103 protein-coding genes, 3 tRNA genes and 1 riboswitch (1 of these 107 cut by a window edge) are annotated in these 115,057 nt (G+C 68.1%); of the genes, 50 read left to right on the forward strand and 56 right to left on the reverse strand.

Going from position 1 to position 115,057, the window contains the following annotated elements; genetic code table 11:
• Positions 1–16: 16 nt before the first annotated feature.
• The 11 genes from B7K20_RS05705 (at position 17) to B7K20_RS05755 (ending at position 11,672) form a co-directional block, all read left to right on the forward strand.
• A complete protein-coding gene (locus B7K20_RS05705; protein ID WP_084101456.1) occupies positions 17–877 on the forward strand; it encodes an ABC transporter ATP-binding protein in 861 nt (286 codons plus the stop codon).
• On the forward strand, positions 874–1,689 hold the full coding sequence (locus B7K20_RS05710; RefSeq protein ID WP_234985732.1) for an ABC transporter permease: 816 nt from the start codon (positions 874–876) through the stop codon (positions 1,687–1,689). Before B7K20_RS05705 ends, B7K20_RS05710 begins: the two co-directional genes overlap by 4 nt.
• A gap of 49 nt (positions 1,690–1,738) precedes the next feature.
• Positions 1,739–2,317 carry a hypothetical protein gene (locus tag B7K20_RS05715; RefSeq protein WP_084101460.1) on the forward strand — a complete coding sequence of 193 codons (579 nt, stop codon included), beginning with the start codon at positions 1,739–1,741 and terminating at the stop codon, positions 2,315–2,317.
• An 85-nt stretch (positions 2,318–2,402) separates the two neighbouring features.
• Positions 2,403–3,806 (forward strand): cell wall metabolism sensor histidine kinase WalK, encoded by a 1,404-nt coding sequence (locus B7K20_RS05720; RefSeq protein ID WP_159449338.1) that lies wholly within the window; start codon positions 2,403–2,405, stop codon positions 3,804–3,806.
• On the forward strand, positions 3,803–4,465 hold the full coding sequence (locus B7K20_RS05725; RefSeq protein ID WP_084101464.1) for a response regulator transcription factor: 663 nt from the start codon (positions 3,803–3,805) through the stop codon (positions 4,463–4,465). Before B7K20_RS05720 ends, B7K20_RS05725 begins: the two co-directional genes overlap by 4 nt.
• A 112-nt stretch (positions 4,466–4,577) precedes the next feature.
• On the forward strand, positions 4,578–5,852 hold the full coding sequence (locus B7K20_RS05730) for a sensor histidine kinase (protein WP_159449339.1): 1,275 nt from the start codon (positions 4,578–4,580) through the stop codon (positions 5,850–5,852).
• Positions 5,849–6,517 (forward strand): response regulator transcription factor, encoded by a 669-nt coding sequence (locus tag B7K20_RS05735; protein WP_084101468.1) that lies wholly within the window; start codon positions 5,849–5,851, stop codon positions 6,515–6,517. Before B7K20_RS05730 ends, B7K20_RS05735 begins: the two co-directional genes overlap by 4 nt.
• A gap of 137 nt (positions 6,518–6,654) precedes the next feature.
• Positions 6,655–7,398 carry an ABC transporter ATP-binding protein gene (locus B7K20_RS05740; protein ID WP_084101470.1) on the forward strand — a complete coding sequence of 248 codons (744 nt, stop codon included), beginning with the start codon at positions 6,655–6,657 and terminating at the stop codon, positions 7,396–7,398.
• Positions 7,398–9,986, forward strand: a complete 2,589-nt coding sequence (locus B7K20_RS05745) for an ABC transporter permease (RefSeq protein WP_084101472.1) — start codon at positions 7,398–7,400, stop codon at positions 9,984–9,986. Before B7K20_RS05740 ends, B7K20_RS05745 begins: the two co-directional genes overlap by 1 nt.
• 546 nt (positions 9,987–10,532) lie before the next feature.
• The gene (locus B7K20_RS05750) at positions 10,533–11,081 is read left to right on the forward strand and encodes a hypothetical protein (protein ID WP_144018559.1); all 549 of its coding nucleotides are present in this window, start codon (positions 10,533–10,535) and stop codon (positions 11,079–11,081) included.
• A gap of 3 nt (positions 11,082–11,084) precedes the next feature.
• Complete coding sequence (locus B7K20_RS05755; RefSeq protein WP_084101476.1) at positions 11,085–11,672, forward strand: hypothetical protein; 588 nt, start codon at positions 11,085–11,087, stop codon at positions 11,670–11,672.
• Between the two features lie 205 nt (positions 11,673–11,877).
• Here the strand turns inward: B7K20_RS05755 and B7K20_RS05760 are convergent, their stop codons facing one another.
• Positions 11,878–12,951: a UDP-N-acetylmuramate dehydrogenase gene (locus B7K20_RS05760; protein WP_084101478.1), complete on the reverse strand. Its 1,074-nt coding sequence runs from the start codon at positions 12,949–12,951 to the stop codon at positions 11,878–11,880.
• A gap of 23 nt (positions 12,952–12,974) precedes the next feature.
• Positions 12,975–14,324, reverse strand: a complete 1,350-nt coding sequence (locus B7K20_RS05765; RefSeq protein WP_084101480.1) for an MFS transporter — start codon at positions 14,322–14,324, stop codon at positions 12,975–12,977.
• 96 nt (positions 14,325–14,420) lie between these two features.
• On the opposite strand from B7K20_RS05765, the gene B7K20_RS05770 reads away from it, so the two are divergent.
• Positions 14,421–15,461, forward strand: coding sequence for a substrate-binding domain-containing protein (locus tag B7K20_RS05770; protein ID WP_084101482.1), 1,041 nt, complete (start codon positions 14,421–14,423; stop codon positions 15,459–15,461).
• A gap of 6 nt (positions 15,462–15,467) precedes the next feature.
• On the opposite strand, the gene B7K20_RS05775 is transcribed toward B7K20_RS05770, so the two are convergent.
• From B7K20_RS05775 to B7K20_RS05800, 6 genes are all read right to left on the reverse strand, one after another.
• Positions 15,468–15,899, reverse strand: coding sequence for a MaoC family dehydratase (locus B7K20_RS05775; RefSeq protein WP_084101484.1), 432 nt, complete (start codon positions 15,897–15,899; stop codon positions 15,468–15,470).
• Entirely contained in the window at positions 15,896–16,342 is a 447-nt protein-coding gene (locus tag B7K20_RS05780) for a MaoC family dehydratase N-terminal domain-containing protein (RefSeq protein WP_084101485.1), read from the reverse strand. The genes B7K20_RS05775 and B7K20_RS05780 overlap by 4 nt, the downstream gene beginning before the upstream one ends.
• A gap of 190 nt (positions 16,343–16,532) precedes the next feature.
• Complete coding sequence (locus B7K20_RS05785) at positions 16,533–17,987, reverse strand: NCS2 family permease (protein ID WP_084101486.1); 1,455 nt, start codon at positions 17,985–17,987, stop codon at positions 16,533–16,535.
• Positions 17,988–18,237: 250 nt separating this feature from the next.
• Entirely contained in the window at positions 18,238–18,402 is a 165-nt protein-coding gene (gene rpmG, locus B7K20_RS05790) for a 50S ribosomal protein L33 (protein ID WP_042213233.1), read from the reverse strand.
• 68 nt (positions 18,403–18,470) lie between these two features.
• Positions 18,471–18,544 (reverse strand) — tRNA-Met (locus B7K20_RS05795).
• Positions 18,545–18,597: 53 nt separating this feature from the next.
• Positions 18,598–18,673 (reverse strand) — tRNA-Thr (locus B7K20_RS05800).
• Between the two features lie 120 nt (positions 18,674–18,793).
• On the opposite strand from B7K20_RS05800, the gene B7K20_RS05805 reads away from it, so the two are divergent.
• From B7K20_RS05805 to nrdG, 5 genes are all read left to right on the forward strand, one after another.
• Positions 18,794–20,125: a winged helix-turn-helix domain-containing protein gene (locus B7K20_RS05805; protein WP_084101487.1), complete on the forward strand. Its 1,332-nt coding sequence runs from the start codon at positions 18,794–18,796 to the stop codon at positions 20,123–20,125.
• A gap of 58 nt (positions 20,126–20,183) precedes the next feature.
• Complete coding sequence (locus B7K20_RS05810; protein WP_084101488.1) at positions 20,184–21,656, forward strand: sugar porter family MFS transporter; 1,473 nt, start codon at positions 20,184–20,186, stop codon at positions 21,654–21,656.
• Between the two features lie 76 nt (positions 21,657–21,732).
• On the forward strand, positions 21,733–22,824 hold the full coding sequence (locus B7K20_RS05815) for a tRNA-dihydrouridine synthase (RefSeq protein ID WP_084101489.1): 1,092 nt from the start codon (positions 21,733–21,735) through the stop codon (positions 22,822–22,824).
• A 137-nt stretch (positions 22,825–22,961) separates the two neighbouring features.
• The gene (gene nrdD / locus B7K20_RS05820; protein WP_084101490.1) at positions 22,962–25,289 is read left to right on the forward strand and encodes an anaerobic ribonucleoside-triphosphate reductase; all 2,328 of its coding nucleotides are present in this window, start codon (positions 22,962–22,964) and stop codon (positions 25,287–25,289) included.
• A complete protein-coding gene (gene nrdG / locus B7K20_RS05825; protein ID WP_084101491.1) occupies positions 25,286–25,834 on the forward strand; it encodes an anaerobic ribonucleoside-triphosphate reductase activating protein in 549 nt (182 codons plus the stop codon). Before nrdD ends, nrdG begins: the two co-directional genes overlap by 4 nt.
• Positions 25,835–25,841: 7 nt before the next feature.
• Here nrdG and B7K20_RS05830 read toward each other — a convergent pair whose 3' ends face one another.
• On the reverse strand, positions 25,842–26,915 hold the full coding sequence (locus B7K20_RS05830; RefSeq protein WP_084101729.1) for a DUF1524 domain-containing protein: 1,074 nt from the start codon (positions 26,913–26,915) through the stop codon (positions 25,842–25,844).
• Positions 26,916–27,041: 126 nt separating this feature from the next.
• A tRNA-Tyr gene (locus B7K20_RS05835) sits at positions 27,042–27,123 on the reverse strand.
• Between the two features lie 134 nt (positions 27,124–27,257).
• Between B7K20_RS05835 and B7K20_RS05840 the strand changes: the two genes are divergently transcribed.
• On the forward strand, positions 27,258–27,749 hold the full coding sequence (locus B7K20_RS05840; protein ID WP_084101730.1) for a YajQ family cyclic di-GMP-binding protein: 492 nt from the start codon (positions 27,258–27,260) through the stop codon (positions 27,747–27,749).
• Between the two features lie 75 nt (positions 27,750–27,824).
• Here B7K20_RS05840 and B7K20_RS05845 read toward each other — a convergent pair whose 3' ends face one another.
• The 5 genes from B7K20_RS05845 to B7K20_RS05865 all read right to left on the reverse strand — a co-directional run bounded on the left by B7K20_RS05845 (position 27,825) and on the right by B7K20_RS05865 (position 34,200).
• Complete coding sequence (locus B7K20_RS05845; protein ID WP_084101492.1) at positions 27,825–29,552, reverse strand: thiamine pyrophosphate-dependent enzyme; 1,728 nt, start codon at positions 29,550–29,552, stop codon at positions 27,825–27,827.
• Complete coding sequence (locus B7K20_RS05850; RefSeq protein WP_084101493.1) at positions 29,549–31,105, reverse strand: FMN-binding glutamate synthase family protein; 1,557 nt, start codon at positions 31,103–31,105, stop codon at positions 29,549–29,551. Before B7K20_RS05850 ends, B7K20_RS05845 begins: the two co-directional genes overlap by 4 nt.
• A gap of 116 nt (positions 31,106–31,221) precedes the next feature.
• Positions 31,222–32,097 carry a zinc metalloprotease HtpX gene (htpX, locus tag B7K20_RS05855; protein ID WP_144018560.1) on the reverse strand — a complete coding sequence of 292 codons (876 nt, stop codon included), beginning with the start codon at positions 32,095–32,097 and terminating at the stop codon, positions 31,222–31,224.
• Positions 32,098–32,223: 126 nt separating this feature from the next.
• Positions 32,224–32,823, reverse strand: a complete 600-nt coding sequence (locus B7K20_RS05860; protein WP_084101494.1) for a GNAT family N-acetyltransferase — start codon at positions 32,821–32,823, stop codon at positions 32,224–32,226.
• Positions 32,824–32,826: 3 nt separating this feature from the next.
• Positions 32,827–34,200 (reverse strand): FAD-dependent oxidoreductase, encoded by a 1,374-nt coding sequence (locus tag B7K20_RS05865; protein WP_234985733.1) that lies wholly within the window; start codon positions 34,198–34,200, stop codon positions 32,827–32,829.
• 145 nt (positions 34,201–34,345) lie between these two features.
• Here B7K20_RS05865 and B7K20_RS05870 point away from each other — a divergent pair, with 145 nt between their 5' ends.
• From B7K20_RS05870 to rarD, 7 genes are all read left to right on the forward strand, one after another.
• Positions 34,346–35,422 (forward strand): phosphatidylserine/phosphatidylglycerophosphate/cardiolipin synthase family protein, encoded by a 1,077-nt coding sequence (locus tag B7K20_RS05870; RefSeq protein ID WP_084101495.1) that lies wholly within the window; start codon positions 34,346–34,348, stop codon positions 35,420–35,422.
• Positions 35,423–35,627: 205 nt separating this feature from the next.
• Positions 35,628–37,409, forward strand: a complete 1,782-nt coding sequence (locus B7K20_RS05875; protein ID WP_304441306.1) for a nitrite/sulfite reductase — start codon at positions 35,628–35,630, stop codon at positions 37,407–37,409.
• A 23-nt stretch (positions 37,410–37,432) separates the two neighbouring features.
• Complete coding sequence (locus tag B7K20_RS05880; RefSeq protein WP_084101733.1) at positions 37,433–38,137, forward strand: phosphoadenylyl-sulfate reductase; 705 nt, start codon at positions 37,433–37,435, stop codon at positions 38,135–38,137.
• Between the two features lie 442 nt (positions 38,138–38,579).
• Positions 38,580–40,361, forward strand: coding sequence for a glycosyltransferase (locus B7K20_RS05885; RefSeq protein WP_084101497.1), 1,782 nt, complete (start codon positions 38,580–38,582; stop codon positions 40,359–40,361).
• Entirely contained in the window at positions 40,358–41,179 is an 822-nt protein-coding gene (locus B7K20_RS05890) for an HlyD family efflux transporter periplasmic adaptor subunit (RefSeq protein WP_084101499.1), read from the forward strand. The genes B7K20_RS05885 and B7K20_RS05890 overlap by 4 nt, the downstream gene beginning before the upstream one ends.
• Positions 41,176–43,170, forward strand: a complete 1,995-nt coding sequence (locus B7K20_RS05895) for a glycosyl hydrolase (RefSeq protein WP_084101501.1) — start codon at positions 41,176–41,178, stop codon at positions 43,168–43,170. Before B7K20_RS05890 ends, B7K20_RS05895 begins: the two co-directional genes overlap by 4 nt.
• 135 nt (positions 43,171–43,305) lie before the next feature.
• Positions 43,306–44,232, forward strand: a complete 927-nt coding sequence (gene rarD / locus B7K20_RS05900) for an EamA family transporter RarD (protein WP_084101503.1) — start codon at positions 43,306–43,308, stop codon at positions 44,230–44,232.
• 150 nt (positions 44,233–44,382) lie between these two features.
• On the opposite strand, the gene B7K20_RS05905 is transcribed toward rarD, so the two are convergent.
• From B7K20_RS05905 to B7K20_RS05980, 16 genes are read right to left on the reverse strand one after another with little or no spacing between them, the layout of a single operon-like run.
• The gene (locus B7K20_RS05905; RefSeq protein WP_084101505.1) at positions 44,383–45,378 is read right to left on the reverse strand and encodes a polyprenyl synthetase family protein; all 996 of its coding nucleotides are present in this window, start codon (positions 45,376–45,378) and stop codon (positions 44,383–44,385) included.
• A 4-nt stretch (positions 45,379–45,382) separates the two neighbouring features.
• A complete protein-coding gene (gene nuoN, locus B7K20_RS05910) occupies positions 45,383–46,954 on the reverse strand; it encodes an NADH-quinone oxidoreductase subunit NuoN (RefSeq protein WP_084101507.1) in 1,572 nt (523 codons plus the stop codon).
• Positions 46,951–48,450 carry an NADH-quinone oxidoreductase subunit M gene (locus B7K20_RS05915; RefSeq protein WP_084101509.1) on the reverse strand — a complete coding sequence of 500 codons (1,500 nt, stop codon included), beginning with the start codon at positions 48,448–48,450 and terminating at the stop codon, positions 46,951–46,953. Before B7K20_RS05915 ends, nuoN begins: the two co-directional genes overlap by 4 nt.
• Before the next feature lie 3 nt (positions 48,451–48,453).
• Positions 48,454–50,334, reverse strand: a complete 1,881-nt coding sequence (gene nuoL, locus B7K20_RS05920) for an NADH-quinone oxidoreductase subunit L (RefSeq protein WP_084101511.1) — start codon at positions 50,332–50,334, stop codon at positions 48,454–48,456.
• Positions 50,335–50,341: 7 nt separating this feature from the next.
• Complete coding sequence (nuoK, locus tag B7K20_RS05925; protein WP_084101513.1) at positions 50,342–50,641, reverse strand: NADH-quinone oxidoreductase subunit NuoK; 300 nt, start codon at positions 50,639–50,641, stop codon at positions 50,342–50,344.
• Positions 50,638–51,444, reverse strand: a complete 807-nt coding sequence (locus tag B7K20_RS05930; protein ID WP_084101515.1) for an NADH-quinone oxidoreductase subunit J — start codon at positions 51,442–51,444, stop codon at positions 50,638–50,640. The genes nuoK and B7K20_RS05930 overlap by 4 nt, the downstream gene beginning before the upstream one ends.
• A 3-nt stretch (positions 51,445–51,447) precedes the next feature.
• Positions 51,448–52,224 (reverse strand): NADH-quinone oxidoreductase subunit NuoI, encoded by a 777-nt coding sequence (nuoI, locus tag B7K20_RS05935; protein WP_084101517.1) that lies wholly within the window; start codon positions 52,222–52,224, stop codon positions 51,448–51,450.
• A complete protein-coding gene (gene nuoH, locus B7K20_RS05940) occupies positions 52,217–53,572 on the reverse strand; it encodes an NADH-quinone oxidoreductase subunit NuoH (protein WP_371327864.1) in 1,356 nt (451 codons plus the stop codon). Before nuoH ends, nuoI begins: the two co-directional genes overlap by 8 nt.
• Complete coding sequence (locus B7K20_RS05945) at positions 53,569–56,055, reverse strand: NADH-quinone oxidoreductase subunit G (RefSeq protein ID WP_084101521.1); 2,487 nt, start codon at positions 56,053–56,055, stop codon at positions 53,569–53,571. Before B7K20_RS05945 ends, nuoH begins: the two co-directional genes overlap by 4 nt.
• Positions 56,052–57,371 (reverse strand): NADH-quinone oxidoreductase subunit NuoF, encoded by a 1,320-nt coding sequence (gene nuoF, locus B7K20_RS05950; RefSeq protein ID WP_084101523.1) that lies wholly within the window; start codon positions 57,369–57,371, stop codon positions 56,052–56,054. The genes B7K20_RS05945 and nuoF overlap by 4 nt, the downstream gene beginning before the upstream one ends.
• The gene (gene nuoE, locus B7K20_RS05955) at positions 57,368–58,021 is read right to left on the reverse strand and encodes an NADH-quinone oxidoreductase subunit NuoE (RefSeq protein WP_084101525.1); all 654 of its coding nucleotides are present in this window, start codon (positions 58,019–58,021) and stop codon (positions 57,368–57,370) included. The genes nuoF and nuoE overlap by 4 nt, the downstream gene beginning before the upstream one ends.
• Positions 58,018–59,358 (reverse strand): NADH-quinone oxidoreductase subunit D, encoded by a 1,341-nt coding sequence (locus tag B7K20_RS05960; RefSeq protein WP_084101527.1) that lies wholly within the window; start codon positions 59,356–59,358, stop codon positions 58,018–58,020. Before B7K20_RS05960 ends, nuoE begins: the two co-directional genes overlap by 4 nt.
• The gene (locus B7K20_RS05965; protein ID WP_084101529.1) at positions 59,355–60,050 is read right to left on the reverse strand and encodes an NADH-quinone oxidoreductase subunit C; all 696 of its coding nucleotides are present in this window, start codon (positions 60,048–60,050) and stop codon (positions 59,355–59,357) included. The genes B7K20_RS05960 and B7K20_RS05965 overlap by 4 nt, the downstream gene beginning before the upstream one ends.
• A complete protein-coding gene (locus tag B7K20_RS05970; protein WP_084101531.1) occupies positions 60,047–60,598 on the reverse strand; it encodes an NADH-quinone oxidoreductase subunit B in 552 nt (183 codons plus the stop codon). The genes B7K20_RS05965 and B7K20_RS05970 overlap by 4 nt, the downstream gene beginning before the upstream one ends.
• A gap of 6 nt (positions 60,599–60,604) precedes the next feature.
• The gene (locus B7K20_RS05975) at positions 60,605–60,964 is read right to left on the reverse strand and encodes an NADH-quinone oxidoreductase subunit A (protein WP_084101533.1); all 360 of its coding nucleotides are present in this window, start codon (positions 60,962–60,964) and stop codon (positions 60,605–60,607) included.
• A gap of 46 nt (positions 60,965–61,010) precedes the next feature.
• Complete coding sequence (locus B7K20_RS05980; RefSeq protein WP_371327865.1) at positions 61,011–62,294, reverse strand: geranylgeranyl reductase family protein; 1,284 nt, start codon at positions 62,292–62,294, stop codon at positions 61,011–61,013.
• A gap of 185 nt (positions 62,295–62,479) precedes the next feature.
• On the opposite strand from B7K20_RS05980, the gene B7K20_RS05985 reads away from it, so the two are divergent.
• The 4 genes from B7K20_RS05985 (at position 62,480) to B7K20_RS06000 (ending at position 66,740) form a co-directional block, all read left to right on the forward strand.
• A complete protein-coding gene (locus tag B7K20_RS05985; protein ID WP_084101536.1) occupies positions 62,480–63,736 on the forward strand; it encodes a D-arabinono-1,4-lactone oxidase in 1,257 nt (418 codons plus the stop codon).
• A 52-nt stretch (positions 63,737–63,788) separates the two neighbouring features.
• Positions 63,789–65,051, forward strand: coding sequence for an isochorismate synthase MenF (locus B7K20_RS05990; RefSeq protein ID WP_084101538.1), 1,263 nt, complete (start codon positions 63,789–63,791; stop codon positions 65,049–65,051).
• A gap of 17 nt (positions 65,052–65,068) precedes the next feature.
• Positions 65,069–65,713 carry a bifunctional 2-polyprenyl-6-hydroxyphenol methylase/3-demethylubiquinol 3-O-methyltransferase UbiG gene (locus B7K20_RS05995; protein ID WP_159449340.1) on the forward strand — a complete coding sequence of 215 codons (645 nt, stop codon included), beginning with the start codon at positions 65,069–65,071 and terminating at the stop codon, positions 65,711–65,713.
• Positions 65,714–65,777: 64 nt separating this feature from the next.
• Entirely contained in the window at positions 65,778–66,740 is a 963-nt protein-coding gene (locus B7K20_RS06000; protein ID WP_084101542.1) for a zinc-binding dehydrogenase, read from the forward strand.
• On the opposite strand, the gene menD is transcribed toward B7K20_RS06000, so the two are convergent.
• Positions 66,737–68,404: a 2-succinyl-5-enolpyruvyl-6-hydroxy-3-cyclohexene-1-carboxylic-acid synthase gene (gene menD / locus B7K20_RS06005; RefSeq protein ID WP_084101544.1), complete on the reverse strand. Its 1,668-nt coding sequence runs from the start codon at positions 68,402–68,404 to the stop codon at positions 66,737–66,739. The genes B7K20_RS06000 and menD overlap by 4 nt on opposite strands.
• Positions 68,401–69,291, reverse strand: a complete 891-nt coding sequence (locus tag B7K20_RS06010) for an o-succinylbenzoate synthase (protein WP_084101545.1) — start codon at positions 69,289–69,291, stop codon at positions 68,401–68,403. Before B7K20_RS06010 ends, menD begins: the two co-directional genes overlap by 4 nt.
• 155 nt (positions 69,292–69,446) lie before the next feature.
• Between B7K20_RS06010 and B7K20_RS06015 the strand changes: the two genes are divergently transcribed.
• Complete coding sequence (locus B7K20_RS06015; protein ID WP_084101547.1) at positions 69,447–70,379, forward strand: 1,4-dihydroxy-2-naphthoyl-CoA synthase; 933 nt, start codon at positions 69,447–69,449, stop codon at positions 70,377–70,379.
• Between the two features lie 105 nt (positions 70,380–70,484).
• On the opposite strand, the gene B7K20_RS06020 is transcribed toward B7K20_RS06015, so the two are convergent.
• Positions 70,485–71,573 carry a DUF3048 domain-containing protein gene (locus B7K20_RS06020; protein ID WP_084101549.1) on the reverse strand — a complete coding sequence of 363 codons (1,089 nt, stop codon included), beginning with the start codon at positions 71,571–71,573 and terminating at the stop codon, positions 70,485–70,487.
• Between the two features lie 36 nt (positions 71,574–71,609).
• Here B7K20_RS06020 and B7K20_RS06025 point away from each other — a divergent pair, with 36 nt between their 5' ends.
• From B7K20_RS06025 to B7K20_RS06035, 3 genes are read left to right on the forward strand one after another with little or no spacing between them, the layout of a single operon-like run.
• Entirely contained in the window at positions 71,610–72,629 is a 1,020-nt protein-coding gene (locus B7K20_RS06025; RefSeq protein WP_084101551.1) for an AMP-binding protein, read from the forward strand.
• Positions 72,626–73,495, forward strand: coding sequence for a 1,4-dihydroxy-2-naphthoate polyprenyltransferase (locus tag B7K20_RS06030; RefSeq protein ID WP_084101553.1), 870 nt, complete (start codon positions 72,626–72,628; stop codon positions 73,493–73,495). The genes B7K20_RS06025 and B7K20_RS06030 overlap by 4 nt, the downstream gene beginning before the upstream one ends.
• A complete protein-coding gene (locus B7K20_RS06035) occupies positions 73,492–73,764 on the forward strand; it encodes a hypothetical protein (protein WP_084101555.1) in 273 nt (90 codons plus the stop codon). Before B7K20_RS06030 ends, B7K20_RS06035 begins: the two co-directional genes overlap by 4 nt.
• Here B7K20_RS06035 and B7K20_RS06040 read toward each other — a convergent pair.
• A complete protein-coding gene (locus B7K20_RS06040; protein WP_084101557.1) occupies positions 73,761–74,051 on the reverse strand; it encodes a DUF4229 domain-containing protein in 291 nt (96 codons plus the stop codon). The genes B7K20_RS06035 and B7K20_RS06040 overlap by 4 nt on opposite strands.
• 109 nt (positions 74,052–74,160) lie before the next feature.
• Here B7K20_RS06040 and B7K20_RS06045 point away from each other — a divergent pair, with 109 nt between their 5' ends.
• Positions 74,161–74,439 carry a PLD nuclease N-terminal domain-containing protein gene (locus tag B7K20_RS06045; RefSeq protein WP_159449341.1) on the forward strand — a complete coding sequence of 93 codons (279 nt, stop codon included), beginning with the start codon at positions 74,161–74,163 and terminating at the stop codon, positions 74,437–74,439.
• Here the strand turns inward: B7K20_RS06045 and B7K20_RS06050 are convergent.
• From B7K20_RS06050 to B7K20_RS06080, 7 genes are read right to left on the reverse strand one after another with little or no spacing between them, the layout of a single operon-like run.
• A complete protein-coding gene (locus B7K20_RS06050) occupies positions 74,436–75,566 on the reverse strand; it encodes a glycosyltransferase family 4 protein (protein ID WP_159449342.1) in 1,131 nt (376 codons plus the stop codon). The two genes, B7K20_RS06045 and B7K20_RS06050, sit on opposite strands and share 4 nt — an antisense overlap.
• A complete protein-coding gene (ccsB, locus tag B7K20_RS06055; protein ID WP_084101563.1) occupies positions 75,563–76,537 on the reverse strand; it encodes a c-type cytochrome biogenesis protein CcsB in 975 nt (324 codons plus the stop codon). The genes B7K20_RS06050 and ccsB overlap by 4 nt, the downstream gene beginning before the upstream one ends.
• Positions 76,534–78,168 carry a cytochrome c biogenesis protein ResB gene (locus B7K20_RS06060; protein WP_084101564.1) on the reverse strand — a complete coding sequence of 545 codons (1,635 nt, stop codon included), beginning with the start codon at positions 78,166–78,168 and terminating at the stop codon, positions 76,534–76,536. Before B7K20_RS06060 ends, ccsB begins: the two co-directional genes overlap by 4 nt.
• Positions 78,168–78,926, reverse strand: coding sequence for a cytochrome c biogenesis CcdA family protein (locus B7K20_RS06065; RefSeq protein WP_084101566.1), 759 nt, complete (start codon positions 78,924–78,926; stop codon positions 78,168–78,170). The genes B7K20_RS06060 and B7K20_RS06065 overlap by 1 nt, the downstream gene beginning before the upstream one ends.
• Positions 78,923–79,492, reverse strand: a complete 570-nt coding sequence (locus B7K20_RS06070) for a TlpA disulfide reductase family protein (RefSeq protein ID WP_084101568.1) — start codon at positions 79,490–79,492, stop codon at positions 78,923–78,925. The genes B7K20_RS06065 and B7K20_RS06070 overlap by 4 nt, the downstream gene beginning before the upstream one ends.
• Positions 79,489–80,109 (reverse strand): histidine phosphatase family protein, encoded by a 621-nt coding sequence (locus B7K20_RS06075; RefSeq protein ID WP_084101570.1) that lies wholly within the window; start codon positions 80,107–80,109, stop codon positions 79,489–79,491. Before B7K20_RS06075 ends, B7K20_RS06070 begins: the two co-directional genes overlap by 4 nt.
• Before the next feature lie 47 nt (positions 80,110–80,156).
• A complete protein-coding gene (locus B7K20_RS06080; RefSeq protein WP_084101572.1) occupies positions 80,157–80,405 on the reverse strand; it encodes a glutaredoxin family protein in 249 nt (82 codons plus the stop codon).
• A gap of 64 nt (positions 80,406–80,469) precedes the next feature.
• On the opposite strand from B7K20_RS06080, the gene B7K20_RS06085 reads away from it, so the two are divergent.
• From B7K20_RS06085 to B7K20_RS12870, 3 genes are all read left to right on the forward strand, one after another.
• Positions 80,470–81,324: an HAD family phosphatase gene (locus B7K20_RS06085; protein WP_084101574.1), complete on the forward strand. Its 855-nt coding sequence runs from the start codon at positions 80,470–80,472 to the stop codon at positions 81,322–81,324.
• Between the two features lie 366 nt (positions 81,325–81,690).
• Positions 81,691–83,139, forward strand: coding sequence for a site-specific integrase (locus B7K20_RS06090; RefSeq protein ID WP_084101575.1), 1,449 nt, complete (start codon positions 81,691–81,693; stop codon positions 83,137–83,139).
• Positions 83,140–83,465: 326 nt separating this feature from the next.
• Positions 83,466–83,636, forward strand: coding sequence for a helix-turn-helix domain-containing protein (locus tag B7K20_RS12870; protein ID WP_159449343.1), 171 nt, complete (start codon positions 83,466–83,468; stop codon positions 83,634–83,636).
• Between the two features lie 113 nt (positions 83,637–83,749).
• On the opposite strand, the gene B7K20_RS12875 is transcribed toward B7K20_RS12870, so the two are convergent.
• Together B7K20_RS12875 and B7K20_RS12880 are read right to left on the reverse strand one after the other, a co-directional pair.
• Positions 83,750–84,340 carry a hypothetical protein gene (locus tag B7K20_RS12875; RefSeq protein ID WP_144018562.1) on the reverse strand — a complete coding sequence of 197 codons (591 nt, stop codon included), beginning with the start codon at positions 84,338–84,340 and terminating at the stop codon, positions 83,750–83,752.
• Position 84,341: 1 nt separating this feature from the next.
• Entirely contained in the window at positions 84,342–89,981 is a 5,640-nt protein-coding gene (locus tag B7K20_RS12880; RefSeq protein WP_144018563.1) for an ATP-binding protein, read from the reverse strand.
• An 845-nt stretch (positions 89,982–90,826) separates the two neighbouring features.
• Here B7K20_RS12880 and B7K20_RS06105 point away from each other — a divergent pair.
• Entirely contained in the window at positions 90,827–91,414 is a 588-nt protein-coding gene (locus tag B7K20_RS06105; RefSeq protein WP_084101735.1) for a recombinase family protein, read from the forward strand.
• Here B7K20_RS06105 and B7K20_RS06110 read toward each other — a convergent pair whose 3' ends face one another.
• Positions 91,415–91,633 (reverse strand): hypothetical protein, encoded by a 219-nt coding sequence (locus tag B7K20_RS06110; protein ID WP_084101581.1) that lies wholly within the window; start codon positions 91,631–91,633, stop codon positions 91,415–91,417.
• 942 nt (positions 91,634–92,575) lie between these two features.
• Between B7K20_RS06110 and B7K20_RS13355 the strand changes: the two genes are divergently transcribed.
• The 5 genes from B7K20_RS13355 to B7K20_RS06140 all read left to right on the forward strand — a co-directional run bounded on the left by B7K20_RS13355 (position 92,576) and on the right by B7K20_RS06140 (position 96,789).
• The gene (locus B7K20_RS13355) at positions 92,576–92,806 is read left to right on the forward strand and encodes an AlpA family transcriptional regulator (RefSeq protein ID WP_084101583.1); all 231 of its coding nucleotides are present in this window, start codon (positions 92,576–92,578) and stop codon (positions 92,804–92,806) included.
• Positions 92,807–92,911: 105 nt separating this feature from the next.
• On the forward strand, positions 92,912–94,027 hold the full coding sequence (locus B7K20_RS12885; RefSeq protein WP_144018564.1) for a hypothetical protein: 1,116 nt from the start codon (positions 92,912–92,914) through the stop codon (positions 94,025–94,027).
• 288 nt (positions 94,028–94,315) lie between these two features.
• Positions 94,316–95,131: a hypothetical protein gene (locus tag B7K20_RS06130; protein ID WP_144018565.1), complete on the forward strand. Its 816-nt coding sequence runs from the start codon at positions 94,316–94,318 to the stop codon at positions 95,129–95,131.
• Between the two features lie 324 nt (positions 95,132–95,455).
• Positions 95,456–95,989, forward strand: a complete 534-nt coding sequence (locus B7K20_RS06135; protein ID WP_144018566.1) for a hypothetical protein — start codon at positions 95,456–95,458, stop codon at positions 95,987–95,989.
• The gene (locus tag B7K20_RS06140) at positions 95,986–96,789 is read left to right on the forward strand and encodes a hypothetical protein (RefSeq protein ID WP_144018567.1); all 804 of its coding nucleotides are present in this window, start codon (positions 95,986–95,988) and stop codon (positions 96,787–96,789) included. The genes B7K20_RS06135 and B7K20_RS06140 overlap by 4 nt, the downstream gene beginning before the upstream one ends.
• On the opposite strand, the gene B7K20_RS06145 is transcribed toward B7K20_RS06140, so the two are convergent.
• Together B7K20_RS06145 and B7K20_RS06150 are read right to left on the reverse strand one after the other, a co-directional pair.
• Entirely contained in the window at positions 96,764–97,933 is a 1,170-nt protein-coding gene (locus B7K20_RS06145) for a hypothetical protein (protein WP_084101594.1), read from the reverse strand. The genes B7K20_RS06140 and B7K20_RS06145 overlap by 26 nt on opposite strands.
• Positions 97,934–97,976: 43 nt before the next feature.
• Positions 97,977–98,324 (reverse strand): hypothetical protein, encoded by a 348-nt coding sequence (locus tag B7K20_RS06150; RefSeq protein WP_144018568.1) that lies wholly within the window; start codon positions 98,322–98,324, stop codon positions 97,977–97,979.
• A 417-nt stretch (positions 98,325–98,741) separates the two neighbouring features.
• Between B7K20_RS06150 and B7K20_RS06155 the strand changes: the two genes are divergently transcribed.
• Complete coding sequence (locus tag B7K20_RS06155) at positions 98,742–99,593, forward strand: hypothetical protein (RefSeq protein WP_144018569.1); 852 nt, start codon at positions 98,742–98,744, stop codon at positions 99,591–99,593.
• Between the two features lie 128 nt (positions 99,594–99,721).
• On the forward strand, positions 99,722–100,576 hold the full coding sequence (locus B7K20_RS06160) for a hypothetical protein (RefSeq protein WP_084101600.1): 855 nt from the start codon (positions 99,722–99,724) through the stop codon (positions 100,574–100,576).
• Positions 100,577–100,784: 208 nt separating this feature from the next.
• Here B7K20_RS06160 and B7K20_RS06165 read toward each other — a convergent pair whose 3' ends face one another.
• From B7K20_RS06165 to B7K20_RS06180, 4 genes are all read right to left on the reverse strand, one after another.
• A complete protein-coding gene (locus tag B7K20_RS06165; protein WP_084101602.1) occupies positions 100,785–102,182 on the reverse strand; it encodes a hypothetical protein in 1,398 nt (465 codons plus the stop codon).
• A gap of 156 nt (positions 102,183–102,338) precedes the next feature.
• Positions 102,339–103,631 (reverse strand): DNA cytosine methyltransferase, encoded by a 1,293-nt coding sequence (locus B7K20_RS06170; RefSeq protein ID WP_084101604.1) that lies wholly within the window; start codon positions 103,629–103,631, stop codon positions 102,339–102,341.
• A gap of 203 nt (positions 103,632–103,834) precedes the next feature.
• The gene (locus B7K20_RS06175) at positions 103,835–103,933 is read right to left on the reverse strand and encodes a 30S ribosomal protein bS22 (protein ID WP_005504750.1); all 99 of its coding nucleotides are present in this window, start codon (positions 103,931–103,933) and stop codon (positions 103,835–103,837) included.
• Positions 103,934–104,000: 67 nt separating this feature from the next.
• Complete coding sequence (locus B7K20_RS06180) at positions 104,001–104,237, reverse strand: helix-turn-helix domain-containing protein (RefSeq protein ID WP_084101606.1); 237 nt, start codon at positions 104,235–104,237, stop codon at positions 104,001–104,003.
• Between the two features lie 173 nt (positions 104,238–104,410).
• Between B7K20_RS06180 and B7K20_RS06185 the strand changes: the two genes are divergently transcribed.
• Together B7K20_RS06185 and B7K20_RS06190 are read left to right on the forward strand one after the other, a co-directional pair.
• Entirely contained in the window at positions 104,411–105,784 is a 1,374-nt protein-coding gene (locus B7K20_RS06185; RefSeq protein ID WP_084101608.1) for a TrkH family potassium uptake protein, read from the forward strand.
• 4 nt (positions 105,785–105,788) lie between these two features.
• Positions 105,789–106,442, forward strand: coding sequence for a TrkA family potassium uptake protein (locus B7K20_RS06190; RefSeq protein WP_200809033.1), 654 nt, complete (start codon positions 105,789–105,791; stop codon positions 106,440–106,442).
• A gap of 140 nt (positions 106,443–106,582) precedes the next feature.
• On the opposite strand, the gene B7K20_RS06195 is transcribed toward B7K20_RS06190, so the two are convergent.
• The 4 genes from B7K20_RS06195 to B7K20_RS06210 all read right to left on the reverse strand — a co-directional run bounded on the left by B7K20_RS06195 (position 106,583) and on the right by B7K20_RS06210 (position 109,435).
• Positions 106,583–107,308: an anti-sigma factor gene (locus tag B7K20_RS06195; protein ID WP_084101612.1), complete on the reverse strand. Its 726-nt coding sequence runs from the start codon at positions 107,306–107,308 to the stop codon at positions 106,583–106,585.
• On the reverse strand, positions 107,295–107,879 hold the full coding sequence (locus B7K20_RS06200) for an RNA polymerase sigma factor (protein ID WP_234985735.1): 585 nt from the start codon (positions 107,877–107,879) through the stop codon (positions 107,295–107,297). The genes B7K20_RS06195 and B7K20_RS06200 overlap by 14 nt, the downstream gene beginning before the upstream one ends.
• Positions 107,876–108,562 (reverse strand): class F sortase, encoded by a 687-nt coding sequence (locus B7K20_RS06205; RefSeq protein WP_084101614.1) that lies wholly within the window; start codon positions 108,560–108,562, stop codon positions 107,876–107,878. The genes B7K20_RS06200 and B7K20_RS06205 overlap by 4 nt, the downstream gene beginning before the upstream one ends.
• A 66-nt stretch (positions 108,563–108,628) precedes the next feature.
• Positions 108,629–109,435: a DUF4397 domain-containing protein gene (locus tag B7K20_RS06210; RefSeq protein ID WP_084101616.1), complete on the reverse strand. Its 807-nt coding sequence runs from the start codon at positions 109,433–109,435 to the stop codon at positions 108,629–108,631.
• A gap of 216 nt (positions 109,436–109,651) precedes the next feature.
• On the opposite strand from B7K20_RS06210, the gene B7K20_RS06215 reads away from it, so the two are divergent.
• Complete coding sequence (locus B7K20_RS06215; protein WP_159449344.1) at positions 109,652–110,593, forward strand: DUF4349 domain-containing protein; 942 nt, start codon at positions 109,652–109,654, stop codon at positions 110,591–110,593.
• Between the two features lie 164 nt (positions 110,594–110,757).
• Here the strand turns inward: B7K20_RS06215 and B7K20_RS06220 are convergent, their stop codons facing one another.
• A complete protein-coding gene (locus B7K20_RS06220) occupies positions 110,758–113,181 on the reverse strand; it encodes a GH36-type glycosyl hydrolase domain-containing protein (protein WP_084101620.1) in 2,424 nt (807 codons plus the stop codon).
• A 156-nt stretch (positions 113,182–113,337) separates the two neighbouring features.
• Here B7K20_RS06220 and dcd point away from each other — a divergent pair, with 156 nt between their 5' ends.
• On the forward strand, positions 113,338–113,910 hold the full coding sequence (dcd, locus tag B7K20_RS06225) for a dCTP deaminase (protein WP_084101621.1): 573 nt from the start codon (positions 113,338–113,340) through the stop codon (positions 113,908–113,910).
• 40 nt (positions 113,911–113,950) lie between these two features.
• Positions 113,951–114,090: riboswitch (TPP riboswitch) on the forward strand.
• 21 nt (positions 114,091–114,111) lie between these two features.
• Positions 114,112–115,057: the 5' portion of a thiamine ABC transporter substrate binding subunit gene (locus tag B7K20_RS06230; protein WP_084101623.1), read on the forward strand. The gene runs 185 nt beyond the window's last position; 946 of the gene's 1,131 nt are visible here — the first part of the coding sequence; it begins with the start codon at positions 114,112–114,114; its stop codon lies off the right edge, out of view.

The raw sequence follows: 115,057 nt of genomic DNA on the forward strand, positions 1-115,057 counted from the left end.
AGCTAGCCTCGTAGTCATGTCCGATGCGGTGGTGCGGGTCCGTGGCCTGGTGAAGTCCTATGGCGGGGTGAGGGCGGTCGACGACCTGGACCTCACCATCGCGCGCGGTGAGGTGTTCGCGCTGCTGGGTCCCAATGGCGCGGGCAAGTCCACGACCGTCGAGATTCTCGAGGGCTTTCGCACGCGCGACGGCGGCGACGTCGATGTGCTGGGGATCGACCCGATCATGGCGACCCGGTCGTGGCGCGAGCGCGTGGGCCTCATGTTGCAGTCCACGTCCCCGCGCTCGTTCCTCACGGCTCGCGAGGCCCTCACCCATGCGACAGCGCTGTACTCGAACCCCCGCGACGTCGACGAGACGCTCGCGGCGGTGGGCCTCACCGACAAGGCAGACGAGAAGCCGCAGGAGCTCTCGGGCGGCCAGCGCCGCAGGCTCGACGTGGCCCTCGCGGTCATCGGCCGGCCCGAGCTGATCTTCCTCGACGAACCCACCACCGGCTTCGATCCCGAGGCGCGACGCCAGTTCTGGCGCCTCATCGAGTCACTCACGGACGATGGCACCACCGTGGTGCTGACCACGCACTACCTCGACGAGGCCGACCACCTCGCGGACCGCATCGGTATCCTCGCGCGCGGTCGCTTGGTCGCGCTCGACACCCCCGCGGGGCTGCGCTCGCTCGCGACCGGCGCTCGGGTGTCCTGGAGCGAGGACGGCGCCACGCGCACCGAAACCACGGCGACACCGAGCGCACTGCTGCGCGACCTGCTGTCGCGGTACGACGGCGAGGTGCCCGGACTCGAGGTGGTGCACCCCAGTCTCGAGGACGTCTACCTCGACCTCATCGGCCAGACGGCCGATGCCGGGGCTCAGTCGTGAGCGCCCGCACCGCGCCGTCGTGGTGGTCGATGACCGCCGACCGCTTTGTAGTCGAGGTGAAGGAGTTCATGCGCTCACGCGAGCAGATGATCTTCATCTTCTTCTTCCCGATGATCTTCCTCGCACTGTTCGGGGCCATCTTCAACACCGACGACCTGTACGGCACCGGGGTGTCCTTCGGGCAATACTTCCTGGCGGGCATGATCGCGTCCGGCATGCTCAACACGGGCTTCCAGTCCCTCGCGATCTCGATCTCGATCGACCGTTCCGAGGACGTGCTGAAGCGCATTCACGCGACTCCCCTGCCACCCACGGCCTACTTCTTCGGGAAGATCCTCCAGGTGCTCGCGGTCTCGGTGGTGCAGATCGCCCTGCTCATCGTGATGGGTGTGCTCCTGTTCGACGTCACGCTGCCGCCCGACGCGTGGCACTGGTTCACGTTCGCGTGGGTGTTCGTCCTGGGTCTCGCGTGCTCGACGGCCTGGGGCATTGCGACCTCGTCGCTGCTGCGCAACGGCAAGGCCGCCTCCGCGATCCTCACGCCGGTGGTGCTGGTGCTGCAGTTCACCTCGGGCGTGTTTTTCGTGTTTACCGAGTTGCCCACGTGGCTGCAGCGCTTCGCCGAGGTATTCCCGCTCAAGTGGCTCGCGCAGGGCATGCGCTCGGTGTTCCTGCCCGAGCAGTTCGAGGCCGCGGAGGCCGCCGGCTCGTGGCAGCTGCCCCTCATCGCGATCATGCTCACGGTGTGGCTCGTCGCGGGGCTGGTCATTTCCGCGCGCACGTTCCGCTGGCTGCGCCTGGACGACCGTTAGGCGCGGCGCCTGAGGGTTTCCTCAGGTTCCGCCGGACACACTCGTGCGCATGGCTTTTCCCTCCATCCGTACCGTCGCTGTGGCGGCCGGATTCCTTGGCCTCACCATGATCGTCGCGGGCACCGCGACCGCGATGGCGGGAGCTCAGGACGGCGGCGCGGTGGGTACCGGCATCAAGCTCACGCAGGTGGAGGAGCCGGCCGCGACACCCGCGCCCGCCGCTTCGCGCGGCGCCGACATGATTCCCGGCATGCCCATCGAGGTGGGCGCCGACCCGCTGCTGACGTGCGACGCGGAGGGCGACTGCTCCTCTGCCGGCGAGACGCCCGCGCCCGCCGCGCCCGCCGCGGCGGCCACGGATGCGGTGGCGAAGCCCGTCGCGGCCACCGCGGCCACCGCTGATCAGGGCGCGACGGACACGGCGGTCGGCAAGCGCGCCGACGACGCCGGTAGCGAACGCGACGGTAGGGGCGACCAAGGCAGCGGTAGCGACAATGCCGACGAGCGCGGTCGCGGCGCACTCCACCCTGACGACCGCGCGGGCCCTGCGAGCACGAAGACCCCGGAGCGGGCATCGCACCCCACCCGTGCCTCCTCCCCCTCCCACGCTCGGGCCGGCCGGCACTGATCGCCTCCCACCGTCCCTCGCGCTAGCGTGAGCGCTACGGACGGAAGGAGAGGCCATCCCGCGATTCATGCACCGCGCGACGCAAATGGCACAGCGCACTTCGGTGCGCGCTCGCCTGCTGACCTACCTGATCGCGCTGACCGCCGCCGCACTGCTCATGGCCGGGCTGACCGCCTGGGCCATCGAACGCGCGCGTATCGACAACCAGATCACCGACGGGATCGCGCTGCGCACGCAGGCCTTCATCGACCTCGCCAACGACGTCGACCCCACCACGGGTGAGCCCTACGCCTCGTCCACCGACCTCATGCGCGAGGCGATGCTGCGCGTGGTGGCGAGCCCCACGGAGTCGGCCGTCGCCCACGTGGGCGTCGTGGCTCGTTACGTCCCGTCCGCGCCCAGCCGGCTGCGCCTCGAGGACGACGAGGAGTTCCTCGAGGAGGCCTCGCAGCATGCGGCCGACACGGTGGTGGTGCGCGAGGTCGTGACGGACACCGCCGACTACCGCTACGCCGCCGTGCCCATCGTCGAGCCCGACGGTGAGCAGGTGGGCGTCTTCACCATCGCCACCGATCGCGGCGCGCTGCAGGCGAACCTCGCCGAAACCTTCCAGCTGTACGCCCTGGTGGCCGCGCTCGCGCTGGCCATCATTGGCGTGGTCGCGTGGACCACGGTGGGCCGCACACTCCAGCCCATCGCGACGCTCGAGGCCCGCACGCGGCGCATCTCGGAGCACGACCTGTCCCAACGCATCCCCGTCGAGGGCCACGACGACCTGGCGCGGCTCACCGCGACGGTCAACGCGATGCTCGATCGCATCGAGCGGGCCTTCGACGACCAAAGTCGCCTGCTCGACGACGCCTCCCACGAGCTACGCACCCCGCTGGCCATCATGCGCACCAACCTCGAGGTGCTCGAGCCGCGCGACCCCGACGAGGTGGAGCGCTCGCAGCGCGAGCTGCTCGAGGAGGTGTCGATGATGTCGCGCCTGGTCGACGATCTCGTCACGCTGGCGAAGTCCGACCGCCCCGAGTTCATCGATCCGGTCGAGACCGACCTCGCGGAACTGACGGAATCCGCCTTCGCGCGCGCCAGCGCGCTCGGCGAGCGCGAGTGGCAGCTCGACGGCATCGCGCACGGCCCGGCGACCGTCGACCCGCAGCGCATCACGCAGGCCTGGCTCCAGCTCGCGGCGAACGCCGTGAAGTTCTCGCCGCCTCACTCGCGCATTCTGTTGGGCTCGTCCGTCACGCCGACCCAGATCCGCCTGTGGGTGTCGGACGAGGGCGTCGGCATCCCCGCCACCAAGCATGAGGAGATCCTGGAGCGCTTCCACCGGCTCGATCCCGACGTCGAGGGCTCGGGGCTGGGACTGACCATCGTCGTCGCGATCGCGGCCGCCCATGGCGGACGGCTCGATCTCTTCTCCGAGCCGGGCCGCGGCTCGACCTTCACCATGATTCTTCCCAGGAACGGAGAGCCCGGATGATTCGCATGCTGCTCGTCGAGGACGAGGACAAGCTGGTCGCCTCCCTCATCAAGGGCCTGCGCACCGCCGACATCGATGTCGAGGCGGTCCGCACGGGCCGCGAGGGACTCGAGCGCGCCGTCGAGGGCGACCACGACATCATGGTCCTCGACATCGGCCTGCCCGACCAAGAGGGCTTCACGCTGCTCAGGCGCCTGCGTGCGACCGGCTCGGACCTGCCCGTCATCATTCTCACCGCCCGCAGCTCCGCCGAGGACACGGTGCGCGGGCTCGAGCGCGGCGCCGACGACTACATGGCCAAGCCGTTCGTCTTCGACGAGCTGGTCGCGCGCATTCGGCTGCGCGCCCGCAAGCCTCCCGAGGAGGCGCCCGTGCCCGAGGGCGTCCTCGTGGTGGGAAGCTGCGAGCTCGACCCGATCGCCCGCGTGCTCACGTGCGACGGCGCCCCTATCCCGCTCAGCCCCCGCGAGTTCCAGCTCGCCCACCTGCTGATGACTCGCGGCGGCGAGGTGGTGCCGCGCGCCGAGGCCCTCGAGCACGTGTGGGGATCGGCCGCGCGCGACAACGTCCTCGACGTCTACATTCGCTATCTGCGCTCCCACCTGGGCCCGCACGCGATCGAGACCATCCGCGGGGTCGGTTACCGGTTCGTCGGCTAGGGCCGATGCGTCACGTGCCTGACGTACGTCGGGCGGGTGGAGTACGGGGCCAGCCACGGCATCGGCCGTATGAACGATGTCGCGGCGGCGGATGCCGCCCTACGCTGGGCGGATGGACGTGAAAGCCCCGCGCTGGGTCGACGCCGCGATCGCGGCCGCCCTGCTGCTCGTCTCGGTCGCATGGGCGCTGTCGCTGACACACGTCTCGCTCGAGGACTACCGCCCGATGGACGCCGCGGGGTGGACGCTGATGGCACTCATGGTGGTGCCGCTGGTGTGGCGTCAGCGCTATCCGCGGGCGGTGCTGTGGTGCACGTTCGCCGTGTGGATGCTGGTCGCGGGGATGGGATACGAGCCGACTCCCGCGATGCTGGGCCTGTTCCTCGCGCTGTATGGCGTCGCTTCGTCCACGCCGCGCAATGTCGCCCTCACGCACGCGGCCGTGCTGCTCGTCATCGCGCTGGCGTGGACGGTCTTGGGCATCGCCACGGTCGACGGCGTGGGGGTCTACGCGCTCGTCATGGAGCCGGTGGCGATCGCCATCCCGGTGCTGCTGGGCATGAACGATCGCCGTCGCCGCGAGCGCGTGACGGAGCTCGAGGTCGCCCACGCGAGGCGCGAGCAGGCCGGCTATGAGGCGGCCGCTGACGCCGTGCGCGCCGAGCGTGCCCGCATCGCGCGCGAGCTTCACGATGTGGTCGCGCACGAGATGACGGTCATGACGCTCCAGGCGGAGGGGGCGCGCCGACGGCTCGGCGACACCTCCCCGGAACTGCGCGACGCGCTGGCCACCATCGCCGCCTCGGGGCGCACGGGGCTCGAGGAGATGCAACGCATGATCCGGGTGCTGAGGGCCTCGGAGCAGGAGGCGGCCGAGCGCGCCGACGTGGACCGCGCCCTGGCGGGCGGACGCGGCGCCGAGCGCGCGCCGCTGCGCGACGAGCTGTCGCCCATGCCGTCGCTCGCGGCCCTGCCGGCACTCGTGCGCCAGGTGCGCGAGGCGGGGCTGCCCGTGACGCTCGAGATATCGGGTTCGTCGCACGTGCCCGCGGGCGTGGAGGTCAGCGCCTACCGGATCGTCCAGGAGGCGCTCACGAACGCGATGAAGCACGCGGGGCCGGGCGCGAGCGCGCAGGTCATCGTCAACAGGACGGCCGATGCCGTGCGCATCTCGGTCGAGGACGACGGCAAGGGCGTGGGTTCCGACGGCGCACGGGTCTCCGGGGGGCACGGCTTGGCTGGCATGGTGGAGCGGGTACAGGCTCTTGGCGGAGCGCTGTCGCACGGGCCTCGCCGCGGAGGCGGCTTCGAGGTGCACGCCGTGCTGCCCTCGGGGGACGATCAGGTGACGGAGGCCGCGCACGCGGCGGAGGGTGAGGGCCGATGATTCGGGTGGCGCTGGTCGACGACCAGGCGATGGTGCGGGTGGGGCTGCGCATGATTCTCGAGACCGAGGACGACATGGAGGTCGTGGCGGAGGCGGCCGACGGCGCCGAGGCCGCCGCGATGGTGAGGACGCACTCCCCCGACGTGGTGCTCATGGACATCCGCATGCCAGGCATGGACGGCCTCGCCGCGACCGCCGAGGTGCTCGCCGGTAGCCCCGACACCAAGGTCGTCATCCTGACGACCTTCGACGACGACGAGTACGTGTACGAGGCGCTTCGGGTGGGCGCGTCCGGGTTTCTCCTGAAGAGCGCCGACGGCGACACGCTTGTGGGCGCGGTGCGCGTGGTCGCCGGCGGCGAGGCGCTGCTCGCACCCGAGGTGACCCGGCGGGTCATCGAGCGGTTCGCGGCGACCACCCCGGCCGATCCTGCGCAGCACGAACCCAGCCCCGAGGCCATCGGCGACCTCTCCGAACGCGAGGTGGAGGTACTGCGCCTCATCGCGCGCGGCATGTCCAACCAGGAGATCGCCCAGGAGCTGTGGGTGTCGTCCACGACCGTGAAGACCCACGTGAGCCACATCCTCACCAAGTTGGGAGTGCGCGACAGGGTCCAGGCCGTGGTCGAGGCCTACGAGTCGGGAATCGTGGTCCCCCGAGGCTGAGCCGGGGGTCATCCCTGAGTAGGGGCCTTCGAAACCATTCGCGTGGCCGATACGCATGCGGGTGCCAGGGTTGGCAGACTGGGCGCGTCGACGATGACGTCCGCTCCCTCCCTTCCTGCCCGACGAAAGGCACCACCATGACCTCCACCGCCGCACCCGCGCTCGCGGCCTCGATGCGAGACGGCTACAAGGACTACGGCACGGGCGAGGCGGCGGTACGCGCGCTCGATGGCGTCAGCGTCGACATCGCGCGCAGCGAGTTCACCGCCATCATGGGCCCCTCGGGCTCGGGCAAGTCGACGCTGCTGCACACGCTCGCGGGTCTCGACAAGCTGTCGGCGGGCTCCTCGACCATCGCCGACACGACCATCACGCAGCTGTCCGAGGCGCAGATCACCGAGGTGCGCCGCAAGTACATCGGCTTCGTCTTCCAGTCCTTCAACCTCATCCCTTCGCTCACGGCGCGCGAAAACATCACGCTGCCGCTCGACATCTCCGGCACCAAGGTCGACAAGGCGTGGTTCGACGAGATCATCGGCATCCTGGGCCTGGGCCAACGCCTCACCCACCTGCCCGCCGAGCTCTCGGGCGGTCAGCAGCAGCGCGTCGCCGTGGCGCGTGCGCTCGTATCGCGGCCCGAGATCATCTTTGCCGACGAGCCCTCGGGCAACCTCGACTCCCGCTCCGGCGCCGAGCTGCTGTCATTCATGCAGCGCGCCGTCAAGGAGTTTGGCCAGACCATCGTCATGGTGACGCACGACCCGACGGCCGCGTCCTACGCCGACCGCATCCTGTTCCTCGAGGACGGCCAGATCGTCGACGAGATGCGTGAGCCCACTGCCGAGCGCGTGCTGGACCGCATGAAGCAGATGGGGCACTGATGTTCCGCCTCGCACTCAAGTCCGTACGCCATAACCCCAAGCGCCTCATCCTCACCGCGATCGCGGTGGCGCTGGGAGTCTCGCTGGTGGCGGCAACCCAGACCTTCACCAACGCCCTGTCGAGCGGGTTCTCCGATCTGTTCGACGACATCTATTCCGGCACCGACATCGTGGTGGAGTCCGATCCCGACGCGGCCGACGAGGACGACCAGGGCGGCGACCCATTCGCGGCGGCCGAGGGCGTCTTCACGCCCGCCGACGTCGAGGCGATCGGCGCCGTCGAGGGCGTCTCGATCGCGGCCGGCGGACTCCAGGTCAACGGCTCCGTGGTGGGCCCCGACACCGGGGACGAGCCCGATGACCCGCTCGCCTCCGCGGGCGGCGCGCCCAGCCAGATCTTCAACTGGTACGGCGAGCCCCGCGTGGACCAGTCCACCGTCGTCGACGGCCGCGGCGTTCAGGCCGACGGCGAGATCGTGCTCGACCTCGACTCCGTCGAGAATCTCGGGTACGCGATCGGCGACGAGGTGCGCGTCTCGACCGATGCGGGCGTGGACGAGTTCGCGCTCGTGGGCACCGTGCGCTTTGGCGAGGACAACTCGCTGCAGGGAGCGACGCTCGCGTACATCTCCGACGCCGACGCGCACCGGCTGGCGGACGACCCCAACTACGCGTCGGTGAGCGTGATCGCCGAGGAAGGCGAGGACCTGGACCGACTGGCGTCGAGCATCGGCGAGGTGCTGCCCGAGGGCACGCGCGCCATCACCGGCGAGGACAAGGCGGCCGAACAGACCGAGGCCCTTGACGAGGTGCTCCAGTACGTCGACATCTTCGCGATCGCGTTCGCCTTCATCTCGCTGTTCGTGGGCGCCTACATCATCGTCAACACCTTCCGCATCATCGTCACCCAGCGCACGCGCGAGTTTGGCCTGATGCGCGCGATCGGCGTCACGGGGCGTCAGATCCGCTCCATGATTCTGCTCGAGGCGCTCGTGGTCGCCCTCATCGCCTCCACGCTCGGCGTAGTGCTGGGATACCTGCTGGCGCTCGCGTTCGCGTGGCTCGTGTCGCTGTTTGCCGGGGACATCTTCGGCACCATGACCCTGCCCCTCGAGGCGGTCGGGTGGGCGTACGCGATGGGCGGCGCCGTCACGCTGGTCTCGGCGCTCCTGCCCGCCATTCACGCGTCCCGCGTGGCCCCCATGGAGGCGCTGCGCGAGTCCGCGACGGGCGGGAAGAAGCCGCTCAAGGTGCGCAACATCGTGGGAGCGGCGCTCGCCCTGATCGGCGCCGTCCTGGTCACCGTCGGCCTCTATGCGGGGCTGGACAAGCCGTACATCTGGGTGGGCGCCGGCGCGGCCATGCTCGTCATCGGCGTCACGCTGCTCGCGGCGCAGTTGCTGTCACCGCTCGCGGGCGGGATGCGCAGGCCCCTGTCCGCGTGGTTCCGGGTGGACGGCAAGCTCGCCGCCAACAACATCCAGCGCGAGCCACGGCGCAGCGCCAACACGGCCGCCGCTTTGATGATCGGCGTGATGCTCCTCGCCCTCGTGGCCACCTTCACCGAATCCCTGAAGTCCGTCGTCACGGAGGAGTTCGCCTCGACCAAGGCCGACCTCTTCGCCACCGGCGCCCAGGGGCCTGTGCCCGATGGAGCGATCGACGTCATCGAATCGGTCGATGGGGTGGCATTCACCAGCTCGGTGGGTTTCGGCACCGCCACGTACGACGACATGGACTACGCCGTCGCCGTGCTCGACCCCGCCACCGCCGCGGAGACCTACGAGTACGCGACGGACCCCGCCATCGGCGAACTGTCGGACGGCGAGGTCTACATCAACCCCACCATCGAGGAGGTCGGTGTGGAGGTGGGGGACGAGGTGGTGCTCACGGGCCCCGAAGGTGAGGCCCCCCTCGAGGTGACCGGCCTGTATCTCAGCGAGAACGAGGGTGCCTTCTTCGTGACCTTCCCCACGGGTGAGGACCTGTTCGGGGACGTCCAGGTGGTCCAGACCCTGATCGTCTTCGACGACTCCGTGGTGGCCGACGACGCCGAGAACCCGGGCGGCGCCGTGACCTTCTCCGAGCAACAAGAGGCCATCCAGGAGGCCCTCAGCGAGGACTTCCCACTCGTCATCCTCGCCCAGCCGGGTCAGCTCGAGCAGCTCGCCAACCAGTTCATCGACCTGCTGCTGGGGATCATCTCGGCACTGCTCGGATCGGCGCTGGTGATCGCCCTGCTGGGTGTCGCCAACACGCTGCTGCTGTCCGTGACGGAACGCACCCGCGAGATCGGCCTGCTGCGGGCCGTCGGCATGAAGCGCCGCTCCGTGTGGCGCATGATCACCATCGAGTCGATGATCATGGCCGTTTTCGGCACCATCCTGGGCATGGTCCTGGGTGTAGCGCTGGGATCCGCGCTGGTGCTGTCGCTGGCCGATTTCGGCTTCAACGGCGTCACCATCCCGTGGGTGTGGCTCATCGTCTACACGGTATTGGCGGCGATCGCCGGCGTGCTCGCCGCGATCTGGCCCGCCTACCGCGCCTCGCGACTGGACATCCTGCAGGCCATCGCGGCGGACGGGTAGCGCCTCGACACGCGCGCAGGGTGGGTTTGGGTGGCAAACGGGCGAGCAGATGCCACCCGAACCCACATCTCGCTACGGGCGGGACAGACGCGGCCAAACCACTGAACTAGAGGGTGGAGGCTGCGGTCAATCACGCGCACGTCAGGGTGAGGCAGGCGATCCGGATGCCATCGTCCACGTGTGCAGGTCCACGTCGCGAATAGCACAGCTTCGTCGATCGCACCAAGGTGGTAGACCCAGTGCCAACAGTGAAATTCCTCACTTGCCACGCATCCAGGCACAGCGCGCGATAAGTTCGATGTGGAGTGATTCATCGGCTCGCAGAGGTCATGGGAGGAAAGAAATGCAACAACCCCTGTCAGTAAGAATGAAGAACTTGCTCGCTCTCGGCGTTGCATTGGGCGCAGTGGCGGGGGGAGTAATAGCACCTAACGCTCACGCGTCCGATCATGCGGTCGCCACGCCCGACCCAGCGAATGATGAGCTCGTGCCCGGCCGTTCGTCGCGGGTGACTCCGTTCCCCTCGCGGAAATCAAAGTGAGGGAGATGGAAGTCCACGACGGAATGATGATCACCGCAGTCGACGACTACGCCAATGAGACGCCACTCGTGGTTGAGGGCGACAACCTGGTTGCTCTCGAAGACTCGCGCGCGGTCACAGTCGATGGAAAGGCGGCACTCGAGGATGCGGGTCTAGAGGACGCGGAACTCGCGGAACCCTTGCAACTGCAGGTTTTCGAAGGCCCCGTGGTTCAGCCGATGTCAACCTGCGGGAGCTGGATGAACTGGGTTGCGCCTGCAGGCGGGAGCTGGAACACGAGTAGCAAGACGTGCGGCGTCTGGGGCGCTACAGCCAACGCAAAAACCACCTACACGTGGGACGTTGCGAACGCGGGCGCTTGTGCCCAGGCGAAAGGCTATGCACGCCACTTCAGCGATCACTTCTACTATGAGGCGTACTGGAAAGGTGGTGGCTGTGACGAGGCTTACGCACGCAACTATATTGAGGTGACTTGGGGCGAGGTCCTTTCAGTACCGAGCATGAAGTTCCGATCCACGTCGTACACCAACGGGTCGTCGGGAGACTGGAACTAATTCATGTCTAGGGCTGACGTCAACAGGCAGAGCAGGGACCACCCGAATACAGCGGGGCGGATGCTCATGGCGGGGGCTGCACTTCTCGCCTCAGTGTTGCTCCTTTGGGGATTGAATGAACTCGCCCGTTCCTCCTGGATCTGGCAAGACGAGCATCGGGTCTTGTTCGATGTGTCGTCGTGGGGGTACAGGCTAGGGGTGCGCATCGTGCTCCCACTGGGTGCAGCGCTGATCGTCTCCGGATTGTTCCGGTACGCGATCACAAGGGAAGCGCGCAACCGTTCGGAGAGTGTGTTGCGCCTCAGCAACGATGCGGCTAGAAAGCTCCGTCGTGGCGTCATTCTCTCGTGGGGGGTTCTTGCCGCTCTTGCGGTCGTTACCCTTGCCAACGGCTACATTACGCCGGAATTGTACGAAAGGTTTGGAATCGATTGGCCCGTCCAGGTTGGAACATGGCTTGAGGAACTCCTCAGGTACGTGGGTGTGCCGCTTGCGTGTGGCGTCTTCACGCTTCACTTCGTCTTTGACGGCTCGCCTTTTGTCGGGAGTTCTCAATCACAGAGCGAGCCGGTTGAGGTCTATGCACCATAGCGGATGCCCGTGTTCAACCTTGCGGGCCGTTCTTCGTTCTCCTTCCACCGTGGCGCCATCGACACTTTCATCCTGCTTGTGACCTCCCGAATGCCAAGGACGACGAGGGCGGACGAACTACCTCCGGTCCGGAGGCACCTGCGTCCGCCGTCGGAAATGTGGCCCATGCAGGGGTGACAGCGTCGTCGCCCGATGCCGTGGCTGGCTACAGCTCGACGCCCACCGTCACGGGTTCGGGCACCAGCTCGATTCCGAAGCGTCCCGCCACGCCCGCCTGAATCGCGCGTGCCAGCTCGACGATGTCGGCCGCGGTCGCCGCACCCCGGTTCGTCAACGCCAAGGTGTGCTTGGTCGACAGCCCGGCGGGCGCATCGGCCGCCACGGCGAAGCCGCGCGCAAACCCGGCGCGCTCGATCAGCCACGCCGCCGACGTCTTGACCATGCCCCCGGCGACCGCGAAGCGGGGGGCGTCCTCGGGCAGGGCCGCGACGGCATCGGCCGTCAGGATCGGGTTGGTGAAGAACGAGCCCGCGGACCACGTGTCGTGGTCCTCGCCGTCGAGCACCATGCCCTTGGAGCGGCGCAGCGCGAGCACGGCCTCGCGAACCTCGGTCAACGGCACGCGCGCGCCCTCCGCGACGTCGAGCGTGGCGGCGAGTTGGGCGTACTTGATGGGCGCGGAAAGGCTCGCCATGCGGGTGTGAAAGGTGACGTCGAGGACGATGTAGCGGGGCGTGGGTCGCCAGGCCTCACCGTCGGGACCCTCTCCGCGCATGGAGCGCTTGAGCAGCGAGTCGCGGTAGCCGAATTGCAGCGCCACGAGCGGCAGCGAGCGCACGCGCTCCTCGAGGCGGTCCCAGGTGCGCACCAGCGCGACGGTGTCGGCCACCTCCTGGCCGTACGCGCCGACGTTCTGGACGGGCGTCGCGCCGGTCGAGCCGGGGATGCCCGACAGTGCCTCGAGCCCCATCCAGTCCTCGGCCACGGCCTGCTCCACGAGTCGGTCCCAGGGGGTTCCTGCGGTCGCGGTGATGGAAAGCCCACCGCAGGCGCCGTCGTTCTGAAGTGAGACGTCCGCGCGGGCGTCGCGCAGCACCACGCCGTCGAATCCCTCGTCGCTCACGAGCAGGTTGGACCCGCCGCCAAGCATGAGGAGCGGCGTCCCGGAGGAGTCGGCGTCGCGGACCGCGTCGATGAGGTCACGCTCGGTGCGCGCCTCCACGAGGTTGCGGATCGGACCACCCACGCGCAGCGTGGTGAGCTCGGCGAGGGTCGTCATGGTGACCAGCGTAGGGCGAGCGGCTACCGGTCGCGGTCGCCCGCGGCGGGGCCGCCCGCGGAGTCGTCGCCGATGTACGCCGCGTAGCCCGTCCCCGCCTCGTCCGCCGCGAGCGCGGCACGCTCCGCCCGGCGCCGGGCAAGGCGCTGCGAGCCGAACAGGGGTGCGTCGACCCGCACGGCGCGCGCGAGCACAAACGAGGTGACCGAGGCGAGCGACACCACGAGGAGAGCATCGCGCAGCGGCACCACCTCGGCGAGGAACCCGATGAGTTGGGGCACCAGCAGCCCCGCGACCGTCGAAAAAGACGCGACGGCAGACACCCTCGCGGCGGCGCGCGTGGGGTCGTCCGCTGCCGCGGAGAATGCGATCGGCACTCCCAGCGCGGCGCCGAGCCCCCACAGCACCGCGCCGAGCGGCACCCACGCGAAGGACGGCGCGAGTGCGAACACCAGCAGCCCCGCGACCACCAGCACCGCGGAAACACGCAGCGACACGACGCGGCCCAGCCGCGCGATGATGGGTGCGCCCGTCCAGCGCACCGACACCATCGCGACCACGAACACCCAGTAGATGATGTCGCCCATCGCCTCGGGCCGGCCAAAGTCGTCCACCACCGTGAGCGCCATCCATTGCGCGGCGGTCATCTCCGTCATCGAGGCGGCGAACACGATGAGGCCGATGAGGATGACACGCCGGTCGCGGTACTCGGCCTTCGCCGTCGCGAAGGGCCCACCGAGGGTGGCCGATGCCGTGGCCGGCTGCGCGGATCCGTCCAGGCAGGCGAGGGGAACGATCGCGATACGGACGGTGGTGATGACGGCCGCGGCAGCGAGAAAGTGCCATAGCGGGGCGACGCCCGCGTGCGAGGCGAGAGCGCCCGCCGCGAGCGACAGCGCCATGCCGATCGAGAAGGCTCCGTGGAACTGGCTCATCACGGCCTTGCCGAGGTGGCGTTCGACGGTCGCGGCCTCGGCATTGATCGCGACGTTGATGAAGGCCATGGAAAACGTCACGAGGAAGTAGCCCACCGAGAACAGCCACAGCTGGGAGACCTCGGTGGACAGGCCGACGAGGCTGATGGCGATGGCCCACGTCACGCTCGACCACACCAGCAGGGCCCGGGTGCCGAACCGGGCGGCCGCCCAGCCGGTGACGAGCAGCGCGATGAGGGAGCCGACCGCCCCGGCGGCGATGAGCAACGCGAGGCGGCCCGAGCTGACCCCGAGCATGTCCCTGATGGTGGGCACACGCGACAGGAACGTCGCGAGACAGGCGCCCATCAGGACAAACAGCGCGAGGACGCCGCCGCGAGCCTGGGCAACGCGGCGGCCGGAAGGCTCGAGCGTAGGCGCGAATCGCAGCGTGGGCATCGGTCGCACGCTCCTTCACTCGGCACTGGCGGGCGGTACTACTGTAGGAGCACGCACGACGAGGAGGATTCGGTGGCGAGGACACGACGACCCACGATGGCCGACGTGGCCGCAACCGCGAAGGTGTCGTTGTCGACCGTGTCGCTGGCCTATTCGGGTGCCGGGCCCATCTCCCCCGAGATGAAGGCCAAGGTGGAGCGCGCCGCCGCCGAACTGGGCTACACGGGTCCCTCGGCCCAGGCTCGCGCGCTGCGCTCGGGCCGCTCGGGCGTGGTGGGTGTGGTGATCCACGACTCCTTCACGCTCGCCTTCCGCGCGCCCCTCATCCTCAACGTCATGGATGGCCTGATCTCCGACCTGGGCGATATGGGACTGGGCGCCCTGCTCATCCCCGCCCCGCGCGGAGAGGAGGGCGAGACCTCCCTGCTGGAGTCGGCGCCCATGGACGCCGCCGTCATCCTGCGCGTGCGCGACCACGACGACCCCGCGCTCGCCATCCTGCGCAAGCGCGGACTCCCGGTGGTCGTGATGGACGCCGAGCCACCCGCGGGCGGCGGCCAGGTCACCATCGACGACGGCGCTGCCACCCTCGAACTCATCGAGCACCTGCGCGAGCTGGGCCACGAGCGCATCGGCACCATCACGCTTCCCCATGCCCCGGGCCTCGAGACTCAGCTGCGGCCGGTCGACTACTGGCCCGAGACCTCCTGGGCTCCCATGCACCACCGCCTCGAGGCGTTCCGCCTGGCGGGCGTGAAGCCCTGCGTGGTGGTCGAGGCGCGCGAGTCGATGGTCGCCGAGGGCATCGCCGCCGGCCACCTGGCGCTCACCCACGAGTCACAGCCCACGGCGCTCGTAGTGCAGTCCGACCTGTTGGCCGCCGGCGCCATCCTGGCCGCGCGCGAGCTCGATCTGTCGGTCCCCGGCGACGTCTCGATCACCGGCTTCGACGGACTGGACCTCCCCTGGCTCGCCCCGCACGAGCTCACGACGGTGCATCAGGACGGCGTCGAGAAGGGTCACGCGCTCGCACGAGCCGTGAAGGACCTGCTCGACGGCAACGATCCGGCGCCCGTGCTCACGCCGCTCGAGCTGCGCATCGGCACCACGACCGCCCCGGTGGGCGGGGGCCGCTAAACCCGCCTAGTCGCAGTCGACGACGGCCTGGGCGCGTCCCAACACCTTGACGCCGTCGTGCTCGACCGTGAGGTCCACCCGTGCGGTGCGGCGCTCCTCGTCGAGGGCGCCGATCACGGCGCGGACGGTGACGAGAGCTTCGCCGGGGTTCGGCACCGGGATGGGGCGCGTGAAGCGCACCTGGTAATCGGAGACGTTGCCGGCTCCGGCCCATTCCTCGACCACGGACGCACCGACTCCCATGGTGAGCATGCCGTGCGCGATGACGCCGGGCAGGCCCACGGACTCGGCGACGACGTCGTTGTAGTGAATCGGGTTGAAGTCGCCCGAGGCGCCCGCGTAGCGCACCAGGGTGTCGCGCGTGACCGAGACGGCACGCTCGGCCACCTGCTGGCCCACCTCCAGGCCCGCGAAGTTGGGGCTTGTCGACTCGGTCATGCGTCCTCCCTCACGGCCAGCGTCGACACGACGGTCGCGACGGGGGCGCTGTCGGCGTCGACGAGCTCGGCCCGCGTGGTCACCATCGAGATGCCCGCACGCTGCTTGATCGTGTCGATGTGAATGGTGGTCGAGATGACGTCACCCGCGACCAGCGGACGCACGTGGGTGAAGCGCTCCTCGGCGTGCACCACCTTGGAGAAATCGACGCCCACCTCGGGATCCACGACCACGTGGAACTCGGCCTTCTGGGCGATGATCACCGCGAACGTGGTGGGGGCGACGAGATCGGCGTAGCCCTCGGCTCGCGCCACGGCGACGTCGACATGGGCACCGGAGAGGGCATCGACCGCGTCGGCGAACTCGCGGATCTTCACCCGCGTGACCTCGTACGGCTCGAAGGGGCCGTACTCGCGGCCCACGGCATCGGGATTCACTGGCACATCGGCCAGCCTAGCGAACCCGGGACACCCGCCCTCCTCGTGGCGCAATTGAGGACATCTGCGCCACGAAAGCGCAGTTCGTGTCGCACGTGGGGACATTTGCGCCACGGGGCGGGGCGGGGCCGGGCGGGGGAAATGCCGGGAGGCCCGCGGCGCTGACGCCACGGGCCTCCCGCACACACGCCGGCTGTTAGCCGATGGCCTCCATGATGGGGCCGAGCGCGAAGTACAGCACGAACGCGCCGGCGGCGCCCCACAGCAGCGGGTGGACCTTGCGGCCCGCGCCGGTGATGACCTGGAGAAGGACGTAGGAGATGAAGCCCACACCGATGCCGACGGAGATCGAGTAGCCGAACGGCATGAGGATGAACGTGAGGAATGCGGGGATCGCGATCCGGTAGTCCTTCCAGTCGATGTCGGCGACCTGCGACACCATGAGGAATCCGACGAGGACCAGGACGGGCGTGGCGGCCTCGAAGGGCACCAGCGCGTAAAGCGGCGTGAGGAACGTCGACAGCAGGAACGCGATGCCGGTCACCACGGAGGCAAGGCCGGTGCGCGCACCGTCACCCACACCCGCGGCGGACTCGATGTACGAGGTGTTCGAGGACACGGAGCCCAGACCACCGGCGGCGGCACCGATCGAGTCGACGATCAGGATCTGCTGGGTGCGCGGCGGGTTGCCGTTCTCGTCGTTCAGCTTGGCCTCGGCGCCCACGGCCGTCATGGTGCCCATGGTGTCGAAGAAGTCGGTGATGAGCAGCGAGAAGATCAGCAGCAGCGCGGTGAGGAAGCCCACCGACGCGAACCCGCCGAACAGGTCCACCTGGCCGATGAGCGAGAAGTCGGGAGCCGACACCGCGGAGTCCGGGATGGCGGGGACGACGAGGGCCCAACCGCCGGGGTTCTCGGCGCTCGTGGCACCCAGGCCGGCGACGGCCTCGACGATGACCGCCAGGACGGTGGCGACGATGATCGAGATGAGCAGCGCTCCGCGCACCTTCTTCACCATGAGGATGATGGCGGTGAGGAGTCCGACGAAGAAGACGATCATGGGCCAGGTGTCGATGTAGCCGCCGTCACCGAACTGGGTGATGGTGCCCGCGCCGGTCGAGACGATGCCCGCGTCCACCAGGCCGATGAACGCCAGGAACAGGCCGATGCCCACGGCAATGGCCTGCTTGAGGAACATCGGTACCGCGGCGAAGACCGCCTTGCGGAAGTTGGTGAGCACCAGCACCAGGATGATCGCACCCTCGATGACCACGAAGCCCATCGCCTCGGGCCACGACATGCCCGCGCGCGACGCGATCGAGTAGGCGAGGAAGGCGTTGATGCCGAGTCCCGCGGCCATCGCGAGAGGGAAGCGCGCCCACACGCCCATGAGGATCGACATGAGGCCGGCCACGAGGGCGGTCGCGGCGGCGACCAGCGGGATGTTGGGCTCCGTGCCGCCGCCGAGGAAGTTGCCCTCGCCGTCCGCGACCGTGCCGATGATGAGCGGGTTCAACACGACGATGTACGCCATCGTGAAGAAGGTGGTGAACCCACCGCGGATCTCCTGCCCGAAGGTGGAGCCACGCTGGGTGATCTCGAAGAAGCTGTCGACGCGGCCGATCAGGCCGGTGCGCGTTGGCGCAGACATAGATGTCTCCTCAGTAACTTGATGGGTGCTGAGTTCCCAGGTTGATTCTGCCGCTCGCGTCGGGGTTCGCGGAAGCGGACAGAGGAAGCGGCGCTAGCGTACCGTGCGCGCGCCCTCCTTTCTCACACACGGGAACGCCAAGGCGACGGTCGAGCGAAACCCCGCCACAGCATCGGCCGTATGACGCAGCCAGACAAAGCGAAAGGCCCGCCCCTCCGTGAGGAGGAACGGGCCTTCGCTGCAAAAAGACTTAGCGCGTCTCGCGGTGCGCGGTGTGCTTGCCGCACTTCCGGCAGAACTTGGAGAGCTCCACACGGTCAGGGTTGTTGCGGCGGTTCTTGCGCGTGATGTAGTTGCGGTCCTTGCACTCGGTGCACGCGAGCGTGATCTTCGGACGAACGTCGTTCTTGGCCATGGTTCTCTCCCAGCCTTGTGAGGACGCGCCGTGCGATAGGCGCGGTCGCGGACAGATCGTCCGCGTCGTAGCGAGGGCGGGACTTGAACCCGCGACCCCACGATTATGAGTCGTGTGCTCTAACCAACTGAGCTACCCCGCCGCGAGAATGGGACCGCCGCCGTCCTCGCGAGAGGTGCGGCGGCGAGCCATCCTTGGAGCCCCGACAGGGAATCGAACCCTGGACCTTTTCCTTACCATGGAAACGCTCTGCCGACTGAGCTATCGGGGCCAGCCGGACTAGGGTACACGCCCCGAGACCGATAAGTGAAATCGGCCCCGAGGGGTCTCTTTTGAGCGGCCGATGCCGTGGCCGGGTCGCGTTGTCGGCCCTCCTGGTTAGGGTGACGGAATGGGTCCCGATCTGACGGCACGCGAGGCGCGACGCATCTTCTTGGCGGCGCAGGGCCTCACCCGCGCGCGGCCGCGCCGGCGCGTGCGCCCCGCGGATGTGACTGCCTATCTGGAGCGCCAGGGCGTGCTGCAACTCGACACGGTCAACGTGCTCGCCCGCGCGCATTACGTGCCGCTGTACTCGCGCCTGGGGCCATACGACACGGCGATGGCGGACGACGTCCTGTGGGGGCACGAGCGCGGGCACGCGGCCGCCGCATTCGAGCACTGGGGGCACGAGGCCTCCGTCATGCCGCATGACCTGCTGCCGCTGATGTATCACCGCATGGTGGGCGGGGAGTCGTGGAAGGCGCGCACCAGGGCCTCGCTCGAGGCGGAACGCCCCGGCCTCATCGCCGCCGTGCAGACCGCGGTCGAGGAGCACGGGCCCGTCGTCGCGCGCGACCTCGAGCACCTCGCGCCCGCCGAGGGGCCGCGCGGGCCGTGGTGGGATCAGGGGCACGTGAAGCGCGCGCTCGAGTATCTGTTCATGACGGGCGGGGTGGCGGCGTCGCGGGGCAGGCATTTTGCGCGCACGTATGACTCGACCGAGCGGGCGTGGGGGGCGCCGCCTGCGACGCTGGGGGCAGACGGCCCTGGCGCGACTCCCGTGCAGTGGGGAGAGTCCCCGAGCGCCGCGCGCCAGGCGCTGTTCGACCGGGCCCTGTCCGCGTGCGGGATCGGCACGCTACGCGACCTCGCCGATCACTTCCGGCTGCCGTTCGCGCCAGGAGCCCGCGGCAGCGACGGCGAGGGAGCGGCGGCGTGGGCCGCGTCCGCGGTCGAGCGCGGCCTGGCCACGTGGGTCGCCGTCGAGGGGTGGAAGGAACCGGCGCTGCTGGCGGCGGGCGCCGAGGACCCCGGCCGCGCGGGTGCCACCGCGCTACTCAGCCCCTTCGACCCCGTGTGCTGGTTCCGGCCGCGCCTGAAACGCATGTTCGGGGTCGACTACCGCATCGAGATCTACACGCCAGAGGACAAGCGCCAGTACGGGTACTACTGCCTGCCGCTCCTCGTGGGCGAACAGATCCCCGCGCGATTCGACCTCAAGGCGGATCGGAAGGCGGGCCAGCTTCTGGTGCAGGCCTCATGGCGCGAGCCGGGTTCCGCGCCGGGAGCGCGGCGACTGGCGGACGATCGGGTCTCAGCGCACGCGGCCCGGGAATTACTGACCATGGCCGCGTGGTTGGACCTCCCGTCGGTCAGCGTCGCCCCTCGTGGCGACCTCGCCCCGGCCCTCGCATCGGCCCTGGTTCCCACGGGCGCCGGCACCGATGCGGCGTTAGGGTGAGCGGAGCGACTCCCGTGGCGATGGCCGCCACGGCTTATGAGAAAGCGAGCCCCCTTCCGTGAGCACCTCCCCCGCTCCGATCGCTGATGCGAAGCTCAATCGTCGCGTCCTCGGGATCACCATTGGAGCCGCACTCGGCGGCTTCCTGTTCGGCTTCGACTCGTCCGTCATCAACGGTGCCGTCGACTCGATCTCAGCCGACTTTGACCTAGGCGACTCCCTGACCGGGTTTGTCGTCGCCTCCGCCCTGCTGGGCTGCGCCGTGGGCGCGTGGTTCGCAGGCGGCATTGCCAACCGCTACGGCCGCATCCGCGTGATGGTGATTTCCGCCATCCTGTTCCTCGCCTCCGCCGTGGGCTCCGGCCTCGCGTTCGCGGTATGGGACCTCATGCTGTGGCGCATCGTCGGCGGACTCGCCATCGGCGCCGCCTCCGTCATCGCGCCCGCCTACATCGCCGAGGTGGCGCCCGCGAAGTTCCGCGGCCGCCTGGGGTCGCTGCAGCAGATGGCAATCGTCCTCGGTATCTTCGCCGCGCTGCTGAGCGACCAGGTCCTCGCCGAGGTCGCCGGCGGCGCCGACGAGGTGCTGTGGTTCGGCCTCGAGGCGTGGCGCTGGATGTTCATGGTGTGCGTCATCCCCGCACTGGTCTACGGCCTCGCGGCCCTGCGACTTCCCGAGTCCCCCCGCTACCTCGTGTTCCGCCACCGCAAGGAGGAGGCGGCCGCAGTACTGCGCGACTTCTCCGGCGAGCGGGACGTCGACCACCGTATCGACGAGATCGAGCGCTCGATCGGCCACGACGAGAACCAGTCCGTGCGCGACCTGCGCGGCAACCGCCTGGGGTTGATGCCGATCGTGTGGATCGGCATCCTGCTGAGCGTCTTCCAGCAGTTCGTCGGCATCAACGTGATCTTCTACTACTCCACGTCGCTATGGCAGTCGGTGGGCTTCGAGGAGAGCCAGGCGTTCCTGACGTCGACCATCACGTCCGTGACCAACATCGTGTTCACCATCGTCGCGATCATCTTCGTGGACCGCATTGGCCGCCGCCTGCTGCTCCTCGTCGGATCGTCGGGCATGTTCCTGTCGCTACTCGCGATGGCGATCGCCTTCTCGACCGCCACCGTGGACGCGGACGGCAACGCGTCGCTCGACGGCGCGTGGGGCGGCGTCGCGTTGGGCGGCGCCAACCTCTTTACCGCGTTCTTCGCGGCTACCTGGGGTCCCGTGGTGTGGGTGCTGCTGGGCGAGATCTTCCCCAACCGGATCCGCGCGGTCGCTCTCGCCGTGGCCGCCGCCGCGCAGTGGCTGGCCAACTGGACCATCACCATGACGTTCCCGATCTTCGCGCACATCGGCTTGACGTTCGCGTACGGCTTCTACGCGGCCATGGCGCTGCTGAGCCTGTTCTTCGTCTTCTTCAAGGTGCCCGAGACCAAGGGCATGGAGCTCGAGGACATGGACGGCGTGGAGATCCACCGCGGCAAGTTCGTGAAAATCGAGGACGGCCGCAAGCAGGTCATCGACTGACGCCAGCGCGGCTGCGCGAAAGGCCGGGGCCGTCGGTCCCGGCCTTTCGCGTGCCCGGGCGCCTACGCTCGAAGACGTGACCTGGTTCTATGACCCGCTGCGCACGTACGAGGACAACTACTCGCACGGCCCCTTCGGCAGTTGGGCCGAGGTGGCGGCCGATGCCGTGACCGGGTCAGGCGGCGACGTCACCGACCGCGGTGCGCCGGCCCACACGTTTCTAGGCCACCCCGTCCACCGGCCCTTCGGCATCCCCGCCGGGCCGCTGGTCAATGCGGCCTTCTGTGAGGCGGCCCTCGCGCACGCCTTCGACATCGCGGTCTACAAGACCGTGCGCACCGGCGCGCATCCCACGCATCCCTTCCCCAACTGCCTCGCGGTCACCACGGACGGTCCCCTCGATCCCGATCGGCTCGACACCTTGGTCGCGGGCGCCGACCTCGACGCCGCGCGATCGATCTCGAACTCCTTTGGTGTGCCCTCGCGCGACCCCGACAAGTGGCAGCCGGACATGTCCCGCGCCGTCGCGGCCGCCGGCCCAGGCCAGGTGCTCGTGGGCTCATACCAGGGCACGCGCACGGGCGGCGGCGAGGACGCCTACGTGGCGGACCACGTGCGCGCCGCGACGTTGTGCGTGGAGGCCGGCGCGCCGGTGTTGGAGATGAACCTGTCGTGCCCCAACGAGGGCACCGGCCACCTGCTGTGCTTCGACACCGAGCTCGTCACGCGCATCGCGGGCGCGGTCAAGGATGCCGTGGGCGACGTGCCGCTCGTGTTGAAGCTCGCCCACTTCGCGTCCCAGCCCGCGCTCGAGGAGTTCCTCGCGGCCACCGCGCCCATCGTCGACGGATATGCGGCCATCAACACGGTGCCCGCGCGCCTGGTCACGCCGGCAGGCGACCAGGCGCTGCCCGGTTGGGGGCGCGAGGTGGCCGGGGTCTGCGGCGAGGCGATCGGGCCGGCCGCCGTCGCGATGGTGCGGCGGCTCGCACAGTGGCGGGTCGACGCCGCGGCGCAGTTCGCGATTGTCGGAGTGGGCGGCGTGATGGGCCTGCGCGACGTGGCGGCGCATGTCGCCGCGGGAGCGGACGCGGTGATGAGCGCGACCGGGGCGATGATCGACCCGGAACTGGGGCGGCGTGTCGCGGCCGCATCGTGGCCGGTCTAGACGGGCTTCGAGCTCCGCATGGGACCAAGGACCCATACCTGTGTTTGAACCAGATCTAGTGTCGTCTCCCATCCGGAACCCCCAGATGTAGTGGTCTGGAGGCTCGGGTTCATCGTCGAGGAGGGACGCCACGCGCCATGACCATCGCGGATATTGATCGCATCAGCAAGGACTCGACAGCCGTGAGCCTTCGTGTCGTCAAGCGAGACGGCCGCACCCTCGACTTTGACGCCCGCCGCATCCAGGCGGCGCTCGCTAAGGCCTTCCGCGAGGTACACGGGGCCGACACGGCCGCGCACGAGCCCCGCGTCGCCGCGCTGACTGCCAGCATCGTCGACGAGGTGCGCGACAGCCACGTGGGCGACGTGAAGATCTACGAGATCCAGGGCGCCGTGGAGCACGAACTCCTCGAGGCCGGCGAATATGACGTGGCCCGCGCCTACATCGACTATCGCGTCGCACGCGATTTCCGCCGCGCGAAGGCGACCGACCTCAACCACACCGTGACGACGCTCCTCGACAAGGAGTCATCCGTCGTCAACGAGAACGCCAATAAGGACGCGGACGTCTTCAACACGCAGCGCGACCTCACCGCGGGCCTCGTGGGCAAGGCCATCGGCCTCAGGATGCTGCCACCCCACGTCGCGAACGCGCACACCAAGGGCGACCTTCACTTCCACGACCTCGACTACCAGCCGTACGCGCCCATGACGAACTGCTGCCTCATCGACGTGCCCGAGATGCTCGTGCACGGCTTCCGGATGGGCAACGCCGAAATCGAGCCGCCGCGCTCCATCCAGACCGCGACCGCGCAGATCTCCCAGATCATCGCCAACGTGTCGTCGAGCCAATACGGCGGCTGCACCGTGGACCGCATCGACGAGGTACTCGCCCCCTACGCCGCGCTCAACTACGCCAAGCACCTGGACGAGGCGGCGACGTGGATCGCCGAGCCCAGCCAGCATCGGCCGTATGCCGAGGAGCGCACGCGCAAGGACATTTACGACGCGATGCAGTCGCTCGAATACGAGATCAACACGCTGTTTACGTCGAACGGGCAGACGCCGTTCACGTCCGTCGGGTTCGGGCTTGGCACGGGCTGGTACGAGCGTGAGATCCAGACGGCGATCCTCGAGATCCGCCGGCGCGGCCTCGGCAAGGAAGGCCGCACCGCCATCTTCCCCAAGCTGCTGTTCACGCTGCGCCGCGGGGTCAACCTTGAGCCGGGCGATCCGAACTTCGACGTGAAGCAGCTCGCGGTGCAGTGCGCGACGGAGCGCATGTACCCCGACGTGCTGTCCTACGACAAGATCGTGGAGCTCACGGGATCGTTCAAGGCGCCCATGGGATGCCGCTCATTCCTGCAAGGCTGGACCGATGCGGACGGCAACGACGTCGTCAACGGGCGCATGAACCTGGGCGTCGTGACACTCAACCTGCCGCGCATCGCGCTCGAGGCCGCGGGCGACGTGTCCGTATTCTGGAAGCTGCTCGAGGAGCGCCTCGCCGTCGCGAAGGATGCGCTCACCTTCCGCGTGGCGCGCTGCAAGGAGGCGGTGCCGGCCAACGCCCCGATTCTGTACGTGCACGGCGCGTTCGGGCAGCGCCTCACGGTCGAGGACGATGTGGACAACCTGTTCCGCGACGGCCGCGCGACCATCTCGCTGGGCTACATCGGGCTGTACGAGGTCGCCGCGGCGTTCTATGGAGGTGCCTGGGAGTCGGAGCCGGAGGCCAAGGAGCTCACCCTCGCGGTGCTGCGCCGGCTCGCGGCCGCCACAGCCGCGTGGAAGGCCGAGTCGGGCTACCACTTCTCGGTGTATTCGACGCCGTCGGAGTCGCTGACGGACCGATTCTGCCGATTGGACCGCGAGCGCTTTGGATCCGTCGCGGACATCACCGACAAGGACTACTACACCAACTCGTTCCACTACGACGTGCGCAAGGCGCCGACGCCGTTCGAGAAGCTCGACTTCGAGGCGCCCTACCCGCAGTACGCGTCCGGCGGCTTCATTCACTACGTGGAGTACCCCGTGCTGCGCAGCAACCCCAAGGCCCTTGAGACGGTGTGGGACTACGCCTACGACCGCGTGGGCTATCTGGGCACCAACACGCCCATCGACCGCTGCTACGCGTGCGGTTTCACCGGAGACTTCGACCCGACCGCGCGCGGCTTCGCGTGCCCCGAATGCGGCAATGACGACCCGCGCACCTGCGACGTCGTGAAGCGCACCTGCGGGTACCTGGGCAACCCCCAGGCGCGACCCATGGTTCACGGCAGGCACGAGGAGATCGCGGCGCGGGTCAAGCACCTGCCCGGGACCGTGCGCTGGGGCGGCGGTAGCGCTGCCGCGGGCGCCGGGGGTGCCTCGCCCATGGACGTGGGCGTTGCCGGCGCGGCCGGGTCGAACCGATCGGCGTCCGGTTCGCGCGGTAGTGAGGGCGGTCCCAGGGGCCGGGGATGACGCGCGAGCCGGACGTCCGTACATGGCAGGCGACCAAGGTGTCGCACTCCTACGTCGCGGACTACAAGCCCTTCTCCTTTGTCGACGGCGAGGGCGTGAGGTGCTCGCTCTATGTCGCGGGTTGCCTGTTCAAGTGCGAGGGCTGCTACAACGAGGCGGCCTGGTCGTTCCGATACGGACAGCCGTACTCGCGCGCACTCGAGGACCGCATCATGGCGGACCTCGCCCACCCCTCGATCCAGGGGCTATCCCTGCTGGGCGGAGAGCCGTTCCTCAACACGCAGGTGGCTCTTGCTGCGGTGCACCGGCTGCGCGCCGAGTTTGGCCGTTCGCGCGACGTGTGGTGCTGGACGGGGTATCGGTTCGAGGCGCTGGTGGAGGACTCGGACGACAAGCGCGAGCTCCTCGCGGAGCTCGACGTCCTGATCGACGGGCCCTACGAGGAGTCGCAGCGGGACCTGTCGCTCGCGTTCAGGGGCTCACGCAATCAGCGGGTGCTCGACGCACGGGCGTCGCTCGCTGCGGGCTGCGCGATCGAGCGCTGACACACACCTACTCGCAGACCACCCCGTCGCCGTCGCGGTCCGAGTACCACTCGTACTCGGGATCGGTGCCCTTGACGTACGGTCCGTACCCGGAGGGCAGGTCCTTGCAGTACGGGTAGCGCTCGTCGAGGTCCGGCTCTGATGTCTCCGTGGGCGTGGACTTCGGCGTCGACGTCTTCTTGAGCTGTGGGGAGTCGTCGGGCTCGGCGGTCGTGGCCGGCGCCGGAGCCTCGCCCAGCCCCGTCGAGATCACGGGCTGATCGCCGGGCGAGGGGAGTTCCTGATCCGGGCAGGTGTCGAGGACGCCGACCATCGCGTCGAGTTCGGCAGGGGTCACCCACAGGGCGTACTTGGTCTTCACGGCGACCTGACGCGCCACGTACTCGCAGCGGAAGTCCGCCTCGGGCGGCAGCCACTCGGAGGCGTCGTCGTCTCCCTTGGAGCGGTTCTCGCCGGCATCCACGGGCTCGAGATTCAGCGGGTCATTCGCGAACGACACCCGCTCGGAGTAGGTGAGGTCCTGGGCGCCGGTGGTCCAGGCGGCGCTGAGCGCGACGAGGTGGTCGATGTCGACCTCACTCGCGCCACCGCGCTCGAAGTGAATCCACTCCCCCGTGAACGGGTCGGGGAGGTCACCAGCGGTCACCGTGCACGAACCCGAGGTCTCGACGTTCTCGAGGCGCTCTTCGAGCATGTCGTCCCGGGTGGAGCAGCCGTTGCGATCCACGTCGACCCAGCCATCACCGAACTGCTCGCGGGAGTAACCCTCGCTCGAGGCGGCCTCACGCACCTCGAGCGCCAACACCGCCGCCATGGCCGTGCCCGTGGCATCGGACAAGGCCGACGGCGATGGGCTCGCCGCGGCGCCCGTGGCGCTCGCACTGGGCGACAGCTCCGCGGTCGCCGACGGCGAAGGGGCGCTCGTGGTGGGCGTCGCAGACGCGCTGGCGGAGGCCTCGGCGCTCCCGCTCGGCGCGGGCACCGCCGCGGGAACCGCGCACCCGGCGGCCAGGATCGCGACGGCGGCGGCCAGCGCGGCCGTCCGCATGCGTGTGGGCAGGCCCGTGGGCAGTGGCGTCATGGTGCTCCCTCAGCGTCTGACTGCGGGGAACTGTAGCCCCGTGCTACCTGCCGGCACGAGCCAGTGTGACCCTTATCTCAATGCCGAGAATGACGAAGGCCCCGCCGAAGCGGGGCCTTCCGTGTGTGGCAGGTGAGGGATTCGAACCCCCGAAGTCTGTGACGGCTGATTTACAGTCAGCTCCCTTTGGCCGCTCGGGCAACCTGCCATGCGTCTGAACCTTTCGGAACGTGGCGCGCATGGAAGGATAGCAACGAAAGCGGCCCCGACGCGAATCCGTGCGGGCCGCACAGGCAACAGATGCATCGGCCGCCCGGAACGCGGCCACGAATGGAGGATGACATGGCTTCCGACAGCAGCTTCGACGTGGTGAGCAAGGTGGACCGCCAGGAGGTCGACAACGCCCTCAACCAGGCGTCCAAGGAGATCCAGCAGCGCTACGACTTCAAGGGCGTGGGTGCCTCGATCGAGTGGTCGGGCGAGACCATCGTCATGAAGGCGAACTCCGAGGAGCGCGTGCTCGCCATCCTCGACGTGTTCCAGTCCAAGGTCATCAAGCGCGGCATCTCGCTCAAGGCCATCGACAGCGGCGAGCCAGCGCAGTCGGGCAAGGAGTTCCGCCTGGGCGCCTCGATCAAGGAGGGCATCGCTCAGGACGTCGCGAAGAAGCTCACCAAGATCGTCCGCGACGAGGGCCCCAAGTCCGTCAAGGCCCTCATCCAGGGCGACGAGCTGCGCGTCAGCTCGAAGAGCCGCGACGACCTCCAGACCACCATGGCGCTGCTCAAGAACGCGGACGTCGACACCGCGCTCCAGTTCGTCAACTACCGCTGACATATGGCCGATGCCCGGGTCGCCTCCGTATGGAGCCGACCCGGGCATCTGCGCGACTGGCGCTACGGCTCGGCGTCACCGGCTCTCGACGGCCTCGGTCACCTTCGCGACCGCGTAGCCCCACGCCTGCGACACCTTGGGGTGCGGCGGGACCGCCACCTCGTCAGGGTTCGTCACCACGTCGAGGAGCACGGGGCCGTCCTGAGCGAAGGCCCACGACAGCGCGTCATCCAGATCGCCGGGCTCCTCGACGCGCCGCCCCGCGAGCCCCAGCGCGGTCGCGACGGCCGCAAGGTCCGGGTTATCGAGCTGAGTGCCGAAGGAGGCGATGCCGCCCTCCTGCTGTTCCAACTGCACCATGCCGAGCGAGGCGTTGTCGAACACCACCACGACCACCGGCAGCCGATACGAGACTGCCGTTCGAAGGTCGCCCAGCAGCATCATGAGACCACCGTCGCCCGACAGCGACACGACCCGGCGAGTCCGGTCGAGGGCCTGTGCACCGAGCGCCTGTGGCAGCGCATTGGCCATCGAGCCCAGGTTGAACGAGCCAAGTAGTTCGCGGTCGCCCCGCATCTCCACGTAGCGCGAGGACCACGTGGTGGACATACCGGTGTCCATGGTGAAGATCGCATCGTCGGGGGCATGCCGGTCCACGGCAGCCGCGAGCGCCTCGGGTCGAATGCGATCGTCGGGGTTGTCGAAGACTGACCGCACCTTCGCGACCACGCCGGACTCCTCGTAGTCGGGGTCGGCGATGTGGTCCTGGCGCTCGCGCCACGACTCGTAGGTGGACCGAATGGACTCGAGAAAGCCCGTGTCCTGGTGCGCAGCCAGGCGCGGCAGCAGCGCTGCCAGCGCCTCGCCCGCGTCGCCGGTCACGGCGACGTCAACGGGAACTCGGCGACCGATATGGGTGGCGGCCCGATCGATCTGGATGACCACGGCATCGGCCGGATAGAAGTCTCGGTACGGGAAATCGGTGCCGACCATGAGGAGGACGTCACAGTCCTGGAGCGCATCGGCCGCGGCCTTGTTGCCCAGCAGGCCCGCCTGGCCGACGTTGTACGGGTTGTCGCCGTCGAAGCCGGTCTTGCCCTTCAGGGTGACCACCATGGGTGCGTTCAGGCGCGACGCGACGGCGAGGGTCTGCTCACGGGCATGCTCGGCGCCGCGGCCCACGAGCATCGCGACCTTCTCGCCCTTGTCGAGGGCGGCGGCCGCGGCCGCGAGCGCCTCCTCGCTCGGGACCGCGGCGGCGGAGGGGACGGCAAAGGACGGAGCCGGCGTGCCGGACGGGAGCTCGAGCCCGCCGATGTCGCCGGGGATCGTCAGCACGGCCACGCCGCCCTGGGCGTAGGCGGCGTTCACCGCGGAGACGAGCATCTGGGGGAGCTGCTCGGGCGAGGTCAGGGTCTGGTTCCACACCGACACGTCCTCGAAGACACGGTCGTTGTTGACCTCTTGGAAGTAGTTGGTGCCGATCTCTGCGCTCGGCACCTGACCGCATATCGCGAGCATGGGCGTGTGCGACTTCTTGGCGTCGTACAGGCCGTTGATGAGGTGCAACGAGCCGGGGCCCACGGTACCCATCACCACGCCGATCCGACCGGTCAGCTGCGCCTGCGCCGCCGCGGCGAAGGCGCCTGCCTCCTCGTGGCGCACCCCCACCCATTCCAGGCGGTCCTCGGTGCGGATGGCGTCCGTGAGCGGGTTGAGCGCGTCGCCCACCACCCCCCAGATCTGCGTCACGCCGTGGTCGGCAAGGGCGTCGACAATGTGAGTCGCGACCGTGGTGCTCATCGGGTGTCTCCTCTCGTGGTGACATGCGGGGTACGGAAACTCTCGGGAGTGGCGATCTCCCAGTCGCGCCGCCAATGGCCCGGCGCTTCGTCGAGCAGGCAGCCGGGCGTGAGCCACTCGTAGCGATCGCCATAGGAGACCGTCTCGCCGGGCGCGACCACCAGCCTGAGTTGGTCGGGGGTAAGTTCCTCGGGGCGGCGCACGCCCATCGAAGCCATCATGCGGACGGCCTCGTCCACGGTGGCCTTCTGATAGCGCCGCACCCGCTGCGACTTGTCCCCCACGTCGAGCGCGCGGGCGCGGCGCGGATCTTGGGTTGCGACGCCGACGGGGCACGTGTCGAGGTGGCACCGCTGCGACTGAATACAGCCGGTCGCCATCATCATGGGGCGGGCCGCGTTGGTGTAGTCGGCGCCCTGGATCAGGCGCTTGACGATGTCATTGCCCGCCGCGACCTTCCCGCTCGCTCCCACGCGGATGCGGTCCCGGAGGCCCGCGCCCACGAGGGCGTTGTGGACGAGCATCAGGCCGTCCGTGAGCGGCATCCCCACGTGATCCTCGTACTCGAGAGGGGCGGCACCGGTACCGCCCTCCGAGCCGTCCACGATGATGAAGTCGGGTGCGGTACCGGCCTCGAGCATGGCCTTGACCATGGCGAGCACCTCGACGCGCGAGCTGACACAGAGCTTGAAACCGACAGGCTTGCCGCCCGAGAGCGCGCGCAGTTGCACGATGAACTCGATCAGACCTCGCGGGGTCGAGAAGGCGGAGTGTGCAGGGGGACTCACGCACTTCTCGCCGACGGGCACGCCTCGGGTCTCAGCGATCTCCGGCGTCACCTTCTTTCCAGGAAGGACTCCGCCGATGCCGGGCTTGGCGCCCTGCGACAGCTTGATCGAGATCGCCTTGACCTGGCCGTCGTGAGCCTTGCGAGCGAATTGCTCAGGATCGAATCGGCCGTCCTCGTCGCGGCAGCCAAAATAGCCTGTGCCGATCTCCCAGACCAGGTCACCGCCGTGCTCGCGGTGGTACGGGGAGATGCCCCCTTCCCCGGTGTCGTGTGCGAACCCGCCCATCGCCGCACCCTTGTTCAGGGCTCGAATGGCGTTGGCGGAGAGGGAGCCGAAGCTCATCGCCGAGACGTTCATCAGTGACATCGAGTACGGCTGCGTGCAGTCGGGCCCGCCAATGGTCACCCGTGGCGGCTCGTCGGGCGCCTCCAACGGCGCGGTCGAATGCACGAGGAACTCATGACCCACCTGGTAAACATCGAGTTCCGTGCCGTAGGCCTTCTCGCTGTGATCGCCCTTGGCGCGCTCGTAGATGAGGGAGCGCGTATCGCGATCAAACGGTTTGCCGTCCCAGTCACGCTCGATGAAGTACTGCTGCACCTCCGGGCGGATTTTCTCGAGCCCGTAGCGCAGGTGGCCCACCACCGGGTAGTTGCGCAGCACGGAGTGACGTCGTTGGACGAGGTCGTAGACGCCCACCGCACCCGCGGCACCGATCGCCGTCAGCACACCGATCACACCCTTGCCTGCGCGTGCGGGCATCGTTCCTCCGCCGTGCGAGGCGCCGCTCAGTCGGCGACGAACCTTGCCACGGGGGCAACGCGATATCCGGGCCCAACCATTCCCCGCGCCGTCGAGGCGTGCGGGGAAAGGAGAGTCTAGAAGTACTGCCCGTTCCTGCGGGCCATCTCCTCGAGGCGGCCGATGCGCTGGTCCATGGGCGGGTGCGTCGCGAAGAGGTTGGCGAGGCCCTCGGCCTTGAACGGGTTGGCGATCATCATGTGCGAGACGTTCTCGAGCTTGGGGTCCGCAGGCAGCGGGCGGGCGGCGGTGCCGCGCTCGAGCTTACGCAGGGCGCTCGCGAGCGCGAGCGGGTCGCCGGTGAGCGTCGCGCCATCCTCGTCCGCGTCGTACTCGCGAGTGCGGGAGATCGCCATGCGGATGAGGGTCGCGGCGATGGGCGCGAGGATCAGCATCGCGATCATGCCCAGCGGACCCAGGGGGTTGTCACGGTTGTTGCCGCCGCCGCCGAAGAAAAACATCATCTGCGCGAGCGCGGTGATGATGCCGGCGAAGGCCGCGGCGACCGATCCGATGAGGATGTCGCGGTTGTATACGTGCTGCAGCTCATGGCCCAGCACCCCGCGCAGCTCGCGCTCGTCCAGGATCTGCAGGATCCCCTCGGTGCAGCACACGGCCGCGTTCTTGGGGTTGCGGCCCGTCGCGAAGGCGTTGGGCGCCTGCGTGGGCGACACGTACAGGGCAGGCATGGGCTGGTTGGCCTCGGCGGACAACTCACGGACGATCCGGTACATCGCGGGCTGCTCGACCTCGGTCACGGGCCGCGCGTGCATGGCGCGGATCGCGAGCTTGTCGGAGTTCCAGTACCCGTAGAACGTGCCGAAGACGCCGAACAGGGCGAAGGCCCACAGCCACTGGCCGCCGTTCACGAACGAGCCAATTCCGAGGAGCACGACCCACATCAGGACGAACAGCCCCATGGTCTTCACGCCGTTGAAGTACTTGCCGGACACGCTCCCTCTTTCCTTCCGGTGCCTCTCAGGCTAAAAACGGCCGATGCCGCGGCCGGGTTCCCGGGCTCACTCGCCTACACCTGCATTCCGACCCGTCAAGCCGAGCGGTGACGGGCTGGACTGATTCTACGAGCGATCCTGCTCGTCATCTGGAAGTCTGACGGGCGCGAGCGCACGTTCCATACACACCAGGTCGGCGCGCGCCTCCCACGAGTCGACCTCAGCGAAACCAAGTCGTGCGTAGAGCCGTCGCGCGCCCTCGCGCCAGCACCACACCGTGAGGGCGAGCACCTCGTCGCCGCGCACCCCGGCCACCGCACACGCCTCCACGATCAGCGCGGCCGCGACCCCGCGACCCCGCGCTACCGGCACGGTCCAGAGCCGCTTGATTTCGCATCGCCCCTGCTCAGAGCGTGTCAGGACGACCATGCCGAGCGCTTCGCCGGCCGCCTCGGCCAGCAGCACGGTCGTGCCCGCAAGCGCGACCGCCGGGTCCTCGGCCTCCCGGCGGTAGCGCTCGGGAAGGGCCGATGCCGTGGTCACCTCCGCACCCTTCTCGCGCTCCGTAGCGATCAGGTAGGCGGCCACGAGGCCGGAGACCGCGGCGAGGTCGCCAGGCCGCTCGAGTCGCGCCGCGCGCACGGCCACGCCCGCCTGCCGAGCCGCGCCCGGACGCACGAAGGCCGGCGCGGGAGAGCTCCCGGCGCCGGCCTCGTGACCCGTCATGCGTCAGTTGCGCTTGAGGGCGATGTCCGTCATCTCGTCGCGCGGGACGACCTTGACGCGCTCGCGGCCGTCGGCCTCGCCGAGGGCGAGCTCGTGGGCGTCGAGGACCTCCCAGTCGTGCCACTGGACCACGTCCACGCCGCGCTCCTTGAGCAGGTGCAGGACGTTGTCGGGGCTCAGCTGCTGCGCGCCGGCCTGGGACTCCGCGTACAGACGCGGGGCGTCCTCGACGAGGTTCGCGATGGTCTCCTGGGCGTCGGACTTGGTGTGACCGATGAGGCCCACGGGTCCGCGCTTGATCCAGCCGGTGGTATAGAAGCCGGGGACCACGTCGCCGCCGTCGACCACGCGGCCACCCTCGTTCGCGATGGTGCCGCGCGAGTGGTCGAACGGCACTCCGTCGATCTCCGTGCCGTAGTAGCCCACGGCGCGGTAGACGGCCTGGACCGGGTAGTCGATGAACTCGCCCGTGCCCTTGACGGTGCCGTCGCCCTGGAGCTCGGTGCGCTCCATGCGGATGCCGACGACCTTGCCGTCCTCGCCGAGCACCTCGTGAGGGGACTGCAGGAAGTGCAGGTGAATGCGACGCGAGGCGGTACCGGGCTCCTTGAGCGCATAGTCCGTCAGGGTCTTCACGACCTGCTTTTGCTGCTTGTTGTTCTCGGCGACCTCCATCGAGGCCTCGTCGAACTCGTAGTCGGTCTCGGGGTACACAACGATGTCGACGTCGGGCACGTGACCCAGCTCACGCAGCTCGAGCGGCGAGAACTTCACCTGCGCGGGACCGCGACGGCCGAACACGTGGACGTCCGTCACGGGCGAGGCCGCGAGACCGTCGTAGACGTTCTGCGGGATCTCGGTGACGGCGATGTCCTGAGGGTGCTTCGCGAGCACGCGGGCCACGTCGAGCGCGACATTGCCGACGCCCAGGACGGCGACCTCCTTGGCCTCGAGCGGCCAGGTGCGCGGGACGTCGGGGTGACCGTCGAACCACGACACGAAATCGGCGGCACCGTACGAACCATCGAGGTCGATACCAGGGATGTTGAGGTCGGAGTCCTTGAAGGCTCCGGTCGCAAAGATGACCGCGTCGTAGTGGGCACGCAGGTCCTCGAGGGTGAGGTCGGTGCCAATGTTGACGTTGGCCAGCAGGCGGATGTCGCCGCGGCCCAACACGTTGGCGAGGGCGACGATGATCTGCTTGATACGCGGGTGGTCGGGTGCCACGCCGTAGCGGACCAGGCCGAAGGGCGCGGGCAGGCGCTCGATGATGTCGATGGACACGTCGAGGCCGGACTTGGACAGGATGTCGGAGGCGTACGTTCCGGCGGGGCCGGCGCCGATCACGGCGACGCGCAAGGGTCGTTCGGTGGTCACGGGACTCACTTTTTCTTTGGCGGCAGGGAAGCAGGCCTCGAGGGCGCTCTCGAACGGCACTAGGGACCGAGTATAGACATGAACATTTCCTAGCCAATCGGCGTCACCCCTCGCGCACAGCCCGACCGCACGCCACGCTGAAGCCATGGCCCCGACCGCCCCCGCGGCTCCCGCCGCCGCCCCGCCAGCCACGGCATCGGCCGTCGTCACTCCTCGCCTCCTGACGGGATCGGAGTACCTGGCCGATGCGGTGGACCGCATCGCGACGGCCACCCGTCGCGTCCTCATCACCACCCTGACGCTCGCCGACGACGACAAGACGGGACCGCTCATCGCGGCGCTCGAGGCCGCAGCGCGGCGCGGGGTGGACGTGCGCGTCGCGGCCGACGTCTTCACCTACATCGACGCCGCCGGCACGTTCCTGCCACGCGGACACCTCACGCGACGCAAGCGAGCGTCCTCGGCGATGGCCTCGCGGCTTGCGAAGGCAGGCGCGACGTTCATGTGGCTGGGCTCCGAGCGCGGGCTGATCTGGCGCGGGCGCACCCACACCAAGTTCTGCGTGGTCGACGACGTGGCGTACGCCTTTGGCGGGGTGAACCTCGACGACAGAGGCGTCAGCAACGTGGACTTCATGCTGCGGTGCGAGGACGCGTCGCTCGCCGACATGCTCGACGCGGTCTTCGCCCGCATCCGCGAGGCGAGCCTGCTCGAGCAGGGACACCGGTCGCTGTCGCTGCGCACGGGACCTCGCGACGAGGTACTGGTCGACGGCGGCGTGCCGGGCGACTCGATCATCTATCGGCGCGCGGTGAAGTACGCCAAGCGTGCCGAGCACATCCTGCTGGTGAGCCAGTACTGCCCCACCGGGGAGCTGGGCCGCCTCATCGAGGCGCGCGACCACGAACTGTTCTTCAACCCGCCCCGGCTCGCCTCCCCCGCCAACCGCGTGCTGATCTCTTCGTCGATGGCCGTCACGGGTCACCGCACGGCCTACCGTCGCGACACGTATCTGCACGCCAAGTTCATGGTGTTCACGCTCCCCGGTGGGCGGCGCGTGTCGCTCACGGGTTCGCATAACTTCGTCGCCGGCGGCGTACGGCTGGGGACGCGCGAGATCGCGCTGCTCACCCACCGCGGCGAGGTCATCGACCAACTGATCGACTTTCACCGCCGCGAGGTGGCCCCGCAGGGGGCAAACTCGGGGGTTCCCGCACGGTAACCCCTGTGGCACACTGGGACCTATGTCCCAGCAGCAGAACGTCCGCGCATCCGTGATGTGCCGCTGCTGCTGTGCCATGTGTCTGCCGGCCTGACCGCCCACGGACACAGATCCCCTGTAGCCCTGGGCGCTCGGCCTTCCGAGCGCTAACCAGCCGCGCTCGACAAGGCCTCGCTCCCAGAACCTGACGAGTCGAGGAGTCTCGGTGACCGACACCGACACCACCAAGCCTGCACCCGATACTGCCGCCGCCGAGGCGGAGGAGCGCCGGCGCCACCGCGAAGAGGCGCGCCTCATCCGCACCCGCGAGGCCGCCGCGCGCAAGAACACCGCCTCCAAGGATGGGCAGTGGGCCGCGGGCGACCGCACGCCGCTGAACCCCAACGAGGAGATGAAGGCCGCGGGCGACCCGCTCGAGGTGCGCGGGCGCATCGAGTCGATGTACTCCAAGTGGGGCTTCTGGTCCATTCCCCCGGGCGACCTGCGCGGACGCTTCCGCTGGTGGGGCCTGTACACGCAGCGTCGCCAGGGCATCGACGGCGGCAAGACCGCGATCCTCGAGCCGCACGAGCTCGACGACGAGTTTTTCATGCTGCGCGTGCGCTCCGACGGCGGCCAGCTGTCCGTCGCGCAGGCCCGCACCATCGGCACGATCTCCGAAGAGATGGCCCGCGACACCGCTGACGTCTCCGACCGCCAGAACATCCAACTGCACTGGATCCGCATCGAGGACGTGCCAGAGATCTTCCGCCGCGTCGAAGAGGTCGGGCTGATGTGCGCCGAGGCGTGCGGCGACGTGCCGCGCGTCATCCTGGGCTCGCCCGTCGCGGGCGTCGCCGAGGACGAGCTGATCGACCCCACGCCGCAGATCCGCGACATCATGGATCGGTACATCGGCTCCCCCGAGTTCTCGAACCTGCCACGCAAGTTCAAGACCGCGTTCACGGGCCAGCCGATCCCCGACATCCTGCACGAGGTGCAGGACATCGCCTTCTGCGCCGTCGAGCACCCCGAACTGGGAGTGGGCTACGACCTGTGGGTGGGCGGCGGCCTGTCCGTCAACCCGATGCTGGGCCACCGCCTGGGTGTGTTCGTAAAGCCCGAGATCGCCCACGAGGTGTGGAAGGGCGTCGTCTCGATCTTCCGCGACCACGGCTACCGCCGCCTGCGCACCCGCGCGCGCCTCAAGTTTGTGCTGAAGGCGTGGGGTCCCGAGAAGTTCCTGCAGGTCCTGCAGGATGACTACCTCGGATACGAGCTTCCGAAGGGCCCCGCGCCCAAGCTCGCCCAGCGCGGCGACCGCGGCGACCACGTGGGCATCCACCGCCAGAAGGACGGCAAGTACTACGTGGGCGTCGCCCCCGTCGCCGGCCGCGTGTCCGGCGCCAAGCTCAACGCCATCGCGGACATCGCCGAGGCGGCCGGATCGGACCGCATCCGCCTCACGCCGCTGCAGAAGATCCTCGTGCTCGACGTCCCCGAGGACAAGGTCAACGACGTCGTCAACGGACTGCGCGCGCTCGAACTCGAGTCCGACCCCGGCGAGTTCCACCGCAACGTCATCGCCTGCACGGGCATCGAGTACTGCAAGCTCGCGATCGTCGAGACAAAGGCGACCGCGCGTGAGGTGGTGAAGATTCTCGACGAGAAGTTCCCCACGCTCGACAACCCCATCACGGTGCACGTCAACGGCTGCCCCAACTCGTGCGCCCGCGTGCAGATCGCGGACATCGGCTTCAAGGGCCAACTGGTGCTCGACGAGGAAACTGGCGACCAGGTCCCCGGATTCCAGGTGCACCTGGGAGGCCGTCTGGGCCGCGGCGACGACAACGACTTTGGGCGCAAGATCCGCGCCCACAAGGTCACCGAGAAGGGCATGCCCGAATACGTCGAGCGTGTCACCACGAACTACCTCGCCGACCGCACGAGCGCCGACGAGACGTTCGCGGACTGGGCCTTCCGGGCCGAGGAGGAACTGATCAAATGACCACGATCCTGCCCGGGGCCGCCATGCTGACCCTCCTCAACCCCAAGGAGTGGAACGCCCAGACGTGTGCGGAGGTCAACGCCCGGCTCGAGCACGCCTCGGCCGGTCACATCGCCGACTGGGCGGTGGCGACGTTCGGCCGGGATCTGGTCATCGCCGGCTCCATGCAGGACACGATCCTCCCGCACCTGTTCGGCACCCGTCTGGAGGGCGTGGACGTCCTGTTCCTCGAGACCGGCTACCACTTCGCCGAGACGCTCGCGACGCGTGACGCCGCCGCGGCGGCCTTCCCCATCACGATCGTGAACGCCGAGCCCGAACTCACGGTCGCCGAGCAGGACGCCCAGTACGGCAAGGACCTCTTCGCGCGCGACCCCAACCTGTGCTGCCAGATGCGCAAGGTCGAGCCCCTGAAGCGGACACTCGGCAACTACCGCGCGTGGGTCACGGGCGCCCGCAGGGTCGACGCGATCACCCGCTCCGAGATGCCGGTGGTCTCGTGGGACGCCAAGCACGGCCTGGTGAAGATCAACCCGCTGGCGCTCTGGGACGACCAGTCCGTCGAGGATTACCAGGTCAAGCACGATCTGCCTCGCAACCCCTTGGTCGCCCAGGGCTACCCCAGCATCGGCTGCGCGCCCTGTACCCAGAAGGTCGCCCCCGGCGAGGACCCGCGCTCGGGCCGCTGGGCCGGCCAGGGCAAGACGGAGTGCGGCATCCACGTCTAGGACGCCACCGCATCGGCCGTCCGCATGTCGGCGTTGTGGCCGATGCCACAGTCACCTCGGGAGCCCCGGTGGCGTTCGCGCTACCGGGGTTCCCGTGCGCGTGGGCGCGGCGTGGTGAGAGTCTCGTCACGCGTTGTTTACGTGGCATGTCTGGAAAGTCACACCTCGCCGACGTAGCCTGGCCTTGAGACACCCGCTGTCATCGCTTCAGTGGGCGGGGCCTCGCCGAATCTGAGAGTCGCTTCTCGATTCTGTGAGCCGCGCTTGCCTACGTTGGCAGCCCCGGAAGGACCGTCCTTCCCGAACCGCGCAGGGCGCCGCTACGGCGTCACCGCCGATGAAGTCGACAGTGCGGCAGGCACGGACTATCCGGCCTGCCGCACCTCACCTCCACCCGCGCCTCCTGTCTTCACGACGTCAGCGCGAGACCAAGGAGAGTCTCATGTCTGCACCCGTCTCCCCCTATGCCCCTGCCCCCGCCAAACGCTCGCTGCCAGATATCGAACCGGGTACCGCACCCAGTCCTCTGATGTTTCTCACCGTGGGCGCCGCCGCCCTTGGCACCCTCGCCTATGCTGCGTTCCTGCTCAACCCCGACCACCGTGGCGACTGGCTGCCCTACGGCATGGTGCTGGTGGCAGAGTTTGTCCTTGTCGCGCAGGCGTTCCTCGCGATGTGGACGATCCTCTCGGGCGGCCACAACCCGCGCGACTTTGCGTACTACCACGCCAAGGATCACCTGTTCGGCCCGTCACCCGACCCCTCCGTTGACCCGCGCGACCGCCAGCTCTTTGTCGAGGGCAAGCCGGCCGACATCGACGTCCTCATCACGACCTGCGGTGAGGATCCGGCCGTCATCCGACGCACCGTGCGCGCGGCCGTCGCGATTCACGGCCGCCACCGCACCTGGGTGCTCGACGACGGTCGCTCCGACGCAGTGCAGGAGCTGGCGGCTGAGGAGGGCGCGCGCTACGTGCGCCGGCTCACTTCCGGCGGCGCGAAAGCCGGCAACATCAACCACGCGCTGACCCTGGCGAAGGGGGACTTCTTCGTCATCCTGGACGCGGATTTCGTGCCCCGCCCCCACCTGCTGGAGCAGGCGGTGCCGTTCTTCCACGATCCGAAGCTCGCCTTCGTCCAGTCGCCGCAGAGTTACGACAACCTCCGCACGCCGATCGCGCGCGGTGCGGGCTACATGCAGGCGGTCTTCTATCGGTTCATTCAGCCTGGCCGCAACCGCTACAACGCCGCGTTTTGCGTGGGGACCAACGTGATCTTCCGACGCGAGGCCATCGATGACATCGACGGCATGACGACGGACTCGAAGTCCGAGGATGTGTGGACGTCGCTGCGCCTTCACGAGGCGGGCTGGCGATCCCTGTTCATCCCCGACGTGCTCGCCGTAGGAGAGGCTCCCGAGACGATCGAGGCATACTCCAAGCAGCAGCTGCGCTGGGCTACGGGCGGGTTCGAGATCCTCCTGACACGCAATCCCCTGGCGCGCCGCGTTCGCCTGACAGTCGAGCAGCGTCTGCAATACCTGGTGACCGCCACCTTCTATCTCACCGGCATCGCGCCGCTCATCCTGCTGCTCTTGCCGCCGCTCGAGATCTTCCTCGACCTGCGTCCCGTGACCATCACGACGACCGCGCTCACCTGGTTCCTGTATTACTCAGGCTTCTACGTCATGCAGATCCTGTTCGCCTGGTACACGATGGGCTCGTTCCGGTGGGAAACCCTCACCCTTGCCGCGGTGTCGTTCCCGATCTACGTGAAGGCCTTCTTCAATGCTCTGCGGCGCAAGGACGTGGGCTGGCAGGCCACCGGCACCGCCCGCTCCAGTTCTCCGTACAACTACGTGGTGCCGCAGATCCTGTTCTTCGTCTTCATGTCGTTGACCTCCGTAGTGGGCATCTTGAGGGACGTGGAGGACGGCTCGCTGTCGCTCGCGACGGCGTGGTGTGTCACCAACACCGTGATCCTGGGAGCGTTCCTGCGCGCTGCCCGGCACGAGGCGCGCGGTGTGGGCGCGGACGCACCCGAAGCCCCCATCGACGCTGAGCCCGAGGCGCCGCGCACCGTCGTCGCCCGCCCAGCGGAGCCCGAACCTGACCACCGTCCCGCACGCGAGCCTGCACTCGTGGGCGGCGGGCCCTCACCCTGGATGCCCGCACCCGCACGCGCCGCCCATGCCGGACGCATTACCTGGAGGGAGCTGCCATGACCTGGGGCAACCGCATCCGACTTTTCCTTGGCCTGATCGTGGTCTTCGCGATCGTCGCCGCATTGACCTTCGTGTATACCGAGCGGGAATCCAGCGCGATGTCAGACACCGCCACCTTTACGGCGGCCAACTTGCCCATGGGTACCGACTACGGCGGCCGCGTCACGGAGGTAATGGTCGAGGTCGGCGATACCGTCGCGGAGGGCGACCCCCTCCTCACCCTCGAAAGCAAGGACCGCGAGGACGAACTGCAGCAGGCGGCCGATGCCGCGCAGACGGCCGCAGACCGCGCCGCCGAGACAGCCGACGGCGACGAGGCCACGGCGGACGACGCCGAAGAGGCCGAGGAGCTCGCCGACAAGGCGGCCGAGGCCGAGGAACTCGTCGACGACACGTGGACCGTGACCGCGTCCGCAAGTGGCACCATCGCTCAATTGCCTGTGGGCCCGGGAGGCTACATCCCCTCCGGCGGCACGGTAGCGACCGTCTACGAGGAGGGCACCCTCGGCGTCAAGGCCGAACTCACGTTGAGCCCACGCGACTATGACCGTCTCGAGGATGGCGCGGCCGTGACCATCCAGTTGCCCGACCGGTCAGAACTGGAGGGCACGGTGGACACCGTCGAGGCGACCACCCAGGAAGGCCACGCTCGCGCGGTGGTCTCGGTGGCATCGGCCGCGCTCGATGCGCAGGAGCCCACAGGGCTCACCGCCCCCGGCACCCCGCTGGTGACGACGGTCGACCTGCGCGACGACGGGCCGTTGGCAGGGCTGCGCGATGCCGCAGAGGACTTCCTCGCACGAATGGGGCTTGCGTGAGGCGGGCTGTCATCGCGTTGGCTGTCAGCACCGGCGTCCTCGCCCTCGCGGCGTGCGACGGCGCCGAGTCCATGTCCCAGCCGTCGAGCGACACCGTCGCGGCCGCGTCGCCGGCAGCCCCGGCCGAGCTGCCCGCGCGGGGGCTCGCTCCCGCCGACGCGGCGCGGGTCGCCGAGGGTCTGCCCGCCCCCACCACCAGGTGGTACTCGGGCCTCGCGTTCGGTTCCGAGTCGTTCTCCGCCTTCGGCGACCCGCTGTCGCTCACGGCGGTCGAGCGCGGCATCGCCGTGGGGCTGCCCCGCGTGGAGGTGTCCGCCGATGCGATCACCAGCCCCGCGGCCCGCGACGTGACCATGCAGGTGGACGGGGCCGAGGGGCTCCCGGTCGCCTCGGCCGCCGATCCCATCGGGGCCACCCTCGACTATCGCGACGGCGCAGGGGACACCCTCGCGCAGGTCAGCATCGCCAAGGGATGGCCCGCGATCGCGGTCACGGCCGTGGCCGACACCTCGCTCACGCTGTCCGCGCCCGTCCGCGACGTGGAGGGGATCGCCGTTCTGGAGATCGGCGAGACCACCTACGTGCTCATGACGGACGGCGGCAGAGTGGACGGCGCCGCGTTGAGCCTGCCCGAGGGCGCGACGGCCCAACTGGCGGTCGTTCCCGACGACGGTGACCCCGCGGTGTTCGCGGCGGCGTTGGGCGAGCCCGTGGGCGCCACGGACCTCGAGATCAGCGTGGATGAGGAGACGGCCACGACGTCGGTCACCTACACCGACGGTGGCACGGTGCTCGCCGTCCCCGAGGATCGCGCCGAGGGCCTCGACTGCACGCTCGGCACCTACGAGACGATCCACGGTGAGCTCCTCGCGTGCGCCGCGGGGTCGGTGTCGTGGGAGGTGCCGCGCGTGGACGCCACGACCGCGCTGGACCTGGAGGGCATCGGCTCCGAGCAACGCTCCGCCATCGTGGAGGCGCTCCAGGCCGAGGCCAGCGCCGCGCCCGACTTCCCCGTCGACACCTACTTTGGCGGCAAGGCCCTGCACCGCCAGGCCATGCTCGTGTCGATCGCGGACCAGCTGGGCGAGGCCGATCTCGCGGATGCGCTCTTCGCCCCGCTCGCCGAGGCGTTGCGCACCTGGACCGATCCCTCCGGGTGCGAGGCGCGCGACATCGAGTGCTTTGTGTACGACCCGGGCTTCCGGGGCGTCACGGGGCTTGAGCCGTCGTTTGGCTCCGAGGAGTTCAACGACCACCACTTTCACTACGGCTACTTCCTGAACGCCGCCGCCGTGGCGGTGGGGCACGACGCCGCGCTGGCCGAGGACATCGGCCCCGTGATTGACCAGCTCGCCGCGGACATCGCGAGCCCCACCGCGTCCGAGCGCTTCCCGCAGCTGCGGTCGTTTGATCCCGTGGCCGGCCACGCGTGGGCCTCCGGCATGGCGCCGTTCGGCGACGGCAACAACCAGGAGTCCAGCTCGGAGGCGGTGCTCGCGTGGAACGGGCTCGCCGCCTGGGCCGCGGCTCGCGGCGACGCCGCGATGACGGACACGGCTACCTGGCTGCTGTCCGCGGAGGCCGATGCCGCACTCACCCGGTGGGTCCGTCCCGACCTCTCGGGCTTTCCCGACTACGCCCACCAGTTCGTCTCGCTCGAGTGGGGCGGCAAGCGTGAGCACGCGACGTGGTTCTCGCCGGCCGAGGCCGCGAAGCTGGGCATCGAGCTCATCCCGATGGCGCCCGTGCAGCAGCACCTCGCGGCCACCGGCGACGCGGACGCCCAGATCATCCGCGACACCGTCGAGGGCGCTCAGGCCGATGCCGGCGAGGCGGGCTTCGGCGACTACCTGCTGATGTACAGCGCGCTCGCGGGCCCAGAAGACGCGGCAGCGGCGTGGGAGGAGGCCGTCGCGCTCTCCACGGAGGCGATCGACGGCGGCAACTCGCGCGCCGCGATGCTCGCGTTCATCGCGGCACAGATGTCGTGAGGGCGGTGTGCCGGCGGTACCGCCGCCGGCACACCGCCGTACCCCCTCACTGGCACCGCGTACTGGCACCGCGCTGAGGCGAGACGGGACCGGTGGCCAGCCATGGCATCGGCCGGTGGTTGACTGGCTTCCGTGATGTCCTCTACCCGTGCCGGCCTCACCTTTGGCGGCGGTGCCTACCTGATGTGGGGCCTGTTCCCGCTGCTCATGGCGGCACTCGAGCCCGCCGGCGCCGTCGAGATCACCGCCCACCGCGCCGTGTGGTCGCTGGTGGTCTGCCTCGCGATCGTCGCCGCCGTGCGCGGCTGGCGGGCGCTGGGCGCGGTCCTGAGCAACCGTCGCGCGTTTCTCACTCTCGCCGCTGCGGCCGTCCTGGTCGCCGCGAACTGGCTCATCTACGTCTTCGCGGTGGTGTCGGGGCATGTGAATTCGGCGTCGCTCGGGTACTACATCAACCCCCTGGTGACCGTACTGCTGGGCGTGGTGTTCCTGGGAGAGCGGCTCAGGCGCATGCAAGTCGTGGCGCTTGCGATCGCGCTCGTCGCGGTGCTGGTGATTGGCTTCGGGCTGGGCGAGTTTCCGTGGATCTCGCTGGTGCTGGCCGGGACATTCGGGCTCTACGGGCTGGTCAAGAAGCGCGTCGGCGCATCGGTGGATGCCGTCACCGGGCTCACGGTCGAGACGATCGTGCTCGCGCCAGTGGGCCTCGTCGCGATCCTCGTGATCGGGTCCTCGGGCACGTTCGGGGCGCGGGGTGAACCCGGGCTGGGACTGGACCACGACCTCCTCATGATGTCGACGGGCATCTTCACTGCGGGCGCGCTGCTGCTGTTCGCCGCGGGATCGCGGCGCCTGCCGCTGTTTGTCATGGGCCTGCTGCAGTACATCGCGCCCACCATGATGTTCGCGTTGGCGGTGTGGCACTTTGGCGAGCCCATGCCTCCCTCCCGCTGGGCGGGATTCGTGCTGGTGTGGATCGCGCTCGTCGTGATCAGCGTCGACGCGTGGCGCGCGCGGCCCCGCCGGGGAGTGGCCGAGGTGGAGGCAGCGGAGCCGGTTTGACTGGGCCTTCGCTTGTACCTCTCAACACACACCGGTGACGGGAGTGAACGGTGAGGCCAATGTGCACTCACTCACGCCACAAGGGCCACACCCGTCCCGGCCGTGTGTTGAGCGGTACGGACTGGCGTGACGCGCGGGGCGAGGAGGCGGTTAGGACGCGCGGGCGACCAGGGCGTCGGCGAAGGCGGTGAAGGCGGCCTTGACCTGACCGTCGGGCAGCGATGCGACGGACTCCTCGGCCCGCACGGCCCACTCGCGGGCCTTCGCGCTGGTCTCGTCGACCACCGAGTGAGCGGCCAGGCGCGCGACCACGTCGGCTAGCACCGCGTCGTCGGACAGGTCGCCGTCGATGTCGGCGAGCAGCTGACGCTCCTCGTCCGTGCCGCCGGAGGCCACGCGCGCTCGCAGCAGCAACACGGGCATGGTGGGGACGCCCTCGCGCAGGTCCGTGCCGGGCGTCTTGCCGGTCGTGGCGGCGTCAGAGCGCAGGTCGATGACGTCATCGGCCAGCTGGAAGGCCACACCCGCGAGCTCGCCGTAGCGCGTGACCTGGTCCACGACGCTCGGCTTGCAACCTGCCATGAGCGCGCCGAACCTGGCCGAGGTTGCGATCAGCGAGCCGGTCTTGTCGGCGAGCACCTGGATGTAATGCGCGACCGCGTCCTCGCCCTCATCGGGGCCGACGGTCTCATGCAGTTGGCCCAGGCACAGGCGCTCAAAGGTCGCCGCCTGCAGGCGGACGGCCTCGGGACCTAGCCCCGCGACCACGCGCGAGGCCCGCGCGAACAGCAGGTCGCCGGTAAGGATCGCGACCGAGTTGCCCCACACCTCATGCGCCGACGGGGCGCCGCGACGGGTGGGAGCGGAGTCCATGACGTCGTCGTGATACAGCGTCGCGAGGTGAGTGAGCTCCACCACTACTGCGGCCTCAATGACCTCGGGCCGAGCGCCATCACCGAGCTGCGCGGCCAGCAGCGTGAGCATCGGTCGCAGGCGCTTGCCGCCGGCCGTCACCAGATGCTTGGACGTGGCATCGGCGAGCGAGTCGGACTGGGCGACGGCGTCGCGCAGGCGCTCCTCGACCAGCTCGAGGCGAGGCAGCAGCCTCTCCTCGAGCTCGGCGTCACCGATCGGCAGCGAGGTCATCGGATCAGCCGGCGTTGACCAGCAGCACCGAGGCGTCGGCGAACAGGTCGAGCACGCCGGCGGGCAGGATACCGAGGATCAGGATCGCCGCGGCGGTCACGTAGATGACCGTGCGGGTGAGGGCCGAGTCCTCGATCGCGATAGTCTCCTCGGCACCCTCAGGCGCATCGGTGAAGAACATCAGCACGATGAGGCGGACGTAGAAGAACGCCGCGACGGCCGAAGCGAGCACCGCGATGAGCACCAGCACCCAGGCGCCGCCGGCGACGGCCGCGGAGAACGCCTCGAACTTTCCGATGAAGCCCGCAGTCAGCGGGATGCCCGCGAAGGACAGGAGGAACAGCGCCATCGAACCGGCGAGCAGCGGCGAGCGCTTGCCCAGTCCGGCCCACTGGCCCAGGCGCACGGCCTCGGCGCCCACGCCGCCGTCCTCGGCGCGCTCTCGCACCTGCGAGACCACGGCGAAGGCTCCGATGGTGCCCAGGCCGTAGGCGAGCAGGTAGAACGGGAGCGCGGTGAGGGCCTCGCCCTCGAGCCCCGCGAAGGCCACGAGGATGAAGCCCGCGTGCGCCACCGCCGAATAGGCGAGCATGCGCTTGATGTCGGTCTGCACGAGCGCAACCACGGTGCCGAGCAGCATCGACGCGATCGCGACGGCCCAGATGAGCCACGACAGCTCCCACTCGAGCGGAGCGAAGGCGACGAACATGACGCGCACCAGCGCGGCGGTCGCGGCGGCCTTGGTCGCTGCACCCATGAACGCGGTGAGCGGGGTGGGGGCGCCCTGGTAGGCGTCCGGCACCCACGAGTGGAACGGCACGGCACCGATCTTGAACATGAGGCCGACGACGACCATGACGGCGCCGGTCAGCAGGATCGGGTCCGCGTCGGCGATCATCGTGACCCCGCGGCCGATCATGTCGAGGTTGGTCACGGTGGTGGCGCCATAGACCAGCGCCACGCCGAAGATGAAGATCGCAGAAGAGAACGCGCCGAGCAGGAAGTACTTCAGCGCGGCCTCGTGCGACAGGTACCGACGGCGGCGCGACAGCGCGACCATGATGTACAGCGGCAGCGAGAACACCTCGAGCGCGACAAAGAGGAACACGAGGTCCGTCACGCACGTGAACAGCATCATGCCGCCGACGGCAAACAGCGCGAGCGGGTAGACCTCGGTCACCGCCAGCCCTGCACGGCGTGCGAGCTTCTCCTCAAGCGAACCGGGCGTCGAGGCGCCGAGTTCGGTGAACGCTCCACCACCGTCGCGCGAGGCGAACAGCAGCATGGCCAGGATGCCGAAGACCAGCAGGATCGACATCCAGGCAAGCGCCTGGCGGTCGACCGTCAGCATGCCTGCCATCGCGACGGTGCCCGCGCCCTCGAGGGTGGCCCACTGGGCGATGACCACGCCGAGCGCGGCGGCGAGCGACACGACGGCGAGGCCCAACTGCACGGTGCGGCGGGTGACAGGCGACTTGACGAACGCCTCGATGAGGATGCCGACGGAGGCGGCGCCGAGCACGATGATGATGGGCGTCAGCGCCGCCCAGTCGATCGTGGGGGTCACGAAGTTCACGCGTCGGCCTCCTCGAGGGTGACGTGCGCGACGACGTCAGCCGACGGCTCGCGCAGATAGTCGATCGCGATGCCCGGCACGAAACCCAGCAGCAGCATGAGTCCCACGAGGGGCCATGCCACGAGCTTCTCGCGCAGGCTGAGGTCGCGGGTCGTCGCCGGCTTATCGGCTGGAACGCCGCCGGTGAAGACCTTCTTGTAGGTCAGCAGGATGTACAGCGCGGCCAGCACCACCGAGATCGCGGAGATGATCACGGCGACGGAGGCGACCGGGTAGGCGCCCACGAGGACCATGATCTCCGAGACGAACGGCGACAGGCCGGGCAGCGACAGCGCGGACAAGCCCACCACGAGGAACGTGCCGGCGAACACCGGGACGATGCGCTGGAGGCCGCCGTACGCGTCCACGTCCGCGGTGCCCGTGCGGGAGATCAGGAAGCCCACCAGCAGGAACAGGGCGCCGGTCGACAGGCCGTGGTTGAACATGTAGAGCGCCGCGCCCTCGACCGAGGTGGCCTGGAAGGCGAAGATGCCGAGGACCATGATGCCGAAGTGGCTCACCGAGGTGAACGCCACCAGGCGCAGCATGTCCTTCTGGCCGATGGCCAGCAGCGCACCGTAGATCACCGAGATCACGGCGAGCACGATAATCGCCGGGGCGGCCCACTGGGCGGCCTCGGGGAACAGCGCGAGGCACAGCGTGATCATGCCGAACGTGCCGATCTTGTCGAGCACGGCCACGAGGAGCGCGGTGGTGCCCGCGCGGGCCTCCTCCGCGACCGTGGGCAGCCACGTGTGCACAGGCACCATGGGCGCCTTGATCGCGAACGCCAGGAAGAACGCGACGAACATCAGGCGTTCCTGGGTCGTGGTGAGGTCGAGCGTGCCCGTGAGGCCCTCGGTGAGGAACGCCTGCTCGCCGCCGGGACCAGCGAAGTACAGCGCGACCACGGCGACCAGCATGATGAGGCCGCCGACCAGCGAGTACAGCAGGAATTTCACCGCGGCGTAGCGGCGCTGGGCGCCACCGAAGGACCCGATGAGGAAGTACATCGGGATCAGCATCGCCTCGAACAGCACGTAGAAGAGGAAGACGTCGCGGGCGGCGAAGATGCCGACCATGAACGCCTGGCTCAGCAGGATCAGTGCGAGGTAGTGGCGACGGCGCGCGGGGATCTTGTCCTCGCGCCACGCCGCGAGGATCGCGAGCGGCACCAGGATCACCGACAGGGCCACCATCAGGAGGCCGATGCCGTTGACACCCAGCGCCCAGCTCGCCCCGATCTGGGGGATCCACGCGTAGGTCTCGGAGAACTGGAAGGCGCCAGCGTCACCCTTGTCGAACTGCAGCGCCATGATGACGAACAGCACTGCCTCGACGACGGTGATACCGAGCGCGATCTCGCGCACACGCGTCAGCGCCGACGACGGCAGCGCCCACAGCAGGGCAGCACCGATCGCGGGAAGCGCGACGAGAACGGTCAGGAATGGGAACACGGTTTACAGACCCCCCACCACGATGACGGCGACGACGATGACCAGTCCGACGAGCATGGTGGCCGCATAGGAGCGCACCTGCCCGTTCTGGACCTTGCGGGATGCCTCGCCGATCGAGGCCCAGCCGCGGGCCTGCTTGTTGACGGCACCGTCGACGATCGCCGCATCGGCGTAGACGAGGGTGCGAGTGACGTGCTGGCCGGGGCGCTGGAACACCGCGCGGTTGACCGAGTCCTGGAAGAAGTCGTTGCGTGCCGTGATGGTCGCGAGGGACCCGGCGGGCGCCACCTCCTCGACCTCGGCACGGCCGTACTTCAGCCACGCGAAGACGGCGCCGAGCGCGACCAGGATGAGCGTCGCGGCCATGATGACCGGCACCGGCAGCACGGGCTCGTGGTGCTCGACGTGTCCGGTGACGGGCTCAAGGAAGTGCGAGAACCGGTCGCCGACGGCGAGGAACAGGCCCAGGAATGCCGAGCCCACGGCGAGGATGATCATCGGCACGGTCATGAGCGCGGGGCTCTCGTGCGGGTGCACCTCGTCGGTCCAGCGGGCCTTGCCGTGGAACGTCATGAAGAACAGGCGCGACATGTAGAACGCGGTGAGTCCGGCGCCGATCAGCGCGGTGAGGCCGAAGACCCACGGCTGCCATCCCTCGCCCACGAACGCGGCCTCGATGATCTTGTCCTTGGACCAGAAGCCCGAGAACGGCGGGATGCCGAGGATCGCGAGCCAGCCCAGGCCGAACGTGACCCAGGTGACGACCATCGCGCCCTTGAGGGCACCGAAGCGGCGCATGTCGACCTGGTCGTTCATGGCGTGCATGACCGAGCCGGCTCCGAGGAACATGCCGGCCTTGAAGAAGCCGTGGGTGACGAGGTGGAAGATCGCGAAGGCGTAACCGATGGGGCCCAGGCCCGCGGCGAGCATCATGTAGCCGATCTGCGACATGGTCGAGGCGGCGAGCGCCTTCTTGATGTCGTCCTTGGCCATACCGATGAGGGCACCGAGCGTCAGCGTGATCGCACCGACGATCGCGACGACCACCTGGGCGTCAGGGGCGCCGTTAAAGATGGGCGCCGAGCGCACGATCAGGTAGACGCCCGCGGTGACCATCGTGGCCGCGTGGATGAGGGCCGAGACGGGCGTGGGGCCCGCCATGGCGTCTCCCAGCCAGGACTGCAGCGGGAACTGCGCGGACTTACCGCACGCGGCGAGCAACAGCGCGAGGCCGATCGCGGTGAGCGTGGTAGTCGAGGCGTTGCCAACCAACTGGCCGACGGTAGCGAAGTCCAGCGCACCGAACGTGGTGAACATGATGCCCATCGCGATGATGAGGCCGATGTCGCCGATGCGGTTGACGACGAACGCCTTGTTCGCGGCGGTCGCGTACTCGGGCTTGTGGTTCCAGAAGCCGATCAGCAGGTAGGAGGCGAGGCCCACGCCCTCCCAGCCGACGAACAGCAGCAGATACGAGTCCGCGAGGACCAGCAGCAGCATGGCCGCGACGAACAGGTTGAGGTAGGCGAAGAACCGGCGGCGGTCCTTGTCGTGCTCCATGTAGGCCACGGAGTAGACGTGGATCAGCGTGCCGACGAACGTGATGAGGAGCACGAACGTGATCGACAGCGGGTCGGCCAAGAGGCCGACGTCGACCTGCAGGTCGGAGCCGGGGATGAACGTGTAGAGCGTGGTGTCGAGGGCACGCTCCTCGGCGGGCTTGCCGAGCATCTCGATGAGCGCGAGGAAGCCGACGAGGAAGGCGGCGCCTGAGGCGGCGACGCCGACCCAGTGGCCCCACGCATCGGCCCTGCGCCCCGCGAGGAGCAGCACGGCCGCGCTCGCCAGTGGCAGCGCAATCGCGAGCCAGATCAGTGACTGCATTGGTTGCTTATCCCTTCAGCTCTGCCGGCTCGTCGAGCGAGATGGACTGGCGGGCACGGAAGACCGCGATGATGATCGCGAGACCCACCACCACCTCGGCGGCGGCGACGACCATGACGAAGAACGCCATGATCTGGCCGTTCAGCTCGCCGTGGATCCGGGAGAAGGCCACGAGCGCGAGGTTGGCGGAGTTGAGCATGAGCTCGACACCCATGAACGCCACGATCGCGTTGCGACGCAGGAGTACGGCGGCCGAGCCGATGGAAAACAGGATGGCCGCGAGAATCACATAGTTCATGGGGTTCATCGGGACTCCCCCTCACCCTGGCGCGGGTTGCGGTCGTGCGAGTCGCGCGGCGGCGCATCGGCCGGCTGTGCGGCGTGGTCGGGGTTGTCGGTGTCCTCGAGCTGGTGACGGAACTCAGCACCGTCCTGCGTCTGGTGACGGATTTCGAGTACACGCGACACCGAGTCCTCGATGGGCTTGCCCTCGGGGTCGAGCGCGGGCACGTCGAGCGCGTTGTGGCGCGCATAGACGCCGGGCATCGGCTTGTTGACGGGGTCGGCGCCGGCGAGGATGCGGGCCTCGGCGATCTCGACCTGCGAGTGCTTGGGCACCAGGCGCGGCACGTGCGTGAGGATCAGCGCGCCCACGGCCGCGGTGATCAGCAGCGCGGCGAGCACCTCGATGACCAGCACATAGTCGGAGAACAGCACCAGGGCGATCTCCTCGGGGTTGCCGTCCGTGAAGTCGTCGGGCGAGTACAGAGAGACGCGGCCGATGACCGAGATCAGCAGCAGGGCGATGCCGCCGGCACCCGCGAGGGCGATCCAGCGCTGTCCCTTGATGGTCTCCTTGAGCGACTCGCGCTGGTCGACACCGACCAGCATGAGGACGAAGAGGAACAGCATCATGACGGCGCCGGTGTAGACGACGATCTGGACCACGCCGAGGAACGGCGCTCCCAGGCCGACGTACGCGGCGGCCAGGCCGCACATCACCGTGACGATGCTCATCGCGATGTGCGCGCCCTTGCGGGCGAACAACAGCGACAGCGATCCGGTCACGGTAATGATCGCGACGATCCAGAAGAGGGCTTCATTCACCATGGGTCAGATGCTCCCGCCGCGCCAGGAGGCGGTATTCGCCGTCTGATGACGCGCCACATTCAGACGCGCGTCCGAGTGCTCGCTGCGACGGTGCTCGGGGTTCTCCTCATGCATGCCGCGGTTCTCGGGCAGCGTGGGGTCCTCGGGGCGGTTCTCGCGCACCCACTCGGTCTGCTCCTCGACGACCTTCAACACGTCGCCGCGGTAGTAGTCGTCGTCCACGGTGCCCGGCACCATCGGGTGCGGGGCCGCGAGCATCGCCTCGCCCATGGGGGCCAGCAGGTCCTGCTTCTCGTAGATGAGGCCCTCACGGGTGGGGCCCGCGAGCTCGTACTCGTTGGTCATCGTGAGGGCACGCGTGGGGCACGCCTCGATGCACAAGCCACAGAAGATGCAGCGCAGGTAGTTGATCTGGTAGACGCGGCCGTAGCGCTCACCGGGCGAGTACTGCTCGTCCGGGGTGTTCGAATCGGCCTCGACGTAGATCGCGTCCGCGGGGCAGGCCCACGCGCACAGTTCGCACCCAATGCACTTCTCGAGACCGTCGGCATAGCGGTTGAGCTGGTGCCGGCCGTGGTAGCGCGGCATGGGCGCGACCTTCTTCTCCGGGTACTGCTCGGTAACGGTCGGCTTGAAGAAGTTGCGCATGGTGACGCCGAATCCGGCGACGGGCGCGAAGATCTTGCCGACGGGGCCGGCCTGGGGCAGGTTCGACTCGAACGGCTTGGCTTGGCCGTCGCGTTCGCGATTGACCTTCCAGACGTCGTCTGACTCAGTCATCGGCGCCTCCTTCCGGGGTGCGGGTGGCGCTCGCCTCGACGGTGCGACCCGATCGCGGCGAGGGGGGCAGGGTCTGGTGCGGCAGCGGCGGCACGGGGTAGCCACCGGCGAACGCGTCGAGCACCTCGGGCTCGGGCTCGATCGCGGCGGCCTCCTTCGCGGCCTTGGTCTCCTTGGAGTCGGAGATGAAGCTGATGACGGAGATCGTCAGCAGGATTCCGACCAGGCCGGCGACCGCGTCGTACACGTTGAGGTCACGGCCCCATGAGTCGAACGCCTGGCGGCCGACCGAGAAGAACACGACCCACGCGAGGCCCACGGGGATGAGGACCTTCCAGCCAAAGCGCATGAACTGGTCGTAGCGGAAGCGCAGCAGCGAGCCACGAATCCACACGAACACGAACATCAGCAGCCAAATCTTGATGATCAGCCAGATGGGCGGGAAGATGCCGGAGTTGAGGAACTCGGCGCCGGCCCACGAGGCGGGCCACGGCGCGTGCCAGCCGCCCAGGAACAGGGTGGCCGCGACGGCGGAGACGTTGACCATGTTCATGTACTCCGCGAGGAAGTACCAGGCGAACTTCATGGACGAGTACTCGGTCATGAAGCCGGCGACCAGCTCACCCTCGGCCTCGGGCAGGTCGAAGGGCAGACGGTTGGTCTCGCCGACCATGGAGATCACGTACAGGATGAATGCGGGGAACAGCGGCCATGCCCACCAACGGTCGGCCTGCGCCTCGACAATGCCGGACGTCGACATGGTTCCCGACAGCAGGAACACCGTCACGAGCGACAAGCCCATGGCGAGCTCGTAGGAGATCACCTGGGCGGTCGAGCGGACCGCACCCATCAGGGGGTAGACCGAGCCGGAGGCCCATCCACCGAGGACGATGCCGTACACACCGAGGGCTGCGCACGCGAGAATAAACAAAATCGCGACGGGGAAGTCGGTCAGCTGCAGCGGCGTGTAGATGTCGGTGCCGGGGATGTGCGTGGTGGGGCCGAACGGGATGACCGCGAAGATGAGGAACGCGCAGAACACCGAGATCGCCGGGGCGACGATATACAGCACCTTGTCCGCCGCGCGGACGGTGATGTCTTCCTTGGTCAGCAGCTTGGTGGCATCGGCCACCGACTGCAGCAGTCCCAGCGGGCCCAGACGGTTGGGGCCGGGGCGGCGCTGCAGGCGACCGATCACGCGGCGCTCGAACCACACCGCGAACAGCACGCTCAGCAGCAAGAACACCAGGATGATGACGGCCTTGACGATGACCAGCCAGATGGGGTCGTTCGCCAGGGCCTCGGCGTTCGTCAGGTCCGCCGGGTCGACAGTCTCGAACGGGATCACGCCACTCCCCCCTTCACGGTGACGAGTGCGCCCGGCTCCACGCCGAGCTCCTGTGCCACCCATGAACCGGGCGACTTGGTCGGGACCCACACCACGCCATCGGCCATGCCGTCGGTCACGACGACCGGCAATTCAATGGCGCCGTGGGCGGAGGCCACGGTGACGACGCCGTCGGCGATGCCGGCGGCGACCGCGGTGGCCGGAGCGATGCGGGCGACGGCGGTACGGCCGGTGCCGGCGAGGTAGGGCTCGCCCTCCTGGAGCGCACCCTCGTCCACCAGTTGGTGCCACGAGGCGAGGACCAGCGAGGCGCCCGGCTTCGCGTCGACCTTGGCGGTCTCGACCTTGGGAACTTCGGGGCGCTCACCCTTGGCAGCGCTGCCGAGCGCGGCGATCTGCGCGTAGACGTCCGCCACGGAACCCGTCTGCAGGTCCGTGCCGAGCTCGCGAGCAAGGAGGTCGAGCACGCGGTGGTCGCCCATCGCATCAGTCGGGATCGCGGTCGCGAAGCCGCGCAGGCGACCCTCCCAGTTCACGAACGTGCCGGCCTTCTCGGACGGCGGCGCGACGGGCAGGACCACGTCGGCGTACTCGGCGACCTCGCCGCGGCGCACCTCGAGCGACAGCACGAACGGCGTGCGCTCGAGGGCCTCGGCGAATGGGCCGGTCACGTCGGACGGCGTCACGCCGCCCACGACGAGCGCGCCGACCTTGCCGGCCGCGGCGTCGGCCACGATGGCGGCCGCGTCACGCCCGGGTCCGGTCGGGAGGGTGCCGCCCCACGCATCAGCCACCGTCTGGACGGCCGATGCGCTGGTGACACTGCGTCCGCCGGGCAGCAGGCCGGGGAGGGCCCCGGCCTCGAGCGCTGCGCGCTCGCCCGCACGGCGGGGGATCCACACCAGCTTGGCGCCGGTGCGCTTGGCCAAGGCGAGCGCCTGGGTGAGCGCGCCGGGCGAACCGGCCAGGCGCTCGCCCACCACGATGACGGCGCCCTCGGCCTTGAGGGCCTCCGAGGCCGCGGTCGAGCCCTTGACGGCGGCCAGCGCCTTGCCCTCGCCGCCGGGGGCGGTGGGGATGAGGGTCGCGTCGAGCTTCTCGGCGCCTCGCGACAGGAACGGCGCGATGGTGAAGACCTGCTGACGGCCCAGCGACTTGCGCAGGCGCAGGAACACCACGCCGCCCTCATCCTCTGCCTCGAAACCGGCGAGCAGGACCGCGGGGGCCTTCTCGAGGTCGGCGAAGGTCACGCCCAGGCCGCTGCCGGCGACGGTCGCGCCGAGGAACGCCTGCTCCTCGTCGGAGGCGATGCGTGTGCGCGCGTCGATGTCGTGGGTGCCAAGCGCGAGGCGGGCGAACTTCGAGTACGCATAGGCGTCCTCGAGGGTCACGCGGGCGCCGGGCAGCACGGCGGCGCCCTGTGCGTCCTCGCCGGTGGTGGCCGCCTTCAGGCCTGCCGCGGCGGCGGCGAGCGCCTGGGGCCACGAGGCCTCGTGCAGTTCGCCGTCCTCGCCACGCACCAGCGGGCGGGTGATGCGGTCGGCGAGGTTCTGCCACGCGAACGCGAAGCGGTCCTTGTCGGTAATCCAGTCCTCGTTGACGACCATGTCCTGGTCGGCCAGGCGGCGCAGGATTTTGCCGCGGCGGTGGTCCACGCGGATCGCCGAGCCCGAGGAGTCGTGCTCGGAGATGCTCGGCGACGACACGAGGTCGAACGGACGCGAGCGGAAGCGGTAGGCCGCGGAGGTCAGCGCACCCACGGGGCAGATCTGGACGGTGTTGCCCGAGTAGTACGAGGAGAAGGCCTTGCCGGACTCGTCCTCGGCGGCGACGCCGATCGGCTCGTAGCCGTCGAAGTTGAGCACGTCCTCGTTGAAGGTACCGATCTGCTGCATCGCGCCGCGGTTCTGGAGGTCGATGAACGCGTCGCCGGCGATCTCCTTGGAGAAACGGGTGCAGCGCTGGCACAGCACGCAGCGCTCACGGTCCAGGAGGATCTCGGAACTCAGGGCCAGCGGCTTCTCGAAGACGCGCTTGACGTCGATGAAGCGCGACTCGGTGCGGCCGTTGCTCATCGCCTGGTTCTGCAGGGGGCACTCGCCGCCCTTGTCGCAAATGGGGCAGTCCAGGGGGTGGTTGATGAGCAGCAGCTCCATCACACCCTTCTGGGCCTTGTCGGCGGCCTCGGAGGTGTGCTGGGTGTTGACCACCATGCCCTCCATGACCGTCATGGTGCACGAGGCCTGGGGCTTGGGGAACGGGCGGACGTTGCCCTCGCGGTCGGGGGCGGCGACGTCCACCAGGCACTGGCGGCACGCGCCGGCAGGCTTGAGCGCCGGGTGGTCGCAGAAGCGCGGGATGTCGATGCCGACCTCTTCGGCCGCACGGATGATGAGCGTGCCCTTGGGAACGGTCACCTCCGTGCCGTCGATCGTCAGCGAGACGGTCTCGACGGCAGCAGCCTTCTCGGGGGTGGCGGTCATGCGTGGGCCTCCTCGATGGCCTTCGGCTCGTACGCGAACAGCGCGGATGCGGCGTGGTCGAACGGGCAGCCGCCCTCGACGTGCGCGTCGAACTCCTCGCGGAAGTACTTGATGGCCGACGAGATCGAGCTCGTCGCGCCGTCGCCCAGCGCGCAGAACGAGCGACCCAGGATGGAGTCACAGGTGTCGAGCAGCTGCTGGATGTCGGCCCCGGTGCCGCGGCCGGCCTCGAGACGCTTCAGGATCTGGGTGAGCCAGTAGGTGCCCTCGCGGCACGGCGTGCACTTGCCGCACGACTCGTGCTTGTAGAACTCCGTCCAGCGGGTCACGGCACGCACCACGCAGGTGGTCTCGTCGAAGATCTGCAGGGCGCGCGTGCCGAGCATGGAGCCGGCGGCACCCACAGACTCGTAGTCCAGCGGGGTGTCGAGGTGCTCATCGGTGAAGATGGGCGTCGACGATCCGCCGGGGGTCCAGAACTTCAGCTTCTTGCCGCCACGCATGCCGCCGGCCATGTCGAGCAGCTCGCGCAGGGTGATGCCCAGCGGAGCCTCGTACTGGCCGGGACGCTCCACGTGTCCCGACAGCGAGAACAGGCCCATGCCCTTGGAGCGCTCGGTACCCATCGCGGTGAACCACTCCACGCCGCGCTCGATGATGGCGGGCACGGAGGAGACGGATTCGACGTTGTTGACGACCGTGGGGCGGGCGTAGAGGCCCGCGACGGCCGGGAACGGGGGCTTCAGGCGCGGCTGACCGCGACGGCCCTCGAGCGAGTCGAGCAGCGCGGTCTCCTCGCCACAGATGTAGGCGCCTGCGCCCGCGTGCACGGTGACGTCGAGGTCGAAGCCGCTGCCGTGGATGTCCTTGCCCAGGTGGCCGGCCTCGTAGGCCTCGCGCACGGCCTGCAGCAGGCGGCGGTACACGTGGGTGACCTCGCCGCGCAGGTAGATGAACGCGTGGTTGCAGCCGATCGCGAAGGACGTGATCGCGACGCCCTCGATGAGGTTGTGCGGGGCGGACAGCATGAACGGGATGTCCTTGCAGGTGCCCGGCTCCGACTCGTCGGCGTTGACCACGAGGTAGCGGGGGCCCCCGTCGTCGGGGGGAAGGAAGCCCCACTTCATGCCGGTGGGGAAGCCCGCGCCACCGCGGCCGCGCAGACCCGAGTCCTTGACGGCCTGGATGAGGTCGCCGGGAGCCATGCCGAGCGCCTTCTTGAGCGCGCCGTAGCCGCCGTGGTCCGTGTAGGTGTCGAGCGTCCAGGACTCCTTGGCGTCCCAGGTCGCCGACAGCACCGGTGTGAGGTCGGTCATCGCTTCTCCTCCCAGCCCTGCTCGCGCGCGACCTTGAGGCCCGCGAGCGTGGGGTCACCCACGCCCTGGTCCTCGTTCGCACGGCCGTCCTCGAAGCCGGCGAGCACCCGCTCGGTCTCCTTGAAGGTACCGACCTTGTGCGACCCGCGGGTGGGCTTGACGTCGCGTCCCTCGAGAATGTCGTCCACCACGCGCAGCGCGCGGTCGGGCGTCATGTTGTCGAAGAACTCCCAGTTGACCATCATCACGGGGGCGTAGTCGCACGCCGCGTTGCACTCGATGCGCTCGAGCGTGATCTTGCCGTCGGCGGTGGTCTCGTCGTGACCCACGCCGGCCTTCTCGGAGACCTGGCGCCAGATCTCGTCGCCGCCCATGATGGCGCACAGCGCGGTGGTGCACACCCCCACCTGGTACTCGCCGTTGGGACGGCGCTTGTACTGGGTGTAGAACGTCGCGACGGCGCTGACCTCGGCGCTCGTGAGCTCCACGGTCGTCGCGCAGAACGCGATGCCGTCGGGGCTCACGTAACCGTCCACGGACTGCACCAGGTGCAGCAGCGGCAGGAGCGCGGAGCGCTTGACGGGGTAGCGCGAGACGATGTCCGCCGCGTCCGCCTCGAGCTGCGCGAGGGTCTCAGGGGTGTAGGTCATCGGTCCACGCCTCCCAGCACCATGTCGATCGATGCGATGGCGACCACGACATCGGCCATCTGACCGCCCTGCGCCATGATCGACAGTGCCTGCAAGTTGTTGAATCCGGGGTCACGGAAGTGGGCTCGCCACGGCTTGGTGCCGCCGTCGGACACGAGGTGCACGCCCAGCAGACCCTTGGGGCCCTCGATGGCCTGGTACACCTGGCCGGCGGGGACGTCGAAGCCCTCTGTCACCAGCTTGAAGTGGTGGATCAGCGCCTCCATGGACTCGCCCATGATGTGCTTGATGTGCTCGGGCGAGTTGCCCTGGCCGTCGCCGCCGATCGACAGCTGTGCGGGCCAGGCGATCTTCTTGTCCTCGACCATGACGGGGCCGTCGCCCATCTTCTCGAGACGGTCGGCGCACTGCGCGACGATCTTGAGCGACTCGTAGCACTCCTCCATACGGATGACCATGCGCGACCACGCATCGTTGTCCGTCGAGGTGGGCACCTGGAAGTCGTAGGTCTCGTAGCCGCAGTACGGCTCGGCCTTGCGCAGGTCGTAGGGAAGGCCAGTCGAACGCAGGATGGGGCCGGTAATACCCAGGGCCATGCAGGCCGAGAGGTTCATGGTCGCGACGTTCTTGAGACGCCCCTTGAGGATGGGGTTCTCGATCTGCAGGAGGGCGAGTTCGTCGAGCCCCTCCTTGACCTTGGGGATCATCGCGCGGATCATCTCGACGCCACCCTCGGGCAGGCCCTGGGCCACGCCGCCGGGACGGATGTACGCGTTGTTGGTGCGCAGGCCGGAGATCGCCTCGATGACGCGGAAGGTCTCCTCGCGCGCCACGAACGCGGTGGTCATGATCGTGGTGGCGCCCAGCTCATTACCGCCGGTGCCGACGGCCACGAGGTGCGAGCCGATGCGGGTGAGCTCGGCCATCAGCACGCGCAGCACAGAGGCGCGCTCGGGGATGTCGTCGGTAATGCCCAGCAACTTCTCGATGCCCAGGCAGTACGCGAGCTCCTGGGTCATGGAGGCCACGTAGTCCATGCGCGTACAGAACGTCACGCCCTGGGTCCAGGTGCGGAACTCCATGTTCTTCTCGATACCCGTGTGGAGGTAGCCGATGCCGGCGCGGGCCTCCGTGACGATCTCGCCCTCGAGCTCGAGCATCACGCGCAGCACACCGTGGGTGGACGGGTGCTGGGGGCCCATGTTCATGACGATGCGCTGCTGGCCCAGACGGGCGGCCTCGGCGGCTACCTCGGACCAGTCCGAGCCGTAGACGGTGTACTCGGGGACGTCGGGGTCCTCGACGAAGGGGCCGGTGGCCTTCGTGTCGGTGCTCATCGGTACTGCCTCCGCTCGTCGGGCGACGGAATTTCTGCGCCCTTGTACTCGACGGGGATGCCGCCGAGCGGATAGTCCTTGCGCTGGGGGTGGCCTACCCAGTCGTCCGGCATCTCGATGCGGGCGAGCGACGGGTGGCCGTCGAAGATGATGCCGAAGAAGTCCCAGGTCTCGCGCTCGTGCCAGTTGTTCATCGGGTAGATCGACGTGATGGACGGGATGTGCGAGTCGCCGTCGGGAACGGCAACCTCGAGGCGCAGGCGGCGGTTGTGCGTGACCGACTGCATCGGGTAGACGGCGTGAAGCTCACGGCCCGTGTCCGCCGGGTAGTGGACGCCAGAGACGCCCAGGCACATCTCGAAGCGCAGGTCCTGGTCGTCGCGCAGGTGCTGCGCCACGGCGAGGAGGTGCTCGCGGGCGATGTAGAGCGTGAGCTCGCCGCGGTCGACCACGACGTACTCGATGGCCTCATCGGCGTCGTCGCCCAGCAGCTCGGTGAGGACGTCAACGACACCGTCGAACCATTCGCCGTAGGGACGCTCGGAGGCGCCGGGCATCTGCACGTGCTGAATGAGGCCGTCGTAGCCGGACGTGTCGCCCTTGGCGCCGAAAAGGCCCTCGCGGACGTTAATCAGCGTCAGCGGCGCGCGGCCCTCGGGGGCCGGGGTCTCGAGGTTCTGGTCGTCGCTCACCGCAGCAGGCCCTTCATCTCGGAGGTGGGGGTCGCGGCGAGCGCGGCCGCCTCGGCCTTACGCGCGATCTCCTTGCGGTGCGACAGCATCGGGTACTGCTTGACCTGCTCCTGCAGGGTGATGAGCGCGTTCAGCAGCATCTCGGGGCGCGGCGGGCAGCCGGGCAGGTACACGTCGACGGGAACGACGTGGTCGACTCCGGGCACGATCGCGTAGTTGTTGAACATGCCACCGGAGGAGGCGCACACACCCATGGAGATGACCCACTTGGGCTCGGGCATCTGGTCGTACACCTGGCGCACAATGGGCGCCATCTTCTGCGACACGCGGCCGGCGACGATCATCATGTCGGCCTGGCGCGGCGAGGCGCGGAAAACCTCGGCGCCAAAGCGCGCGATGTCGAAGCGGGACGTACCGGTGCCCATCATCTCGATCGCGCAGCACGCGAGACCGAAGGTCGCGGGCCACAGCGAGCCGGCGCGCATGGCGCCCACAAACTTCTCGACGGTGCCCAGCAGGAACGGAGGTGCGCTGTCGTCATGTGCCATGTCAGATCACTCCCAGTCGAATCCGCCGCGTCGCCACTCGTACACGAACGGGATCGTGATGAGGACGAGGAACGTCATGGTGGCGATGAGGCCAAACCAGCCCAGCGCCTGGTGGGCGATGGCCCACGGGTAGAGGAACACCACCTCGATGTCGAACACGATGAAACTCATCGCGACGAGGTAGTACTTGATCGGGATGCGCCCGCCACCCGCGGCGCCGGGGGTGGGCTGCAGGCCCGACTCGTACTGGTCGAGCTTGGCCGAGTTGTAACGCTTGGGACCGATCAGGTTGCTGGCCATGAGGCCCGCCGCTGCCATGAGTCCCGCGATGACGATCATCACCACGATCGGCACATACGGATTCACTGGTCGACTCCCTTGCTTGTCTCGTCCTCGGCTCGCCGTGCGCGGCTCATGCGGCCGGCGCGATCTTTGTCAGTGTGGACAACAGCCTGTCGGCCCAGTCCCCGCCACGCGGCTCATAGACATCCGCGAGCAGTTTATGCGTAAACCTCATCACGACCGGACGGGGAAGTCCGTAACGCGTGCACACCTTCATGACCTCGGGATGCGAGATCAGCTGGGCGAACACGCGGCCCAGCGAGTAATACCCGCCCAGGTCGTCCTTCATCCGCTTCGCGTAGCCCGCGAGCGCGGCCTCCTTAGCGGCGTCCGTGGTCGCCTCGCGCCAAGCCACCATCTGTTCGGTGGCGCGGCGGGCGGCCTGCATGGCGTACGCGATGCCCTCGCCGTTGAAGGGGTTCACCATACCGCCCGAGTCGCCCACCAGCATCATGCCGGGGACGTAATGGGGCTGGCGGTTGAAGGCCATGGGGATCGCGGCGCCCTGCACCTTGGACACGGGGGCGTCGGGGTCGATCTCCCAGCCCTCGATGCCGTTACGCACCCAGCCGTCGAACAGCGCGCGGTGGTCGAGCCCCGAAGGCTGACCGTTGGGGCTGAGGGTGCCAAGGCCGATGTTGGCCGTGCCGTCACCGAGCGGGAAGATCCAACCGTAACCGGGCAGGAGGTTGGACTTGCCGGGCTCGCCGTCCCAGATGGTGAGGTGGCCCTCCATCCACTCCTCGTCGTGGCGGGGGGTCTCGAAGTAGGTGCGCACCGCGACACCCATGGGGCGGTCGTCCTTGCGCTCCATGCCGAGGCCGAGCGCGATGCGCGCGGAGACGCCGTCGGCCGCGATGACGACAGGCGCCGTATAGGTCACCTCGTCGCCCGTCTTGCGACCCTTCTCGTCCGTCTCCTTCGCGGTCACGCCGATGACGCGGCCGGTGCGCTCGTCACGCACGGCGCCGGTGACGAACCAGCCCTCGCGGACATCGGCCCCCGCGGAGCGGGCGTGCTCGGCCAGCTTGTGGTCAAAGCTCGCGCGCGGCAGCGACAGGCCGTAGTTCGGGAAGGACTCCTGCTCGTGCCAGGGGAACTCCAGGCGGTGACCGCCGCCGACCATGCGCAGTCCCCAGTTGGGAATCCATCCCTCCTCGCGGGGGGTGGGCAGGCCGATCAGGTCGATCTCGCGCACGGCGCGCGGGGTGAGGCCGTCGCCACAGACCTTCTCGCGCGGGAAGCGGGACTTCTCCAGAGCGATGACGTCGAAACCCTCGGAAGCCAGGTAGTACGCGGCGGCGGAGCCTCCGGGCCCTGCGCCCACCACGATGACATCGGCTGTGGATTTCACGCACATAGCCTACGGGGTGTGAGGGAGTGCGTGCGCACCTAAATGCGCCGCCTCCCGCACGAAAATGGCAACTCGAGTGTTGCAAAAATCGGGACCTTGGTCCCCCGGACGTCGGTCCCGGGCACCCACGGCGATACCCGACCAACGCATCGGCCGTCGTCGCGGTTCCCCCTAGGCTGGCGAGCATGAGCATCGGCGCCACCTGGGCAGGGACCCACACCTTCCACGCGAGCGGTCATGTCGAGGCCGCCAGCATCGAGCAGGTCCAGGAGCTCCTCACGGGCAGCAACGGCCCGGTGCGCGCGCTCGGCACGCGCCACAGCTTCAACGACCTCGCAGACACGGCCGGCACGCTGGTCACGGTCACCGGCATCCCTGCCGACCCCGTCCTCGACGAGGAGGCGCGCACCGTCACGGTCGGCGCGGGCGTGCGCTACGGCGTGCTCGCCGCCTGGCTCCACGAGCGCGGATGGGCGCTGCACAACATGGGCTCACTGCCCCACATCTCCGTGGGCGGGGCCGTCGCGACGGGCACCCACGGCTCGGGGCTCACCAACGGATGTCTGGCCGATGCGGTGGCGGCCTTGCAGTTTGTGGGCGCCCGCGGCGCGCTGCGCACGGTCGCGCGCGGCCAGGACGGGTTCGAGGGGCTCGTGGTCGGCCTGGGCGCCTACGGCGTGGTGGTGCGCCTCACTTTGGATATTCAACCCGCCTACATGGTGCGCCAGGACGTCTATCGCGGGCTGCCGTGGTCGGCGCTGCTGGAGGATCTGCCAGGTGTCATGGGGGCCGGCTACTCCGTGAGCGCCTTCACCACGTGGGACGAGGACACCGTGCAGCAGGTATGGCGCAAGACCCGCATCGGGGCGGGCGAGGCGCCCGGCTCCTCCTGGTTGGGCTCGCGGCTCGAGACCCCGGAGGAATCGGGGCTCGTGGACGCCGACCCCGCGCAGCTCACGGTGCGCGGTGGCGTGGAGGGCCCGTGGCTCGAGCGACTCCCCCACTTCCGCCTGGACCACACTCCCTCGAACGGCGACGAGATCCAGACCGAGTACTTCGTGGCTCTTGAGGACGGGGCCGATGCGTTGGTCGCCGTCCGCGCCCTGGCGGCAGACATCGCACCTCACCTCTTGGTCACCGAGCTGCGCACCCTCGCCGCGGACGAGCTGTGGCTGTCGGGCGCGTACCGCCGCGACACGCTCGCGATCCACTTCACGTGGAAGAACCGTCCCGCCGAGGTCGCCTCACTCACGCCGCGCATCGAGGACGCGCTCGCGCCCTTCGGGGCGCGCCCGCACTGGGGCAAGGTCCACACCATGACGGCCGATGCCGTGGCCGCCGTGCATCCTCAGCTCGCCCAGGCGCGGCTGCTGTTCGAGGCGCTCGACCCGACGGGGCGGTTCGCGAACGCACACCTGAGGCGCCTGGGGATCCGCGCGTAGGCGAGCGCGGCCGCGGTCTCTTCGCGCCATCGGCCCGGCGTAGGCTCGTCAGGTGAGCGTCCAACCAGCCACCCCCGGTCCGCTGACCGTCCGCACCGTCGAGATCGACCACCCCGGCGACCTGATCTCGCGCCTGCCGGGGCCGGGCATCTCGTGGGTGAGGCGCGGCGAGGGCATGGTCGCGTGGGGCGAGGTCGCGAGGCTCGATACTGCTGGTACCTATCGGATCGACGAGGCCGATGCCTGGTGGCGCCGCGTCACCCGTCACGCGGTGGTGCGCGACGACGTTCACGCGCCCGGCACCGGGCTGATCGCGTTCGGCTCCTTCGCCTTCGCCGACTCTTCGCCCGCGGGCGGAGCGCTCATCGTGCCGCGCTACGTGCTGGGCGTTCACGGCGACACCGCGTGGCTCACCGTCATCTCCGAGGACGGCGCCATCGACCTACCAGGGCTCGACGGGGCCACCGCGAACGCGACCCCGGTGGCCCCGATGCCGCCCGTGACGATCGCCGACGGCGACCGCGAGGCCTGGGCGACGGCCGTCACGAGCGCCGTGGGGCGCATCGGCGCCGGCGAACTCGACAAGGTAGTGCTGGCGCGCGCGGTTCCGGCCGCTGCCCAGACCCCCATCGACGCCAGAGCCGTGCTCGCGCGACTGGCCGACGACTACCCCAGTTGCTGGACCTTCGCCGTCGACGGGCTCATGGGGGCCACGCCCGAGCTGCTCGCGCGGGTCGACCACGGCCTGGTCACGTCGCGCGTCCTTGCGGGCACCATCCGCCCCACCGGAGACGAAACCGCGGACCTCGCGCACGCCGCCGCACTCGCGCGCTCGTCGAAGGACCGCGAGGAGCACGAGTACGCGGTGCGCTCGGTGCGCGACGTGCTCGAGGCTCATTGCGGGTCCGTCAATGTTCCCGAGGAGCCGTCGGTGCTGCACCTGCCGAATGTGATGCACCTCGCGACGGACGTCACGGGCGTGCTCAGCCACAACGCGTCGGCGCTCGAGCTGATTCGCGAGCTGCACCCCTCGGCCGCGGTGTGCGGCACCCCGACGCTCACGGCCGCGCGCGTGATCGACGAGCTCGAGGGGCTCGACCGCGCCCGCTACGCCGGTCCCGTGGGCTGGATCAACGCCGCGGGCGACGGCGAGTGGTGCATCGGCCTGAGGTCGGCCGAGGTGTCGGCGGCCGACCCCACCCGGCTGCGCCTGTTTGCCGGCTGCGGGATCGTCGCGGCGAGCGAACCCGACTCCGAATGGGCAGAATCGGAAGCGAAGCTCGAGCCGATGCGCCGCGCGCTCGGCGCGTCCTAGCCAGGGAGGGCAGCCGCATGACCCACACCGACCACGCCCACGGCGACCCGATGACCGACTTCTCACGCGAGTCCTGGGAGGCCAAGTACCGCGAGCGCGAGGCGCTGTGGTCGGGCCAACCCAACGCCCCGCTGGTGGACGAGGTCGAAAACCTCGCACCGGCATCGGCCCTCGAGGTGGGCTGCGGAGAGGGCGCCGACGCCGTGTGGCTCGCGACCCAGGGCTGGACCGTGACCGGCGTGGACCTCTCTGCGACCGCGCTCGCGCGGGCGCAGGTGCATGCGGAGGCCTCCGGCGTCGCGGCGCACGTGGTCTTCACCGACGAGGACGTCGAGGCGGTCATTCGCCGCGACGGTCCCTGGGAGCTGGTGGTCTCGATGTACACGCACCCCTCGCAGGGCGGGCGCTGGCTCGTGTCGACCCTGGCAGACGCGGTAGCGCCCGGTGGGCGGCTCCTCGTTGTCGGTCACCACCCCACCGATCCGCATGCCACGGAGCATCCCGACCTGGCGCGATCCGCCTTCGCGGCCGAGGACGTCGCGGACGTGCTGGACCGCTCGGCGTGGGAGGTGTCCGCGTCGATCCACGAACGTGTGACCCTCGGCGACGGCGGGCACGAGCGCTTGTGGCGCGACGCGGTGCTCGTGGCGCGGCGGCACTAGCAACCGCGGCTACCCCGGCCTTCGGTCCCAGGCCGACCACGGTACGGGCCATTAGCGTCGCGCCATGAGCGACGACACCACCTGGGCCTACCGCCTCATCGCCCCCTACCGGTTCGAGCGCGTCGAGGTGCCGGTGCCGTCGGCGCCGGGCCCAGGCGAGCTGCTGGTGCGCCTGACGGCCGGGGCCGTGTGCGGCTCCGACCTCCCGTTCGCGCGCGGCGCCCTGGTGCCCGAGGGTGGACCGCGCCAGCCCGGCCGCCCCATGCACGAGGTCGTGGGCGAGGTGCTCGCGAGCGCGCACGTGGACTTTGTGCCCGGCGACCGCGTGGTGGGCTGGGCGTCGAACTGGGACGCGCTGCGCGGGGTATTCGTGACGCGCGGCGACCAGGTGGCTCGCGTGCGCATGGAGGCGTCCGATGCCCTCGCGACGGTCGCGCAGTCCGTCGCGTGCCTCTTCACCGTGTTTGACCGACTGGGTCCGTTGGCGGGCCGGTCGGTGGCGATCGTGGGCGTGGGGCCATTCGGGCTCATGACGTCGGTACTGGCGAGGCGGCTGGGCGCGGGGCGGATCGTGGGCATCGACCCGCTCGACCGCGCCGCGGATGCCGACGGGCTGGGCTTCGATGCCCTGGTGCGCGCGAACTCCCGGGTGTGGGCCGCTGGTCTCGCGGAGGCGGACAGGCCCGACATCGTGATCGAGATGGTCGGACACCAGCCCTCGACGGTGGCCGATGCGATGAACGCCGTCGCTCCCGGCGGCACCGTGGTCGCCTTCGGCGTGCCCGACGACGACTGGTATGCCCTCCCCCTGCGCTCCTTCTTCCGCCGCCACGGCACCCTCGTGACGGGCGTCACGCGCCACCACCGCGCGATGCTCGAGCGGGCGCAGGACTTCCTCATCGCCGAGCCGTGGTTTGCCGAGCGGATGGTGACGGACGTGGTGCCGATCACCGAGGTCGAGCGCGCGTTCGCGGCGGCATGCGCGCCACGGCCAGGCCAGCGCAAGGTGGTGCTGGAGGTCGACTAACCTCGCACGGCCGCCTCGATGAGCTCCATGCCGGTCACCTCAGCGGCAAGCGCGCGGGCGAGCGCGTCGGCGTTGGTGACGCGCGTGTACGTCACCCCGTAGGCGGCCGCGAGCGGCGCGAGGTCCACCCCGTGCGGCGTGGTGAACACGCGCTCCACGTTCGCCGCGGGCGCCGCCGCGTGCTCGAGCCCGCCAAAGATGGTCCCGCCGCCATCGTTGATGACGACGATGCGCACGCGCGGTCGGGTCTCGCGCGGGCCGATGAGCAGCCCGCCCACATCATGCAGAAACGTCACGTCGCCCATGAGTGCGCTGACCGGTCGGCGCGACGCGAGGGCCATCCCCACCGTGGTCGAGACGGTGCCGTCGATGCCCGCGAGCCCGCGGTTCGCCACGAGCACGGGGGCGTCACCCACCGCCCATGCGGGGGCCACCTGATCCACCGCGCGGATGGACCCGGAGGAGCCGAGGAGCGCGGGCTCGCCGGGGGTGAGGGAGGCCAGGAAGGCCTGTGCCACGGCCCGACGGTCCCAGGCGCTCGCCTGAGGTTCGAGGGCGCCGGCCGCATCGCGCCAGCGCGCGAGCCACGCCGAGTCCCCCAGGGCGAGGGTGCCGTCCGAGCGCTGCGTCCACGAGGCGGGCACCGCGCGCAGCACGCGCTCGGCGTGCCGGGGCGCCTCGCGCCAGCGCGCGCCGTGTCCGGCGACCATGAGGGCGGGGGCATCGGCGATCAGCCGCTGCACCTGGCGCGTGAGAGTGGGCCTACCCACCACCACGACCTGGTGGACCTGGTTCGCCAAGGTGCGTCCGGCATCGGCCGCCAGAAGGTCCAGGTACTGCGGGATGCACGCGTCGCCCTCGCGTGCGCCAGAGGTCGGCTCGGCGAGCAGCGGCCAGCCGTGGGCCTCGGCGATGAACCGCGCCGCGGGGCCAGCGCCGTCGCCCGCGATGACCAGGCCGCGCTCGACCTCGGGCACCGGCGCCGGCTCGTCGACGATGGGGATGCCATGCGAGCCCGTGGTGGGGTGAGCGTCGACCTGTGGCGGATCGTCCCATACGCCGTTGTCGGCGCTCAGCGGGTCGCGGAACTCCAGGTTGAGGTGCACGGGGCCGGGGGTGCCCGTCATGTCGTCCCGGTTCGGGTCGCCCAGCGCGACGCCCACGGCTTGGTTGGCGAGGCGGGCGGCGTGGCCGGGAGCGTCCCCCTCCGCGGGTGCGGCGACGTCGGCGCTCCAGCGCACGAAGGTGCCGAAGATGCCCACCTGATCGGTGGTCTGATTGGCGCCCACGCCCCGGAGCTCGCCAGGTCGGTCCGCTGTGAGCAGTAGCAGGGGCAGGCCGCTGTGGTGGGCCTCCATCACGGCGGGCAAGAGATTGCCCACGGCGGTGCCAGAGGTGGTGACGATGGCGACGGCGCGGGCCTGTCCTGTCGCAGCCGCTCCCCTCGCAAGCCCCAGCCCCAGGAACGCCGCGGAGCGCTCGTCGATGCGCACGTGCAAGTCCACGCCGGGCGCGCCGAGCGGCGGATTATCGGCGCCGGCCTCCGCGAGCGCGTGCGCGAGTGGACCCGAGCGCGAGCCGGGGCACAACACGAACTCGCGCACGCCGCGCTGCGCGAGCGACGAGACCAGCTCGCGGGCGAACGCCGCCGACGGGTAGCTCACGCGGTCACCTCAAGTCTCGTCAGGCCGATGCGGCCGTGGGAGGGCAGCCAGGTGTGGGCCACGGTGTCTGTCGCGAGGAGCGCACCGGTGCCGAGGCCACAGGCGAGCGGCTCGCGGGGCAGCGCCAGCGCGAGGGCGACGCCCGCCGCGAGGCCCACCGAGGACTCCATCGCGGAGGACACGGTGATGGGCAGGTCGCCCACGCTGTCAGCGATCTCGAGCGCGCGGCGCACCCCGCCCAGCGGGTGGGCCTTGAGGATGATGACGTCGGCCGCGTGGGCCTTGAGGACGGCATCGGCGGAGCCGGGGATGCGCACGGACTCGTCCGCGGCGAGCGGCACGTCCGCGCGGCGGCGGAGGATCGCGAGGTCCTCGACGGACTCGACGGGCTGCTCGGCGTACTGGAGGCCGTGTGCCCCTCCTGCGCGGGCCGCGCGGTCCAGGAGCGGCAGGCAGCGGGCGGCCTCGTCGAGGTCCCAGCCGCCGTTGACGTCTACGCGGATGGCGCCGGCGGGGCCCAGGGCGTCGGCGACGGCCTCGACGCGGGCGATGTCGGCCGCAAGGTCGGAGCCCCCGCCCACCTTGACCTTGGCGGTAGTGCAGCCGTTGCGGGTCGCGAAGTCGCGGGCCCGGTCCGGGTCGACGAGCGGGACGATGGCGTTGACGGCGACGGTGTCGCGCTGCGGGCTGGGCCAGTCCCCGCGCGCGGCCTCCATCGCGCCGCGCCACCACCGCGAGGCACGCTCGGCGTCGTAGTCGGGAAACGGGCTGTACTCGCCCCAGTGGTCCACGCCGTCCTCGTCACGCATGCGGATGAGGACGCCGGAGCGGCGGGTCGTGGCCCGAAAACGCGTCGACAACTCGACGGTGAAGGGCCGGAATTCCATGGGCTCAGCCTACGGCGGCCGTCGCGTCGGTTTGGCCCACGGATGAGACCGGTGTGAACGCACGTGTCGCGTGCGACGTGATCACGCGCCCCACGGGCCCCTCCTGTCACAACCGTGGGCCAAACCGACGGCGGGGGCGCGGATACGCTGGCCGCATGAGCGCCATTCCCGCCACCGTGTCCGACACCTTCGACGCCCAGCAGTGGCGCGCGATCGAGGGCTTCCCCGACGGCGACATCACGTACCACCGCTGGGTTGACCGGTCCGAGGGCGAGGAGCGGGACCTCCCCGCGGTGCGCATCGCCTTCAACCGCCCCGAGGTGCGCAACGCCTTTAGGCCTCAGACCGTCGACGAGCTCTACCGCGCACTCGATCACGCCCGCATGACCGACGACGTCGCCGCCGTGATCATCACGGGCAATGGGCCGGCACCCAAGGACGGCGTGTGGGCGTTCTGCTCGGGCGGCGACCAGCGCATCCGTGGGCGCGACGGCTACCTCTACGAGGGCACGGCGGCCGATGCCCCCGCTCACGGCGGCCGCCTGCACATCCTCGAGGTGCAACGCCTCATGCGGACCATGCCGAAGGTGACGATTGCCGCGGTCAACGGCTGGGCGGCAGGTGGCGGGCACAGCCTCCACGTGGTCGCGGACTTGTCGATCGCCTCCCTCGAGCACGCGCGCTTCAAGCAGACCGATGCGAACGTGGGCTCGTTCGACGCGGGCTACGGCTCGGCGCTGCTCGCGCGCCAGGTGGGCGACAAGCGGGCCCGGGAGATTTTCTTCCTCGCACGGGAGTACTCGGCGGCCGATGCCGAGCGCTGGGGCGCGGTCAACGAGGCCGTCACGCACTCCGCACTAGAAGCGACCGCGCTCGAGTACGCGAAGACCATCGCGGCCAAGTCGCCGCAGGCCATTCGCATGCTGAAGTACGCCTTCAACCTCGCCGACGACGGCCTCGCGGGCCAGCAGGTGTTCGCCGGCGAGGCGACCCGCATGGCCTACATGACGGACGAGGCTCAGGAGGGGCGCGACGCGTTCCTCGAGCGGCGCGAGCCCGACTGGACCAAGTTCCCGTACGCGTTCTGACCGCCGGACAACGGTGGGCGCCCCATAGGACGCACAGATCTGCTCAGAGCGACGGTGGGCGTCCCATGGGGCGAGCGCCGCGGGGCGGGGTGGGGCTGGCGCCCGCTACGAGATGTCGATCGACGTCGCGTTTGCGATGCCCGCGTTCGGGATGAGCTCGACCCAGGTGTTGCCGGGCAGCAGCTCGATGGGCTCGCCAGCCGGGGTCTCGATGACGAACGGGTCGAACTGGCCCGCCTTGGACCACGTGACCTCGACCATCGAGTCGCCCACCATGGCGTAGCCCTCGCCGGACTCGCCTGCGACCAACGTCTCGGGGACCGAGGAGCCGCCGCTCGAGGACGTGTACTTCACCGTCACCCACAGGGCGATGACGTTCTGAGCGTTCAACTGCGTGCCGTCATCCTGGGTGTGAGGCGAGCCGCCCTCGGAGCGCTGCCAGACCTCGCCGTCCCAGTCCCACGAAGGCTGCGAGTATCGCGACATCGAGATGTCGATGGTGGAGACGGTCGAGCCCTCCTCCACGACGTTGGAGGTCTCGGGCTCGTAGGAATAGGCAAACTGCTGCGGCGGGGCGTCGGCATCGGTCTGCTCGAGGAAGTCCGCGGGCGTGCCGTAGAGGTTGTGGGGCGCGGCGCGGCCGGAAACGCGGTAGAAGCCGTAACCCCCCGTGTCCTGGGCGATGGCCTCCTGGCCGGAGTCGACGGTCGCGGTGATGAACCGGCGCTGGGCGCCGGAGAAGATCAGCGGGCCCTCCATCGAGCCCATGATGTTCTTGTCCATGGGGCGCATGGAGCGCACGGGGCCCACCGAATCCGGGATGTCCGACTGGTAGACGGCGATGAGACGCGAGATGCCAGACTCGACGTACTCCTCGAACACGATGTCCGCGTTCTGCAGGTTCTGCTGCGGGCGTGCCTGGGCGGAGTTCTCGATCTTGATGGACAGCGCCGGGTTCGCGAGAGCACCCTCGTCGGCTCCCTCGGCGTCCACGCCGGTCAGCGGCCAGACCACCTCCGGTCCCACCGGAGCGGGCGAGGGAGACGGCGGCGTGGTGCGCTCCACCGCGGTGGGCGAGGCGGTGGTGGTCACCGCGGGCGTCTCCACGACCTCCGGCGACGACGAGCACGCGGCGGCCACCAAAGCGGTGACGGCGGCGAGGGCGGTGAGCGGCAGGGCGCGGCGGGTCCTCATGCGGACCAGTGTAGGGGCCGCACCTAGGCTGAAGGCATGAACTACACGCGGCTCGCCGACGGTCCCGAGGCAGCCGTTGCGGCTGCTCTCGCGGGCCACATCGACGGCATCGCGGCACGTACCTCCGGCTCGACCGGCGAGCCTCGCGAGGTGCTCGTGAGCGCCGCGGCGATGCGCGCCTCCAGCGAGGCGACCCTCGACCGTCTGGGCGGCCCGGGGCACTGGCTGCTGGCGGTCCCCGCCGACCGCATCGCGGGAGCCATGGTCCTGGCGCGTGCTCGGATGGCCGATGCGACGGTCACCCCGGTCATGCCCGGCACCTTCACGGCGGCGTCCTTCGCGGACGCCACGGCTGCGATGCCGCCGGGCCGGCGCTACGTGTCGCTGGTGCCGACCCAGCTGCGCCGGGTCCTTGCCGAGCGGGCTGGCCGCGAGGCTCTGGAAACCTTCGACGCCGTGCTCGTCGGCGGCGCACCTCCCGGCATGGACCTGCCCCCAAACGCCGTGGAGACCTACGGCATGACCGAGACCAGCGGGGGCTGCGTCTACGACGGCACGCCGCTGGACGGCGCCGAGGTACGCATCGCCACCGACGGCCGCATCGAGATCGCGGGCCCCATGCTCGCCGACGGCTATCGCGACGGCGACGACTCGGCGTTCGTCACGGACGCAGGACGAAGATGGTTCCGCACCTCCGACCTCGGCTCCTGGGATGGCCACACCCTCACCGTGCACGGGCGCGCCGACCACGTCATCATCACCGGCGGCCACAACGTCCATCCCGCATCGGTCGAACGGGCGATGGCCGATGCCGGGGTCGCGGAGGCGATCGTCGTCGGCCTCCCCGACGCCGAGTGGGGCGAGCGCATGGTGGCCGTGGTGACCGAGGATGCCCCCGGGCTCGCCGACCTGCGCTCCACGCTTGCCCTGCCCCGTCACGCCCTCCCGCGTGCCCTGGTGCGCGTGGTGCAGGTACCGCGCACCGAGGCTGGCAAAATCGACCGCAGCGCCGCACGGGCACTCGCCGCGGCACAGGACCTTGAGGAGACCTCATGACGACGACCCAGGACTGGGTAGCTGGCGCTCGCCCCCGTACGCTCTGGACGGCCATCTCCCCCGTCGCGGTCGGCACGGGTGCCGCGGTGCTGCTCGACGAGTTCCGCCTCATCCCCGCGCTGCTCGCCCTCGCCGTCGGGCTCGCGATGCAGATCGCCGTGAACTACGCCAACGACTACTCGGACGGCGTGCGCGGCACGGACATCGACCGCGTGGGTCCCGACCGCCTGGTCGCGACCGGGCGCGCGACGCCCACGGCGGTCCGCAACGCCGCGTTCCTGAGTTTTGGCGTCGCAGCCATTGCCGGGCTGGCGCTCGTGGTGCTCACCGAAACCTGGTGGCTCCTCGCCGTCGGCGCCGTCGCCATCGTCGCCGCGTGGGGCTATACCGGCACCTCTCGCCCCTACGGGTACTCGGGCTGGGGCGAGGCCATGGCATTCCTGTTCTTCGGACCCGTCGCTACCCTCGGCACGCTGTACACGCAGGCCGGCACCATCACGTGGTGGGCCGTGGTCGCGTCGATCGGTGTGGGGCTCTACTCAGTAGCGCTCATGCTCGTGAACAACATCCGCGACATCGCGACCGACACGATCGCGGGCAAGCGCACGCTCCCGGTGCGCATCGGCGAGGCCCGCGCGCGCCGCCTGTTCATGTCCGTGGTGATGCTGCCCGTGCTGTGCTCGGTCATCGTGGCCTTCGTCCACCCGTGGGTGCTGATCTCGACGGTCGTCGCGCTGCCCAGCCTGCTGGTCGCCTTCGGCATGCGCGTGGGTGCCGAGAAGATCGGGATGCCGCTCATCTTCAAGGCCCTGTCGGGCATCGGCCTCGCCTACGGGCTGCTGTTCGCGTTGGGGCTGATCCTGTGAGCGCCTTGCCCAAGCGCTACCCCGGCATCCGCTGGATGCGTCTGGTGTGGGGACGCGACGGCAAGCCCGTGCGCCACGTGGTGTTTGGGGCGATCTTCGTGGTGCTGACGGCCATCGAGGGCCTGTACACCGCGGCCGCGTGGGACCTTCAGCAGGGCCAGCCGGCGCTGTATCTCGCGTTCACCGTCGCGCTCGCGGCGTGCGCGTGGCACCAGTTCACCGATGCGCACTTCGCCCGCAGGGTGGCGCGGGAGCAGGCCGACCTCTAGTCCAGGCGGACGGTGCCGTCGGGGTCAGGCTTGTCGTTGCTCTTGTCGGCCTCCGCGTCCTCCTCGTCATCGAGGTCGCGGATGCCCTTTTGCGAGCGGTCGATGACGCCCTCCATCTGTAGCCCCGCCTCGCGGCGCAGGCCTGGCAGCAGCAGGTAAGAGATCAGCCAGGCGAGGATGAATGCCGCAATGAAGGCGATGATGTCGAACCAGCCCACGAGGTACAGCACGCCCACGACGGCAAGAAAGATGCCCGTGCGGGCGCCCCAATAGGCGAGGATTTTCATGCGTCAAGGGTACGCGGCGCCGCACCGTCTGGAGGCCCCCGACCGCGAGCCGCAGGATCGTGCTTGTGGCCGATGCCACGGGCAGGCTGCGCGTGCCTACAGTAGGAAGATGCGATTCCTGCTCCTGGCCGCCCTCTACGTCGCCCTCACCGCGTACGCGGTGACCGACGTGCTGAACAAGGGCCAGGAGTCGTATGCGGGGCTGCACCGCTCGGCGTGGATCGCGATCATCATCCTCGCGCCGTACATCGGCGCCCTCATCTGGTTGGGACTGCAGTGGCGCAGCGGCGGCACAGCCGGTCCCCCCTCTCCGCGTGCGCCCGACGACGACCCGGACTACCTGCGCTGGCTGCGTCAGCAGGAGCGGCGCAAGGGCAACCGGGACTAGGCCCCGTACAGCTCCAGGACCTGCGCGCCGACGGCCTCGACGTCGAACTGTCGCACCCGCTCGGCCTGTTCGGCGTGGAGCTCGGCGCGCAACTCACGCGCCTGGATCAGCAGCGTGAGCGCCTCCGCGAAGGCCTTCACGTCGGTGGCGTCGACGCTGACCTCTGGCCGCGCGCCGATCACCGACAAGTAACCAGGATTGGCCCCCGCGAGCACCACGCCCGCGCCGGAGGCCATCGCCTCGACGAGCACAATTCCGAAGCTCTCTCCCCCGGTGGCGGGGAACACGGCGATGTCGGCGTCGGCGTAGAAGCCGGCCTTGTCCTCCTCGGCGACAAAGCCGGCGAAGGTCACGACGGACTCGAGCCGGTGGCGGGTCACCGACTCCTGCAACCGCCCGAGCAACGGCCCCTTGCCCCCGATCCGCACCTCGATGCGCGACAGCACCGCCGGGTCCAGCGCGCCGAGCGCACTCACCAGCTCGACGGCACCCTTGCGCTCCACGAGCCGGCCCAGGAACGCGATGACCAGGCGCCCGTCGGCACCGGGGCGGCGCGCGGACGCGGCAGCCTCGCGCGCGAACCGCGTCACGTCCACCGGACACGGAATCACCTGCGCCGCGATCCCGAAGGACCGCGCGGCAAACTCCCGCGCGGGCGGCGAGACCGCGCAAAACGCGTCGAACTTCGCCAGATTGCGGCGCAGCCAGCGGCCCAATACTCGCGTGCCGTACTCGGACACGGCGCCGTCGGGGAGGATATGAAAGGTGCCGACGATGCGCACGGAGCGCGCCTGTACCCGCCGAGCCTCGTCCACCACGCGCGCGGCGAAGAGCGGCGAGTGGGGGATCTGCACGTGGATGACGTCGTAGCGTTCGCGCTCCAGGAACTCCCGCAGCATGGCGCGTGAGGTGGGCAGCGGAATGCGCAGGCCGTTGCCGTTGAACGTCACGCCCACGTTGCGCGCGAGCGAGTGCACGGTCACGTCGTCACGCGACGCGTCGGAGCACACGTAGTGCACCTCGTGGCCCTGACGCTCCAGGAACGCTCCCAGGGTCAGCACATACTGCTGAACCCCATCGGGACGGTCGATCGAGTCGTCCAGCACCAGTGCGATCTTCACGGTCACGTCCCGGAGTAGGTGTGAAGCCCCTGGAACACCAGGTTGACGACGGTGAAGTTCATGATCAGCGCCACGAAGCCGATGAGCGCCACGACGGCGCTGCGCCGTCCTGCCCAGCCCTGCGTAGTGCGGGCGTGGAGGTAGGCGGCGTAGATCACCCAGATGACGAAGGACCATACCTCCTTGGGGTCCCAGCCCCAGTAGCGGCCCCACGCGTGCTCGGCCCACACGGCGCCGGCCATCACGGTGAAGGTCCACAGCACAAAGCCCACGGCGTGCAGGCGGAAGGCGAGCGCCTCGAGCCGCGCGGGCGACGGGGTGGCCTCGAGCCAGCGGAAGCGCTGCAGCCACGCGGTGCCGGAGTCACGATAGTCGCGCATGAGCTGCAGCACCGTTGCGGTAGCACCGACAGTGAAGATGCCCGTCGAGATGATCGCGATCGACACGTGAATAACCAGCCAGAAGGACTGCAGCGCGGGCTGCAGGCCGGTGGACTGCGCGTAGAGCACCGTCATCGCGAGGCCCAGACCGATGGTCGCGAAGCCCGTCACGCCGGGAGCGAGGTAAGCGACGTCGCGGCGGGTCTGGACGATCAGCAGAACGACAACCGCGACCCAGGTGCCGGTGATCGTGTACTCGTACATCGTCGACCACGGCACGTGCCCAGCCTCAATGCCGCGGGCGACCACGCCCACGCCCTGCAGGACCGCGCCCATGAGGGTGGTCGCGCGGGCGATGCCGCGCGCCTTGGAGCGCACCACCAGGCCGGCCGATGCCGTGGCCGGCTGTCCGTTCATACTCACCCCAGCGGTGGGGTCCGCGGGCACCGCCCCGGCCGCGACGAGCTCACGCTCGCGCTTGCGGGCGACCTTGGCATCGGCCACGCGTGCGAGGTGCATCGACGAGGCGACCATGGCGATCGCGTACAGCGCCGTCGCGCCCCACAGGGCAAGCCAGCTGAGCTCCTGGGCGTTCATTCGTCGTCCTCCGGGGATGTCGAGGAAGGTCGCGGGCGCCCGGTCGCGGCGGCGAGGGCCCGTTCGCGGGTGAGCGCGGCGCCGGCGTCGTGCGGGGGCGACCACACGGCCGCGGTGACCACTGTAACCGGGCCAGCCCCGGCATCGGCCGCCACAGCCGTCAGCCACACGCGCCTGCGCGGCGCGAACAGGCTGAGGCCCAGACCCAGCAGCGTGGTGATCGCGAAGGCGAGAAGCCACGGCAGCGAGGGGTCGCGGCGCAGGTCGAAGCCGGCGAAGCGGTCGAGCGAGTCCCACGTGATGGTGCCGAGGCCGTCGGGCAGTGCGGCCGTCTCACCCGGCACGAGCTCGATCACGGCGAGTTCGCCGTCCTCGTCGCGCACGGGGCTGAGCTGGGATTCGTCGAGCGTGTAGACGTTCTGGGGGATGCCACTGTCCAGACCCAAGTCGCCGGTGTACATCTGCAGGTAGATGACGGGGTTCTCGGGGGACGGGAAGACCGAGATGGCGTCCGCACCCTCGCCCAGGGCGCTCGGCAGGAGCGTGCCGGAGAATCCCAGCTGCTCGCCCTCGGTGACGTCCGGCACCTTGATGACGCCGGTCGACGTGTAGACGTCGTCCTGGGGGATGAAGGGCACGGCGCCCTGGAACGCGACGTTGCCGGAAGAGTCGGTCACGGTGAACGAGGGGGCGTAGCCATTGCCCTGGAGGTAAATCTTGGCGCCCTCGACCTGGATGGGGCGGTTCACCTGGGCCTCGACTGCGCGCGGCTCCTGGCCGGGCTCCGTGAGCGTCGCGTAGGCGGTGAACATGGTGGGCCGACCCGTCTCGTCGAACTGCGCGTCGAGCTCGTCGAGCGTGAGGATCCACGGGTCGAGGTCGTCCTCGCTGAACAGGGAGCCGGCCTCGTAGGTGTCGTAGGCGACCACGGCGTTGGTGAAGGAGTCGCCCTCGACGATGAGCGCCTGACCGCGATACGTCAGCAGCGAGCCGGCGGCGACGGCGAGCAGGATGCCCACGAGCGAGACGTGAAAAATCAGATTCCCGAGTTCGCGCACGTGTCCGCGGTGCGCGGAGACGGCGATCTGGGCCACGCCGTCGCGCGTGGTGCGCTCGTCGACGCGCACCCGGTGTCCGGTGAGCCAGCGCCAGGGGGCCGGCCCACGGCCGGCGATTTCCGTACGGACGGCGGCCACGGCATCGGCCGGGTTGAGCGGGCTGTCCTCGGTCACGGGCGCGTAGCGGTCCAGGCGGGTGGGCGCGGCGGGGACCTCGGCGCGCAGTTCGCGCCAATACACCGCGATGCGCGGCAGGATGCAGCCGATGAGCGACGCGAACAGCAGCAGGTAGATCGCGGTGAACCACGCCGAGCCGAACACGTCGAGGAAGCCCAGGCGGTCGAGGAGGGGGCCCCACGTGGGGTTCTCAGCGAGGAACGCGGCGGTGTCGGAGGCGTCCTGCGGCCACTGCGGCAGGACCGAGCCGGGGATGGCCGCGAGCGCGAGCAGCAGCAGCAGGATGAGGGCGACGCGCATGGAGGTGACCTGGCGCCAGATCCAGCGCAGCCATCCACGCAGGCCCAGGCGCGGGACGTCCGCGTACGCGTAGTTGTCGAGCTTGACCCTCGCCATCAGATCGCCACCCAGAAGCCGTCGATCCAGCCCTGCAGGTGTCCGGTGAGCGTGCCCCACAGGCCGGTGACGAGCATGACGCCCAGGATCACCAGCATCGAGCCGCCGAAGAGCTGCAGCGCGCGGCGGTGGCGGCGCAGCCAGCCCAGCACCTTGCCGGAGCGCTCGAACCAGATGGCGAGCGCGAGGAACGGCAGGCCTAGCCCCAGGCAGTAGACGACGGCGAGCAGCGCGCCGCGGCCCACCGTGCCCTCGTTGAGGCCCAGCGCGAGGACGGCGGACAGCGTGGGGCCGATGCACGGGGCCCATCCGAGTCCGAACGCGATGCCGAGCAGCGGCGCACCGGCGAGGCCGGCCTTGGGGCTCACGTGCAGGCGGCGCTCGTTTTGGAGGAAGGGCACGGCGCCCATGAACGCGAGGCCCAGCAGGATGACCAGCACACCCAGCACGCGCGTGATGATGTCGAGCTGCTCGCGGTACTGCGCGCCCGCGGCGGAGACGATGATGCCGAGCGTCACGAAGACCGCCGTGAAGCCGGCGATGAACAGCAGCACGCCGATGATGAGCTTGGGGCGGCTGGCCTTGCCCGTGCCACCGGTGCCTGCCATGCCGGACACGTAGCCCAGGTAGCCGGGCACCAGCGGCACCACACAGGGGGACGCGAAGCTCACGAGACCCGCGAGCAGGGCGATCGGGATCGCCGCGAGCAGCGAGCCCGAGAGCACCTGCTCGGTGAACGAGGAGGCGGCGACGATCACAGGGAAGGCTCCGCGGCGGCGTCGATGAGCGCCTCGAGGGTCGAGGCCTCGACGCGGCCCACGGCGCGTGCGGCCACGCGGCCCTCGGGGTCGAGCACCAGCGTGGTGGGCACGGCGTTGATGGCGACGAGGCCCTGCAGCTGGGCGGTGGCTTTGCCGTCGCCGTCGTCGATGCTGGGGTACTCCACGGAGAAGGTGCGCTGGAAGGCCTCGGCGGTGGCGGCGTCGTCGCGCGAGTTGAGGCCGATGAGCTGGACATCGTCGCGGGCATCCAGGGCCACGAGCTCGGGCGCCTCGGCGCGGCACGGCGGGCACGCGGCGTACCAGGTGTTGATCAGCACCACCTGGCCGCGATAGTCGGCGACGTCGACGGCATCGCCCTCGAAGGAGGTACCAGAAAGGTCGACCACCTCGCCGCGCTCGTTGGGTCCCCACTCGGTGACGGTGCCGTCACCCGAGACGTAGCCCGGGGACTCGACGGCGTCGCCGGGGGCGCAGCCCGCGAGCCACAGCACCACGGCGAGGACGATGGCCGCGATGACCACGTACCGGGCGGACCGCCTCACCTGGGCACCTCGATATGCGCGGCGGGCTCGGCGTAGCTCATCGCGACGGGCTCGCCGTCGCGGAACTCGAAGCTGGTCAGCGACGCGAGGCCGCACTGGCGCGAGCGGGGGTCGTGCAGGAAGCGGCGCTTCTCGAACTCCATACGCGCCACCCAGATGGGCAGCTGGTGGCTGACCATGACCGTGTCACCGTCGGGGTTCGCGGCGGCGGCATCGCGGATCGCGGCCCACATGCGGTCGCGCTGCTCCGTGTAGGGCTCGCCCCACGACGGCCGCCACGGGTTGCGCAAGAGCCACCAGTTGCGCGGGTGCAGGAAATCCTTCGCCCCCGCCTGCAGCACGGTGCCCTCGTAGGCGTTCAGTGCCTCGATGAGCCGCTCGTCGGTGTCAATGTCCAGCCCGTAGGCCGCGGCGACGGGCTTCGCGGTCTGCTGCGCTCGCAGCAGCGGCGACGCGATCACGCGCGTGACGGGCACCTCGCGGGCGCTCAGGTCCTCGGCGACCGCGGCGGCCATGGCCTGACCCGCGTCGGACAGGCGGAACTCGGGCAGGCGCCCGTAGAGCACCTTGTCCGGGTTGTGGACATGGCCGTGGCGCAACAAATGGACGACGGGCATGGCGTCTATTGTCACCCACCCTCACGCGTGCGCGGCACGCGCGCCCGTCAGCGCCGGCGCTTGGCCTTCAGGGCCGCCTTGAGGCGGTCGGGATCGATCCTCCAAAACCCCACCACGGCATCGTCCACCGTCACCACCGGAATCTGCTCGCCGTAGCGAGAGGTGAGTGAGGCATCGGCCGAAATGTCGATCTCCTCCCACGCGACCTTGGTGCCGCAGGTCGCGGCGACCAACGCGCGGGCGTCGTCGCAGAGGTGACAGCCCGGGCGCGAGTACAGATGAACGCGGGGTGTCATGGCGTCAGGATACGGCCGTGGGAGGCCTGGACCGCAGGGCCTGCGTGACTAGAGTGATGTGGTGATGGCCGGCGACGCGAACGAGACGAGCACCGCAATAGTGGCGGCGTTCTTCGACGTCGACAACACCGTGATCCGCGGAGCCTCGGCCTATCACATCGCGCGTGGGCTGCAGCGGCACGGGTTCTTTCGCAAGCGCGACGTGCTGCACTTTGCCTGGGAGACCGCCAAGTATTCGATGCTGGGCGAGTCCAAGGAGCAGATCGATGACGTCCGCGACGAGGCGCTCGGCATTATCAAGGGCTGGTCGGTCGCGGAGATGATCGCGATCGGCGAGGAGGTCTACGACGAGATCCTCGCCCTGCGGATCTTCCCCGGGACGCGCGCGCTGATCGACTCGCACCTGGCGCAGGGTCACGAGGTGTGGTTCGTCACGGCGACGCCCGCCGAGGTGGGCACCATCATCGCCTCGCGCCTGGGCGTCACCGGCGCGCTCGGCACGGTCGCGGAGAACGTCGACGGCCTGTACACGGGGCGCCTGGTGGGGCCCATGCTGCATGACGAGGCGAAGGCCGATGCCGTGGAGGCACTCGCGGTCGAGCGCGGCTTGGACCTGTCGGCCAGTTACGCGTACGGCGACTCGATCCACGACGGTGCCATGCTGTCCGCCGTGGGCAACCCGTGCGCGATCAACCCCGACGGGCCGCTGCGCCGGCTCGCGAAGAGCCGCGGCTGGGCGATCGAGGACTTTCGCGGGCGCGGCGACGGGCGCAGGGGCATTGTGCGCTCTACCGGTGCGGGGGCGGTGTGGACCGCGATGGCGGTGGCGCGGGGTGCGCGCGCGACGGCGCGGGCCGCCGTGGGGCTGTCGCGCCGCGAGCCCGCTGCGGTCGACGACGAGCGCGCACACGGGCTGTAGCCCCAGCACACGCACGAACGCCCGCGCCACCGGAGGTGACACGGGCGTGTGACGTGCGGCCGGGGCGTACCCGGCGGAACGTTACTTCTTGTTGCGGCGCTGGTGGCGCGTCTTACGAAGCAGCTTGCGGTGCTCTGTTCGCAACCCTCAATCAGTCGCTGAGACAAGCGTAAGGCCAGACTTACCTGCGATTTTACTAAATCGTGATCTTTGCACGACGTAGTACCGATAGGCACCGAGTGAACCCTCGAAACGCACGCTGGCGTCACGGCGAAACACGCCGCGAAGACCTCCCCTGCGTGTCACTCGACCGCGACCAATGTGGTGCCTCGCAACGCTTCGACGACGAGACCAAAAGGAGACCACATGGCCAACACCGACGAGAAGGACAAGAAGCGCAGGAGTTTCGGCTGCGTTCGCAAGTTGCCGTCAGAGAACTACAGAGCGGACTACCTCGGGCCGGACCGACGACGCCATCACGGCCCATTTACGTTTCAAGTGAAACGGCATGCCGAGAACTGGCTCGATGCGGAGAAGAAGTTGATCGAGAAGGGCAAGTGGACACCCCCGGCGGAGCGCGCCAGGAAGGCCGAACTCAAGAGGGAGCGGAAGTCTGAACGAGCCTCGATCACGCTCAGTGAATACGGGCTGGCATGGATTGAGCGCCACGATCTCGCCGATTCGACGCGCGGCCTGTGGGAACGCCAACTCGAGGCGTATGTCTACAAGAGGCTGGGTGGTGTCGCGCTCCGCGACATCCGGACTCCGGCGATCCGCGAGTGGCACGTTTGGGCCAAACGAAACGTGGCACAGCGTCCCCGCGAAGGGGCCTACACGGCGCTGAGAATCATGATGTCAGTTGCCGTGGAGGACGGCCTCATCAAGAAGAACCCTTGCACCCTCAAAAACGTGACGCAACGCGGCGCCAATAGAACCGGGAAGACCCTCACGCCCGAGCAGGTTAAGACCATTGCGCTTGCGATGGGGTCTCCGGCAGACAAGACCGCAATCCGTGCTCACGTCCGATCGGAGGTCGCAAAGGAACGCGCCCTAATCGCGCGCGACCGCTCTCTAGACGACAAGGAGCGTCGGAGCAGGATCGCCAAAGTGAGGAAGGGCGCGAAGCGAACCGCCATGGTGGAATTCGGCATCGACCAGCCTCAATGGATCGCGCTCGTCATGCTTGGCTGCTACGGGGCTCTCCGCACTGGCGAACTACAAGCGCTTCGCCGCCGCGACGTGAGTTTGGCGGATGGCACAGTGGATATCCAGTTCGCAGCGAGGTATCTCCGACCACGCAAGAACGCCCTCTCGACCGAAAGTCAAGAAGCCGGCGAATCGCGGCTCGGACGCTGGGTCGGAGACGCCCCCGTGAAGGCAGAAGGCGAACGTCAGATTCCGATCGTGCCTCACCTCATTGAGTTGCTCCAGCAGCATCTAGACACCTATGTCGAGCCTGAACCCGATGCGCTGCTCTTTCCACCACCGTCCTGGTCGAAACTCACTGAAGAGAAGAAGGCCGCAGCGACTCCGGCACAACGGAATCAGCGACTAGCGTCAAGCACGTTCTTCGACTACTGGAAAGCGGCGGTTAAACGAGCGGGGCTGACGGACGTCCACTTTCACGACCTTCGACACACGGGCGGCTCGCTCTACACCCAGGCTGGCGCCACGATCAAGGAGGTCATGGAGTTTATGGGTCACCGGAGCCCTGCTACCGCCTACCTTTACCAACATGGAAATGCTGACCGACACCGGACCATTGCCGCTCGGGTGTCGCGGCTCGCGGACGAGTTCGATCAGCTGGCGGCGTAGCGGACCACTACTCCCGAAGGGCCTCGCAGGTGAGTCGTCAGACTCCTGCGAGGCCCTTCGCATTGGCGCCGGTGGACGAGACCGGAAACCGAGGTCACGCCAGCCGTCGCCCGCGTAGCGTGATAGGCATATCGGCACGCGACACGCCGAGTTACACAAACTCGGAGGGCAACATCGCACCTGGTAGACGCGCTAATGGTCTCGTATAGTGTGGTAGAGTATTTACTTTTCCCTGTAACCATGAGATAATGGATGAGATACTTGTAGGCATGACGGTCCGTACGATCCAGAGTGCCCCATCCCTTAGACCCGCATCAGTCGAGCCAATGCTCACGATCACGGACGTCTGCGCAAGGATTCGCTTCAGCCGCCGCCGTGTGGACGCACTCATCGCCGACGGCGTCCTCCCTGCATACAAGATCCCGAAGGTGCGCGGATTCCGGTTCCACGCTGCGGACGTCGACGCGCTGTTCGAGCGGGTTCGAGTCGCTGCGTAGGCAACCGCACGCCACCCTGCTGCAAGCAGCCGAGAGACCGACAGATCGCATGTTCGCTCACTATCCGAGTCGAAAAGGTCCGCCCACCGCCGTCTGTACGTTGATCCAAGCCCTCATTCGGACTCCTCATTGTTCATTGCCGCCTCGAGCACGTCGAGGAGTTTTCTAACGTATCCCGCACGGGCGAGCACATTGCGCTCGTGTGTTTGCGTTGTGTTGTCACCTTGCTCACCAGCAGGAGATTGCACATGCAGCGCCGCTTGACGGAGCACCGCCCTCTCGCCGATTTTCTCGGCGTGCTCCACCCAGGCCCCATCGTGCTCCCGAGCAATGCTCGCCGCATACCCAATAAGTGACCGGACCAAGTCACCAGCCGATCGGTCAAGTTCTAGCGCGACCTTGAGCGCTGCGTCGGCTTCCACTTCACTACCCTCTGGCACTGGCGCATCATCAAAAACACCAAAGAACCCCCAGGGTTCCCGGTCGTGATCGAGTCGTTCGAGAGCGCGGTCGACTCTATCCACCGCAGCAAGGACGGGTCGTGCCGTTGGCAAGTCTCGGCGCTGGGCCCATAGCCTGAGCACCAGATCTGCGACTTCGCGTTCTGCAACAGCAAGTTCTTCGCCCGCAAGTTCACCGAGCGATTCCAGCCTTTCCGCGAGATAGTGAGCGATCCACCGGCCGAGCGTGTCGGTGTCCTGCAACTCACTCGATAGCCGCGCTCCGAGTGCGAGTACGGCCGCCGAGGTCTCTCCATCCGCGCCCAGGGGCGTAGGTGTAGACCCGGAATTGTTCTCCACCATCACTGCGCTCCTCCTCGTAGTTGTTTGACCGGTATCGCGAGCGCCCACGGTCACGGCGCCTTTGCCGAGACTCAGCGATTAGTCGCACATCGAGTTTCTTGAGAAGGCCATCGAGTACGTCATTCCTGATGGACAACCGGCTACCGCACACTCCCTGGGGATTCGAGCCCGCGCTCATCGTCGACCATGTCTCGACGCACACAACCGGTTCACCGTCACCTTGACGTACCCAAGACGTACCAGTCTCGTCTGGTTCGAGCGACAAGGCGTCAATTACGAGAGAGGCCGGATACGGCAACTCGCGCGTTAGGTGCTGAGCGAACCGATCATGTAGATCAATGCCGCGCGCGACGTAATCCGAATCCAACCACCCTGTGAGAACGAACGGCGGTGACCGAAGCTCGAATGTCTCGTCACCCGCGCGAGGCAGGTGGAATGATCCATCTCCTGTGCCGAGTGCCCTGAGTAGCGCATCGGAAGTCACTGGCTGAACGAGTGCGCTTGAAACAAGGGCGTCGGCCGAGCGATCATACCCAAAGCTATCCGCATCTAGGTCGACGCAAGTCCAATCCTCGGACGGCGAGAACACGCGATCCAGATCCACTTCACCGATTTCACGGCTCCACCCCTCCCTGTCCTCAGTCGGCAAGAGGGTCACCATATCGCCGGGAAGCGGCTGCCTGAAATCCGAGACCCACCGAAGATCAGTTCTCGCGAGGTCAAAACTAGCTAGCCAATCGTGGACCCCGAATCGTCCCGTCTCCGGATCTCGATACGCGCGCGACGTTCGTAGGAGCCGACCGGCCACCGTCATAGACGCATGACGCACAAGGTAGTAATCAAGGCTGTCTCCGTCGGGCACCTCCGACTTGAACGCGTAGGTCTCACCGTCGGCGTAGATGCCCGCCTCTCGCCGAGGGTCGGAGTCAAGCGCGGTCACTCCGCGCCACTCCCAGTCATCGAGAATTACAGTGCTCAGACCATCGAGGACCGCTTGATGCGACACCTCGAACGCTTCCGTCAACTCTCCAACCATGTACTCATCCAGATCGGAGGGAACACGGAAATCAGACTCTGGAGCACCGTGCGTAAAAGGCTTGGGCGTCGCAGGCCTGCTCCACGGCTCGAGGTCAATGGGCTCTTCAGAGGGTTCGGGCCACGCTCTTGCGGGCTCAGATCCAGAATCATTGGCTCCCCATAGCTGAATGCGGTTGCAATGCATCTGGATCGCTATGTGGTCGGGGTGCGTTCTGCTCATGCGATCCGCCAACTCCATCAGTTGCGGAAACTCGTTGCCCCGGTCGCGAACAAATCTCTCGACCGCGATCAGCAGCCACTCCACCGCGTGCATCTCATAGAACGGAAAGCGGTCGTCGGCATAGCCGGGTGACATGCCGCTTGTTGCAACCTCACACAGGGCATCAATGACATCGCTAGCCCCTAGTTCAAGGGCGGTCCTCACTGCGTGTGCTGCTCGCCACCGAAACTCGATTCGCGGATCTGCGAGGGCACACCACACAAAGTTTGCAATCGGGGCGCACTCGGGCACCGAACTCACCTGGCGGGTCGTCGAACGCAACGGTTCGAGTTCGAGGTCTTCTTCGAAGTCCATCAAAGCTGCATCTAGCACGAATGCAGCGTCGGACGGATCTAGACCAGACGCGACACCGGCAGCGAGTCGATAGCAGTGCTCGGCATCACGCAAGGCCTCGTCAAGAACTAGGCGATCAAGCGCAATCAGGTGCAGTTCACTCTCGGTAGATTCCAGCACTTCGCCGGCACGAGCAAGGTTGAAGCCCACCCAGTTCCCCTGAAGGATCTCATGGCTGTGCCGTTCGATGTACGTACGTACTGCGGTCTTCAGCGCGTCAGCGAAAGCTCGCGATGCGCTCTCCCACGAAGAAACGGTGTTCAGAAACTCGGCTTTTTCCGACGGGCGGAAGTCATCACATTCGGATACCCGCGTGATAATTCTTGCCCACTGAAATTGCGACCGATCTTTCATGGCTGAGATAAACAGCGCCATGTCGTATACCGGTGCCCGATGCAAGGCCTCTGCAGCGGCACTAACGCCGGCTGTCGTCATGAGGTCGAGGCCAGCAAGGGTCTCTCGACACTCTCGGATCTCAATTTCGTGCCGTTCGGAGCGTCCGGACCAGCTGGGACCAACTTCGCGCGCTGCCGAAGGCGACGACATTGATCCAACCTGTGGCGGTCCCAAGCAAGTCTCCGTGAACTCGGCGTCGAGACGTTGGCCCAGCCGGCGCGCGACACCGTTTGCAGCCGCTAATACGTGTCGCTCTATCGGGCCTTGCTGTCCGATCCATCGTAGCGCCGCAGAAAGGTCGATGCGCTCCGAGAACGGTGCCAATACAATCGCCCAAAGCGGGTTCTGATTGAGGCTCGCGCCATGAGGGGTGAGCCCGCTCAACTGCCATGCGAGATCACCAACGCGCCGATCACGCCATTGGGACAGGACCTCGAGAACATCACCCCCGACCAAACAGTCAATTGCTTGCGTGAATGCTCGCTCGTCAAAGCCGTCGTACAGGAGCGGCGCAAGGGTCTCCGCAACCCGCGAAGCACGGCGTGCTAGTTCAAGGTTCAGGTCGTGTGTTGGCTGCTTGGAAACTTTGGCCAAGGCGATGATGGTGTCCAGGCGTGGCAGCGAATCGTCACCCGCCCGCGATGCCACCTCGACAGCGGACTGAAAATATGACAGCTCCTCTTCCTCGCTAAAAGCATGCAGTCCACGCGCGATCTCAACAAGGGTGCTAGCGCGTTCGTCCGCGAAGTCGCCTCCGCGGTCTATCGATGTTCGAGCCCTGTCGGCGAGTTCTAGCGCCACCTCCCCGAACCTTGAGTCACCGCGCAAGGGAGCAATCATTGCGATCGCGGCCGCTTCAGGCGCAGACCGTGAATCGGCGTTCGCGAACTCCTCGAACGCCTGCGAAACATCGTTGTCAGACGACGCACACGCGAGTGGTGCGGCAACAGTCCGAGCGATCCTCCTCACGAGCGAGAATCGTTCGCGCGAATCCCAAACTGATGAGTGACCACGAAAAAGATCCCCAGTTCGATCAAGTTTGCGTGCGAGTGCCATGTCGGCCCAGCTCGCGAGCCAAGGGAGAGCGGGCGCAAGATAGCGATCGAGGTCTTCGTCGTTCGACTTGACCCGTTGGCGCTGTTCGGAAGACTCGAGCGGGCGGAAGTGTGAAATCCGCAGTTCTTCGCCCTCAAGGGCAACGCGTAGCGCAATCACGAAAAGGATCCCCTTGCGGCCCGTGCCGTGACGATCCCCCAACCCAAACGGCGCGCCTTCTGGATAGCAACCCGCGAGGCGTTCGCAGATTGCGGCACTTGCGTCTAGGCCGTGGAAAGCGGCCATCGCAGCGAGCCATGCTGCACCACGCATCGCGATGTCCTCAGGCTCGCGCCCATTGAAATCTCGGGAGACGAGAGAAAACCGTGCTCTGCCCACACTGGCCCACGCACGTTCCGCAACGTCTCTCGGAAGGGGTAACCCGAGCCGTTGGTATGCCGATGCCGCACCGAGAGCCACGCCTGCATGGGACGTCGCGGTGAACCAGGGAGAGACAAGTTCCTCGCCGCCACGCATTAATAGATCGCTCGCGACGCGGTAGGCGGCCTGCATCACGAAATGGGCAGGCCGCCACCGGGACAGATAGTCGGCCGCAGCGACGCTTCCCTGCGTCAGGGCAATAGCGTGAACAACATGCGCAAGTTCGGCAACAGAGATGCGCTCATCGCGACGAGAGTCGGATTGCCTCCGCGCCCAACTCTCGATCGATTGGGCTGCCAGGCGGACGCGGCTTGCGGCGGAGGCAACTCTTTCATTCTTGACGGCAAGCATCACGGCTTCTGAACCGAGGGTTGCTCCCGGCCAAGAGGACGGCAGTTCTCGAGACGCAATGAGTTCGTGCAGAACTCTGTCGTCGAGAATGGCGCCCGCAATGTCGGGGTTATTGAGCAGGACGCGTAGCCGCCTATCGGAGCCTGCACGCATCGCACCTGCACGCAGCGCGAGTTGGACGACTCGCGCCGGCCTACGCAATGCGAGCGCGGCACGCAAGCCAAACTCAACGCGCAATTGCTCGATTTGCCGACGCTGGACCTCATTGTCACTCGGCAGGGCGTCGTGCCCTGTCGCCAATTGAAGCAAGTCGTCGAAGTGACCTGCATTCCACATGACTTCGGGTAGAGAAGCGGCCGCATATCCCGATGACGTGCTCAAAGTTCGAAGACCGTGTAGCGCAGACGCGGCAGTAGCTTCAGTCGCGCCGTGATGGTCACGGAAGTAGGTCTCCGTGGGTTCATCGAGAAACTGCACTGAGTGGTGTGCGACCACAAGCCCACGACCGACGTCTGAGACAAAACTGCGAATTGCCGTCAACGGAACACCCGACAGTTCCGACAGAATCGCAAGGGGAATGCTCGGTCGCAGAAGAGTCAACAGTTCGGCGAGTTCTTCGAGCGCGGGACGCCCTGCTCCGGCGTCTCGTAGAGTGACAGATACACGGCGCTGCAACAGTTGGTCGAGAGGCGCCTCCGTGCCGGAAGTAATCCCGGCGAGACGCCCGAGGCAAGTGCTGATGGAAGTTGTTCCTTCCATCGCGAACGCAAGTACTCGCGGATTGCCTCCGGTACGAGCGTGGCACTCAGCTACCTCACCATCGCTCGCATCAGGGAAGGCGCCCATGACCACTCGCTGGGTTTCGTCCAGCGAGAAGACGTCGAGCTCGCATCGCACGATATCTTCAGGAGCGTCGAGCAGGTGCAGACGCTCTGGCCGACACGACAGGACCAAGTGAACGCCGGGCGGAAGTGAATCGCCCAATCGCAACAAGTCCCAGGCAAATGAGTGCAGTTCCGCATTCTCGCGGGCTGCAATCTCGGCATTGTCCGCGGCGTCGACGAGAACCACGAGACGTCGTCCCCCGCGTTGCGCTAGTTCATCACGCGCGTCTTCAAGGCGTCTGACGAATGCCCGCAACAGGTCGGCTTTCGCAACGTGAGGTGCGGCGATCATTGGCAGACAGAGACCCGCTCCTGCCAGTTCGGTTGTGATCTGCACCAGCGCTTCCTTGTGCCCATGCCTTGGAGCATCGGGGCGCCTGTAGTTTCCCTGACCAAAACAGTCGTAAACAACGACTTCGGCTCGATCCGCGAGCAACTCGGGGGCAGCCCGCGCAAACGTGCTCTTTCCAGCACCTCCTTCAGCAGTGAGGAGCACCGGTCGTGAGGAATTCATGATGGCGTCGCCTAAGGCGCGGTATGGCTCGCGGATCGAGTAAGGAGCGTCATCGAACAAACTCGGGGCCGGGCGCAGGTCATCGGGCTGAGCGCCAAAGGCGGCGAGGACATCGGGCGCGCGGATCGGCCCGTGCTGTTCTGTGCTCGCACGCTGCGCTACTAGTTCGATAAGGCTCGCGGCGGTCCGTATGTCCGTATCAGGCGCGAAACCACGGGCCGCTAGATCAAGTTCTGGGCGCAAGGCACGAAGTGGCTCGACCTTCCCCACTACCTCAGTCCTCGTGCACAATTCACGCGCGCGGGCGGAGTCTCCCCCGATCCGCTCAAGTAGGGCCTCTGCAGGGGTGCCCGGTTGAGGCGTCACCCCCGATGCGAGCACTCCCAAGGCATCAACCACGTCAACTGCTATGGGGCGGTTCGTAAGTATCGAGAACCTCAACTCCTCGCAGGAATGGCGACCTCGAAAACTTCCATCCGGCGCATCGAGGAGTGCGAACTTCGTGAGAATGCCCCCGACTTCGGCAATCCCCATATTCGAGTTGGGATGGAGGGTCGAGTGCTTGAACTGTCGAACGACGATTCTCGAGTTATGTGCGCCTTCGTCGCCGTAGAACTCAACGAGATCGATGACCTCCGAACCGGCTGGCTCGGGCTCACTAGGGCTAGTGCCGTCGCCTTCAACAGCGACCTCGCGAAGCCCGGTTCTCGGATCTAGTAATCCCAGAAGTTGCGTAGCCGCCCAAACATAGTGGAAGCGGTCGCCGTCTCGCGAAGCACGCACGCCTAGTGACGCTCGAGCGCCCCCGGTCGCTGAATCTGGCATCGACCCCCCCGTCCCGAGCGCGTCGGGGTCGCGTTCATCCTGACGCGCCCATCTACACGCTCGGCCTCTTCTAACGCCGCGTCCGACCCTTCGTCGGAGTGCCTCATTTGACCTTAGCCTCCGTACATGGGCCCACCAAGCGAACCGCCGGAAGCGGCTCACCAACCGTTCTCCAAATCAAAGCGCAAAGCCAGGTGTACCTGACTGAACAGTTGCGCGACAAGCTTCGCGAGCCGTGCAACGAGGTGTGTCAGTGGCTTCTTGTACACATGTGGCAGGAGGTCTTAGACATGAGTGAACATGTGCAGGGTCAGACCGTGGGGTATGCGCGGGTAAGCACCGTCGATCAGAACGAGGCGCGTCAGATTGCCGCCATCGGCGATGTCGATCGACTCTTTGTGGACAAGGCGAGTGGCAAGTCGACGGATCGTGCCGCGCTCCAGGAGATGCTGTCTTACGTAAGAGAGGGTGATGCGGTGCGCGTTCAGTCGCCGGACCGTTTGGCGCGCTCAACGACGGACTTGCTGGCGCTGATGTCTCAACTGGCAGCCAAGGGTGCGGCGGTGGAGTTCACGGATAACCCGGCCCTGAACACTTCGTCGCCTCAGGGCCAGTTCATGTTGACCGTGCTGGCTGCGGTGGGCGAGTTGGAGCGGGCAGTGATTCGTGAACGCCAGGCAGAGGGCATCGCTTTGGCGCGGAAGCGTGGCGTGTATGACCGTGCTCCGAAGTTGTCGGCCGAGGCGGTCGCGAAGGCGCGCGCTCGCATCGACACTCATGGTGCGTCGGTTGCGCGAGTTGCACGTGACCTTGGGGTGAGCCGCACGACTCTGTACTCGGCCCTCAACGGTCGTGGTCGCTATGCCGAGAGCCGGTAGTCACTCGACTGCAGCTTCTGCGAGCGACGCGGAGATGGCGTCGAGGGCTTCGCGGGCGCTCGTGAAGTGACCAGTGGGCGCTGGGCCCTCGGGAACCGATGGCGACCATGTTCCCGCCGCTGGCGAAATCCACGCGACCGTCTTGCCCGAGGTGTCACGTACGACCCACTGACGTCCGTGCAACTGAGCCGTCAGGTCGTCCGATGTCATCAGAATCATGTGCCGAGCATCGAGCAGGCGTGTGACATTCCGTGGCCTCGTGCGAAAGCAGGATAGCCAGGGTGCGGGGCGCGTAGGCGCTCGCTTTCGGGGCAAGTCGGCGCCGAGCTCCGCGCAAAGCTCAGGATCCCGTTCACGCAAAGAGACGCGGTCCTCAGAAGCCGTCCATGGGCTGAGGAAACAGTGTGGCCCCCGTCGGAACAAGTCCGTCGAGGGCCACCCCCGCATAAGCGGGGAACACTGCTACTTACGCTCGGGCACTTGCGTGTCCAAGCCCCATTGCTGGGTCACCCCCGCGATGGCGGGGAATACAACTACTAACGCTCGGGCACTTGCGTGTCCAAGCCCCATTGCTGGGTCACCCCCGCGATGGCGGGGAATACAACTACTAACGCTCGGGCACTTGCGTGTCCAAGCCCCATTGCTGGGTCACCCCCGCATAGGCGGGGAACACTACTGCTAACACCTGGCCACTCGCGTGCCCAAGTCCCGTTTCCGGGTCACCCCCGCATAAGCAGGGAACTTGCCTGAAACAACTATGACGGTTCACGGGGAGGGTCTGTGCGAGGCGAACAGGCGTGTCGTCGTGTCGCGCTCCGGACTTCGTGGCAAGGCTTTTCGATGGGTCCAACGTTTTGGCTGATCCGTGCGTAGGTTGCATCAAGACTGCGTCACAGCCCGGGGTGCACCGTCCCCATAGGGTTCCCTGCTTTTGGGCTGCGTCTCCGTGTGCGGCTGTTTCGCCGCCGCGGAGAGCGAACCAGCCCCACACACATATGTTGTTGTCGACGGCGCGACGCGAAACGAAAACGGTCCCTGTGGTGGCGGCAGTCGGGCCCGCCTCAATCGGTGAAAACCCGGTCGAAACCGTGTCGAATCTCGAGTTCCAGAACTATCTGATGCGAACCGCTTACATCTGACCGCGGGCGGTCGATGGGGTCAATGAGAGGGCAACCCAGGTGCCCTCCTCGACTCTGTGGAGATGATCCCGTGCCAGACCTGTTGACAGTGGACGAACTCGCGACGTTGCTTCGGAAGTCGCGCTCTTCGATCTATGACATGCGTGCCCAGGGGCGTGGCCCACGCGCTCTTCGTGAAGGCAAACGCGTCCTCTATCGGCGTAGTGACGTCGAGCAATGGTTGGAAGCCCACTTCGAAGGCACTCCCGACTAGAACGCGATACCCGCGCGGGCTGCCTCCCGCGCCATAGCCCCTATTTCCCCTCTACACCTCAGAGCGCTATCAAGCGCGCCCAAAAACGCTCTGGAAGGAGCTCCCTTGAACCACCTCCGTCTCGTGCCGGACAACTCGCCCGCGGACGTGCACGTGAACGTTTCTCGTTCCAGGTACCAGGACACTCTTGATACATCCGATGAGGACAAGGGACGCCGTGCCAATGACGGTATTGGCTACCGCGCGCTCCTCCAGGAACGACTGCTGCGCATGGCTGATCTGGTAGCCCAAATGCATGGCGACGGTCGTCGGACTTGCGGCACGCAGCCGCGACACAAGCTCGGGGGAGTTCGTCTCGCCTTTCGCGACGGTCAGGCGTACTACCAGGGCCTGCATGTGTGCGACAGCAAGACCGTGTGCCCCCGATGCGTTCGACCGCTCTATCGAGAGAGGTACCGCGATATCCGCCAGACTCTCGACGATGTCCATGCGATCGGCGGTACTGCCGTCCTCGTGTCACTGTCGCTGAGTTTTCCCGAGAACACCGGCCTCACCGAACGCTTGGACATCCTCGCGCCGGTGTACTCGACGCTCAACAGTCGACGGCAACGTCTACGCAAGAAGTTGGGGATGCAGGGTCAGATCAAGGCGATCCACCCGCTTCATGGCTCACATGGCTGGCATGCACACCTGCACGTGCTCTATCTCTTCGACACCAAGCTTGACGAAGCACAGGTCCAGGAACTCGATGCGTGGGAGTCCAAGACCTGGGCACGCCTCGCTCAAGCCCACGGGTGCGTTGCACGACCGTCGCTCCAGACCTACACGGTCGTCGGACCAACCGAGCAAGACCGGGAAAACGTCGCGCGCTACATCACGAAGGCCCTCGGTGAGATCGAGAATGGTGGCCCCGACGACGAAGACCAGGACGAGGGCAAGGGCAAGGGCGACGGTGCAGGCAGAAGCAAAGAGTCGGGCCAGACGGTCGACTTCGAGTGCGACCTAGACGCCGGCAGCCAGTCCCCGTGGCAGCTCCTCGACGACGCCGCTATCGGCAGCGACGACTACGCACGCGAGCTCGTTATGGAGTGGTTCACCACGATGCGCGCCAACAGGCGCCGACACTGGTACTTCCCGTGGGAGGCGATGGCCGAATTGCACCGCCGCGCAGACGCTCGACGCGCCGCGCACCGCAGCCGACTGGTGGGCTGCGCAGCATGATGATCTCAGGCACCGCACCGTTCATCTTCACTGACTTCGAGCACGACGTCGCGCGACTCCCGCGAGTCCAAGCCCACCTCGAAGACGTCGCACGACACGCGCTCACATGGGAAGACGTACGCGACTTCTGCAGGCACCACGGCATCGGGATCGAAGATGACGAGTAGCCAGTCATTGCAGCCCGCCGCCCGTTTCGTCGACGTGCACGCTGGCTCCGTGCTTCGGCGGGGTGCTCGCCGCGATGTCAGCGCATCGCCGTACCGTGCGACCAACCTAGAGGAGGACGTCGTGCAGAACCTGGTGTGGTGGTGGATGCAGTTCGCTGAGCCCGAGTCTGACGCGCCTGGTCACTACTACTCGGGTCTCGACGGGACCGAGTTCTGGCTCGACGACGAGGGGCTGCTGCATCGCGAGGGTGACCTGCCTGCGGTGGTTCGTGACGATGGCCTGAAGCAGTGGTACGTCCGTGGTGACCTTCACCGGCCCGCCGGAGGTCCCGTTCACACCGCCCCTGTACCGGGGCGCGTCTATTACGTGCAGGCGGATGGTTCCGGGATGCCGCGTCGCGACAGCAGCGGAAACGTGATTCGCCGCCACCCCGATCTGCTCGACGCTTCTGTGCACGAGCAGGTGGTCGAGGAGTGGCGAACCGATGACGTCTTGCACCGCGAGGACGGGCCGGCTCGCACCTGGGCCGATGGGGCGCAGGAGTACTGGGTGAACGGCAAGCGGCATCGGCCGCTGGAGGAGGGGCCTGCGGTCGAGTATCCGCCGGGGTACGCCGGGCGGGCATCGGGCCCTCACGAGTGGTGGGTCGATGGCGAGCTCCACCGCACTACGGGGCCTGCGCTTCAGTCTTTCGTCGACGTTGGCGGGTATCGCGTGATCCCAGGGCACTACTACCTCAACGGTGTGCGCATGGAGAACGTGTGCCGCGATTGGAGCATTCTTCGCCACCACACCGAAGAGGGGCCGCGCCGGACAATCCACGTGCACAACGTCGAGGCGTGGGACGCCCTGCTCAGCATCGGCGCCGTCAACACCAGCAGCTATTCGATCAGTCCCACGGCGCTCGAGACCGTGCTGGCCCTGAACCCCAACTGAGAAACGCGACGCGGTCAGAGCGTGATCGGCGCCGTGGGGGCGCGGTACACATCACCTACACGTAAGGAGGAGTTCGTGTTGCATCACTTGTGGCAGCGTGGCGCCGAGACCACGGACATGGCACGCACCCTCGACGGGCTGGTGAACGAGGCCAGGTACGAGTGGTTTGGGTGCCCCCGATTCGGCCTGCACGTCTCCGACGATGACGCAGCCGCTTGCCGCCGGTGCCGTCATAGCCGCGGAGAACTCACGCGAGGCAAGGCCGGAGCGTGGCGATTCTCAGACGACCGCCATCTGCCCTACGTGGCGACGAGGCGAGCTTCGATGGAAACCACGCACGCGCGGTGGCTCGACGAGCACGGCAGGCTCCACCGTCGCGACCGCGACCGTCCTGCGCTGATTGCACCAGCACTGCGGTTGTGGGCCACCGACGGTCATGTTCGACGCGACGCGGCCGGCCTTCCATCCATTTACAGCGACGGGGACCGTCACGCGTTCACAGACGCGGACGGACGTCTCCACCGTGGGGGCGGCCAGGCAGCGATCGTCTGGGACGGCAGCGCGGAGCATTGGGATCACGGTGTCCTGCACCGCCCAAACGGACCAGCGATCACCTATCCACGGGGCTACACCGGCTACTACCTGCACGGCGTCAAACTCGACTCACGGCAGGATTTGTGGGCTCACTGGGTGCACGATCACGCGGGGATCGATCTGGACAACGGCGACGCCCAAAGCTTCATCGCAGCAGGCGTGGGCCTGTCCAAGGACCCGCTTGAGGCTTTCCCCGTCCCAGATGCGGACATGGTCGCGCTGGCCCTGACACTGTGCCCAAACATGTCTGACGGTGCCTCATGAGCCTTGTCGACGCCAAGCCCGCATGCGAACTCGCACCGCTACCGATGCCCGCGGCGTCACGGACCGTGTTTGCGGCCGCAGGATCACGACCGGGCCTGTCACCAGCAGCACAGCTACCCGGCGCCCGCACTATGCCGATCCGCTACGACGTGGCGGCGGTGCGACGCCTGTTGGGCGTGACGGGTGTCGGCGTTTCCCCGCTTGGTCGCGTGGCGGCGTTCGACGCCCTTTGGGCGCCTGCCGAGTGGGCTCGGGATGTGGGCACGGCCCGCGACCCGTACGTGGATGCAGACATGAGCCTCGATGCCACGTCGGTCGAGTGGGCCGTGTCGTGGCCGCACCGCGGCAGTTTCGTCCTCGACGGGATGCCTGACCGGATGGGGGAGCAGGTGCGTCGCAGTCGCATGCGCGCGATCATGGCCGCGCACGCCAGCGCCTATGCACTGGGCCGCTCACACCTCGCCGACGGAGGCTTCCCCCACCTGCCGGGTCACCTCAGCCCAGACCCGAGTGTCGAGTGCGTCGTCGAGCGTGCCCTGGCCTTCGCGGCTGGCGCGATCGTGGGCGGCGTGGACGACGTCCTCGCGCGCGCATGGGCCAGCGCCATCATCGTCGCCCACGGTCTTGAACGGCCTGTGTGGGAGATCGACCCCGCCATGTATGCAAGCAAGTTCGACAGTTTCCTGTGGTCTCGCGAGACGCACCAGTCCCGCTACTACGCGCAAGCCATCAACGACCTGCGGAAGCGTGGCGACGCGACTCGCTTCATGACCTTCACGTCGAGGGCGATTCGTCCCTGACGTAGTCGGGCCACGGCTCACCCGGCATTGGATAGCGAGTGACCATATCGAGCCACGGCCGCGGGGCGCCTTTCCAGGTGAAGTAGGCGTCGCCGTTGCGTGTGCGGCGCTCGCGCACCAGGTCACGGTCCACAAGTTCCTTGAGCACTCGACGCACGCCTCGGGGGCTGTAGTTGCTGAGGCGTGCAGCATCATCAACGCTGAGTGCCGGCAGCCCCACGAGTCCATCAATCAGGTTCTGAAGTCGCCAGGAGCGGCGCGCACGCGGCACCGACTTGGCGGCCTCGCTCGCGATGCGGCCTGCCCACTCCATCAGTGGACCTCCGGGACCTGCACCGCGCGCGACCGCGTCGAACACGAGCCTGAGGGCGTCGTCAATGACGTCGGGGTCCGGATCGCCCTCGGTCGCGAGCGCATGGGCGACTTGTCGCCAATGCTCCGGGTGGGGAATGAAACCCATCGAGATCGGCGGTGTCCGCCATGCGTCGATACCGCCGGTGATCTCGAGCACGCGTGTGAACATCGCTCGAGCGGCAACACCGGTCGCACCGTCCTCAGGGTCCGTGGCGGCAGCGACCAACATGACGACTGCTGCGCGGACCAGGCGGGGAACCGTGAGATCTGTAATCCACCTGCCGACGTCGTGCCCCAACGCGCGCTTCCAACGCTCCGGCACACGAGCAGTTTCGCCGAGCGCACCGCCCGGCCAGACCTTGATCGCAGTGTCGAACCATCGGTCAAGGTCGATGGTGTCCTCGGAGCCGTCCCAGCGGCCGAGGCCCGAGCTCTGACGAATCACACTCGCGGCCAGGCCAGCGGCATTGGTGTGGTCGAAGTCGAGTGTCTCGTCACCGAACTCGCGTATGACGCTCATCCAGTGGATGTCGTCGACCGCGAGCGCCAGCGCAGCCGACGCGTAGCCTTCGCTGGACCTTGAGATGTAGCAGCCCGCGATACTCGGACCACCGGAGCGGACAGCACCCTCCATGCGCCCCAACGCTCGGCCAGCACGCTCCAACGCGTGCAGCGTCTGGCTCGACATGGATTGCCAAGGCACCTCGGTCGGCATGGAAGGCAGGATGATGTCGACGCCAGGCCAGTCACCGTCCAGAACATCAGGGTCGACCACTACGCGCGTACCCATCGGGCATCACCTCCAGCCGGAATCGTGCCGATAGCCACCGACATCACGCCGCTCCCGCCAGGCCGGCCTGCTCGAGCGCGACCCGGCCACCAGCGATGTAGGAAGCCTTGTAACGGGTCATGGTGTTTGTGCTCACCCCAAGCGCAGCCGCCGCAGCGACAATCGACGTGCGCGTCTCCAGCACCTCCTCCACATAGGTCAGCACGTCGGCGACGTCAATGCCCCTCTGAGCAAACGACGGCGTCTTGCCGCGGAGCGCATTGCGGCCACCCTCAACGAACACGGCGACGAACGTCTCCGAGTCGCGGGCATCAGACGAGGCCAGGAGCGATCCCGCGAGCGCCACGAGGACCTCTTGCACCTCGGCACTACCTGCGACAGCTGCCGTCACCGTCGGATGACGCCGCACACCACGACCCACACCACCAGCAGCCGCCGCGACGCGCCCCCCGAATACGCCGCCGTCATGCCCGCGCCGCCACCAGCCAGTCCAACCACTGCCTCGACTCATCACAACCTCCAACATGACTCCGGCACACCACGTGCACCGCCAGGCAACCTGCCCGGGCGAAAGGTATCCAGCCGAGCAATATCGCTACGAAGCCCCGAACAGATCCTGGGCTACGTGGGCGTGGTGGAGTCGGAGGGGTGACCGGCGTTCGCAATCCCGTCGCTCGTCTCGCGTAAACCTGGGCCAAGCCCCATGACGACGCGCGGCACCCCAGAGTCCTGCCAAGAGGCCCCAACCCTCTACGCTCTCAGGAGCCTGGTCGACGTCGGTCGGGATTCACATGCTGAGGGGTTCCCCGTGAAGGACATCATGCGCGCGGGCGCGTGCGTTGCTGTTGTTGTCGGCTTGCTCGCTATGGCCGGGTGCACGAGCGCCGCGTCCACTCCTAGCGCATCTTCGTCACCCGCACTGAGTCCGTCCGTCACGGCCGCGGCCTTCGGCGAGCACCTGGACATCTCTGACCCGGCTGTCGCTCCCGTCGCGGACGGTGAGTGGCCTGCACAGCAGGACGGGTACGAGTTCTCTACCGAGCCTCAAGGCGCCGCCGAGCAGTGGATCGCCAACCACTACCCCGAGCTGTGGGCCGGTGGCGCTCGCGCGGTGACGACTGACGTGATGCGCCTAGGCCTTGGCGGGAACAGTGACATCATCCCTTCCGCGCTGGTGCAGTACTACGACGGCAAGCGGTACGAAGGGACTCTGGAGTCACCGCTGGGTTTGCGTGGTGGGCTTAACCCGGAGTCGTACAACCGTGACATCTTTAACTGGGCGACCGGCGGAGATGAAGTGCCTCGTACATCGCCGGGCAGGTACGCCATTACCGTGGAGAACACGGTGAGCGCCAGCGCGAACCTGAACCAGAAGGGCAACAAGTCGACAACACCGGTTTTCAGGGTCAAGGTCACCTACCGCAGCGCTGTCGGTGATGACATTCTGAGCGATTGGGGCGGTGAGCCCACTTCCTTCAATTCGCTAGAACAGGCGGTCGATTTCTTCAAGGAAAACGGATTCCGGGCTGGTGATGGGCGACAGCTCAACATTGGCGAACTCACGATGATCCTGATTGCTGATGCAGGTGGTCAGAGGACCGAGTCCCACGTTCTCGACCCCGAGACTTGGGAACTTGTGGACTATGCCCCGCAGCATTGAGTGGTGCGTCTGCGGTCAGGATGAGTCCTCCCCGCTTGGCGTGGACGGCTCAGAGCGAAATCTGCAGCGTCTATCCATTGGGCGCCTGGCCGGCAGCAACCGGGCTACAAATACTGAGGGGATCAACCATGAAGGACACCACGCGCGCCGCTGCGCACGGACTTATCACGGCTGTGGGCCTGTTCGCCCTCGTCGGATGCACGAGCGCTCCCACCGCTCCCGGCGCATCCTCAGCGCCTACAGTGACGGAGGCATTGAGCGCAGCCAACGTCAACGAAATCCTCGACATCTCCAACCCAGACGTCGCACCCGTCGCCGACAGCGAATGGCCAGCACAACAGGATGGCTACGAGTTCTCGACGGAGCCGCAGGGCCAGGCCGAGGAGTGGATCGTCCGGCACTATCCGCAGCAGTGGATTGAAGGTGTGAGAGCGATGACGACCGCCATTCGCACGTCAGACGGAACTCAGGTTGTTCCCGGCTCTCTCGTGAGATACGTCGATGGCGCGCGCTACGACGGCGACGCCGAATCTCCGCTAGCTTTCCAGCACCCAAACTCCAGGCCAGATGTCGCTCCGCTCGACATTTACGAGCTTAAGACAACGGGCGCACAATGGCCTGAGGATGCGGACTGGTCGAGTTACTACAGCGTCTCGGTCGTGGCGTCTTCGGGCGGGGAACGCGCGGACCACAACGGCGTCACGCGGTCTGTGCCTTCTAGTACGAAAATTCGCGTGGCCGTTCACACCGAGGAAGGTTGGGTGGACGCACCCTACGGCGGCGACGCCAGTCTCTCCTTTGCATCAGTCGATGAAGCTCTCAACTACATGCAGGCCAACGGGATTCTGACTTCGACCGGCCGAACCCTCTACCCAGGAGAGATCGGCTCACTCATGACCACCGAGGATGGCGAGGAGCTGGAGTCGTTCATGGTCAATCCCAATACATGGGAGTCGGTGCCGTACGTGCCTAACTTGGACTGAGTGAATGGGCACCCGTGGCAGGGTCGGTGCTACCGGTACATGAGTTTCGCGAGCGTACCTAGGTCGCAAGGGTCCTCGTTGCATCTTGCGCCACCACGCCAGTCCAAGAGGTCTAGACTCTCTACGCCCTAAGGCGCCTGCACGGGTTGTCCGGCGAAGACATGGTCGCCTGACGGCGCTTTGGCGTCAGGACCAAGCGCGAGTGGAACTACCACTCGTGCGTGGCGATCCTTAGGCTTTCGGCGGGGTGGACGAGGGTGTACTTGGGGCGCCTCGCGGCGCCGGAAGTTTCGTCGCCTCGAGGAGCTTGGCGCCCAATCGCCGCCCCGCGGAGAACCCCGGCGGCGATAGAGGCATCGAGCGTCGCCGCATCGGGGATCCAGAAGGCATCGAGATGGAGTGGCGCGAACCCGGCTTTGCGCAAGCGTGAACGACCGCTGTTGGACCGCGCAGAATCCAAGCCTTGCTTCTCCTTGAAGTCCCGATGCCATGCGGCAAACGAGCCGTCGTGATCCATCTTTCCCCGCCCGCTGAGGACGATGAACCCGAGCCCCTGCTCTGCGACGCACTCATTGATGGCCTGTTGGTCATTCAGCATGGAGTCTCGGCGCCGTTGTATGCCGCCGGCGACGGTATCCGCTTCTGCTGTTAGCGCTTTGAGATCCCACACCCGGTCGAGCGCATAGTCGAAGACCGTGTTCCCGTACTTCACACGAGGACCCGGCAGCCGCGGCGTGAAAGCTCGGTTGAGGATGTCCCGGCCCCGTGCCTCGAAGAAGAAGCCGGGCCACTCGGTCTGGTTCTGGCCACCGTGTCCTGAGTCACGTAGCCATGTGACGCACGAGCGACCATCCCAGGCAGTTCCGTCGAGCCCGTCGGCGAGTGCGCCCACAAGCGCGTCGGCTTCGCTTCGGGCTGAGTTGAAGTGTGAGGTCGAGCCAAGTCGGCCCAGGTGTCGTTCCGCACCAGCCAGAACGTAGTTGAGGCCCTCGAGCGAGATCGTGTAGCCGGTTGAGACGCAGGTGTCCGTCCACGGCGCTCCGAGGCTCTCGGCGATCTGTTGCGCGAGTCGTGTCTTGGACACCGACGTGTCCACCGGGAGGTGCAGCCCCTCGACCAAGTTAACCAAGACGCGCTTGTGTTCCTTGGACCCGGGGCCGAGCCACTCGGGCCCGGAATCTGTCAGCGCGGAGATCCGATTGACCGCTTCAATCTTGGATACCGCCTGCTCGAACGCCGCCCAAGCGGCCGTCTCGAGCGCCGAATGCGAGTGACGCTTGACGCGCTTCGCGCGTCCATCGAGAAACGCGTGAGTGGCGCCCTCGAGCAGGACATTGAGGCCACTCAGACGCACCTTGTTTCGAATCTCGTATCGCGCCGGAGCCCACTCAACGTCGAGCGCGGAAGCGATGAGCCGGGCAGCCTCAGCGTTAGTCCGCTCGAGGTCGATATCTAGATCGAGCGAGTCCCTGAGCGCGACAAGTGCACGCTTCTCGCCACGTCCTCGCGCATAGGCACCGGTCAGACCGTAGATGCGGGTGATGGCCTCGTCCGTCGTAACAGCAGGGATGAAAAACTCACCCTGACGCGAGGCGTCCGCGGTCACAGTTCGCCCAGTTCGTCCGGCGAGCAATCACGCTGTCCCGCATCAGTTTCGCGCAGGCATCGACCGACGTCACCCTCGCGCTTGAATTTCCACCCCATGCGGCCACTTTAGGGACTGCGTTTCGGCGGGGGCGACGGCTGGCCGAATGCTCTTCGATTAAGCGACCTGGGGCTGGCTGTCCGCGTTGAGTCGATCGAGGATGCCGCTCGCACGCAAGACATACGACACCACGCCCGCGGAGACGCCGTTGCCAAGTTGTTTGAACGAGGCGGCGTCGGGCTGGGTACCGAAAGTGAAGCTGTCGGGGAGTCCCTGCAGACGTGCCGCTTCGCGCACGGTGATGCGGCGTCGCCGGGGCCCGATGATGCTGGTCTGGGTGATGGCCACCAACGCCGGCAGGTAGGTCGTTTTCTTGGCTCGGATTCCCGACGGCCGTAGATGCATCGCGCAGCTCCAGAGCGATGACTCATCCTGCGCTTGCCACTCAAGCTTGCGCCGTGACGCAGGCATCCACTTGAGGCCGTCGTGACGCGCCTTCCATGCATCGATGGCCTCGCGGTGCTCGACGTAGAACTGCGAGTTCTTTCGCAAGAAGTTCGCTTTCCATGCGGGCGTGGAAGCGGTGATTCTGGGCACGACGACGAACTCGTCTGCCCAGATGGGGAAGCCAGGCAACTGCACGCCCTCGCGCACCTCGAGCATCGTCGTCACGAAGTCATCCCAAACATCAATCCAAGCAACCTCATCGTCCGAGAGGACGTGCGATCCCTTTTCGGGCACCTCGGATTCGTCAAGCAGCACGTCGCGGTCGAGGTTCCAGTCCTGCGGGTCCCAGCCGTCGAGCGGGCGACGCTCAAGGGTGGGCGTCGAGTCGGCCTCAGCCCATGCTCGTTCGCGCCCGACGTGCTCGCCGACGATGAAGACTCGGTCGCGGACCTGTGGCGTACCGCCATGGGATTTGGGCAGCAGGTGGGGCGAGAACACGGTCGGGGTATCCGAGACGCGGTAGCCCAAATCCCGAAGGGTCCGGATGATGGTCGCCCACGTTTCGGCGTGCCGTGGCCCCGCCAAGTTGCGCACGTTCTCCAAGACGATCGCGCGGGGGCGCTTGGCCTCAAGGATCTTCGCGATGTTGAAGAAGAGAGTGCCGCGCGTCTCGTTGATGCCGTGCTGGAACCCGGACTTGGAGAACGGTTGGCAGGGGAAGCCTGCAGCGAGGACGTCGTGATCGGGAACGTGGAGGACCTCAGGATCCGTCAACGGGATGATGTCACCCTCGATCAACGGTCGGCCGCCTCGCGGCGCGATGTCGTCACCCCAGTTGAGCTCGTACACGCGTTGAGCAGCGGCATCGATCTCCGACACGAACACACATTCCCCACCGGCCTCGCTAAGCGCATGGTGGAATCCGCCGATGCCGGCGAAGAGATCGATGTACTTGAAGGCCACGCGGAAAGCTTACCTCGCTGGTCTGACAAAGGGGTGCAAAACGCGAAGCGCCCCACACCTCGGCTCACAGCGGAGGCATGGGGCACAACGACAGGCGGCGCCGTTACGGGCCACCCGGAGGCACTTGATCTAGGATCGCAATTGCACGCTAGTGCAACGGGCCCCCAACAGGGGATCCCAGTCCTACAACGAAATGCCTGGTATTACTTCTTGTTGCGGCGCTGGTGGCGCGTCTTACGAAGCAGCTTGCGGTGCTTCTTCTTCGACATGCGCTTGCGACGCTTCTTGATGACGGATCCCACGGAACCTACCTCGAATCATTGACAGTGCTACGGCGTCCAGTGCGCGCTGGACGCGACAGACGAGGACTTAGCCTACCGTGCCTGAGCGGCGGTCGTCACTCTCGCCGGAAAAGCCCTCGTAACCTGCCTGCTCCATGAACTGTTCGACCGCCGTGCGGGGCACGCGGTAGGAGCGTCCAAACTGGACGGCGGGGATTTCGCCGGCGTGGACCCAGCGATAGACCGTCATGCGTGAGACCCGCAGCAGCTCGGCCACCTCGGCCACCGTCAAAAAGGTGGTGCGGGCGGCGCCATTGTCAGCCATGCAGTCTTTCTCCCCTCAAGCGAAGTCCGGCTGCTGTATCGGCAGGACCTTCCCCCTACTGTAGGGGCTGAAGTGACTGTTGTGAAGTAAGTGAAAACTGTCGATGATGGGATGAGGGCGTGCGGCGTACCCGCACGGCACACAGGGCGCGTGGTGCGCGGCGAAGGGGATCCATGGAGACGGTGCGCGGCACGAGGTCCGCGCTGAGCGAGAAGTTCTCTCGCTCCGCGCTCAGATCCCCCGCACGCTTGGCACTGGGCACGTTCGCCCTGGTCATCCTCATCTTTACGGGCCTGCTGTCCCTGCCGGCCGCCACGGCCGACGGGCACCGCGCCCCCTTTATCGACGCGCTCTTCACGGCGACCTCCGCGGTCTGCGTGACCGGCCTCACCACCGTCGACACCGGTACCTACTGGTCGGCCTGGGGACTCGCGATCATCGCCGCGGCGATCAAGGTCGGCGGACTGGGCATCATGACGCTCGCGTCCCTCATCGGCCTCGCCGTCTCTCGCCGCCTGGGCCTCACCCAGCGCCTCCTCGCCGCCGAGGAGGCCCGCGCCACTGGCCTGGGCGACCTCCGCTCGCTGCTGCGCACCGTCATCGTGGTGTCCTTCTCCGTCGAGATCGCCATCGCGCTGATTCTCATTCCGCGCTTCCTCACGCTGGACTACGGCATCGGCCGATCCATCGGCTACTCCTTCTTCTACGGCATCTCGGCGTTCAACAACGCGGGCTTCACGCCGGATCCGGTGGGGCTCTACCCGTATTCGCACGACTTCTGGATGCTCATCCCCATCGGCCTGGGCGTCTGGATCGGCGCCCTGGGCTACCCCGTGTACCTGAACCTGGTGCGCAACTGGCGCCGCCCACGCACGTGGTCGCTGCACACCAAGCTCACGCTGGTGATGGTCAGCTCACTCACGGTGATCTCGGCGGGCCTGCTCGCGATCTTCGAGTGGTCGAACCCGGCCACGCTGGGGGATCACAACTCCGGTGACACGCTCGGCAACATCTTCTTCCAGTCCATCAACCAGCGCTCTGGCGGGTTCGCCTCTTTCGACATCGGCCAGGCGCGCGAGCAAACCTGGCTGCTCGAGGACGTGCTGATGTTCATCGGCGGCGGCTCGGGTTCGACGGCAGGTGGCATCCGCGTCACGACCGTCGCGGTGCTGTTGCTCGCGATCATGGCCGAGGCTCGCGGCCGGCGCGACATGGAGGCCTTCGGCAAGCGCGTGGGGACCGAGGTGCTGCGCGGGGCGGTCGCCGTGACCGTCATCGGCATCGCGATCATCGTGATCGGCACCACCGTCTTCATGGCCCAGACCGACATCCCCTTGGACCGCGCGCTGTACGAGGTGGTCTCCGCCTACGCGACGTGCGGCCTGTCTACGGGCATCACCGGCAGCCTGCCCCCGGAGGCCAAGACCACGCTGATCGTCATGATGTACGTCGGCCGCGTGGGCTCCATGACCATCGCGGCGGCGCTAGCGTTGAACAAGCAGCGGCGCGTGATCCGCTACCCGTCAGAAAGGCCCCTCATTGGCTAACAACATGTCCACGGCATCGGGCGTGCTGGTCATCGGCATGGGACGTTTTGGCACGGCACTGGCCGACACCCTCGACTCGATGGACGTCGAGGTCCTCGCCGTCGAGCGCGACGCCGCCCAGGTGGAGCGCCTCGCCAAGCGCCTTCCCGTTGTCGAGGCCGACGCCGCCGACCCTCGCGCGCTCGAGCAGCTCGGCGCCAAGGACTTCTCTGCAGCCGTCGTGGGCGTGGGCACGTCGCTCGAGGCATCCGTCCTCATCACCGGCAACCTGGTCGACATCGGCATCCAGGAGATCTGGGCCAAGGCCATCTCCGAGGAGCACGCGCGCATCCTGCGCCGCATCGGCGCCCACCACGTGGTGCTGCCCGAGTCTCAGGCCGGTGTGCGCGTGGCGCACTCCGTGGGCGGAAAGATGCTCGACTACATCGAGATCGATGAGGGCTTCACGATCGTCAAGATGACCCCGCCGCGCGAGACGCATAACTTCTCGCTCGCGGACCTCAACCTGCGCGGCAAGTACGGCGTCCAGGTGATCGGCGTCATGTCCCCCGGCGGCGAGTTTGAGTACGGCTCGAAGGGCACCGTCATCCACGCCGACGACCTGCTGGTGGTGGGCGGCGACGGCGACCTCGTCGAGAGGTTCGCGCAGCGGCCGTAGTCCCGCATTGGTTTGGCCCACAGATGTGACGCCTGATGCGGATGTGACGCGTGGGCCCGTCACAGCCGCCTCGCCTGCCGACATCCGTCCCAAGCGTGGGCCAAACCGACAGGGGCCCGGCGGCCGATGCCGTGGCTGGCCTACGCTCCCAGTACTCCCCTGGTGATGGATTCGCCCGAGTGGGTGGGGATGCCGTCCACGGGCTCGACCGAGATGTCGACGATGGGGAACTGCGCGATGTCCACGCCCTCGGGCAGCGTGAACACGGTGTGCTCGCCCGTGAGGTGGCCCAGGCTCACCATGCCCTCGATCTGCTCGTCGATGAGCCACACCTCGAGGTAGGCGTTCTCGGGCTGCGCAACCTCGCTCGTGTCGATGACCAGCACGCGTTCGCCGTCGTCGAGCACCTCGACGGTGGCCTCGCCCGCGGGCTGCTCGGTGGCCAGATCCGTCAGCGCCGAACTGGCCAGGACCGTGCGCACGTCCTCGCCGCCACCGCCTAGCGCGGCCACACCCACGCCTCCGATCACGACTCCAGCAGCAGCGGCGGCGCCGAGGGCCCACCAGCGCGGGCCGGAGCGCTCGCGCGTGGAGTCCGCGCGCGCGACGTCCTCGCGCGCCGCCCGGCGAGCGGCGAGGTCGTCTCGGGGCTCGGGCGTCGACACCCCTGCCGCGATCGCGTCCCAGACCCCAGCGGGCGGCTGCGTGAGCACGCCCGGCCCCATCGCGCCCAGGCGTTCGGTCAGCGCCGTGAAGGTGGCGAGCTCGGCGGCGCACTGCTCGCAGGTGGTGGCGTGCTCGAGGTCCGCAGGAATGCCGTCGCCGATCGCGATCGCGGCGAGCGCGTCATCGTCAAGATGCGACATCGGACACCTCCCATCGGTTCCTCAGTTCGATCAGGCTGCGCCTGAGATGACTCTTCACGGTGCCCAGCGGCATTCCCAGCCGCTGGGAAATCTGCTCGTGCGTCGCACCCTCGTAGTACGCGAGCGCGATGATCGTCTTGCGCGGGTCGCCCAGCGCCTCGACCTCGCAGGCGAGCAGCACCTTATCTGCATGTTCGTCGACGGTGGTGGCGTGGATGTGCTGAACCGCCTCTTCGCGCCTGGACTCCCGTGCACGGGCCGCGAGCGCGTCTGCGATGCGGCGCTTGGCGATGCCCACCACCCAGCCGCGCAGGTCCCCACGGTCGGGATCGTAGTTCCCGCGGCCTCGCCATGCGGAGACGAACGTCTGCTGGGTGACGTCCTCGGCATCGGCCGTGGAATCCAGCGCTCTGAGCGCGAGGCTGTAGACCAGCGACGACACGTCGCGGTAAAGCTCCTCGAGCGCAGCCTCGTCTCCGGCGGCGAACGCGCGGGCCAAGGCCCGCCCGTGGGCGCTGGTACCGAGGGTCATCGATGGCCTTTCGGTGGTCGGCAGAGTCGTGATGCTCACGGTACGTCATCGACCGGAATCGCGGTGACAATGACGTTGTCGGCGTAGTGGCCGATGTTCGCTTGCCAGTCGCCGCCACACGTCACCATGACGAGGGAAGGCGGGCCGTCCGGCTCGAACACGGCGGTGAGATCCACCTCATCCTTATTCGTCTGCTCGACGTCGGTGACCTCGTAGGCGATCGTCGCGCCCGACTCGGTCGTCACGTCCACCCGCTCGCCCACCTCGACGTCCAGCAAACGCGCGAAGGGCCCGAGTCCCTGTGCGTTGTCGACGTGTGCGGCGACGACGGCGTTGCCCGCGTCGTCGCCCGGCGCGGGCCCAAACTCGTACCAGCCGGCGGTAAGGGCGCCCTCGGGGATCACCATGCCTCCGGTCTCGTCGACACCCACGCGCACTACCGGCATGTCGATGTCGAGTCCCGCGACCTCGAGCCTCACCGGCTGGTCGACCGGCGCGACGTCCAGTTCCGCCGGCGACGCCGATCTCACCTCGACGTCGCCCAGCACGTGGGGCGCCGTCACCTCATCGACGGGCGGAACCACGCTGGAGGACGGGGAGGGTTGGCTGGGCATAGTGCCGAGGGTGACCCCGCTGGCGACGGGGGCCGGACCGCCCGCACAGCCGGCGACCGTGACCGCGAGGAACGCGCAGACGACGAGCGCGCGAGGGTGCGAGAGCATCGGCCGCCTCCACGGCTAGCGGAGGGGCGGGCCGGAGCCCGCCCCTCCTGGGTGAGTGAGGGTCAGTTAGCGGCGGGCGTAGCGCAGGCCGATGCCGGCCGCACCGGCGAGGGCGAGGGCGCCGCCGATCAGGGCGATGGCGGGCACGCCGCCCTGGTCCGCGTAGCCGTACGAACCGGCCTGGACCTCGCTCGGCGCGGCCGAGTGGACGTCGACGGTCTGCACGGCGAGATCAAGGTTGCCGTCCTCCGCGGAGCCCCACGCGTACACGATGGTGTTCACGCCGGCCTGGATCTCCACGTCGGTGGGCCCCAGCACGGGGTCGGTCTCGCCGGTCAGCGACACCGCGGCCCCATAGGTGGCGGCGGGGACGTCGCCCATCATCTCGTCGGGGTTGGACAGGTTCTCGAAGAGCACCTCGCCATCGGTCCAGACGTCGACGGCCGGGGCGGCCGCCGTGTGGCGGACGGTGAGGCGTCCCTCGCCGGCGGCGGTCTCCGACAGGTCGTTGCCGAACGGGGTGACGGTGGGGGCGCCGTCGGCGTCAAGGTGCGCCACCGCGGTGTAGCTCATGCCCTCCTCGACGGTGAGCTCGATGGGGCCCAGGACCGGGTCGGAGTCGTCTGCGGCATCGGTCGCGGTCAGGGCCACCTCGTAGGTACCGGGTGCGAGGTCCAGCGGGCCGGCGAGGTCGCCGGGCTGGAAGTCGTCGATGGTGTTAGCGCCGTCGACATACACGTCGACGGGGGTGTCGGGGATGCCGTGCAGGACGGACACCTCCGCCATGCCGTCCTCGACGGCGAGGGCGGGGGCGGCAAGTCCCGCGGCGAGCAGGGTGCCGGCGGCGGCGCCGGCGATCAGTGACGTGCGCATGATGCTTCTCCCTTGCGGTTGAAGAGGCCGCCGGGTGCGACCCCTCTCACCCCCTACTTCCGCCCGACCCTCGGGTTTGGATGCATGCACATGGAAGTTTTTTCGAGATTTGGCCAGATTGCGGCTTTACCTGCGTCGATGCCGTGACCGAACCGTGACTGAACCGCAACCACCCAACGCTTTCGGGGTGCAGGCCGTCTCCCTAGCATGAGCATCATGAGGACTCGCGCTGGGGCGGGGAAGCGCCGCCTGATTGCTGGAATCGCCGTTGCCGCCGCCGTGTGGCTGCTCGCGGGCTGCTCGTCGAGCGACGGCGAGCTCTCGGGCGCGGACGCCTCGTACGACTCCGGCGGGGGATACGCGGAGGCCGATGCCGTGGCCGAGGAGTCTGCCGCCGAGGGCGGCGACGGAGCCGCCCCCCAGCAGGCCGAGAGCGACCGGGCGCTGATCGTCACGGGCTCGATGTTCATGACCGTCGACGACCCGATCACCGCGGCCAACGACGCGGCCGCCATCGTGCGCGGCGCCGGGGGCCGCATCGACGCGCGTAGCGAGACCACGCCGAGCGAGTACGACGGCGGCGCGGCGTGGATGACCCTGCGCATCCCCTCGGACAACCTCGAGCCGGTGGTCGAGGACCTGCGCGCGCTCGGCACCGTGGACGAGTTCTCCACTCAGTCGACGGATGTCACGCGAGAGGTGACGGACCTCGAGGCGGAAATCTCGACGCTTGAGGCCTCCACCGCGCGCATCGAGGCGCTGCTGCTCGAGGCCGAGGACATCGAGGACATCATCACGCTGGAAAACGAGCTCGACCGCCGCCAGGCGGAACTCGAGGGCCTCCAGGCACGCGAGCGCGGCCTGGACGATCAGGTGTCGATGTCGACCATCGAGCTGTCCCTCACTACCGAGCCCATCGTCGAGGTCGACGACTCCCCCGGGTCGTTCCTCGACGGACTGGCCGAGGGCTGGGACGCGATGCTCGCGTTCCTCTCGGGCGCGCTGGTCGTCGCGGGCGTGCTGCTGCCGTGGGCCGCGCTGGCGGGAATCGTGGGCCTGGTGGTGTGGCTCGTGGTGCGCGCCAGCAGGCGCGGGCGAGCCCGCGCTAAGGCGAGTGAGGAGCCCCGGCCGGCCACGGCATCCGCCGACAACACCTAGCGGGCATACTCCCCGGCCTTCACCGCGCTGACCGCGCCGCTGTCACGAAGTGACGGTGATCTAGCCACCACGCCGCGTGGAAGAGCCCGTGGAGCGGCGTGTCGCCCAGATCACCGTCACTTTGGAACAGGGGGCGGCGGAGAGGTGGCGTGGCGGCCCCGCGATTAAACCGTCGCGGTGACCTCGACCGTCGAACCGGGGGCCGCGTAGGGCACCTCGTTGCCGTCGATGGGCTGGCCGTCGACGGTGAGGCTCGCGCCCTTGCCGCCCGAGTTACTCACCGTGATGACGTAGGTCGCGCCGCGGATCTGGCGGCGCACCGTGTACTCGGAGATCTCGGCGCCGATGCACGGGTCGACGATGAGTCCGTCGTAGCCCGGGCGCACGCCCAGCAGGTGCTGGGAGACGGCGACGAAGTTCCACGAGGCCGTGCCGGTGAGCCACGAGTTCTTCGCCTCGCCGTGCCGGGCGGCGTCCTTGCCCGCGATCATCTGGGCGTAGACGTACGGCTCGGTGCGGTGGACCTCGGAGATCTCCTCGCGGTAGGCGGGGGCGATCTGCTTCCAGTACTCCCAGGCGTACTCGGAGCGGCCCACGACCGTCTCCGCGATGATCACCCAGGGGTTGTTGTGGCAGAAGATGCCCGCGTTCTCCTTGTAGCCCGGCGGGTAGCTCGTGACCTCGCCCAACTCCACGTGATACTCGGTGTAGGCGGGGTTCAGCAGCACGATGCCGTGCGGGGTGTTGAGGCGCTCGCGCACCGAGTCCAGCGCCTGGACCGCCTTGCCGTCCTCGACTCCCACGCCGCCCATGACGCAGTAGCCCTGGGGCTCGATCCAGATCTGGCCGTCCTGGGTCTCGTGCGTGCCGACCTTGTTGCCGTAGTAGTCGTAGGCGCGCAGGAACCACTCGCCGTCCCAGCCGTGCTCGGTGACGGCGGCGCGCATGTCCTCGACGGCCTGCTCGGCGCGGTCCGCCTCGGCGTCGTCGCCGCGGCGACGGGCGAGGGCCGCGTACTCGGGGCCGATGGCGCAGAACATGCCCGCGATGAAGATCGACTCCGCGACGCCGCCGGTCTTGTTGCCGGTGGTCTGGAAAGACTCGCCCGGCTCGGTGGAGAAGCAGTTGAGGTTGAGGCAGTCGTTCCAGTCCGCGCGGCCGATGAGCGGCAGGCCGTGCGGCCCTGCCTTGTCGAGCGGGTGGTTGAAGGAGCGACGCAGGTGCTCCATGAGGGTCGCGGACGTCGACTCGTCGTTGTCGAACGGCACCATCTCATCGAGGATGCCGAAGTCGCCCGTCTCCTTGACGTAGGCGGCGACGCCGAGGATGAGCCACAGTGGGTCGTCATTGAAGCCAGAGCCGAGCGTGTGGTTGCCGCGCTTGGTCAGCGGCTGGTACTGGTGATAGGCGCTGCCGTCCTCGAACTGGGTCGAGGCGATGTCGATGATGCGCTCGCGGGCGCGCTCGGGGACCAGGTGCACAAAGCCCAGGAGATCCTGCGAGGAGTCACGGAAGCCCATGCCGCGGCCCATACCGGTCTCGAAGTAGGAGGCCGAGCGGGACATGTTGTACGTCACCATGCACTGGTACTGGTTCCAGATGTTGACCGAGCGGTCCAACTTCTCGTCACCCGAGGTCACCGTGTAGGAGCCCAGCAGGCCGTCCCAGTACTCGTTGAGTTCGGCGAAGGCGGCGTCGGCGGCCTCGTTGGTCGAGAAGCGGTCAAGCAGCTCGCGGGCACCGGACTTGTTGATGACGCCAGGGGCCTCCCACTTGTCGTCGCGGTCATTCTCGAGGTAGCCGAGCACGAACGTGTAGGTCGTGGTCTCGCCGGGCTCAAGGTCGGCCTTCAGGTGGTGCGAGGCGATGGGGTACCAACCCGAGGCGATCGAGTCGCCGGACTGCGCAGCGTGCGGCACGGCGGCCTCGTCGAAGCCGTTGCCGAATCCGAGGAAGGTGTCGCGGTCGGTGTCGAAGCCCGCGATGGGCGCGTTCACGCCGTAGACCGCGTAGTGGTCGCGACGCTCGCGGTACTCGGTCTTGTGATAGATGGCGCCGTCCTCGACCTCCACCTCGCCGATCGAGAGATTGCGCTGGTAGTTGGTCTGGTCGTCCTCCGCGTTCCACAGGCAGAACTCGAGGAAGCTGAACAGCGAGACCGACTTGTCCTGGTCCGACGTGTTGGTCAGCGTGACCTGGTGGATCTCGGCGTTGGTGTCGACGGGCACGAAGAACAGCACCGAAGCCTCGAGGCCGTTCCGCTCTCCGGTGATGCGGGTGTAGCCCATGCCGTGGCGGGTCTCGAAGCGGTCCAGCTCGGTCTTGTAGGGGCGGAAGCCGGGGCTCCACACGTCGCCGCCGTCGTTGATGGTGAAGTAGCGGCCGCCGTCATCGACCGGCACGTTGTTGTACCGGTAGCGCGTGAGGCGGCGCAGCTTGGCGTCACGGTAGAACGAATACCCGCCACCGGTGTGGGAGATGAGACCGAAGAAGTCCTGCGCACCCAAGTAGTTGATCCAGGGGTACGGCGTGTGCGGCGTGGTGATGACGTACTCACGCGCTTCGTCGTCGAAGTGTCCAAACTGCATGGGGCAGGCCTTCCGGTGTCAGGGGTATCCGCGCCCATCGTAATGCGCTTGTCGAAACGTTGCGAGTCGGTGCGCGAAACGTTTCGATTTCGTGACCTGCGGCGGCCGATGCCGTGGTCGCGTCCGCTTCACTCGTGCGGGGGCTAGATTGGCCCCATGCTGCTCAGCGACCGAGACATCCGCGCCGAGATCGAGGCCGGCCGCGTGGCCCTTGACCCGTGGGACCCCGACATGATTCAGCCGTCGTCGGTGGACGTCCGGCTCGACCGCTACTTCCGCGTGTTCGACAACCACAAGTACGCGGCCATCGACCCGTCCGTCGACCAGCCCGAGCTCACCCGCCTGGTCGACATCACCGAGGGGCCGTTCGTCCTCCACCCCGGCGAGTTTGTGCTGGGCTCGACCTACGAGTCGGTCACGTTGCCTGATGACGTTGCCGCGCGACTCGAGGGAAAGTCCTCGCTGGGGCGCCTGGGCCTCCTCACCCACTCGACCGCAGGCTTCATCGACCCCGGCTTCGAGGGCAACGTCACGCTTGAGCTGTCCAACACCGCGACACTGCCCATCAACCTGTGGCCCGGCATGAAGATCGGCCAGCTGTGCTTCTTCCGCCTGTCCTCCCCCGCCGAGCACCCCTACGGCTCCGAAAAGTACGGCTCGCGCTACCGCGGCCAGCGCGGGCCCACGGCGTCGAAGAGCTTCCAGAACTTCCACCGCATCGACGTGTAGCAGGCCGGTTCCTCACCCCGTCGCCCGGCGCTATGCTGGCCGGACACGACAGGGGAGCGCTTCCCGGGAGCCGGTCGCAGCATCGGCCGCCGAGACAAGAGCGCTGAGAGTGCGGAACCGCCGCAGACCCTCGAACCTGATCCGGGTGATACCGGCGTAGGGAGTCGAGACTCGATCCCCTCCTAGCAATGGGAGGCATTCATGCGCATGTTGCGCGCCACCACCTTCGGGGCCATCGCCCTGACCACCCTTACCCTCGCCGCGTGCTCGGCGGGCGACGTCGACACCCCGGAAGGCGACCCGACCGCGAGCGCCACCGGCGCCGCCCAGGCGCCCACGGCATCGGCCAGCGCCAGTGCCACGGACACCACGGACCTCGAGGGCCAGACCGTCACGGTTGTCACCCACGACTCGTTCGCGGTGCCCGACGACGTCCTCGCCGCCTTCGAAGACGAGACCGGCCTCACCGTCGAGTTCACCGCCCCCGGCGACGCGGGCGCCCTGGTCAATCAGCTGGTCCTCACCAAGGACGCGCCGCTGGGCGACGTGGTCTACGGCGTCGACAACACCTTCGCCAGCCGCGCGATCGACGAGGGCGTCTTCGCGGACTACGAGTCCACCGCACCGGCCGCCGCCGACGCCGCCGAGTACGCCATCGCCGGTTCCGACGCCCTCACCGCCATCGACTACTCCGACGTGTGCCTCAACTACGACATCGCGTGGTTCGAGGACAACGGCGTGCCCGTCCCGACCGGCCTGGGCGACCTCACCGACCCGCAGTACGCGGGCCTCCTCTCGGTCACCAACCCCGCGACCTCCTCCCCCGGCCTCGCGCTGCTGCTCGCGACCGTCGATGAGTTCGGGGACGGCTGGACCGACTACTGGGCCGGCCTGCGCGAGAACGACGTGCGCGTGACCCCGTCCTGGTCCGACACGTACTTCGTGGACTTCTCGGTGCCCAACTACGGCGGCGACTACCCGCTGGTGCTGTCCTACGCCTCGTCCCCGCCGTCCGAGGTGATCGACGGCGAGCCCACCTCGGCCGCCCTGCTCGACACGTGCTTCCGCCAGGTCGAGTACGCCGGCGTGCTTGAGGGAGCCGAGAACCCTGCAGCCGGCCAGGCCGTCATCGACTGGATGCTCTCCG

The sequence above is a fragment of the Demequina sp. NBRC 110051 genome (assembly GCF_002090055.1).
Classification (GTDB): domain Bacteria; phylum Actinomycetota; class Actinomycetes; order Actinomycetales; family Demequinaceae; genus Demequina.

What these genes read in the sequence shown, in the direction of transcription:
- B7K20_RS05705 (WP_084101456.1), top strand. Translation starts at nt 17, where the DNA reads ATGTCCGATGCGGTGGTGCGGGTCCGTGGCCTGGTGAAGTCCTATGGC.
- B7K20_RS05715 (WP_084101460.1), top strand. Translation starts at nt 1,739, where the DNA reads ATGGCTTTTCCCTCCATCCGTACCGTCGCTGTGGCGGCCGGATTCCTT.
- B7K20_RS05720 (WP_159449338.1), top strand. Translation starts at nt 2,403, where the DNA reads ATGGCACAGCGCACTTCGGTGCGCGCTCGCCTGCTGACCTACCTGATC.
- B7K20_RS05725 (WP_084101464.1), top strand. Translation starts at nt 3,803, where the DNA reads ATGATTCGCATGCTGCTCGTCGAGGACGAGGACAAGCTGGTCGCCTCC.
- B7K20_RS05730 (WP_159449339.1), top strand. Translation starts at nt 4,578, where the DNA reads ATGGACGTGAAAGCCCCGCGCTGGGTCGACGCCGCGATCGCGGCCGCC.
- B7K20_RS05735 (WP_084101468.1), top strand. Translation starts at nt 5,849, where the DNA reads ATGATTCGGGTGGCGCTGGTCGACGACCAGGCGATGGTGCGGGTGGGG.
- B7K20_RS05740 (WP_084101470.1), top strand. Translation starts at nt 6,655, where the DNA reads ATGACCTCCACCGCCGCACCCGCGCTCGCGGCCTCGATGCGAGACGGC.
- B7K20_RS05745 (WP_084101472.1), top strand. Translation starts at nt 7,398, where the DNA reads ATGTTCCGCCTCGCACTCAAGTCCGTACGCCATAACCCCAAGCGCCTC.
- B7K20_RS05750 (WP_144018559.1), top strand. Translation starts at nt 10,533, where the DNA reads ATGGAAGTCCACGACGGAATGATGATCACCGCAGTCGACGACTACGCC.
- B7K20_RS05755 (WP_084101476.1), top strand. Translation starts at nt 11,085, where the DNA reads ATGTCTAGGGCTGACGTCAACAGGCAGAGCAGGGACCACCCGAATACA.
- B7K20_RS05760 (WP_084101478.1), bottom strand. Translation starts at nt 12,951, where the DNA reads ATGACGACCCTCGCCGAGCTCACCACGCTGCGCGTGGGTGGTCCGATC.
- B7K20_RS05765 (WP_084101480.1), bottom strand. Translation starts at nt 14,324, where the DNA reads ATGCCCACGCTGCGATTCGCGCCTACGCTCGAGCCTTCCGGCCGCCGC.
- B7K20_RS05770 (WP_084101482.1), top strand. Translation starts at nt 14,421, where the DNA reads ATGGCCGACGTGGCCGCAACCGCGAAGGTGTCGTTGTCGACCGTGTCG.
- B7K20_RS05775 (WP_084101484.1), bottom strand. Translation starts at nt 15,899, where the DNA reads ATGACCGAGTCGACAAGCCCCAACTTCGCGGGCCTGGAGGTGGGCCAG.
- B7K20_RS05785 (WP_084101486.1), bottom strand. Translation starts at nt 17,987, where the DNA reads ATGTCTGCGCCAACGCGCACCGGCCTGATCGGCCGCGTCGACAGCTTC.
- rpmG (WP_042213233.1), bottom strand. Translation starts at nt 18,402, where the DNA reads ATGGCCAAGAACGACGTTCGTCCGAAGATCACGCTCGCGTGCACCGAG.
- B7K20_RS05805 (WP_084101487.1), top strand. Translation starts at nt 18,794, where the DNA reads ATGGGTCCCGATCTGACGGCACGCGAGGCGCGACGCATCTTCTTGGCG.
- nrdD (WP_084101490.1), top strand. Translation starts at nt 22,962, where the DNA reads ATGACCATCGCGGATATTGATCGCATCAGCAAGGACTCGACAGCCGTG.
- nrdG (WP_084101491.1), top strand. Translation starts at nt 25,286, where the DNA reads ATGACGCGCGAGCCGGACGTCCGTACATGGCAGGCGACCAAGGTGTCG.
- B7K20_RS05830 (WP_084101729.1), bottom strand. Translation starts at nt 26,915, where the DNA reads ATGACGCCACTGCCCACGGGCCTGCCCACACGCATGCGGACGGCCGCG.
- B7K20_RS05840 (WP_084101730.1), top strand. Translation starts at nt 27,258, where the DNA reads ATGGCTTCCGACAGCAGCTTCGACGTGGTGAGCAAGGTGGACCGCCAG.
- B7K20_RS05845 (WP_084101492.1), bottom strand. Translation starts at nt 29,552, where the DNA reads ATGAGCACCACGGTCGCGACTCACATTGTCGACGCCCTTGCCGACCAC.
- B7K20_RS05850 (WP_084101493.1), bottom strand. Translation starts at nt 31,105, where the DNA reads ATGCCCGCACGCGCAGGCAAGGGTGTGATCGGTGTGCTGACGGCGATC.
- B7K20_RS05860 (WP_084101494.1), bottom strand. Translation starts at nt 32,823, where the DNA reads ATGACGGGTCACGAGGCCGGCGCCGGGAGCTCTCCCGCGCCGGCCTTC.
- B7K20_RS05870 (WP_084101495.1), top strand. Translation starts at nt 34,346, where the DNA reads ATGGCCCCGACCGCCCCCGCGGCTCCCGCCGCCGCCCCGCCAGCCACG.
- B7K20_RS05880 (WP_084101733.1), top strand. Translation starts at nt 37,433, where the DNA reads ATGCTGACCCTCCTCAACCCCAAGGAGTGGAACGCCCAGACGTGTGCG.
- B7K20_RS05885 (WP_084101497.1), top strand. Translation starts at nt 38,580, where the DNA reads ATGTCTGCACCCGTCTCCCCCTATGCCCCTGCCCCCGCCAAACGCTCG.
- B7K20_RS05890 (WP_084101499.1), top strand. Translation starts at nt 40,358, where the DNA reads ATGACCTGGGGCAACCGCATCCGACTTTTCCTTGGCCTGATCGTGGTC.
- rarD (WP_084101503.1), top strand. Translation starts at nt 43,306, where the DNA reads ATGTCCTCTACCCGTGCCGGCCTCACCTTTGGCGGCGGTGCCTACCTG.
- B7K20_RS05905 (WP_084101505.1), bottom strand. Translation starts at nt 45,378, where the DNA reads ATGACCTCGCTGCCGATCGGTGACGCCGAGCTCGAGGAGAGGCTGCTG.
- nuoL (WP_084101511.1), bottom strand. Translation starts at nt 50,334, where the DNA reads ATGCAGTCACTGATCTGGCTCGCGATTGCGCTGCCACTGGCGAGCGCG.
- nuoK (WP_084101513.1), bottom strand. Translation starts at nt 50,641, where the DNA reads ATGAACCCCATGAACTATGTGATTCTCGCGGCCATCCTGTTTTCCATC.
- B7K20_RS05930 (WP_084101515.1), bottom strand. Translation starts at nt 51,444, where the DNA reads ATGGTGAATGAAGCCCTCTTCTGGATCGTCGCGATCATTACCGTGACC.
- nuoI (WP_084101517.1), bottom strand. Translation starts at nt 52,224, where the DNA reads ATGACTGAGTCAGACGACGTCTGGAAGGTCAATCGCGAACGCGACGGC.
- B7K20_RS05945 (WP_084101521.1), bottom strand. Translation starts at nt 56,055, where the DNA reads ATGACCGCCACCCCCGAGAAGGCTGCTGCCGTCGAGACCGTCTCGCTG.
- nuoF (WP_084101523.1), bottom strand. Translation starts at nt 57,371, where the DNA reads ATGACCGACCTCACACCGGTGCTGTCGGCGACCTGGGACGCCAAGGAG.
- nuoE (WP_084101525.1), bottom strand. Translation starts at nt 58,021, where the DNA reads ATGACCTACACCCCTGAGACCCTCGCGCAGCTCGAGGCGGACGCGGCG.
- B7K20_RS05960 (WP_084101527.1), bottom strand. Translation starts at nt 59,358, where the DNA reads ATGAGCACCGACACGAAGGCCACCGGCCCCTTCGTCGAGGACCCCGAC.
- B7K20_RS05970 (WP_084101531.1), bottom strand. Translation starts at nt 60,598, where the DNA reads ATGGCACATGACGACAGCGCACCTCCGTTCCTGCTGGGCACCGTCGAG.
- B7K20_RS05985 (WP_084101536.1), top strand. Translation starts at nt 62,480, where the DNA reads ATGAGCATCGGCGCCACCTGGGCAGGGACCCACACCTTCCACGCGAGC.
- B7K20_RS05995 (WP_159449340.1), top strand. Translation starts at nt 65,069, where the DNA reads ATGACCCACACCGACCACGCCCACGGCGACCCGATGACCGACTTCTCA.
- B7K20_RS06000 (WP_084101542.1), top strand. Translation starts at nt 65,778, where the DNA reads ATGAGCGACGACACCACCTGGGCCTACCGCCTCATCGCCCCCTACCGG.
- B7K20_RS06010 (WP_084101545.1), bottom strand. Translation starts at nt 69,291, where the DNA reads ATGGAATTCCGGCCCTTCACCGTCGAGTTGTCGACGCGTTTTCGGGCC.
- B7K20_RS06015 (WP_084101547.1), top strand. Translation starts at nt 69,447, where the DNA reads ATGAGCGCCATTCCCGCCACCGTGTCCGACACCTTCGACGCCCAGCAG.
- B7K20_RS06020 (WP_084101549.1), bottom strand. Translation starts at nt 71,573, where the DNA reads ATGAGGACCCGCCGCGCCCTGCCGCTCACCGCCCTCGCCGCCGTCACC.
- B7K20_RS06025 (WP_084101551.1), top strand. Translation starts at nt 71,610, where the DNA reads ATGAACTACACGCGGCTCGCCGACGGTCCCGAGGCAGCCGTTGCGGCT.
- B7K20_RS06030 (WP_084101553.1), top strand. Translation starts at nt 72,626, where the DNA reads ATGACGACGACCCAGGACTGGGTAGCTGGCGCTCGCCCCCGTACGCTC.
- B7K20_RS06040 (WP_084101557.1), bottom strand. Translation starts at nt 74,051, where the DNA reads ATGAAAATCCTCGCCTATTGGGGCGCCCGCACGGGCATCTTTCTTGCC.
- B7K20_RS06045 (WP_159449341.1), top strand. Translation starts at nt 74,161, where the DNA reads ATGCGATTCCTGCTCCTGGCCGCCCTCTACGTCGCCCTCACCGCGTAC.
- ccsB (WP_084101563.1), bottom strand. Translation starts at nt 76,537, where the DNA reads ATGAACGCCCAGGAGCTCAGCTGGCTTGCCCTGTGGGGCGCGACGGCG.
- B7K20_RS06060 (WP_084101564.1), bottom strand. Translation starts at nt 78,168, where the DNA reads ATGGCGAGGGTCAAGCTCGACAACTACGCGTACGCGGACGTCCCGCGC.
- B7K20_RS06075 (WP_084101570.1), bottom strand. Translation starts at nt 80,109, where the DNA reads ATGCCCGTCGTCCATTTGTTGCGCCACGGCCATGTCCACAACCCGGAC.
- B7K20_RS06080 (WP_084101572.1), bottom strand. Translation starts at nt 80,405, where the DNA reads ATGACACCCCGCGTTCATCTGTACTCGCGCCCGGGCTGTCACCTCTGC.
- B7K20_RS06085 (WP_084101574.1), top strand. Translation starts at nt 80,470, where the DNA reads ATGGCCGGCGACGCGAACGAGACGAGCACCGCAATAGTGGCGGCGTTC.
- B7K20_RS06090 (WP_084101575.1), top strand. Translation starts at nt 81,691, where the DNA reads ATGGCCAACACCGACGAGAAGGACAAGAAGCGCAGGAGTTTCGGCTGC.
- B7K20_RS12870 (WP_159449343.1), top strand. Translation starts at nt 83,466, where the DNA reads ATGCTCACGATCACGGACGTCTGCGCAAGGATTCGCTTCAGCCGCCGC.
- B7K20_RS06105 (WP_084101735.1), top strand. Translation starts at nt 90,827, where the DNA reads ATGAGTGAACATGTGCAGGGTCAGACCGTGGGGTATGCGCGGGTAAGC.
- B7K20_RS06110 (WP_084101581.1), bottom strand. Translation starts at nt 91,633, where the DNA reads ATGATTCTGATGACATCGGACGACCTGACGGCTCAGTTGCACGGACGT.
- B7K20_RS13355 (WP_084101583.1), top strand. Translation starts at nt 92,576, where the DNA reads ATGAGAGGGCAACCCAGGTGCCCTCCTCGACTCTGTGGAGATGATCCC.
- B7K20_RS06135 (WP_144018566.1), top strand. Translation starts at nt 95,456, where the DNA reads ATGGAAACCACGCACGCGCGGTGGCTCGACGAGCACGGCAGGCTCCAC.
- B7K20_RS06140 (WP_144018567.1), top strand. Translation starts at nt 95,986, where the DNA reads ATGAGCCTTGTCGACGCCAAGCCCGCATGCGAACTCGCACCGCTACCG.
- B7K20_RS06145 (WP_084101594.1), bottom strand. Translation starts at nt 97,933, where the DNA reads ATGGGTACGCGCGTAGTGGTCGACCCTGATGTTCTGGACGGTGACTGG.
- B7K20_RS06160 (WP_084101600.1), top strand. Translation starts at nt 99,722, where the DNA reads ATGAAGGACACCACGCGCGCCGCTGCGCACGGACTTATCACGGCTGTG.
- B7K20_RS06180 (WP_084101606.1), bottom strand. Translation starts at nt 104,237, where the DNA reads ATGGCTGACAATGGCGCCGCCCGCACCACCTTTTTGACGGTGGCCGAG.
- B7K20_RS06185 (WP_084101608.1), top strand. Translation starts at nt 104,411, where the DNA reads ATGGAGACGGTGCGCGGCACGAGGTCCGCGCTGAGCGAGAAGTTCTCT.
- B7K20_RS06190 (WP_200809033.1), top strand. Translation starts at nt 105,789, where the DNA reads ATGTCCACGGCATCGGGCGTGCTGGTCATCGGCATGGGACGTTTTGGC.
- B7K20_RS06195 (WP_084101612.1), bottom strand. Translation starts at nt 107,308, where the DNA reads ATGTCGCATCTTGACGATGACGCGCTCGCCGCGATCGCGATCGGCGAC.
- B7K20_RS06205 (WP_084101614.1), bottom strand. Translation starts at nt 108,562, where the DNA reads ATGCTCTCGCACCCTCGCGCGCTCGTCGTCTGCGCGTTCCTCGCGGTC.
- B7K20_RS06210 (WP_084101616.1), bottom strand. Translation starts at nt 109,435, where the DNA reads ATGCGCACGTCACTGATCGCCGGCGCCGCCGCCGGCACCCTGCTCGCC.
- B7K20_RS06215 (WP_159449344.1), top strand. Translation starts at nt 109,652, where the DNA reads ATGAGGACTCGCGCTGGGGCGGGGAAGCGCCGCCTGATTGCTGGAATC.
- B7K20_RS06220 (WP_084101620.1), bottom strand. Translation starts at nt 113,181, where the DNA reads ATGCAGTTTGGACACTTCGACGACGAAGCGCGTGAGTACGTCATCACC.
- dcd (WP_084101621.1), top strand. Translation starts at nt 113,338, where the DNA reads ATGCTGCTCAGCGACCGAGACATCCGCGCCGAGATCGAGGCCGGCCGC.